93 protein-coding genes and 3 tRNA genes (2 of these 96 cut by a window edge) are annotated in these 115,343 nt (G+C 71.9%); 36 read left to right on the top strand and 60 right to left on the bottom strand.

The features are described 5' to 3' along the window. Positions 1 to 4, bottom strand: partial view of a GNAT family N-acetyltransferase gene (locus tag CP983_RS29415; RefSeq protein WP_150502843.1) — the 5' portion only. Its footprint begins 620 nt before the window's first position; the window shows 4 of its 624 coding nt (coding positions 1–4); it begins with the start codon at positions 2 to 4; its stop codon lies off the left edge, out of view. Next, positions 1 to 219, bottom strand: a complete 219-nt coding sequence (locus CP983_RS29420; RefSeq protein WP_107906666.1) for a hypothetical protein — start codon at positions 217 to 219, stop codon at positions 1 to 3. The genes CP983_RS29415 and CP983_RS29420 overlap by 4 nt, the downstream gene beginning before the upstream one ends. Before the next feature lie 135 nt (positions 220 to 354). After that, complete coding sequence (locus tag CP983_RS29425) at positions 355 to 1,785, bottom strand: MFS transporter (RefSeq protein WP_150502845.1); 1,431 nt, start codon at positions 1,783 to 1,785, stop codon at positions 355 to 357. Positions 1,786 to 1,886: 101 nt separating this feature from the next. Between CP983_RS29425 and CP983_RS29430 the strand changes: the two genes are divergently transcribed. Further along, positions 1,887 to 2,813 (top strand): helix-turn-helix transcriptional regulator, encoded by a 927-nt coding sequence (locus CP983_RS29430; protein ID WP_167537775.1) that lies wholly within the window; start codon positions 1,887 to 1,889, stop codon positions 2,811 to 2,813. 8 nt (positions 2,814 to 2,821) lie between these two features. Here CP983_RS29430 and CP983_RS29435 read toward each other — a convergent pair whose 3' ends face one another. Continuing rightward, on the bottom strand, positions 2,822 to 4,267 hold the full coding sequence (locus CP983_RS29435) for an MFS transporter (RefSeq protein WP_150502850.1): 1,446 nt from the start codon (positions 4,265 to 4,267) through the stop codon (positions 2,822 to 2,824). 64 nt (positions 4,268 to 4,331) lie between these two features. On the opposite strand from CP983_RS29435, the gene dusB reads away from it, so the two are divergent. Then, a complete protein-coding gene (gene dusB, locus CP983_RS29440) occupies positions 4,332 to 5,474 on the top strand; it encodes a tRNA dihydrouridine synthase DusB (RefSeq protein WP_150502852.1) in 1,143 nt (380 codons plus the stop codon). Positions 5,475 to 5,502: 28 nt separating this feature from the next. Here dusB and CP983_RS29445 read toward each other — a convergent pair whose 3' ends face one another. The 3 genes from CP983_RS29445 to CP983_RS29455 all read right to left on the bottom strand — a co-directional run bounded on the left by CP983_RS29445 (position 5,503) and on the right by CP983_RS29455 (position 11,418). Next, positions 5,503 to 7,173 (bottom strand): LTA synthase family protein, encoded by a 1,671-nt coding sequence (locus tag CP983_RS29445; protein ID WP_373309819.1) that lies wholly within the window; start codon positions 7,171 to 7,173, stop codon positions 5,503 to 5,505. An 856-nt stretch (positions 7,174 to 8,029) separates the two neighbouring features. After that, positions 8,030 to 9,970, bottom strand: a complete 1,941-nt coding sequence (locus CP983_RS29450) for an amylo-alpha-1,6-glucosidase (protein WP_150502854.1) — start codon at positions 9,968 to 9,970, stop codon at positions 8,030 to 8,032. After that, positions 9,967 to 11,418, bottom strand: a complete 1,452-nt coding sequence (locus CP983_RS29455; RefSeq protein WP_150502856.1) for an MGH1-like glycoside hydrolase domain-containing protein — start codon at positions 11,416 to 11,418, stop codon at positions 9,967 to 9,969. Before CP983_RS29455 ends, CP983_RS29450 begins: the two co-directional genes overlap by 4 nt. A gap of 121 nt (positions 11,419 to 11,539) precedes the next feature. Between CP983_RS29455 and CP983_RS29460 the strand changes: the two genes are divergently transcribed. After that, the gene (locus CP983_RS29460; protein WP_150502857.1) at positions 11,540 to 12,736 is read left to right on the top strand and encodes an ROK family transcriptional regulator; all 1,197 of its coding nucleotides are present in this window, start codon (positions 11,540 to 11,542) and stop codon (positions 12,734 to 12,736) included. Positions 12,737 to 13,143: 407 nt separating this feature from the next. Continuing rightward, positions 13,144 to 15,864, top strand: a complete 2,721-nt coding sequence (gene ppdK / locus CP983_RS29465) for a pyruvate, phosphate dikinase (RefSeq protein ID WP_125528578.1) — start codon at positions 13,144 to 13,146, stop codon at positions 15,862 to 15,864. A gap of 172 nt (positions 15,865 to 16,036) precedes the next feature. Here the strand turns inward: ppdK and CP983_RS29470 are convergent, their stop codons facing one another. Together CP983_RS29470 and CP983_RS29475 are read right to left on the bottom strand one after the other, a co-directional pair. Beyond that, positions 16,037 to 16,942: a S41 family peptidase gene (locus CP983_RS29470; RefSeq protein WP_150502859.1), complete on the bottom strand. Its 906-nt coding sequence runs from the start codon at positions 16,940 to 16,942 to the stop codon at positions 16,037 to 16,039. A gap of 46 nt (positions 16,943 to 16,988) precedes the next feature. Beyond that, on the bottom strand, positions 16,989 to 17,192 hold the full coding sequence (locus CP983_RS29475; protein ID WP_150502861.1) for a hypothetical protein: 204 nt from the start codon (positions 17,190 to 17,192) through the stop codon (positions 16,989 to 16,991). A 250-nt stretch (positions 17,193 to 17,442) separates the two neighbouring features. Here CP983_RS29475 and CP983_RS29480 point away from each other — a divergent pair, with 250 nt between their 5' ends. Continuing rightward, complete coding sequence (locus CP983_RS29480; protein WP_125528575.1) at positions 17,443 to 18,234, top strand: hypothetical protein; 792 nt, start codon at positions 17,443 to 17,445, stop codon at positions 18,232 to 18,234. 63 nt (positions 18,235 to 18,297) lie between these two features. Here the strand turns inward: CP983_RS29480 and CP983_RS29485 are convergent, their stop codons facing one another. From CP983_RS29485 to CP983_RS29500, 4 genes are all read right to left on the bottom strand, one after another. Beyond that, positions 18,298 to 18,762 (bottom strand): excalibur calcium-binding domain-containing protein, encoded by a 465-nt coding sequence (locus tag CP983_RS29485; RefSeq protein WP_150502863.1) that lies wholly within the window; start codon positions 18,760 to 18,762, stop codon positions 18,298 to 18,300. Between the two features lie 85 nt (positions 18,763 to 18,847). Then, complete coding sequence (locus CP983_RS29490; protein WP_125528573.1) at positions 18,848 to 20,005, bottom strand: alkaline phosphatase PhoX; 1,158 nt, start codon at positions 20,003 to 20,005, stop codon at positions 18,848 to 18,850. Between the two features lie 233 nt (positions 20,006 to 20,238). Then, the gene (locus tag CP983_RS29495; RefSeq protein WP_150502865.1) at positions 20,239 to 21,753 is read right to left on the bottom strand and encodes a sensor histidine kinase; all 1,515 of its coding nucleotides are present in this window, start codon (positions 21,751 to 21,753) and stop codon (positions 20,239 to 20,241) included. Then, on the bottom strand, positions 21,750 to 22,637 hold the full coding sequence (locus CP983_RS29500; protein ID WP_189748642.1) for a response regulator transcription factor: 888 nt from the start codon (positions 22,635 to 22,637) through the stop codon (positions 21,750 to 21,752). Before CP983_RS29500 ends, CP983_RS29495 begins: the two co-directional genes overlap by 4 nt. A gap of 192 nt (positions 22,638 to 22,829) precedes the next feature. Here CP983_RS29500 and CP983_RS29505 point away from each other — a divergent pair, with 192 nt between their 5' ends. From CP983_RS29505 to CP983_RS29515, 3 genes are all read left to right on the top strand, one after another. Further along, positions 22,830 to 23,435 (top strand): carbonic anhydrase, encoded by a 606-nt coding sequence (locus tag CP983_RS29505; protein ID WP_150502867.1) that lies wholly within the window; start codon positions 22,830 to 22,832, stop codon positions 23,433 to 23,435. Beyond that, positions 23,432 to 25,207: a SulP family inorganic anion transporter gene (locus CP983_RS29510; protein WP_150502869.1), complete on the top strand. Its 1,776-nt coding sequence runs from the start codon at positions 23,432 to 23,434 to the stop codon at positions 25,205 to 25,207. Before CP983_RS29505 ends, CP983_RS29510 begins: the two co-directional genes overlap by 4 nt. A gap of 84 nt (positions 25,208 to 25,291) precedes the next feature. Then, complete coding sequence (locus tag CP983_RS29515; protein ID WP_150502871.1) at positions 25,292 to 25,705, top strand: excalibur calcium-binding domain-containing protein; 414 nt, start codon at positions 25,292 to 25,294, stop codon at positions 25,703 to 25,705. A 19-nt stretch (positions 25,706 to 25,724) separates the two neighbouring features. Here the strand turns inward: CP983_RS29515 and CP983_RS29520 are convergent, their stop codons facing one another. From CP983_RS29520 to CP983_RS29540, 5 genes are all read right to left on the bottom strand, one after another. Further along, entirely contained in the window at positions 25,725 to 26,507 is a 783-nt protein-coding gene (locus CP983_RS29520) for an SDR family NAD(P)-dependent oxidoreductase (RefSeq protein WP_150502873.1), read from the bottom strand. A 72-nt stretch (positions 26,508 to 26,579) separates the two neighbouring features. Next, positions 26,580 to 27,167 (bottom strand): TetR/AcrR family transcriptional regulator, encoded by a 588-nt coding sequence (locus tag CP983_RS29525; protein WP_150502875.1) that lies wholly within the window; start codon positions 27,165 to 27,167, stop codon positions 26,580 to 26,582. A gap of 46 nt (positions 27,168 to 27,213) precedes the next feature. Continuing rightward, positions 27,214 to 27,564 carry a nitrite reductase small subunit NirD gene (nirD, locus tag CP983_RS29530; RefSeq protein ID WP_125528790.1) on the bottom strand — a complete coding sequence of 117 codons (351 nt, stop codon included), beginning with the start codon at positions 27,562 to 27,564 and terminating at the stop codon, positions 27,214 to 27,216. Beyond that, on the bottom strand, positions 27,561 to 30,164 hold the full coding sequence (nirB, locus tag CP983_RS29535; protein ID WP_150502877.1) for a nitrite reductase large subunit NirB: 2,604 nt from the start codon (positions 30,162 to 30,164) through the stop codon (positions 27,561 to 27,563). Before nirB ends, nirD begins: the two co-directional genes overlap by 4 nt. After that, complete coding sequence (locus CP983_RS29540) at positions 30,164 to 31,375, bottom strand: NAD(P)/FAD-dependent oxidoreductase (RefSeq protein WP_150502880.1); 1,212 nt, start codon at positions 31,373 to 31,375, stop codon at positions 30,164 to 30,166. Before CP983_RS29540 ends, nirB begins: the two co-directional genes overlap by 1 nt. Before the next feature lie 250 nt (positions 31,376 to 31,625). On the opposite strand from CP983_RS29540, the gene CP983_RS29545 reads away from it, so the two are divergent. From CP983_RS29545 to CP983_RS29565, 5 genes are all read left to right on the top strand, one after another. Then, positions 31,626 to 32,132 (top strand): hypothetical protein, encoded by a 507-nt coding sequence (locus CP983_RS29545; RefSeq protein ID WP_150502882.1) that lies wholly within the window; start codon positions 31,626 to 31,628, stop codon positions 32,130 to 32,132. A gap of 10 nt (positions 32,133 to 32,142) precedes the next feature. Beyond that, the gene (locus CP983_RS29550; protein WP_229914744.1) at positions 32,143 to 33,423 is read left to right on the top strand and encodes a sensor histidine kinase; all 1,281 of its coding nucleotides are present in this window, start codon (positions 32,143 to 32,145) and stop codon (positions 33,421 to 33,423) included. A gap of 41 nt (positions 33,424 to 33,464) precedes the next feature. Further along, complete coding sequence (locus CP983_RS29555; protein ID WP_150502886.1) at positions 33,465 to 34,115, top strand: LuxR C-terminal-related transcriptional regulator; 651 nt, start codon at positions 33,465 to 33,467, stop codon at positions 34,113 to 34,115. A gap of 72 nt (positions 34,116 to 34,187) precedes the next feature. Next, a complete protein-coding gene (locus tag CP983_RS29560) occupies positions 34,188 to 34,970 on the top strand; it encodes a sulfite exporter TauE/SafE family protein (RefSeq protein ID WP_030959978.1) in 783 nt (260 codons plus the stop codon). 94 nt (positions 34,971 to 35,064) lie between these two features. Next, on the top strand, positions 35,065 to 36,279 hold the full coding sequence (locus tag CP983_RS29565) for a M48 family metallopeptidase (protein WP_150502888.1): 1,215 nt from the start codon (positions 35,065 to 35,067) through the stop codon (positions 36,277 to 36,279). Between the two features lie 53 nt (positions 36,280 to 36,332). Here CP983_RS29565 and CP983_RS29570 read toward each other — a convergent pair whose 3' ends face one another. The 4 genes from CP983_RS29570 to CP983_RS29585 form a co-directional block, all read right to left on the bottom strand. Continuing rightward, complete coding sequence (locus CP983_RS29570; protein ID WP_150502890.1) at positions 36,333 to 37,001, bottom strand: class F sortase; 669 nt, start codon at positions 36,999 to 37,001, stop codon at positions 36,333 to 36,335. A gap of 117 nt (positions 37,002 to 37,118) precedes the next feature. Beyond that, entirely contained in the window at positions 37,119 to 37,634 is a 516-nt protein-coding gene (locus CP983_RS29575; RefSeq protein ID WP_150502892.1) for a hypothetical protein, read from the bottom strand. A gap of 261 nt (positions 37,635 to 37,895) precedes the next feature. Then, positions 37,896 to 38,843 (bottom strand): aminoglycoside phosphotransferase family protein, encoded by a 948-nt coding sequence (locus CP983_RS29580; protein WP_150502894.1) that lies wholly within the window; start codon positions 38,841 to 38,843, stop codon positions 37,896 to 37,898. Positions 38,844 to 38,961: 118 nt separating this feature from the next. Beyond that, positions 38,962 to 40,608 (bottom strand): M4 family metallopeptidase, encoded by a 1,647-nt coding sequence (locus CP983_RS29585; RefSeq protein ID WP_150502896.1) that lies wholly within the window; start codon positions 40,606 to 40,608, stop codon positions 38,962 to 38,964. Positions 40,609 to 40,721: 113 nt separating this feature from the next. Between CP983_RS29585 and CP983_RS29590 the strand changes: the two genes are divergently transcribed. Next, positions 40,722 to 41,150: a gamma-glutamylcyclotransferase family protein gene (locus CP983_RS29590; RefSeq protein ID WP_125525769.1), complete on the top strand. Its 429-nt coding sequence runs from the start codon at positions 40,722 to 40,724 to the stop codon at positions 41,148 to 41,150. 9 nt (positions 41,151 to 41,159) lie between these two features. On the opposite strand, the gene CP983_RS29595 is transcribed toward CP983_RS29590, so the two are convergent. Then, entirely contained in the window at positions 41,160 to 43,337 is a 2,178-nt protein-coding gene (locus tag CP983_RS29595) for a molybdopterin oxidoreductase family protein (RefSeq protein WP_150502898.1), read from the bottom strand. A 222-nt stretch (positions 43,338 to 43,559) separates the two neighbouring features. After that, on the bottom strand, positions 43,560 to 44,246 hold the full coding sequence (locus tag CP983_RS29600; protein WP_150502900.1) for a SanA/YdcF family protein: 687 nt from the start codon (positions 44,244 to 44,246) through the stop codon (positions 43,560 to 43,562). Between the two features lie 223 nt (positions 44,247 to 44,469). Here CP983_RS29600 and CP983_RS29605 point away from each other — a divergent pair, with 223 nt between their 5' ends. From CP983_RS29605 to CP983_RS29625, 5 genes are all read left to right on the top strand, one after another. Further along, positions 44,470 to 45,342, top strand: a complete 873-nt coding sequence (locus CP983_RS29605) for a sirohydrochlorin chelatase (RefSeq protein WP_150502902.1) — start codon at positions 44,470 to 44,472, stop codon at positions 45,340 to 45,342. Positions 45,343 to 45,503: 161 nt separating this feature from the next. Beyond that, positions 45,504 to 46,757, top strand: coding sequence for a deoxyguanosinetriphosphate triphosphohydrolase (locus CP983_RS29610; protein ID WP_107906701.1), 1,254 nt, complete (start codon positions 45,504 to 45,506; stop codon positions 46,755 to 46,757). A 156-nt stretch (positions 46,758 to 46,913) separates the two neighbouring features. Then, entirely contained in the window at positions 46,914 to 48,179 is a 1,266-nt protein-coding gene (locus CP983_RS29615; RefSeq protein WP_150502904.1) for an NAD(P)/FAD-dependent oxidoreductase, read from the top strand. Between the two features lie 29 nt (positions 48,180 to 48,208). Continuing rightward, entirely contained in the window at positions 48,209 to 50,110 is a 1,902-nt protein-coding gene (dnaG, locus tag CP983_RS29620; protein WP_107906703.1) for a DNA primase, read from the top strand. A gap of 112 nt (positions 50,111 to 50,222) precedes the next feature. Then, entirely contained in the window at positions 50,223 to 51,527 is a 1,305-nt protein-coding gene (locus tag CP983_RS29625) for an RNA polymerase sigma factor (protein ID WP_107906704.1), read from the top strand. Positions 51,528 to 51,647: 120 nt separating this feature from the next. On the opposite strand, the gene CP983_RS29630 is transcribed toward CP983_RS29625, so the two are convergent. The 4 genes from CP983_RS29630 to CP983_RS29645 all read right to left on the bottom strand — a co-directional run bounded on the left by CP983_RS29630 (position 51,648) and on the right by CP983_RS29645 (position 57,475). Beyond that, entirely contained in the window at positions 51,648 to 53,627 is a 1,980-nt protein-coding gene (locus CP983_RS29630) for an ABC transporter ATP-binding protein (RefSeq protein ID WP_150502906.1), read from the bottom strand. Then, positions 53,627 to 55,360 (bottom strand): ABC transporter ATP-binding protein, encoded by a 1,734-nt coding sequence (locus CP983_RS29635; RefSeq protein WP_107906706.1) that lies wholly within the window; start codon positions 55,358 to 55,360, stop codon positions 53,627 to 53,629. Before CP983_RS29635 ends, CP983_RS29630 begins: the two co-directional genes overlap by 1 nt. Positions 55,361 to 55,558: 198 nt before the next feature. Further along, on the bottom strand, positions 55,559 to 57,013 hold the full coding sequence (locus CP983_RS29640) for an FGGY family carbohydrate kinase (RefSeq protein ID WP_150502908.1): 1,455 nt from the start codon (positions 57,011 to 57,013) through the stop codon (positions 55,559 to 55,561). 153 nt (positions 57,014 to 57,166) lie between these two features. Further along, the gene (locus tag CP983_RS29645; protein WP_125525786.1) at positions 57,167 to 57,475 is read right to left on the bottom strand and encodes a YtxH domain-containing protein; all 309 of its coding nucleotides are present in this window, start codon (positions 57,473 to 57,475) and stop codon (positions 57,167 to 57,169) included. A 160-nt stretch (positions 57,476 to 57,635) separates the two neighbouring features. On the opposite strand from CP983_RS29645, the gene CP983_RS29650 reads away from it, so the two are divergent. The 4 genes from CP983_RS29650 (at position 57,636) to CP983_RS29665 (ending at position 59,995) form a co-directional block, all read left to right on the top strand. Next, a tRNA-Asn gene (locus CP983_RS29650) sits at positions 57,636 to 57,708 on the top strand. 5 nt (positions 57,709 to 57,713) lie between these two features. Continuing rightward, a tRNA-Asn gene (locus tag CP983_RS29655) sits at positions 57,714 to 57,786 on the top strand. A gap of 180 nt (positions 57,787 to 57,966) precedes the next feature. Beyond that, positions 57,967 to 58,043: transfer RNA gene (locus CP983_RS29660), tRNA-Ile, on the top strand. Positions 58,044 to 58,210: 167 nt separating this feature from the next. Continuing rightward, positions 58,211 to 59,995, top strand: a complete 1,785-nt coding sequence (locus CP983_RS29665; RefSeq protein WP_150502910.1) for a cation:proton antiporter — start codon at positions 58,211 to 58,213, stop codon at positions 59,993 to 59,995. A gap of 10 nt (positions 59,996 to 60,005) precedes the next feature. Here the strand turns inward: CP983_RS29665 and CP983_RS29670 are convergent, their stop codons facing one another. Further along, entirely contained in the window at positions 60,006 to 60,959 is a 954-nt protein-coding gene (locus CP983_RS29670; RefSeq protein WP_150502912.1) for a DUF389 domain-containing protein, read from the bottom strand. A 165-nt stretch (positions 60,960 to 61,124) separates the two neighbouring features. On the opposite strand from CP983_RS29670, the gene CP983_RS29675 reads away from it, so the two are divergent. The 3 genes from CP983_RS29675 to CP983_RS29685 all read left to right on the top strand — a co-directional run bounded on the left by CP983_RS29675 (position 61,125) and on the right by CP983_RS29685 (position 65,552). Beyond that, positions 61,125 to 62,948: a glycoside hydrolase family 15 protein gene (locus CP983_RS29675; RefSeq protein WP_150502914.1), complete on the top strand. Its 1,824-nt coding sequence runs from the start codon at positions 61,125 to 61,127 to the stop codon at positions 62,946 to 62,948. A gap of 3 nt (positions 62,949 to 62,951) precedes the next feature. Next, entirely contained in the window at positions 62,952 to 63,878 is a 927-nt protein-coding gene (locus CP983_RS29680) for a cyclase family protein (RefSeq protein WP_150502916.1), read from the top strand. Positions 63,879 to 63,974: 96 nt separating this feature from the next. Beyond that, positions 63,975 to 65,552, top strand: coding sequence for a GMC oxidoreductase (locus CP983_RS29685; protein ID WP_150506965.1), 1,578 nt, complete (start codon positions 63,975 to 63,977; stop codon positions 65,550 to 65,552). Between the two features lie 11 nt (positions 65,553 to 65,563). Here CP983_RS29685 and CP983_RS29690 read toward each other — a convergent pair whose 3' ends face one another. The 9 genes from CP983_RS29690 to CP983_RS29730 form a co-directional block, all read right to left on the bottom strand. Beyond that, complete coding sequence (locus tag CP983_RS29690) at positions 65,564 to 66,607, bottom strand: cytochrome d ubiquinol oxidase subunit II (RefSeq protein ID WP_167537777.1); 1,044 nt, start codon at positions 66,605 to 66,607, stop codon at positions 65,564 to 65,566. Further along, positions 66,604 to 68,097 carry a cytochrome ubiquinol oxidase subunit I gene (locus tag CP983_RS29695; RefSeq protein ID WP_150502918.1) on the bottom strand — a complete coding sequence of 498 codons (1,494 nt, stop codon included), beginning with the start codon at positions 68,095 to 68,097 and terminating at the stop codon, positions 66,604 to 66,606. Before CP983_RS29695 ends, CP983_RS29690 begins: the two co-directional genes overlap by 4 nt. 114 nt (positions 68,098 to 68,211) lie before the next feature. Beyond that, positions 68,212 to 69,051, bottom strand: coding sequence for an SDR family oxidoreductase (locus CP983_RS29700; protein WP_150502920.1), 840 nt, complete (start codon positions 69,049 to 69,051; stop codon positions 68,212 to 68,214). 235 nt (positions 69,052 to 69,286) lie between these two features. Next, entirely contained in the window at positions 69,287 to 71,038 is a 1,752-nt protein-coding gene (locus CP983_RS29705) for a VanW family protein (RefSeq protein ID WP_150502922.1), read from the bottom strand. 179 nt (positions 71,039 to 71,217) lie between these two features. Next, a complete protein-coding gene (locus CP983_RS29710; protein WP_150502924.1) occupies positions 71,218 to 72,402 on the bottom strand; it encodes a DUF475 domain-containing protein in 1,185 nt (394 codons plus the stop codon). 1 nt (position 72,403) lies between these two features. Then, positions 72,404 to 72,799 (bottom strand): universal stress protein, encoded by a 396-nt coding sequence (locus CP983_RS29715; protein WP_030946795.1) that lies wholly within the window; start codon positions 72,797 to 72,799, stop codon positions 72,404 to 72,406. An 18-nt stretch (positions 72,800 to 72,817) separates the two neighbouring features. Beyond that, a complete protein-coding gene (locus CP983_RS29720; RefSeq protein ID WP_107906717.1) occupies positions 72,818 to 74,320 on the bottom strand; it encodes a tripartite tricarboxylate transporter permease in 1,503 nt (500 codons plus the stop codon). A 7-nt stretch (positions 74,321 to 74,327) separates the two neighbouring features. Then, complete coding sequence (locus CP983_RS29725; protein ID WP_150502926.1) at positions 74,328 to 74,867, bottom strand: tripartite tricarboxylate transporter TctB family protein; 540 nt, start codon at positions 74,865 to 74,867, stop codon at positions 74,328 to 74,330. Next, the gene (locus CP983_RS29730; RefSeq protein WP_125529291.1) at positions 74,864 to 75,874 is read right to left on the bottom strand and encodes a Bug family tripartite tricarboxylate transporter substrate binding protein; all 1,011 of its coding nucleotides are present in this window, start codon (positions 75,872 to 75,874) and stop codon (positions 74,864 to 74,866) included. Before CP983_RS29730 ends, CP983_RS29725 begins: the two co-directional genes overlap by 4 nt. Positions 75,875 to 75,971: 97 nt before the next feature. On the opposite strand from CP983_RS29730, the gene CP983_RS29735 reads away from it, so the two are divergent. Both CP983_RS29735 and CP983_RS29740 read left to right on the top strand, forming a co-directional pair. After that, positions 75,972 to 77,651, top strand: coding sequence for a sensor histidine kinase (locus tag CP983_RS29735; RefSeq protein WP_150502928.1), 1,680 nt, complete (start codon positions 75,972 to 75,974; stop codon positions 77,649 to 77,651). Then, positions 77,648 to 78,328 carry a response regulator gene (locus CP983_RS29740; RefSeq protein ID WP_125529289.1) on the top strand — a complete coding sequence of 227 codons (681 nt, stop codon included), beginning with the start codon at positions 77,648 to 77,650 and terminating at the stop codon, positions 78,326 to 78,328. Before CP983_RS29735 ends, CP983_RS29740 begins: the two co-directional genes overlap by 4 nt. 17 nt (positions 78,329 to 78,345) lie before the next feature. On the opposite strand, the gene CP983_RS29745 is transcribed toward CP983_RS29740, so the two are convergent. Then, on the bottom strand, positions 78,346 to 78,642 hold the full coding sequence (locus tag CP983_RS29745) for a DUF1876 domain-containing protein (RefSeq protein WP_150502930.1): 297 nt from the start codon (positions 78,640 to 78,642) through the stop codon (positions 78,346 to 78,348). Positions 78,643 to 78,788: 146 nt separating this feature from the next. Here CP983_RS29745 and CP983_RS29750 point away from each other — a divergent pair, with 146 nt between their 5' ends. Next, positions 78,789 to 79,685, top strand: coding sequence for a DUF6424 family protein (locus CP983_RS29750; protein ID WP_150502932.1), 897 nt, complete (start codon positions 78,789 to 78,791; stop codon positions 79,683 to 79,685). A 405-nt stretch (positions 79,686 to 80,090) separates the two neighbouring features. Here CP983_RS29750 and mreB read toward each other — a convergent pair whose 3' ends face one another. From mreB to CP983_RS29785, 7 genes are all read right to left on the bottom strand, one after another. Further along, positions 80,091 to 81,128, bottom strand: coding sequence for a rod shape-determining protein (gene mreB / locus CP983_RS29755; RefSeq protein WP_107906724.1), 1,038 nt, complete (start codon positions 81,126 to 81,128; stop codon positions 80,091 to 80,093). Between the two features lie 217 nt (positions 81,129 to 81,345). Continuing rightward, complete coding sequence (locus CP983_RS29760; protein WP_150502934.1) at positions 81,346 to 86,079, bottom strand: SAV_2336 N-terminal domain-related protein; 4,734 nt, start codon at positions 86,077 to 86,079, stop codon at positions 81,346 to 81,348. Continuing rightward, complete coding sequence (locus tag CP983_RS29765) at positions 86,069 to 87,085, bottom strand: AAA family ATPase (protein ID WP_125529849.1); 1,017 nt, start codon at positions 87,083 to 87,085, stop codon at positions 86,069 to 86,071. Before CP983_RS29765 ends, CP983_RS29760 begins: the two co-directional genes overlap by 11 nt. A gap of 25 nt (positions 87,086 to 87,110) precedes the next feature. Beyond that, positions 87,111 to 88,850: a VMAP-C domain-containing protein gene (locus tag CP983_RS29770; RefSeq protein WP_150502936.1), complete on the bottom strand. Its 1,740-nt coding sequence runs from the start codon at positions 88,848 to 88,850 to the stop codon at positions 87,111 to 87,113. A gap of 135 nt (positions 88,851 to 88,985) precedes the next feature. Beyond that, positions 88,986 to 90,323: a carboxyl transferase domain-containing protein gene (locus tag CP983_RS29775; RefSeq protein WP_150502938.1), complete on the bottom strand. Its 1,338-nt coding sequence runs from the start codon at positions 90,321 to 90,323 to the stop codon at positions 88,986 to 88,988. Beyond that, positions 90,320 to 91,762 (bottom strand): acyl-CoA synthetase, encoded by a 1,443-nt coding sequence (locus tag CP983_RS29780; protein WP_150502940.1) that lies wholly within the window; start codon positions 91,760 to 91,762, stop codon positions 90,320 to 90,322. The genes CP983_RS29775 and CP983_RS29780 overlap by 4 nt, the downstream gene beginning before the upstream one ends. Before the next feature lie 52 nt (positions 91,763 to 91,814). Continuing rightward, positions 91,815 to 93,191 carry an SLC13 family permease gene (locus tag CP983_RS29785; protein ID WP_150502942.1) on the bottom strand — a complete coding sequence of 459 codons (1,377 nt, stop codon included), beginning with the start codon at positions 93,189 to 93,191 and terminating at the stop codon, positions 91,815 to 91,817. A gap of 217 nt (positions 93,192 to 93,408) precedes the next feature. Here CP983_RS29785 and CP983_RS29790 point away from each other — a divergent pair, with 217 nt between their 5' ends. Then, positions 93,409 to 94,116, top strand: a complete 708-nt coding sequence (locus CP983_RS29790) for a FadR/GntR family transcriptional regulator (RefSeq protein ID WP_150502944.1) — start codon at positions 93,409 to 93,411, stop codon at positions 94,114 to 94,116. A 72-nt stretch (positions 94,117 to 94,188) separates the two neighbouring features. Continuing rightward, positions 94,189 to 94,653, top strand: a complete 465-nt coding sequence (locus tag CP983_RS29795) for a hypothetical protein (RefSeq protein ID WP_150502946.1) — start codon at positions 94,189 to 94,191, stop codon at positions 94,651 to 94,653. Between the two features lie 18 nt (positions 94,654 to 94,671). Here the strand turns inward: CP983_RS29795 and CP983_RS29800 are convergent, their stop codons facing one another. Then, complete coding sequence (locus tag CP983_RS29800; protein ID WP_150502948.1) at positions 94,672 to 95,757, bottom strand: MerR family transcriptional regulator; 1,086 nt, start codon at positions 95,755 to 95,757, stop codon at positions 94,672 to 94,674. Between the two features lie 130 nt (positions 95,758 to 95,887). Here CP983_RS29800 and CP983_RS29805 point away from each other — a divergent pair, with 130 nt between their 5' ends. Next, positions 95,888 to 96,766: an ATP-grasp domain-containing protein gene (locus tag CP983_RS29805; RefSeq protein WP_150502950.1), complete on the top strand. Its 879-nt coding sequence runs from the start codon at positions 95,888 to 95,890 to the stop codon at positions 96,764 to 96,766. A gap of 17 nt (positions 96,767 to 96,783) precedes the next feature. Here the strand turns inward: CP983_RS29805 and CP983_RS29810 are convergent, their stop codons facing one another. The 10 genes from CP983_RS29810 to pgfA form a co-directional block, all read right to left on the bottom strand. Continuing rightward, complete coding sequence (locus CP983_RS29810) at positions 96,784 to 97,380, bottom strand: hypothetical protein (protein WP_150502952.1); 597 nt, start codon at positions 97,378 to 97,380, stop codon at positions 96,784 to 96,786. After that, positions 97,346 to 98,173 carry an FkbM family methyltransferase gene (locus CP983_RS29815; protein WP_150502954.1) on the bottom strand — a complete coding sequence of 276 codons (828 nt, stop codon included), beginning with the start codon at positions 98,171 to 98,173 and terminating at the stop codon, positions 97,346 to 97,348. Before CP983_RS29815 ends, CP983_RS29810 begins: the two co-directional genes overlap by 35 nt. Further along, complete coding sequence (locus tag CP983_RS29820) at positions 98,170 to 98,424, bottom strand: Trm112 family protein (protein WP_030947729.1); 255 nt, start codon at positions 98,422 to 98,424, stop codon at positions 98,170 to 98,172. Before CP983_RS29820 ends, CP983_RS29815 begins: the two co-directional genes overlap by 4 nt. After that, positions 98,421 to 99,347, bottom strand: a complete 927-nt coding sequence (locus tag CP983_RS29825; protein WP_125529827.1) for a hypothetical protein — start codon at positions 99,345 to 99,347, stop codon at positions 98,421 to 98,423. The genes CP983_RS29820 and CP983_RS29825 overlap by 4 nt, the downstream gene beginning before the upstream one ends. 24 nt (positions 99,348 to 99,371) lie before the next feature. After that, on the bottom strand, positions 99,372 to 100,109 hold the full coding sequence (locus CP983_RS29830) for a class I SAM-dependent methyltransferase (protein WP_150502956.1): 738 nt from the start codon (positions 100,107 to 100,109) through the stop codon (positions 99,372 to 99,374). Continuing rightward, positions 100,106 to 101,704 (bottom strand): condensation protein, encoded by a 1,599-nt coding sequence (locus CP983_RS29835; RefSeq protein ID WP_150502957.1) that lies wholly within the window; start codon positions 101,702 to 101,704, stop codon positions 100,106 to 100,108. Before CP983_RS29835 ends, CP983_RS29830 begins: the two co-directional genes overlap by 4 nt. 166 nt (positions 101,705 to 101,870) lie before the next feature. Continuing rightward, entirely contained in the window at positions 101,871 to 106,472 is a 4,602-nt protein-coding gene (locus tag CP983_RS29840) for a DUF3367 domain-containing protein (protein WP_150502959.1), read from the bottom strand. Beyond that, the gene (locus tag CP983_RS29845) at positions 106,469 to 107,146 is read right to left on the bottom strand and encodes a class I SAM-dependent methyltransferase (protein ID WP_229914743.1); all 678 of its coding nucleotides are present in this window, start codon (positions 107,144 to 107,146) and stop codon (positions 106,469 to 106,471) included. The genes CP983_RS29840 and CP983_RS29845 overlap by 4 nt, the downstream gene beginning before the upstream one ends. A 136-nt stretch (positions 107,147 to 107,282) precedes the next feature. After that, the gene (locus CP983_RS29850; protein WP_150502963.1) at positions 107,283 to 108,443 is read right to left on the bottom strand and encodes a glycosyltransferase family 4 protein; all 1,161 of its coding nucleotides are present in this window, start codon (positions 108,441 to 108,443) and stop codon (positions 107,283 to 107,285) included. 217 nt (positions 108,444 to 108,660) lie between these two features. Then, the gene (gene pgfA / locus CP983_RS29855) at positions 108,661 to 109,647 is read right to left on the bottom strand and encodes a cell envelope lipid trafficking protein PgfA (protein WP_125529366.1); all 987 of its coding nucleotides are present in this window, start codon (positions 109,645 to 109,647) and stop codon (positions 108,661 to 108,663) included. 216 nt (positions 109,648 to 109,863) lie between these two features. Here pgfA and CP983_RS44105 point away from each other — a divergent pair, with 216 nt between their 5' ends. Both CP983_RS44105 and CP983_RS29860 read left to right on the top strand, forming a co-directional pair. Next, positions 109,864 to 110,016: a hypothetical protein gene (locus tag CP983_RS44105; RefSeq protein WP_163016988.1), complete on the top strand. Its 153-nt coding sequence runs from the start codon at positions 109,864 to 109,866 to the stop codon at positions 110,014 to 110,016. Positions 110,017 to 110,018: 2 nt separating this feature from the next. Next, complete coding sequence (locus CP983_RS29860; protein ID WP_150502965.1) at positions 110,019 to 111,263, top strand: PucR family transcriptional regulator; 1,245 nt, start codon at positions 110,019 to 110,021, stop codon at positions 111,261 to 111,263. Positions 111,264 to 111,294: 31 nt separating this feature from the next. Here the strand turns inward: CP983_RS29860 and CP983_RS29865 are convergent, their stop codons facing one another. After that, complete coding sequence (locus tag CP983_RS29865) at positions 111,295 to 112,149, bottom strand: hypothetical protein (protein WP_150502967.1); 855 nt, start codon at positions 112,147 to 112,149, stop codon at positions 111,295 to 111,297. Positions 112,150 to 112,263: 114 nt separating this feature from the next. Here CP983_RS29865 and CP983_RS29870 point away from each other — a divergent pair, with 114 nt between their 5' ends. Beyond that, a complete protein-coding gene (locus CP983_RS29870) occupies positions 112,264 to 112,527 on the top strand; it encodes a hypothetical protein (protein ID WP_107906742.1) in 264 nt (87 codons plus the stop codon). 15 nt (positions 112,528 to 112,542) lie between these two features. Here CP983_RS29870 and CP983_RS29875 read toward each other — a convergent pair whose 3' ends face one another. After that, the gene (locus tag CP983_RS29875; RefSeq protein ID WP_150502969.1) at positions 112,543 to 113,154 is read right to left on the bottom strand and encodes a DUF2269 domain-containing protein; all 612 of its coding nucleotides are present in this window, start codon (positions 113,152 to 113,154) and stop codon (positions 112,543 to 112,545) included. Between the two features lie 178 nt (positions 113,155 to 113,332). Between CP983_RS29875 and CP983_RS44110 the strand changes: the two genes are divergently transcribed. Continuing rightward, positions 113,333 to 113,809, top strand: coding sequence for a hypothetical protein (locus CP983_RS44110; protein WP_163016989.1), 477 nt, complete (start codon positions 113,333 to 113,335; stop codon positions 113,807 to 113,809). A 12-nt stretch (positions 113,810 to 113,821) separates the two neighbouring features. On the opposite strand, the gene CP983_RS29885 is transcribed toward CP983_RS44110, so the two are convergent. Then, positions 113,822 to 115,343 carry the 3' portion of a TerD family protein gene (locus CP983_RS29885; protein WP_167537904.1) on the bottom strand. 578 nt of this gene lie beyond the right edge of the window, so only the last 1,522 of its 2,100 coding nucleotides appear in the window; its start codon lies off the right edge, out of view; its stop codon occupies positions 113,822 to 113,824.

The raw sequence follows: 115,343 nt of genomic DNA on the forward strand, positions 1-115,343 counted from the left end.
TCATCCGTCGGTCTGCGACTCGGCCGGGTCCACCGTGGCCTGGTGGGCCTCGGCCAGATGCTCCTCGGCCTTCAGCCAGGGCAGGAACTGCGCGCCCTTGCGCCAGCCACAGGTGTCGCATCTGACCGTGCGCTGCGTGCCCCTGCGGAGTACCCGTACGACATGCTCTCGTCCGTGGTGGTCCCAGCGGCTCACCTTGCTCGTGTTGATCTCCAGCATGACGCCTCCAGCGTCCGAGGACATCGAGATTCCATGCGCGGCGCCGCGCAGCAAGGAGTGTGCAGCAAGACCAACATCAACAGGGACTCCGGCCCGGCGAGTTGACCAACCTGTGGCCACACCCTCACAACTCGATCAGGAGATCGTGCGCGGCAGACGCAGGCTGAGCAGGCCCGTCAGCGCCACACCGGCCAGCTGGACCAGCAGCGTCGTCACCAGGGCGTCCCGCATGCCCGCCCCCGGGACGAGGGAGAGGAACAGCGTGCCGAGGGTCGCCACACCCAACGCCAGCGCCGACTGCTGGGTCGTGATCATCACCCCGCTGCCCACGCCCGCCCTGGCCGGCGGCACCTCGGAGAGCACGATCCGGAAGACGACCGGGAGTTGGAGGGCCTGGCCCGCACCGGCGATCGCCGCGCCCGGCAGCAGTCCGAGCAGGCCGAGGTCCGGCCAGGAACGCCAGGCGGCCAGGGCTATCAGTGCCACGCCGACGCCCTGGATCGCGGCACCGGCGGTCACGATCCGGGTGCCGTACCGGGCCACGAGCCGCGGACCGGCGAGCGAGACGAAGAAGAACGCCACCGCCATCGGCACCAGCGCAAGACCCGCCCCGACCGGACCGAGTCCCGCACCCTGCTGCAACGCCACCGCGATCACGAACATGAAGCCGCTGAAGCCGATCGAGAACGGCACGATCATCACCAGACCGCGGCGCAGCGACAGCAGGGCGAACAGACTCGGCGGCACGAGCGGCGTACGGCCCTTGCGGTCCGCCCCGCGCTCCACCGCGTAGAACGCCGCCGCCACGAACGGGAACGCCGCCAGCGACAGCCACGTCCACAGCGGCCAGCCCGCCGCCCGGCCCTCGGTGAGCGGGGCAAGCAGCGCGATCAGGGCGGCGGCGAGCAGGACCGTGCCGGGGCCGTCGAGCGGCTCCGGGTGCTGGGAGCGGGTCTCGGGGACCGTGCGGGCGGCCAGGAACAGGCCGACGAGGACGACGGGCACGTTCACCAGGAACACCGAGCGCCAGCCGGTGCCCCAGACGTCCGCCGCGACCAGGACGCCGCCGAGGATCTGCCCGGCGACCATCGACAGGCCGGCCGTCGCGCCGTACAGGCCCATGGCCTTCGCCCGGCGCGGGCCGCTGGTGGCCGCCTGGATGGTGGCCAGCACCTGCGGCAGCATCGCCGCGGACGCCGCGCCCTGCGCGACCCGCGCCGCGACTAGCGTCCACGCGCTGGGCGCGAGGCCGCACGCCAGCGAGGTCAGCCCGAAGGCCGCCATGCCCCCGAGGAAGAGCCGTCGCCGGCCGAACAGGTCGCCGAGCCGCCCGCCGAGGACGAGCAGCACGGCGTACGCCAACCCGTAGCCCGCCACGACCAGTTCGAGCACGGCCTCGCTCGCCGCGAGGTCGTGGCCGATGGTGGGCAGGGCCACGTTGACGATGAAGAAGTCGATGAGGGGAAGTGCCGCCGCGAGCAGCACCGTGAACAGGCCGAGGCCACCGAGCGAGGGCGCCACCGCGGTGGCCCGGTCGGCCTTGTGCGAAGTGATGGTTTCGGTCACGCTCACCAGGCTGCGACGATCCTGAGACTGGTACCAGAGTGTCCTTATCCTGGTAGCGGAACCACCTGGAAACAGGGTCGGGGAAGCGGCAGGCTGGAGGGATGACGACCATGGCGCAGCAGACGACGGCGACCGCGGACGGCTCGCACGGTACGGCCGCCTCGGCGGTCCGCCGCCATGAACTCGCCGCCTTCCTGCGTCACCGCCGCGAGCACATCGCCCCCGAGCAGGTCGGCCTGCCCCGCGGGAGCCGACGCCGCACACCCGGCCTGCGCCGCGAGGAGGTCGCCCACCTCGCCGCGGTCGGCGTCACCTGGTACACGTGGCTGGAGCAGGCCCGCGACATCCAGGTCTCCGTCCAGGTCCTCGACGCCCTCGCCCGCACCCTGATGCTCGACCCCAGCGAGCGGTCGCATCTTTTCCAGCTGGCCGGCGCGGTGGACCCCACACCGGCGACGGCCTGCCCGTCGGTGACGCCCGCGATGCGGGCCGTACTGGAACAGCTGGAGCCGTATCCGGCGTGCCTGCAGAACAGCCGGTACGACATCCTCGCCCACAACCGCACCTACGGCCTGCTGCTCTGCGACCTGGAGGCGGTGCCGCCCGAGGACCGCAACTGCATGATCCTGTCGTACACCAACCAGGACTGGCAGTCCTCGATCGTGCACCTGGAGGAGACCCAGCGCCTCATGGCCGCCCGCTTCCGGGCCGCCATGGCCGGTCATCTCGGCGAGCCCGCCTGGAAGATGCTCCTGGGACGCCTGCGCACCGAGTCCCCCGCGTTCCGCGAGGTGTGGGAGCGCCACGAGGTGGTGTCCCACCGCAGCAAGCGCAAGGAGTTCCTCAACCGCCACGTCGGCCGAATCCTGGTCGACCACACCGACCTGTGGCTGAGCCCGGACGTGGGCCCGAGGATGGTGACCTACGTCCCGGCGGACGAGGAGTCGAGAGTACGTCTGGAGAAGCTGCACGAAATCGCCCTCAAAGGGGCGCGGGGAACTGCGCGACCAGCCCCCACTCACCGATAGCCGCCGAACTACGCGACAACCCTCGACGCATCGCGAATCTCAGGTGCCGCCAGCGTCTCGGCCGCACGTTCAGCCGTGCCCCGCGCCCACCGCCCACTCGTGACCAGGCCCACGACGAGAACCAGAGCCCCACACCCGGTGAGCACCCACCACCCCGGACCGGCGGCGGCCACGAACGACTCCTTGTACGAGGACGAACCGATCCCCGCCGCCAGCACCGCCCCGATCACCGCCACCCCCAGCGTCTGCCCCAGCTGACGGCTGGTGGAGGCGACGGCGGCCGCGACCCCGGCCTGGGCCCGCGGCATCCCCGACACCGCCGTATTGGTGATCGGCGCGTTCACGAACCCGAACCCGATGCCGAACAGCACGTACCCGAGCAGCAGCGTGACATTGGACGTCTCCGCCTCGAACAGCGCGAACAGCGCGCAGCTCGTCGTCATCGCGACGCCCGCGACCAGCAGCGGCAGCCGCGGCCCCCGGCTGCCGACCAGCCGCCCGGACAGCGGCGCGCACAGGAACATCGGCGTCGCCATCGGCAGCATCCACAGCCCCGCGTGCAGCGCGTCCAGGCCGCGCACGTTCTGCAGGTACAGCGTCGACAGGAACAGGAATCCGCCCAGCCCGGCGAACGCGCCGATCGCGATCACCGTGGCCCCGCTGAACGGCGCCGACCGGAAGAACCGCAGGTCGATCAGGGGCTCGGCACGGCGCGGCTCGTACCAGAGGAGGCCGAGCAGGGCCGCCGCCGCGACCCCCGCGAACGGCAGCACCGAGCCGAACCCGGCGTTCGGCGCCTCGATGATCGCGTACGTCAGCGCGCCGAACAGCGCGATCACCAGGAGCTGGCCCACGGGGTCCAGCCGGCGGGCCTTGGGCGCCCTGGACTCGGGGACGAAGCGGAGGGTGAGCAGGAGGGCGGTCAGGCCCACCGGAAGGTTGACCCAGAAGATCGCGCGCCAGTCGACCGCGTCCACGAGCAGACCCCCGACCAGCGGTCCCGCGGCCATCGAGATGCCGACGACACCGCCCCACACGCCGATTGCCCGGGCCCGTTCACGCGGGTCGGTGAAGGTGTTGGTGATGATCGACATCGCGACCGGGTTGAGCATCGAACCGCCGACCGCCTGCACCATCCGGAAGACGATCAGCGAGTCGAGGGTCGGTGCCGCCGAGCACAGGGCCGAGCCGATGGTGAACAGGATCAGGCCGGTCATGAAGACGCGTTTGCGGCCGATCCGGTCCGCCGTGGAGCCGGCCAGCATCAGCAGCGAGGCCAGGACGAGGGTGTACGCGTCGATCGTCCACTGCAGACCCGACGTGCTCGCGCCGAGATCGCGCTGCATCGCGGGGAGGGAGACGTTGAGGGCCGTGGTGTCGAGGCTCACGATCAGCAGGCTCATGCAGCAGATCGCGAGGACCAGCACTCGGCGGCGTGGGCTGAGCTCCGGCATCCTTGAATAGTACGCCTAACTAATGAATTTAGCCGCACCCGGTCCGGTACGTGAGAATGGGTGGATGCCCACGACCGCCTCGCCGTTGCAGATCGGCCCCCACACCGTCCAGCCGCCCGTCGTCCTCGCCCCCATGGCCGGGATCACGAACGCGCCCTTCCGCACCCTGTGCAGGGAGTTCAGCGGCGGCAAGGGGCTGTTCGTCAGCGAGATGATCACGACCCGGGCGCTGGTCGAGCGCAACGAGAAGACCATGCAGCTGATCCACTTCGACGCGACCGAGAAGCCGCGCTCGATCCAGCTGTACGGCGTCGACCCCGCCACCGTCGGCAAGGCCGTCCGCATGATCGCGGAGGAGGGCCTGGCCGATCACATCGACCTGAACTTCGGCTGCCCGGTGCCGAAGGTGACCCGCAAGGGCGGCGGCTCCGCGCTGCCGTTCAAGCGGAACCTGCTGCGGGCGATCCTGCGGGAGGCCGTCAGCGGGGCCGGTGACCTGCCGGTCACTATGAAGATGCGCAAGGGCATCGACGACGACCACATCACCTACCTCGACGCCGGTCGGATCGCCGTCGAGGAGGGCGTCACCGCCATCGCGCTGCACGGCCGCACCGCCGCCCAGCACTACGGCGGCACCGCCGACTGGGACGCCATCGCGCGCCTGAAGGAGCATGTGCCGGAGATCCCCGTGCTCGGCAACGGCGACATCTGGTCCGCCGAGGACGCGGTGCGGATGGTGCGCGAGACCGGCTGCGACGGCGTGGTCGTCGGACGCGGATGCCTCGGGCGGCCCTGGCTGTTCTCCGACCTGGTCGCGGTCTTCGAGGGACGTGCCCAGGACATCGCTCGCCCTACGCTGCGTGAGGTCGCCGACGTCATGGTCCGGCACGCCACGCTGCTCGGCGAGTGGATCGGCGACGAGGCGCGCGGTGTCATCGACTTCCGCAAGCACGTCGCCTGGTACCTCAAGGGCTTCGCGGTCGGCTCCGAGATGCGCAAGCGCCTCGCGATCACGTCCTCGCTCCAGGAGCTGCGCGGCGGTCTCGACGAGCTGGACCTCGACCAGCCCTGGCCCTCCGGTGCGGACGGGCCCCGCGGCCGTACGTCCGGCAACAACCGGGTGGTGCTGCCGGACGGCTGGCTGAAGGACCCCTACGACTGCGCCGGCGTCGGCGAGGACGCGGAGCTGGACACCTCCGGGGGCTGACGGGCCGGCCGGGTGCGGTCCGGCGGGGCTACTTCGACGGGTTCGGCGTGGAGCCGTAGGCCGTCAGGAAGCGGTCCCGGAAGGAGCTCATCTTCCACACCGGGGCCTTGGACGCGGGCTGGAGGCCGTCCGTCCAGTTCCAGTCGGCGATCTTGTCCAGCACCTTCGGGTCCTTCGCGACGATCGAGATAGGCACGTCCCGGCTGGCCCTGACGCCGCTGACCCGGGACATCGGCTGGTGGTCGCCCAGGAAGACGAGGACGGTGTCGTCGGTGCCGTAGCGCTCCAGCCACTGGGTGAGGCTGGTGACGGAGTACGAGACGGACTTGCCGTACTCCTGCTTGGAGCGGGTGGAGTCGGAGATGATGTCTCCCGGCTTCACGCCCGCCTTCTGGATGGACTTGAAGACCGAGCCGTCGCCCAGGTCGTCCCAGTCGACCATCTTCGGGATCGGGGCCCAGGGCTGGTGGCTTGAGGTCAGGATGATCTCCGACATCAGGGGCTTGTCGCGCTCCTTGCCGTGCACCTGGCGCTGGAAGGCTTCCAGGGCGTACTGGTCGGGCATCGTCGACCAGCTGAACTTCGGTCCCTTGTAGCCGAGTTGGAAGGCGTTGTAGACCTTGTCCAGGCCGTAGTACTTCTGTTCCGGCCAGCTCTTCTGCACGCCGGGCATCACGCCGACCGTGTCCCATTCGCCGGTCTTCTTGAAGACCTTGGTGAGGCTGAGGTGGTCGCTTGCCATGACCGTGCGGTAGCGCTGCTGGTTGTCGATCCACAGGCCGGACAGGGTGGTGGAGTGGCCCAGCCAGCTGTTGCCGCCGAACGTCGCCGACGTCAGCCAGCCGCTCTTCGCGTGGAAGCCGGCCTTCGCCAGGGCCTTCGTGCTGGTGTCGAGCGTGTTCGTGACGCCGGGGGCGATCTCCGGGTCCTCGATCGCGCTGCGGCCGTAGCTCTCGATGAAGGTGAAGACGATGTCCTTGCCGCGCAGGTCGGGGACGAGCTGGGCGGGCGGTGTGCTGCCGAAGGTGTCGGCCTTCGCGTCCTTGGCGAACTGTGCCTCGTCGCGCAGGGTGTCCAGGGCGCGGTGGGCGTGCACCTTGACGACGCCGGCGGTGTGGTCGGCGGCGATCGGCACGCCGGCGATCTGGACGCCGAACGCCGTGCAGGTGATCCAGACGGTGCCGGCCATCAGGGCGCCCTTGGACGCGTTCGCCTTGTGCCGGGCCAGGAGGTTGGCGATGTGGACGGTGGCGAGGGCGACCAGGGTTATCAGGACCACGGCGAGGAGTATCGCGCCGACCGTGAGCAGCACCGCGGTGGATCCGCCCATCGAGTCCTGCATGTACGACTGGGCGTCGTCGAGGAGTTCCCAGTCCAGGATGATGTTGAAGTGCCGGCCCAGGTACTCGTTGAAGCCCATGTCCAGGACGTTGAGGACGGTGAGGGCGCCGAGGGCCGCGCCGGATATCGCCGCGGTGATCAGGCGGGGGCGGCGGGGGAGGCTGAGGAGTACGGCGGCGCCGATGACCGCTTCCGCGGGGAGGCGGACGAACTCCCGGAGTCTGAGGTTGCCGAGGGTGTTCGGCATCTGGAGGCAGACGTAGATGAGGGCGGCGGCGAGGAGGGCGAGGGCCCAGCGGAGGTAAGTCCGCCGCCACCCTTCGTCCGCGACCGATTCCCTCCCACCCGCCCCACCCATGACACTCTCGTCGCCGGGTGCGGGTGGCCCCAGCGGGGGCAGATCGCCGTCGGCGCCCGCGGGAGTCCGTCCGCCTGCCGAGGGCTCGTCGCCATCCGCGGGTGCGAGACCCCGGTCGTCCGCCGAAGCCTCCTCTGTGTCCCCGGGGCCGCTGGGCCTGTCGCCCGTCGAGGACTCGTCGTCGGCGGGCGCGGGATCGAGGGTCCGGGCGCCCGCCGTCGAGGGCTCGTCGGCGTTGGCGGCCGCGGCTTCGAGCGCCCGCGGGTCGTCCGAAGGCTCCTCTGCGTCCGCGGGGTCGCGGGGCCCGTCGCCCGTCGAGGGCTTGTCGGCGTTGGCGTCGGCGGCCTTGGGGTCGAGGGGGCGGTCGTCTGCCGAGGGTTGGTCTGTGGCCGTGGGGGCGTCGGGCCCGTCGTCCACCGAGGGCTTGTCGTCGGCGGCGGGCGTGGGCTCGGGTGACGCCTGGCCGTCCGTTGAGGGCTCTTCCGAGGGGTTCTTGTCGGTCGGGGCCTTGTCGGTCAAGTCGTCGTTCTTGCTGATGGATTGACGAAAGCGCGTGAAGACAGGCACCCGAAGGTCCTTCCGTGCGAGGCCCCTGCTGGAGTTGTGGCGGGCCTCGCTGGGGAGGCTGGGGGCCCGCCATCTCCTCGTACGGGCTGGCCTGCACCTATGTTCAGCCCTCGAGCCCCAGCGCTCGGCAAACACCCGGCAAACGGCGGGCCAACAGGCTCGCGGGAGCGGCGGCCGCAGGTCGCACGAGCGTGCGGCCGCCGATGGTGATCAGCCCCCGCGTGCCCACCCGACCCCGGCGACGAGAGTTGTACGGGTGGGGCGGGTGGGGAGATGTGTCGAGGGGCCGCTACGCGCCGCCCACCGCCGTCAGCAGAGCCAGTGGTGCCGCCGCCGAGCGCGACTCCCGTTCGCACGCGTGCGGATACGGCACCGGCTCCTCGTGGGTGTCGCGGCCGTACCCCGCCAGCACCTCCGGCAGCCGATGCCCCGTCGTCGTCGCCGCGTCGACCAGCGCGTGCGCCACCGTCCGGGCCTCGTCATGCAGGCCGTAGCGCGCCAGCCCCAGGCTGATCAGGGCGTTGTCGTGCGGCCAGACCGAGCCGCGGTGGTACGACAGGGGGTGGTAGGCAGGCTGACCGGAGGCCAGCGTGCGTACGCCCCAGCCTGAGAAGAAGTCCGGCTCCAGCAGCCGCCGGCCCACCAGCTCGCCGTACTCCTTGTCCAGCAGCCCGGACCAGAGCAGATGCCCGGCGTCGGACGCGAGGGCGTCCACCTGGCGGCCCTCGCCGTCCAGCGCCAGGGCCGGGAAGGAGTGCTCCGGCATCCAGAAGTCCCGCTGGAAACGGTCGCGCAGATCGCCCGCCGCCTGCTCCAGGAGCGCCGCGTACGTCAGGTCCTGCCACACCGTGCGGGCCAGCCACGCCGTGCGCCGCAGGGCGTCGTACGCATAGCCCTGGGCGCCCGCCGCCATCACCGGGCCGGCCGGCCGGGTGCCGTCGGAGGAACAGATCGCGCCGGGGGAGTCCTTCCAGTTCTGGTTGGCAAGGCCGCCCTGGTCGGCGCGGTACACCAGATAGCCGCGGGTGGTGAGGCCGCCGTGGTCCAGCATCCAGCCGATCGCGGCACGGGCGTGCGACTCCAGGCGCTGCGCCAGGGGCGTGTCCCCGGTCTGCTCCACATACGCGCCGAGCAGGATCAGGAACAGCGGCGTCGCGTCCACGGAACCGTAGTAACGGCCGTACGGCACCTGCCCGAAGTGCGCCAGCTCGCCGTGCCGGACCTCGTGCACGATCTTGCCGGGCTGACAGACCCCGTCCGGTCCCGTCCGTGCCGTCGCCTGCGTCGCCGCCAGCGCGGGGAGGGTGGCCGCGGCGAGCCGGGGCCGGTAGGGCAGGGTGAAGAGCGAGGTGAGCAGGGCGTCCCGGCCCAGCAGCGTCAGGAACCAGGGGGCTCCGGCGGCCGGTACGCGCAGTTCCTCGCCGTCGGGGCCCGTCGCCGGGACCTGGAGCGCGGCGAGGTCGGCCAGGCCCCGCGCACAGGCCGCGGCGAGCTCGGGCCAGCCCGTCGGGAAGGCCACGCCCTCGACGAACTCGCCCTCTTGTGCGAGGAGTTGGGCGGAGAGGGCCGCGGGGGAGCGGGGTACGCGCAGGGCCCGTTTGTCGCCGTGCGGGCGGGCCATCACGCGCAGCGTCAGCTCCGTCGTGCCGTGCGGGTCGAGGTCCAGAGCCCACACCAGCCGGCGGGCACCGGTCCCGGTCTCCTCGACGGCGTCCGGCGCGGGCTCGGCCGTCACCGTCGTCACCGAGCGCCACTCGCCCCGCTGGTAGCTGAACTCCACGCCGTGATCGAGGGCCTGACGGCGGCGCTTGACGCCGGACTTGGCGTAGGTGCGGTGGTCCGAGCGCAGCTCGAACTGGTCGGTGAAGTCGGCGTCGACGGTCAGCGCGAGATGGATCGTCGTCGGCACCGGACGGTTGCTCGTCACACGGATCGCGTCGATGAACGAGCCGTCCCCGACGGCCTGTTCGCGGAAGAGCGTGTACGCCGGAGGCTCGTCGCGTCCGCCGCGCGGCACCAGCACACAGCGTGCCGTGTCACCGTCGGCCACCGGCGAGAGCGTCTCGGGCACCGCACCGTCCACGGTGAGCTGCCAGCGGCTCAGATGCCTGGCGTCGCGTACGAATAACCCCTCCGGAGAGCCGGCGGCCCGTACGCCGCTGATGTCGCCGGCGTCGCCCACGGCGGCGAACGTACCCCCGTACACGAGCAGATGGTGACGGTCCGTCATCCCCGGTTCCCTCCCTTGGAGTCCATGAGTTCCTCGAAGTCGTGCAGCAGGTCGAGCGTGAGCGCCGCCGTCCAGCTGAAGCGTGTAGTGCCGCAGGCCTTGCCGGTGTACGGATCGACGTACTCGGCGAAGTCGGAGGCGACGGCGAGGTCGAGCATCGCCTCGCGCATCGCCTCGGCCCGGTCCCGTTCGCCGTGCGTGCGCAGGCCCCGCTCCAGCAGCCAGCCGGTGTTGAACCAGGCCGGGCCCCGCCAGTAGCGGTGCGGGTCGAAGGCCTCGCCCTGGAGGTCGTACGACGGGGCGAGGCGGGTGGTGCGGCCGAGGCCGAAGTGCGGGCCGTACGCCGTGCCGACCAGGGTGGCGGCGATGTCGCGCGGAAGCGTGGGCAGCAGGAGCGGGATCAGGCCGCTGACGCCGCGTTCGGGGATGAGCCCGCCCGCCCCTACGTCGTGGCAGAGGAACATCCCGCTCGCCGGATCCCACATGCGGTCGATCAGCGCCGCCGTCAGGCGTTCGGCGCGGGCGTGCCGGGCCGTGCCGGTAGCCCCCAGCTCCCGCGCGATGCCGGCCAGCGCGTGCTCGGAGGCGATGAGCAGGGCGTTGAACGCCGGGTCCTCGACGGCGAACAGGCCCGCCCGTCTCCCGCCACCACCCTCAAACGAGGCCCTTCGGGCCGCCTCAGCACTTCCGCCGTCGGCGTATCCACCGTCCCGGTAGTCCGTCGCCAGCCGGACGTACCGTCCGTAGTCCAGATCCGTCGGCCGGTCCTCCGCCGCCCCGTGGTCGAGGTCGGCCCGGCGGAAGGAGCGGGTCGGCGCGGGCGGCACGCGGCGCAGGGGTGCGTCCCAGCAGGGGCTGTTGTCCATGCCCTGTTCCCAGGGGTGCACGACCGACGCGAGGCCGGCGCCGCCGAGGTCGCGCCGGTGCAGCAGATAGCGGTGCCAGGCGGCCAGTCGGGGATAGACCCGGGTGAGGAATCCGCGCGCCCGGGACAGCCCCGGGTCGGCGCGGTGCACCAGCCAGGCGGCCAGCGCGTGCACCGGTGGCTGCACGATGCCGGAGGTCTGTACGGTGCGCGGGGCGCCCGCGTCCCGCCCCGCGGTCGAGGAACGCCAGAAGTCGGGGCTCGGGAAGTAGGCGTCGAGTGGCACGGAGGGGTTGAAGACGATGTGCGGGACGCGCCCGTCACCCCACTGGGCGTTGAGCAGCGTCTCCAGTTCCGTCTGCGCCCGTAACGGTGAGACGTGCCGGAGGCCGATCGCGATGAACGCGGAGTCCCAGGACCACTGGTGGGGGTACAGACCACGTGAGGGCACCGTCGAGGTGCCGGTCCAGTTCTCCTCCAGTACGCGGGCGGCTCCGGCGTGCGGGGAATCGGCTGCGGGCGGCGGATCGTATGCAATGTCACGGGCCGCGCGGCGGGCGGTGAGTTGGGCAGTGCGATCCACTCGGGGCTCCCCGAAAAGACGTCAGGTCGACCGGTTCGGTCGGCAACACCTTAGAGTTACGTCTATTTAACACGCAAAACCTAATATGTAATGCAAGCTTGAGAAACACAAGGGGGTGTGCATGAGCGCACGGGGTCAGGCCAGCGCCGGGGATCTGCTCGAACTGGTGCGGAGCGGACGGGCCGTCACACGCGGGGCACTTCAGCAGGCGACCGGGCTGTCCCGTGCCACCGTCGGCCAGCGCCTCGACCGCCTCTTCCGCGCCGGCTGGCTGCGCGAGGGCGCCGGCGGTCCCGTGGGCTCCCCGCTGGGCGGACGGCCTTCCATCACGCTGGAGTTCGACGACGCCCACGCCATCGTGCTCGCCGCCGACCTGGAGACCCGGCACGCGCGTGCCGCCGTACTGACACTGACCGGCGAGATCCTCGCCGAGCACAGCGGGACGCTGGTCGTCGAGGACGGGCCGGAGGCGGTGCTGGGCGATCTGGGGCGCTGGTTCGCCGAGCTGCTGGAGAAGGCCGGGCGGCGGGCCGAGGAGGTCTGCGGCATCGGGCTCGCGGTGCCGGGCCCCGTGGACAGCGAGACCGGCCGCGTCGTCCAGCCGCCGATCATGCCCGGCTGGGACGGCTACGACATAACGGGCCGGCTCGCGAGGGCCTTCGGCGAGGAGACCGGCGCGCCACCGGTACCGGTCCTCGTCGACAACGACGCCAACCTCATGGCCTACGGCGAACAGCGCACCGGATACCCGGACTGCTCGGCCTTCGTCCTGGTCAAGGTGTCGACCGGTATCGGCGCGGGCGTCGTCGTGGACGGCTCGGTCTACCGGGGCATCGACGGGGGCGCCGGCGACATCGGGCACATCCGGGTGGGCGCCGACGCCCAGTGCCGCTGCGGCTCCTACGGCTGTCTGGCCGCCGTCGCCAGCGGCCGTGCCGTGGCCCGGCGGCTGGCCGAGACGGGCGTGCCCGCGGCCTCCGGCTCGGACGTGCGGGACCTGCTCGCGTCCGGACACCCGGGAGCGGCCGCGCTGGCGCGTGAGGCCGGGCGGCAGGTCGGGGACGTACTGGCGACCGTGGTGACGCTGCTCAATCCCGGGGTGCTGATGATCGCCGGGGATCTGGCCGGGACGGCCTTCCTCACCGGGGTCCGGGAGCTGCTGTACCAGCGGGCGCTGCCGCGCTCCACCGCTCATCTGGACGTCGTGACCTCGCGGCTGGGCGAGCGGGCCGGGCTGATCGGGGCCGGGGCGCTCGTCGTGGAGCATCTCTACGCGCCCGAGCGAGTGGAAGATCGGCTGGTCGCGCTGGGTGTGTGACGGCCGTGTTTCCGTTTCGAGGTGGGGTCCGCATGGTGAAATTCCGGCGGCTGTGGCAGCGTGATTCTCGCCACCCTTGATAAGGGTTCCGCTCAGATGAGCGGATCTTGAGCGGCTGCACTTCTCCAAAGGGTGGCACTGGGTGCCACCCCTTGATCGTTCATCGATCGAACTCAAACGTGCGGTAAGGCTGCTCATGTGAGCGGGAAATCGCACTTGTCGACGCTCTTGCGTTCAAGAAGTGAAAACATCAGCCCGTCACGGCTTGCCAAGCCTTGACTTTCGATCCACTGGCGGACGGGTGGTTACAGGCGCATGACGCGTGAGTAGACGTACCCAGGCGCCTTCGATCTGGGTATGTTCCTCGCCGTCAGGGCAGCCACCACGTCCTCGAGGGAGTCGAGACCGTGTCGGAAAACAAAGAACCTCACGTAGCGAAGTTCGTTTACGACTTCACCGAGGGAAACAAAGACCTCAAGGACCTCCTGGGTGGCAAGGGCGCCAACCTCGCCGAGATGACCAACCTGGGGCTTCCCGTTCCCCCGGGCTTCACGATCACGACGGAAGCCTGCAAGGTCTACCTCGACAGCGGGGCGGAGCCGGCGGCACTGCGTGACGAGGTGAGTGCGCACCTCGACGCTCTCGAGAGCCGCATGGGCAAGAAGCTCGGCCAGGCCGACAACCCCCTGCTGGTCTCGGTCCGTTCCGGCGCCAAGTTCTCCATGCCCGGCATGATGGACACGGTCCTCAACATCGGACTCTCCGACAAGTCCGTGAAGGGCCTCGCCGAGCAGGCCGGCGACGAGCGGTTCGCGTGGGACTCCTACCGCCGCCTCATCCAGATGTTCGGCAAGACCGTCCTCGGCGTCGACGGCGACCTCTTCGAGGAGGCCCTCGACAAGGCCAAGGAGGCCAAGAAGGTCACGGTCGACACCGACCTGGAGGCCGCCGACCTCAAGAAGCTGGTCACCGCCTTCAAGAAGATCGTCAAGAAGGAGGCCGGCCGGGACTTCCCGCAGGAGCCCCGCGAGCAGATGGACCTCGCCATCGAGGCGGTCTTCAACTCGTGGAACACCGACCGCGCCAAGCTCTACCGCCGCCAGGAGCGCATCCCCGGCGACCTCGGCACGGCCGTCAACGTCTGCTCGATGGTCTTCGGCAACCTCGGCCCGGACTCCGGCACGGGCGTCGCCTTCACCCGTGACCCCGCCTCCGGCCACCAGGGCGTCTACGGCGACTACCTCCAGAACGCCCAGGGCGAGGACGTGGTCGCGGGCATCCGCAACACCGTGCCGCTCGCGGAGCTGGAGTCGATCGACAAGAAGTCGTACGACCAGCTGATGCAGATCATGGAGACGCTGGAAAACCACTACAAGGACCTCTGCGACATCGAGTTCACGATCGAGCGCGGTCAGCTGTGGATGCTCCAGACCCGCGTCGGCAAGCGCACGGCGGGCGCCGCCTTCCGTATCGCGACCCAGCTCGTGGACCAGGGCCTCATCGACGAGGCGGAGGCGCTCCAGCGCGTCAACGGCGCCCAGCTCGCGCAGCTGATGTTCCCGAAGTTCGACGAGGAGGCGAAGGTCGAGCAGGTCGGCCGGGGCATCGCGGCGTCGCCGGGTGCGGCCGTCGGCAAGGCCGTCTTCGACTCGTACACCGCGGTCAAGTGGTCGCGTTCGGGCGAGAAGGTCATCCTGGTCCGCCGGGAGACCAACCCCGACGACCTCGACGGCATGATCGCGGCCGAGGGCATCCTGACCTCGCGCGGCGGCAAGACCTCCCACGCGGCCGTCGTCGCGCGCGGCATGGGCAAGACCTGTGTCTGCGGCGCCGAGGAGCTCGAGGTCGACACCAAGCGCCGCCGGATGACGGTCCCCGGGGGACACGTCGTCGAGGAGGGCGACGTCATCTCGATCGACGGCTCGTCCGGCAAGGTCTACCTGGGCGAGGTCCCGGTGGTCCCCTCTCCCGTCGTGGAGTACTTCGAGGGCCGCATGCACGCCGGTGCGCAGGACGCCGACGAGCTGGTGGAGGCCGTCCACCGCATCATGGCGTTCGCGGACCGCAAGCGCCGGCTGCGGGTGCGCGCCAACGCGGACAACGCCGAGGACGCGCTGCGCGCCCGTCGCTTCGGCGCCCAGGGCATCGGCCTGTGCCGCACCGAGCACATGTTCCTCGGTGAGCGCCGCGAGATGGTCGAGAGGCTGATCCTCGCCGACACCGAGGAGGTCCGCGAGGCCGCCCTGGCGGAGCTGCTGCCGCTCCAGAAGAAGGACTTCGTCGAGCTGTTCTCGGCGATGGACGGGCTGCCGGTGACGATCCGTCTCCTCGACCCGCCGCTGCACGAGTTCCTCCCGGACATCACGGAGCTCTCGGTCCGGGTGGCCCTGGCGGAGTCCCGTCAGGAGCCCCACGAGAACGAGCTGCGCCTCCTCCAGGCCGTCCACCGCCTGCACGAGCAGAACCCGATGCTGGGTCTGCGCGGCGTACGCCTGGGCCTGGTCATCCCCGGCCTGTTCACGATGCAGGTCCGCGCGATCGCGGAAGCGGCGGCGGCCCGCAAGAACGCCAAGGGCGACCCGCGCGCCGAGATCATGATCCCGCTCGTCGGCACCGTCCAGGAGCTGGAGATCGTCCGCGAGGAGGCCGACCAGGTCATCGCGGAGGTCGAGGCGGCGACGGGCACGAAGCTGAAGCTCTCGATCGGCACGATGATCGAGCTCCCGCGCGCCGCGCTGACGGCGGGCCAGATCGCGGAAGCGGCGGAGTTCTTCTCCTTCGGCACGAACGACCTCACCCAGACGGTGTGGGGCTTCAGCCGGGACGACGTGGAGGCGAGCTTCTTCACGGCATACCTGGAGAAGGGCATCTTCGGCGTCTCCCCGTTCGAGACGATCGACAAGGACGGCGTCGGCTCCCTCGTCGCGGCGGCGGCGAAGGCGGGCCGTGAGACCCGCCCCGACCTGAAGCTCGGCGTCTGCGGCGAGCACGGCGGCGACCCCGAGTCGGTGCACTTCTTCCACGAGGTCGGCCTCGACTACGTCTCCTGCTCGCCGTTCCGCATCCCGGTGGCGCGACTCGAGGCGGGGCGCGCGGCGTCGGAGTCGGCGGGCAGCGACCACCGCTAGCGGTACGGGCCGTACGAGCCATCGCGCCCGTACGGCCCCCTCGACCCCGGAGCCGCCGCCCGTCCCCGACCCTCAAGACCGATGGGCGGCGGCTCCGGATCACGAAGGAGGGCGGCACCCGTGCGGGGGTGCCGCCCTTCCGTGCGTCGCGTGTCAGGGCTGTCGGGCCGGGTCAGCCTGTCAGTCGGGCGAGGGCCAGTGTGTGTGCCTGGTCGAGGGAGTCGGCGGCGGCGCAGGGGACGTCCGGCTGCACGCCGGTGCCCTCCCAGTTCGTGCCGGAGACGGGGTTGATGGCGCGGCCCATGGGGATGGTGACCTCCAGGTGCGGGTGCACCGTCCAGCCCTTGCACGGATGTGCGCCGCCGCGGGTGGGCTCGCCGACGACCAGGGCGCGGCCGAGCTGCTGGAGGTCGTACGCCAGCTCCTCGGCGGCGGAGAAGGTGCTGTCGCCGGCCAGCACGTACAACGGCTTGCTGCCGCCGAAGCGGGCGCCGGGAACGTGCGGCAGGCTCCAGGACTGCTCGCGGCGCTCGCCGTCACGCCAGTGCATGGTGTTGAGGTGGGTGCGCTCGTCCAGCAGGTAGCTGCAGACGAAGGCGACCGTGTCCGGGTCGCCGCCCCGGTTGGCGCGAAGGTCCACGATCAGCGCCCGGGCGCGGGAGACCAGGGTGAGCGCGGCGCCCAGCGGTTCGGCTGCCCACTCCAGCGGAAACAGCATCGGTGCCAGCTCCAGTACGGCGACCCCTCCGTCGAGCAGCTCCACCCGGGGTGCACCGCCCAGCGAGGTGTCGAAGTCCCGGCGCATGGCTTCCATGGTGGCCGCCCCCTGCGCGGGGGACACCGGTTCGGTGTGGTGCTTCAGTCTCAGGTGCCGGTCGCCGTTGACGGACTGAAGGTCCCCGGTGACCGCACGGGCGAGCTCCTCGACGCCGTCGACGTCGTAGGCGCCCCCGGCGAGGCGTCGTTGCAGCAGGTCGGCGACCTGCTCGGCTATCTCGGGGAAGACGTAGTGCTCGGTCACCAGCCGGGTGGTCTCGTCGATGACAGGGGCAGGCTGAAGCTCCGTAAGTGTCGTCATGGCTGGTAGTAGAGCACCGACCTTGCGGAAGCGTGCTGACCTGCCGCTAGCGGGGCTTCAGTTCCTCGTCCAGGACCTGCGGCCAGTCCGGGTGGCCCAGGCCGCCGGCCACGAGGAGGTCGCGCCAGTCCGTGCGGGCGAGGCGGATCGCCGAGCGGAAGCGGTTCACGTCGCCGTCCGCGAACACCAGGGCCGCCGTCAGGAGCCGTTCCGGGTCCTCGTGCGAGCGTTCGAGTTCCGTCGCCAGCACACGCAGGGCACCCTCTATCCCCTTGGCGGCGTCGGGATCCGGAAAGTCCCGCTGGATCCTCTTGTGCGCTCGAAATCGGCCCTCTCGCCGGGAAGTTGGCCGGTCGGCCGTGATTGTGCCAACCCGTGGCGACCGCACGGTTAAGAGCTGGGGTGGGGTGGTCAGGGGGGCACAACCCCCCGGAAGTTCGCCTTGTCTGACGCGGGTGAAGTGACTGCCCAATCCATCGAGCGTGGGGAAACCAAACACCATGCGCAGACGCGCCACCGCCGTCATCGCCGGCGCCGCCGCCTTCAGTGCCGTCCTGGCCGTAGCCGCTCTCGCCGTACCGGCTGCCGGGGCCGATCAGGACGACTCGGGCACGAAGTTCTGGAACATCGACGTCAACCACGACCGCGACTACACGGTGGGTGTGGAGGCCGCCAAGAAGAGGGTGTTCTCGGTCTCCGCGACGGTCAGCGACCCGTCGGGTGTGCGGAGCGTGTCGTACGAGCTGTGGCACGGGGCGGACCGGGCGAACGCCGACGGCGTCCTGGTCGGGTCCAGCCACTGCGTGCCGCTCAACGAGACCACCTCCTTCTGCGAGGCCCTCGTGACCGCCGACCCGAACACCAATCTCCGCAGCAACGCCCTCGCCGGTGTCTGGACCATCACCCCCGTGGCCACCGACGGCGCAGGCAACGTCACCCGCGGGGACGGCGCGTACCTCGCACGCATCAAGCGCCCGACCTACATGACCCAGACCGTCGCCACCCCGCAGCCGGTGACCAAGGGCAAGGACCTCACCGTCAAGGCCCGCATGACCGTGGCCAGTTGGCAGACCCACCAGAACGCGCCCCTCATCGGGCACCAGGTGCTGCTCCAGTACCGCAAGGGCACGAGCGGCCCCTTCGTCACGCTGAAGAAGATCAAGACCGACCGCAACGGCTGGGCCACCACCACCGTGAAGGCGACGGCGGACGGCGCCTACCGCTACGACTTCGCCGGCACCAGCCTCACCGTCGCCACGAACGGCTCGGCCGACTACGTCGATGTGAAGTGAGCCCGGCCCCGTGAGGTCACCACCCGCCGCGAGCTGCACCGCGGCGGGCGGCCGTCGCGGCCCTCAGGTGTCGCAGCCCACCCCGTCGTTGTCGCGGTCCAGGTGGGAGCCATAGCCGGGTTCGCCTCGGTGGACGGGGGCCGCGCCGGCCGCGCGGGCCTCGGAGCAGTTGCCGTAGTAGACGTCCGCGCCGGAGGAGTCGTCGTCGGCGACGGTGCCGGTGTCCGGGGCGGGTGTGGCGGTGACCGTCCTGGTCACCCTGACCGTCTTCGTGGCCGTCACCGTCGGGGCCGGCTCGGGTTCGGGCGCTTCGGCCGTCGTGGTGACGGTGACCGTGGGCTGTGGTGATGCCGACGTGGGCTTGGCCTCGGTGGTCTTCGAGTCGTCGCCGGACGCGCCGCCCGCGCCGATGCCGATGAAGAAGGCAAGGGCGAGGGCGGGCAGTACGTAGCGTTTGCGGGCCCACTTCGGGGCCGGGCGCAGCGGTGGCTGCGGCGGCATGGGCGCCGTGGTGTACGGATTGGTCATGTCATCCCCCCACTGGTGTTGCGTGAGGGGATGACCGTAATGCCCGGTGGGCGGGTGTGGTGGAGGTGTGGCTGTTTTGTGACCGCTATGCGCGGAAGGGGCCCCTCACCTCATAGGTGATGCCGCCCGATGAGCTGCCGCTCGTGCCGCGTTGGCTGGAGAAGTACAGGCGGGTGCCGTCGGGGGAGAACGCCGGGCCGGTGATCTCCGAGCCGGACTGGCCGTCGATGCGCAGGAACGAGGCGACGACGTCGTCCGGGGTGATCAGGCAGATCTCCATGTTGCCGCCGTCCTCGGCGACGAACAGGTCACCGGAGGAGGAGCCGGTGATGTTGTCGACGCCGGTGAGCGGGGCCGTGCCGTTGACGAGGGAGTCGTCGTAGGCCAGCTCGTAGGTGTTCGACGTGAGGTTGAGCTGCCAGACCCGGTTGTCGCCCTTGGTCGTGAACCAGACCGTGTTGTCGGCGTAGTGGCAGCCCTCGCCGCCGTTGAAGGACTTGGAGCCCGAGACCTGCGAGCGGGTGGCGGTCGGGGAGCCGTCCGGGTCGGGGACGTTCGCCCAGCTGAAGGAGCCGGAGGTGCCGCTGCCCGCGACCATCACCTGAAGGGTGCCGGAGGACAGGTTGCCCCAGGTCGTCGGCACGAACCGGTAGAAGCGGCCGTTGGTCTCGTCCTCGGTCAGGTAGATCACCTGGCGCACCGGGTCCGCGGCCGCCGCCTCGTGCTTGAAGCGGCCCATCGCGTCCCGGCGGTTCGCCGCGTTCACACCCCACGGGTCGGTCTCGTAGACGTAGCCCAGCGACACCTCCTCGCAGGACAGCCAGGTGTTCCACGGGGTCTTGCCGCCCGCGCAGTTCTGCCGGGTGGACGAGAGGATGCGGTACGCGCCCGTGATCGAGCCCGACGACGAGAACTTCACCGCGCTCGCGCCGCCGGAGGGGTTGATCTCCGAGTTGGAGACGTAGATCCAGCCGCTGCCGTCCGCGTAACAGGCGCCGCCGTCGGGAGCGTTGTGCCAGGTGTACGACGTTCCGGAGACCGTCTGGCCCGAGCGGGCGATGACACGGCTGGTGAAGCCGCTGGGGAGTCTGATGCCGTTGGCGTCGGGGGAGCCCAGCGCCCCGTAGGGGCCGGGGCCGGGCTGGGCCGGCGCGGCGTACGCGGCGCCGCGCCACAGGGTTCCGCCGAAGACGGCGGCAGAACCGCCGAGGACGGCCGCACGCAGCAGATTACGACGTTCCACTCTCACTCCAAGAGGTGGAGACCGCCCCGCCACCGGTCGGCGACGGGGGTCGTGCCTGGGGGGCGGCATGGAAACTAGGGGCGCATGGTGGACGGACCGTAGCCAACGCATGACCGACGGACGGCATACCCGAGTGCTGCATGTGTGCTGCTCATCGGCGCTCAGCTGAGTGTCACCCGCGTACGCTCCCCGGAGTGCTGCCACCCCTGTGCGCCCCCTGAGTATCCCCGCCCTCACGCACGCAACGCCGGTATCACCCGCCTGCGTTGCCCGGACGCCTTGTCGACCCCGGGACCGAGAGGGCCGAGCGGACCGAGCGGCCCGTGGCCCTCGCGCGGCGGCTCCGTCGACGGCAGGCGGATCACCGCGTCCAGACCGCCCGAACTCGCGGCGTGCAGGCTCGCCTCGCCGCCGCTCGCGTGCGCGAGACGCTGGACCAGCGACAGGCCGAGGCCCGTGCCGCCCTTGGGGGCGCCCGGCGCCCGCCAGAACCGGTCGAAGGCGCGGTCCCGCTGCTCCGCGGTCATGCCGGGGCCCTCGTCGGTGATGTGCAGGTCGACCCAGGCGGGACGGGCGTCGCGCAGGGCGCGCCTGGCCGGGACGTGCAGCCGCAGCTCCATCGTCACGGTGGAGTCGCGCGGGGAGGCGCGCAGCGCGTTGGAGAGCAGGTTGTCCACGATCTGCTCGACGCCGCCCGGCACCGCCAGCACCGGCCCCACACTGCCCGCGAACAGCACCAGCGAGACCCGCTGTTGCTCGAACAACGGCTGCCAGGTGCGGTGCCGCTCCGCGCAGACGGCGCCCACGTCGACCTGGGCGGGCGACGCCGAGTCCTCCTCCAGGCGGGCCATCGCCAGCAGCCCCTCGACCATCCGGGACAGCCGGTCCGTCTCGGTCACGGCGGCGGTCAGACTGCCGAGGCCGCGCGCGGAGACGTTCGGCTCCAGGTTCTCCAGCCGCAGCCGCAGTGCCGCGAGCGGCGTCTTGAGCTGGTGCGACGCCTCGCCCGCGAACGCCCGCTGGGCGGCCAGGAGATGGGCGAGGCGGGCCGCCGTACGGTTGAACGCGGTCGCCAGCCGGCGCACCTCCGGCGGGCCCTTCGTCATCGTCACCGGCGTGGCCCGCCCGCCGTCGGCCAGCTCATGGGTGGCCCGCTCCAGTTCACGGATCGGCCGGCCGGTCCAGCGGGCGATGGCGAACCCGACGACCGCGACCGCCGTGAGCACGCCGAACCCGCCGAGGGCCAGCAACAGCCAGACGTGATGGACGCGTTCGTGCACCGTCCGGGTCGGCACCGTCAGCCATACGGCGCCCTGCAGCCCCGAGGTGTGCCGGACCGGCGCCGCCACCGAGAGGTACTCGACCCCGCCGATGGTCGACGTACGCACGTCCACCGTGGAGGTCCCGTGCAGGGCCGCGGCGATACCGGGTCGTGAGGCGAGGTCGGACGACATGACGGCGGCCCGCGGATGCGAGGTCGCGAGCAGCGTGCCGACGGCGTCCACGATCACCACCTTGCCGCCGATCCGCTCGGCGCAGTGCACCACCCGGCGCGGCAGATCCCGCTCCGCACGGCCCGCGCTGAGCGACAGCGAGGCGTACGCGGAGACCGACTCGGCCTCGTCCTTCGCCGCGTTCACCACCCGCTCCCGCTCGCTGCGCGAGTACACGAAGCCCAGCGGGATCTCCAGGCACAGCAGTACGAGCGCGGCCAGGCTGAGGTAGCTGAGCAGCAGCCGGCGGGTCACGGCGAGGACACCTGCTGCCCGCCCGGTTCGGTCTGCACCGCCAGCCGGAAGCCGACCCCGCGCAGCGTCTGGATCCACGCCGGGTTGCCCAGCTTGCGCCGCAGCGAGGCGACATGGACGTCAAGCGTCTTGGTCGGGCCCTCGTAGTGCGGGTCCCACACCCGGTCCAGGATCTGCTGCCGGGAGTACACCGCACCCGGATCCTCGGTCAGCAGCGCCAGCAGCTCGAACTCCTTCGGCGTGAGGGTGACGGGGATCTCGCCGACCCAGACCTGACGGGTGCGGCGGTCCACGACCAACGGGCCGGGAGGGTAGGAGGGCCGGGGTGTCGGGTCGTCGTACGACGGAAGTGGCTCGGCCTCGTACGAGGGTGCGGCGGGCGGCGGGGCGGCCGCCCGTTCCGCCAGCGCCCCGGCGCGCAGCCGCTCCACCAGCGCCTCCGTACGGCCACGGTCCAGCGCCGTCGTCTCGAAGCGCTCCGGCTCGCCCGGAGTCTCCGTACGCGGCGTCTCCGCCGCAGTCTCCGTCCGCTGGGTCCGGCGGGTCACGGCGCGCACCCGTGCCACCAGCTCCCGGATGCTGAACGGCTTCGCGAGATAGTCGTCCGCCCCCAGCTCCAGGCCCAGCACCCGGTCGGCCTCCTCACCCCGCGCACTCAGGATGATGACCGGCACGTCCGAGAGCTGCCGGATGCCCCGGCACACATCGATGCCGTCCATGTCCGGCAACCCCAGGTCGAGCAGGACGACATCGCCGTACGGCCTTCTCAACCCCTCTGCCCCGGTGGTCACGTGATCCACCGTCAGTCCGAAGGAAGCCAGTCCCTCGGTCAGCGGTTCGGCGATCGTCTCGTCGTCCTCGATGAGCAGCACTCGTATGCCCATGCGTCCTGTCTCTCCGTGAATTTGCATTCTCTGCCCTGACGTCGACACGCTACAAGAAACAAGCGCTTGCGGGGCATTGCGACAAAGAATGTCCAATTGCTGGACGCGCTCTGGGTTTTACTTAACCTTCCTCTGGTGTGCCCTCCTCTACGGTGCTGTGAACTGGTCGAACTCCCAGCTGCGGAGGCATCGTTGAAGGCATTGCTGGACCGCGCCCGCTCGTTCAGGCGCAGGGTCGATTTCGAGAGCGTCGAATACCGGAAACTGGCCGAGGGGCAATATCCCGAGGCACTCTTCATAACCTGCTCGGACTCACGGGTCATACCCGCACTGATTACCGGTGCGCGGCCCGGAGAGATATTCGAGCTGCGCAACGCGGGCAATATCGTGCCGCCGTACGGCAGTCCCGGCGCGTCGGGGGAGGCCGCCACCATCGAGTACGCACTGGAGGTGCTCGGGGTTCAGGACATCGTCGTGTGCGGTCACTCACACTGCGGTGCCATGGGCGCGCTGAAGTCCGGCGACGACCTGACCTCGCTGCCGGGCGTGGACGCCTGGCTCCAACTGGCCCGCCCCGAACTGGCGCCGGTCCTCACCGCCGCCTCCGACGACCCGTCGCTGCCGGACGTGGCACAGGGCAATGTCGTCAACCAGCTCGCCGTACTGCGGACCTACCCGGTGGTGCGGCAGCGGCTGGACGGGGGACGGCTGCGGCTGCACGGCTGGTACTACGAGGTCGACACCGGGCAGGTGCACGAGCTGGAGGGCGACGGCCGGTTCCGGGTGCATACCGGATGAGCGGGGCGCATGCGCGCGGGCGGACGCGCGGCAAGGGGGGCGGCCCGAAGGCCGGGGGCACGGGGCCGGCGCAGACCGCGAACGCGGGTCCGGCCCCGGCCCCGGCCCCGGGTGCGGGAGCGGGGGCGGCGAAGACCGGCGGTGCGCGGCTCGATCTCGCCAACGAGATCACCGCCTCCCTCGTCGTCTTCCTCGTCGCCCTGCCGCTGTGCATCGGCGTCGCGGTGGCCTCCGGCGTCCCCGCCGAACTCGGCATCATCTCCGGGGTGATCGGCGGTCTGGTCGTCGGCGCGGTCCGGGGCAGCACGCTCCAGGTCAGCGGGCCGGCCGCCGGGCTCGCCGCGCTGGTCGCGGAGACGGTGCTGGAGCACGGCCTGGCGATGCTCGGCGTGATCGTCCTGTTCTCCGGCATCCTCCAGATCGTCCTCGGCGTCGTACGCCTCGGCCGGATGTTCCAGGCGATCTCCCTGGCCGTGGTCCAGGGCATGCTGGCAGGCATCGGGCTGCCGCTGATGTTCAGCCAGGCCTATCCGATGTCCGACGCCAAGGCACCCGGCACACCGATCGAGAACATGGCCGGGATCCCGGGCCTGTTCGCCGACATCCTCACCGACCCGCAGGCGATGATCGCCACGCTGCTCGGTATCGCCACGATCGTGCTGAGCTTCCTGTGGAAGAAGGCGCCGGGCCCGGCGAAGCGCATCCCGGCCGCGCTGGTCGCGGTCGGCATCGGCATCGCGGTGGCCGCGCTGCCAGGCGTGGACGTGAAGACGCTCCAGGTCGGCAATCTGCTGGCATCCGTACGGGTGCCGGGCGCGGGGGAGTTCGCGGGGCTGGCGGACGCCGCGGTCATCACGTCCGTCCTGACCTTCACGGTGATCGCCTCGGCGGAGAGCCTGTTCACCGCGGCCGCCGTGGACCGTATGCACAGCGGCCCGCGCACCCGCTACAACACCGAACTCATCGCCCAGGGCGCCGGGAACACCATCGCCGGCATCCTCGGCGCCCTCCCGATCACCGCGGTCGTGGCGCGCAGCTCGGCCAACGTCCAGGCCGGTGCGAAGACCCGTATCTCCCGCACCCTGCACGGCCTCTGGCTGCTGGCCTTCGCACTGCTGCTGCCGCAGGTCCTGGCGCTGATCCCGATCTCGGTGCTCGCGGGCGTCCTGGTGCACAGCGGCTGGAAGCTGTTCGCGCCGGAGGAGTTCCCGAAGATGTGGCGCCAGGACCGCGGCGAGTTCGTGGTGATGACGACGACAACACTGGTCATCGTGGCGACCGCGCTGCTCGAAGGCGTCCTGATCGGCCTCGCGGCCGGGATCGTACTGGCGGCCCTGCGCATGTCGCAGACGGTGATCCGGCAGCACGTCGAGGAGGACACCGCGAAGGTCGTCATGGCCGGCAACGCGACCTTCCTACGGCTGCCGCAGGTCATCGAGGCGCTGGAGAGCGCGGCGGCCTCGGGCAGGCCACGCATCCGCCTGGACCTGACCGGCGTGACGCATCTCGACCACGCGTGCCGCAGCCAGGTGGAGGAATTCACCGCGCAGCAGCGGGGGTTGGGCCTTCGCGTGGAGCTGCTGATGCCGGGACCGGCGAAGGCGGAGGCACCGGTCAGCACCGGACCCGCCCCGCAGCCGGAACCCGCGCCCGCGGCGGCTCCCGGCCCGGGCGCCGAGTGGTTCTACCTGGACGCGGGACCGCTGCCCGGCGGCCCCATGGACCCCGCGGACATCTATGCGGAGAGCTACCGTCCGGTCACGTCACGTTAGCATCACGGGTCCTTCATAACTCCGCCGCATCAACGGCCCCTGGCTACGTTCGTCACCTCGTGAACGACCAGGGAAGGACTCCCCGTGAACCTGCTCCGCAAGCCCGGCGCCATCGTCGTCGCCGCGCTGGCGCTGGCCGCACTGCCGTCCATCGCCGCCGCCCATGACGGTGCCCACCCGTTCGAGAACTGCGCCGAGGCGTACGCCAACGGGTACTCGGACATCCCCGCGAGCGACGAGCACTACGGCTCCCATCTCGACCGGGACGGCGACGGCCTCGGCTGCGACAACCCGCCGGCCGGCTTCGTCCCGGTGGGGGAACGACCGGCGGAGGAAGGCGCCGCGGAGGAGGGCACGGCCTCCGGCGAGGAGCAGAACGGCACCGACCTCGCCGCGACCGGCGGCGACGACAGCACCCCGTACCTGGCGGCGGGCGGCGCGGCCCTGCTCGCCGGGGGCGGGGTGCTGCTGGCGCTGCGGCGGCGCGCGAGCCGCTGATCCCCATGAGCCCGTGGACTCAGGCGGTCGCCCCGCTGTCCACCACCAGGTCCGTGCCCACCACCGAACTGGCGTCGTCCGAGGCGAGATAGAGGACGGCCGCGGCCACCTCGTCCGTCGTCGAGATGCGGCCGAGGGGGAGGGAGGTGCGGGCACGGGCCGCGCGGGCCGCGTCGTCCTCGCCCGGGCGCAGGGACATCGGAGTCTCCACGGCTCCCGGGCTGACCGCGTTGATGCGGACGCCGTCGCGGATGTGGTCCAGGGCGGCGCCCCGGGTGAGCACGGAGACGGCCGCCTTGGAGGCGGAGTAGGCGGCGGCGCCGGGGTTGCGGGTGTGGACGCCGAAGGTCGAGGCGATGTTGACGATCGCGCCGCCCGTCGGCTGGGTGCGCATCTGCCGGATCTCGGCGCGCAGGGCGAGGAAGACGCCCGTGACGTTGATGTCGAGCTGGGTGCGCCAGTCCTCCTCGGAGAGCTCGGCCAGCGGGGCGCCGCCCCGGAAGACGCCCGCGTTGTTCACCGCGACGTCCAGGGAGCCGAAGAACTCGACGGCGGCGGCCACCGCGGCCTCCACGTCCGCCGCGCGCGAGACGTCCGCGGTCACAGCCAGCGCCTTGCCGCCCGCCGCCTCGATCAGCGCCACCGTCTCCTCCAGCTGCTCCCTCCGGCGCCCCGCCGCGACGACGTTCGCCCCCTCCGCCGCGAGCGCCAGCGCCACGGTCCGTCCGATGCCCGAGCCGGCGCCGGTGACCAGGGCGGTCCGGTCCGTGAAGCGGGCGCGGTGGTGCGAGGTGGTGGTCATGGTCTCCCCAGTTATCTTGAACGATCGGTTCAATATGAGCGCAGAAAAACAGAGCACCCCGGTTCGAGGCGCTCATCGGTCCAGCAGTGCCAGTGCCTGCTCCGCCGCGTCCCGCACCCGCGCCGGGTCCGACGACGCCTTGCCGACCACGCGCAGCCCCTGGAGCAGTACCAGCAGCATCCGGGCCAGGGTGAGCGGGTCGCGCCCGGCGGGCAGTTCGCCCTGCGCCTGTGCGCGGACCAGTGCCGAGTGCAGCACCGTCTCCAACTGGTCCCAGTTGCGCTCCACGTGCCGGGCCGCGGCCGGGTCGTGCGGGCCGAGTTCCGCCGCGGTGTTGGTGATCATGCAGCCGTTCAGGCGCAGTCGGGCGTCCGTGGCCTCGGCCGCGTACCGCCGGACGATGCTCCGTACGGCCGGCAGGGCGGGGCCCGGCTGGGACAGCTCCCGCACGATCGGCGGGAGTCCGGTGCGGTCGTAGCGCTCCAGCGCCTTCAGGTACAGCTCGTGCTTGTTGCCGAAGGTCGCGTACAGGCTCGCCCGTCCGATGCCGAGGTGCTCGACGAGGTCGGACATCGACGTCGCCTCGTAGCCGCGCCGCCAGAACAGCTCAAGAGCTGCCTGCAGCGCGGCCTCGGGGTCGAATTCCTTGGTCCTGGCCACGTTTCGCAGCCTAGTTCGATTGAGAACGACCGGTCAAGAAAGATTCTTACGCGGTCCGTACCTCGTACGTCGTGATCCGCACCGACTCGTCGTCCAGGCACTGCCCGGTCTCCAGGTCGAACCGCTGCTTCAGCAGGGGCGAGGCCACGAACGGACGGCCCTGGTGGCTGCCGGTCAGGCCGCGGGAGAGCACCGCCGCGCCGCCGAACGGGTCACGGTTGTCGATCGCGTACAGCTGCCCGGCGCGGTCGCGGAACAGGGCCACCTGGCCGCCGTCCGGCAGCAGCGCCGCCACTCCGCGGCCCGGGAGCAGCCGGGTCAGGTCGCAGACCGTCAACCAGTCCTCGTCCAGCCGTACTTGGATCTTCAGGTCGGTCGTCTCGGGTGCCAGGGTCATCGCTGGGCGCTTCCTTCCAGGGGACGGTGGCCGATGGTCAGCAGCGGCAGGTCGGGCTTGATCTGGTCGCGCTCGGGCACGAAGCCGACGACCGGGTCGGGGGTGTCGGGGGCGTTGACGAAGGAGACGAAGCGGGCCAGCTTCTCCGGGTCGTTGATGGTCTCCGACCACTCGTCGCGGTAGTTCGCGACATGGGCCGCCATCAGCGTCTCCAGCTCCTCGCAGATGCCGAGGGAGTCCTCGACGACCACGTCACGGACGTGGTCCAGGCCGCCGGGGATCCGGTCCAGCCACACGCTCGTGCGCTCCAGCCGGTCCGCGGTGCGGATGTAGAACATCAGGAAGCGGTCGATCAGCCGGATCAGCTCGGCGTCGGAGAGGTCCTGCGCGAGCAGGTCCGCGTGGCGCGGGGTCGCGCCGCCGTTGCCGCCGACGTAGAGGTTCCAGCCGCCCGCAGTGGCGATCACGCCGAAGTCCTTCGACTGGGCCTCCGCGCACTCGCGCTGGCAGCCGGAGACCGCCGACTTCAGCTTGTGCGGCGAGCGCAGGCCCCGGTAGCGCAGCTCCAGGTCGATCGCCATCCGGACCGAGTCCTGGACGCCGTAGCGGCACCAGGTCCGGCCCACGCAGGACTTCACGGTCCGCAGCGACTTGCCGTACGCGTGCCCCGACTCGAAGCCCGCGTCCACCAGCCTCGCCCAGATCAGCGGGAGTTGCTCGACCCGCGCGCCGAACATGTCGATCCGCTGGCCGCCGGTGATCTTCGTGTAGAGGCCGAAGTCCCGGGCGATCTCGCCGATCACGATCAGCCCCTCCGGGGTGATCTCACCACCGGCGATGCGCGGGACGACCGAGTATGAGCCGTTCTTCTGGATGTTGGCGAGGAAGTGGTCGTTGCTGTCCTGGAGGGCCGCCTGCTCGCCGTCCAGGACATAGCCGCTGGCGCCGATCGTCGGGGCGAGGGAAGCGATGATCGAGCCGACCGCCGGCTTGCAGATCTCGCAGCCGTCGCCGCCCCGGGCGCCGTCGCGGCCGTAGCGGTCCAGGAGGTCCTGGTAGGTGTTGATGCGCAGGGCGAGGACGATCTCGTAGAGCTCCTCGCGGGTCTGCCCGAAGCAGCCGCACAGGCCCTTGTCGACCTCGACGCCGGACGCCTCCAGCTCGGCGGTGATCAGCTGGCCGAGGACCTTGACGCAACTGCCGCACGTCGTACCGGCCTTGGTGCACTTCTTCACCTCGGGCACGGTGGTGCAGCTGTGCTCGGTGACCGCGCCGCGGATCGTGCCCTTGGTGACGTTGTTGCAGGAGCAGATGATCGCGTCGTCCGGCAGTGCGGACGGGCCGAGCTGGGCGGGCGCACCGGCGCCGGCCGGCAGCACCAGCGACTCGGGGGAGACCGGCGGTACCGAGCCGGTGAACGCCTTCAGGGTGCCGTACGCCTCCGCGTCACCGACCAGGATGCCGCCGAGCAGCGTGCCGTCGCGGCCGATGACCAGCTTCTTGTACAGGCCCGCGCGGGAGTCGGAGTACACGACGTCCAGGCAGTCCTCGGTGGCGCCGTGCGCGTCGCCGAAGGACGCCACGTCCACGCCGAGGAGCTTGAGCTTGGTGGAGAGATCGGCGCCGGTGAAGGACGCCTCGTCGGCGGCGATCGTCGCTGCGGCCGTCTCGGCCTGCTCGTAGCCGGGGGCCACCAGGCCGTACACCCGGCCGTCGGAGGCCAGCGCGCACTCGCCGATCGCGAAGACGTGCGGGTCGGCGACCGTACGGCACTGCTCGTCGACCGTGATGCCGCCGCGCTCGCCGACCGTCAGACCGCAGTCGCGGGCCAGCTGGTCGCGGGGGCGGACACCGGCACTGAACACCACGAGATCCGTGGCGAGTTCAGAGCCGTCGGACAGCTTCATGCCGGTGACGGCACCGCTCTCGCCGACCACGATCTCCTGCGTGCCGACCCCCGTGTGCACGGTGAGGCCCATGTCCTCGATGGTGCGCAGCAGCGCGGCGCCGCCGCCCTCGTCGACCTGGACGGGCATCAGCCGGGGCGCGAACTCCACGATGTGCGAGGTCAGTCCGAGGCCCTTCAGCGCACCGGCCGCCTCCAGGCCGAGCAGACCGCCGCCGACCACGGCACCGGTCGTGCGGGTCTTCGCGTACTCCTCGATCGCGAGCAGGTCGTCGATCGTGCGGTAGACGAAGCAGCCCTCGGCGTCCTTGTTCGGGACCGGCGGCACGAAGGGGTAGGAGCCGGTGGCGAGGACGAGGGTCTCGTACCCGAAGACCTCGCCGGACCGGGCGGTGACCTTCTTCGCCTCGCGGTCGACGGAGACGGCCGGGTCGCCGACGTACAGCTCGATGCCGTGCGTCTGGATGAACTCCATGTCCGTCATGGACAGGTCCTCGGGCGTCTTCCCCGAGAAGTACGAGGTCAGCGCCACGCGGTCATAGGCCGGACGCGGCTCCTCGCACAGCACGACCACGCGGTGGGTGGCGGTCAGGCCGCGCTGGGCGAGCGCTTCGAGGAAGCGCTGGCCGACCATGCCGTGGCCGACGAGCACGATCGTGGGGGTGGCCTCCGTGGCCTCCGGGGTGGCGGTCATCAGGAGCCTCCATCGTTGGTGAGCAGGTGGAGCAGGGGGGCGTCGTCGGGGAGCGGCTCTGCTCCCTCCCAGGCGCGGGCGAGCGCGCCGACGGTGCCGAGTTCGCCGACGAGGACCCCGCCGACCAGGCGGTCGTCGCGGACGACGACCTTGCGGTAGGTGCCGCGGGTGGCGTCGGTGAGCTGTACGACGTCGTCACCGGGCCGGGCCTCGGTCTCGCCGAACGCGGCGAGGTCGAAGAAGCCCTCACCGGCCAGCGTCAGCCGGGTCAGCGCACGCGTGCCGGTGTAGCGGGCACCGCCGTCCCCGGCCAGCGACTCGGCGAGGACGTCGGCCTGTTCCAGCGCGGGCGCGGCCAGCCCGTACACCGTGCCGTCGTGCTGCGCGCAGTCGCCGACGGCCCGGATGTGCGGGTCGGACGTACGGAGTTCGTCGTCGACGAGGATGCCCTTGTGCACGGCGAGCCCCGCCTCCTTGGCGAGCCCGGCGCGCGGGTGGACGCCGCAGGCCAGGACCACGAGGTCGGCGTCGAGGGCGTACCCGTCGGCCATCTCCACCGAGCGGACCGCGCCGCCGACGCAGCGCACGTCCCGCACCCGCAGGTCGGTGTGCACCTCGACGCCGAGACCCGTGAGGTGGCGCCGGACCAGCGTGGAGGCGGCCGGGTCGAGTTGACGCTCCATCAGCCGCTCGGACTGCTGGGCGAGCACGACCTGCGCGCCGCGCAGTGCCAGCGCGCGGGCCGCGGAGACCCCGAGGAGCCCGCCGCCGATCACGACCGCCCGCACCCCCGGCCGTACCGCCTTGGACAGGCCCAGGCAGTCGTCCATGGTGCGGAAGGCGTGGACCCCCTCGGGCAGTTGGTGGTCCGGCGTGAACAGCCCGCGCAGCGGCGGCAGCACCGCGTTGGAGCCGGTGGCCAGGACGAGGGTGTCGTACGCGATCTCCGACCCGTCCGCGAGATGTACGGCTCGCATCTCGCGGTCGATGCCGGTGACCCGGCCCCGGGTCAGCTCCGCGGGCGCCGGCAGGGCGATCACGTCGGGGCTGTACCGTCCGGCCAGCACCTCGGCGAGCAGCACCCGGTTGTACGGGCGGTGCTCCTCGTCGCCGACGAGCGTCACGGGCGTGCCCAGCTCGCCGAGCCGCCGGGCGAGCCGTACGCCCGCGAGGCCGGCGCCGATCACCACCACACGCGTATTCGAGGTCATGTCCAGGAGCGTGCGTTGCCGGTGTTTCCCGACCGCATCACGTCTGTTTCCCACGAGGAACGCTGCCCTCAGCGGGGCCCGGGTGCGGATGTGAGGGTTCGGAGGGCGCGGCGGGGGCGGGCTGTGAGGCCGGGCGGGGTGGGGTGAACCGTACCCCCGGTTTCCGTGCAGCCCCCATCGAATACGACCCGGCGCGGCGGGAGTCTGGAGGCATCGGCTTTCAGCGGCTCATGCCAGGGGGGAATGTGTGATGGACCTCGTTCGCGGGAGGGGGCCGGCCGGGCGGGACGTCGCCGCCGTATGGGTGTGGCGGCTCGTGCGTGAGCCGTTCACCGCGCGGACGTGGCGGCGGACCGCGTACGCGGTGACCGCGCTTCCGGTGGGGGCGGTGTGCGTGCCCCTCGCGGCGGCGGGACTGCCCACCGGCCGCTGGCAGCGCGGGCTGGCACGACGGCTGCTCGGCGCCGAGATCCCCTGCGGCCCCCGGACCGGGCTGGTGCACGCGCTGGTCGCGCTGCCGCTGAACCTGATCAGCGCCGTCGTCACGCTGTACGGCTGGTCGATCGTGCCGATGAACCTGGGCTGGCCCCTGCGAGCGGGCGGCGATCCCGCAGGCGCGTGGGGCGGGCCCACGTTCGCCGGGGCATGGGCGTTCCACGCGATCGTCGGCGGGGTCGGCTTCCTGCTGCTCATGCCGTGCGTCGTGCGCGCGCTGACCGGGCTCCAGCTCCGGTGGGCCCGCACGGCCCTCGCCTAGGTTGGCCGTCGTGATCCGCCTCCGCTCCCTCGCCGCCGCCACCTTCGGCCGCCGTGCCCTGGCCGCCCTGCTGTACGCGGTCGTCGCCTTCCCGCTGGCGCTGATCGGCTTCGTACTGGTCCTGGCCGGGCTGGCGCTGGGCGGAGTGCTGTCCGTGACCACGGTCGGGCTGTGGCTGATCGCCGGGACGGTGCGCGGGGCCCTGGCGCTGGGCGCGGTGCAGCGGGGCCTGGCCCGCGGGCTGCTCGGCGTGGAGATCGAGCCGCCCACCCCGCCGGGCGGCGCGGGGGTGCTGGGCCGGCGGCGGGCGCTGCTCGGCGAGCGAGTGGGCTGGCGGGCCGTGGCCTGCGCGCTGGCGACCCCGTTCACCGCGGTACTCGGACTCGTGGCCGTCCTCGCCGGATACGTGTACGGCGCCCTGTTCACCCTGCACCCGCTGCTCAAGGACCTGAACCACCGCACGGTCCACCATGCCGACGGCTCGGTGACGCGCGTGTCGCTGGAGTTCTTCGGCCACCAGGTCGACAGCTGGCCGCGCTGGCTGATCCCGGTCACGGCCGGGCTGCTGCTGCTCGCCGTCGCCCCTGCCCTGCTGCGGCACGCCCTCACCCCGCACCGTCTGCTGCTGACGGCACTGCTCGGCCCGAGCGCCGCCGACCGCCGGATCCGTGCCCTGGAGGAGACCCGCGCGCACGCCGTCGAGGACGCCGCAGCCACCCTGCGCCGGATCGAACGGGACCTGCACGACGGCACCCAGGCCCGGCTCGTCGGCCTCGCCATGCATCTGACCGTGATCCACGAACTGGTCACCGCCGACGCCGACCGCGGCCGCGTCCTCGCCGTAGTCGACACCGCCCGCTCCAACGCCGCCCAGGCCATCGCCGACCTGCGGCACCTGGTCAAGGGCATCCATCCGCCCGTACTGGACGAGGGCCTGCCCGCGGCCCTCGCCACCCTCGCCGCGGACAGTCCCCTCAGCGTCGACGTCAGCACCGACATCCGCACCCGCCCCACTCCGGCCGTCGAGTCCATCGCCTACTTCTGCACCGCCGAACTCCTCGCCAACGCCACCAAGCACAGCGGTGCCGACACGGCCACGGTGACCGTCACCGCCCACGACGGCCCGCTGCGCCTGCGCGTCGCCGACGACGGCCGGGGCGGAGCGGTGATCGGCGCGGGCTCCGGACTCACCGGGCTGCTGGCCCGGGTGCGCACGGTCGACGGCACCCTCACCTGCGACAGCCCGCCGGGAGGGCCTACGGTGGTCACCGTCGAGCTGCCCCGCGCCTGACTCGGCCCCACGGACCGCCCCCCACCGCCGATCGGAGCCGCATGCGCGTCGTCATCGCCGAGGACTCCGCCATCCTGCGCGACGGGCTCGTGCAACTCCTCCAGCTCAGGGACGTCGAGGTCGCCGCCGCGGTCTCCGACGCCGACGCGCTGCTGGCCGCCGTCGCCGAACACGCCCCCGACGTCGCCGTCGTCGACATCAGGCTGCCGCCCACCCAGAGCGACGAGGGCGTACGCGCGGCCCTGCGGCTGCGGCACGAGCACCCCGGCCTCGGGGTCCTGCTGTTCTCGCAGTACGTCGAGACCGCGCACGCCGCCCGGCTGCTCACCGACCCCGCCGGGTTCGGGTATCTGCTCAAGGAACGGGTCGTCGACATCGGGGAGTTCGTGGGCGCGCTGGAGCGGGTCGCGGCCGGCGGCACCGCGCTGGACCCCGAGGTCGTGGCCCAGCTCTTCGGCGCGAGCCGGCGCGCCACCGCCCTGGACGCGCTCACGCCCCGCGAGCGCGAGGTGCTCGCCCTGATGGCCGAGGGCCGCACGAACCACGCCGTCGCGACCGCGCTGACGGTCTCCGAACGGGCCGTGGAGAAGCACATCGCCAACATCTTCACCAAGCTCGACCTGCCGCCGTCGGAGACCGGGCACCGCCGGGTGCTGGCGGTGCTCAGGTACCTGGAGGGCACGCGGGCCTGACCGGGCTCGCGAACCTCAGATGCTCCTCAGGTACATGGACGGCACACGCATCCCCTGCCTAGGGTCGCGATCATGCCCGACATATCCCTGACCACGGTCGTCGTCCTGTGCCTCGCGGCCCTCGCGGCCGGCTGGATCGACGCCGTGGTCGGCGGCGGCGGACTGCTGCTGCTCCCCGCCCTGCTGCTCGGCCTCCCGGCGAGCACCCCGGCCGCCTACGCGCTCGGCACCAACAAGGCGGTCGCCATCGTCGGCACGACGGGTGCCGCGGTGACGTACGCCCGCAAGGCACCGGTGGACGTACGCCTCGCCGTGCGCATCGGCCTCGCCGCGCTCGCGGGCTCCTCCGGGGGCGCCTTCTTCGCGGCCGGGATGAGCACCGAGGTGCTCAAGCCCGTGATCATGGTGGTGCTGCTGGGCGTGGCCGCCTTCGTGATCCTGCGGCCCGCCTTCGGCACCGCCCCGGCGACCGGCCCGGCCTCACCGCGCCGGATCCTCGCCGCGATCGGCCTCGCGGGCCTGGGCATCGGCTTCTACGACGGCCTGATCGGCCCCGGCACCGGGACGTTCCTGGTCCTCGCTCTGACCGCCGTGCTCCACCTCGACCTCGTCACCGCCTCCGCGACCGCGAAGATCGTCAACTGCTGCACCAACGCCGGCGCGCTCGCCACCTTCGCCTGGCAGGGCACCGTCCTGTGGCAACTGGCCGCCGTGATGGCTGTCTTCAACCTCGCGGGCGGCACCCTGGGAGCTCACACGGCCCTGAAGAAGGGCAGCGGCTTCGTCCGGGTCGTCCTGCTGACGGTGGTGTTCTCCCTGGTGGTGAAACTCGCGTACGAACAGTGGCTGGCCTAGGGCAACTCGATGAACGGCCAGGTGAACGGTCGCGCTCTTGTCGTGGGCGGCAGACAGAGCGGGTGCACATTGCCGGGGCCAGGCATTGTGACGGTTGGAAAACGATGACAGCGTCTGCACCGGTGCGATCAAGAAGAGGCACATGGTCCCGTTGCTTGCGGTCGTCGATATGGCGATCGTGCTCGTCATAGGGGGTGCAGTGGCCCTGCTCACTGTTCGGGATGCTCGTCGTCGGGCAGCATCAGCTGCGGCATACGTCATCGCGGTCGGGGTGCACCTGGGAGTCGCGGGGCTGGCGGCCGGGGGAGCGCTCTTCATCGTCCTCGGCTGGGATTCCGTGGTACAACCCGTGGTCGGCGTGGTCCTGCTCGCGCTCGCCGGCTACCTGTGGCCCCGCCCGGCTAAACCGGCACCCGGCCGACTCGTGCTGGAACGGACGCAGGCAGTAGAGCTGTTCGCTCTGCTGGACCGGATTTCCCACGCGGCCGGAGTGCGGCGAATCGACGTCGTTCAGCTCGACACGCGCTTCTCGCTGAGAGTCGCCGCCTTCGGCGTCAGGCGCAGGAGGGTATTGGTCCTGGGCTATCCGCTGTGGGTGGTGACCGGATGGCAACAGCGGATGGCAGCCATCGCGCACGCTCTGGTGCGCCAGGCCCACGACATCCGTAGCGATGCGGTGATCGAAACTGCCGTCGAAACCCTGTGCAGGGCATCGCATCTGGCCGGCAGGCCATCCTCGTCGGACGATGCCGCCGATCAACTGCTGAGGCCGTCTGCGCTGTCCCGCTACGGCGACGAAATGACCACTGCTGCCGGCAAGTTCGCCTCTCGTACCCGAGCCCTGGACTGGGCACTGTGGGTGCCTGGACTGATCGCTCGCGGCACGAAGTGGCTCCTTCTGAGGGCCACCCGATCCGCGGTTCGCGATGCCGAATGTCGGGCTGACGTTCTCGCTGCCCGCATCGTGTCTCCCTCAGCGGCCGCAGCGGCAGCGCCGGACCGAGATCTTGTCCGTAGGGTCGCCGTCGAGATGCATCGCCTGGCGGTCACCTTCCGCACCTTCCCTCCTCGTGACAGGCGCAGTGCCGTGGAGGGCTACTGGGGAGCGGTCGGTCAATACGCGAAGACCCAGCAGCTCGGACCGAACGAGTCCGTCGGACCCGATGCCGAGACCGGGGTGCCGCTCCCTGACCGGGCCGCGGCAGACGCCATACAGCGTGAACTTCGCCAAGCTGCCGATGTCCTGGCCGAGACCGTCCTCCAAGGCGATCACACAGTCGGGGTGGCACCCGCGGAGAACCTCCCCTAGCGCCTCCCTCGGCATGGAGGCGGGAGAACATCCTGGGGCCGTGTGAGGAGCGGTCAGCGGCTGCCGGTCAGGTGCGCGAACACGACGACGTTGCCCCGGTACCCGGTCGTCCGTGAGTAGCCGCCGCCGCAGGTGATCACCCGCAGTTCGGGGCGGGCCGCGGGGCCGTACACCTTCTCGTCCGGGAAGCCCTTCGCGTCGTACACCTCGACGGCGTAGACGGAGAACAGGGCCGTGCCGCCGTCGCGGCGGGCCACCTCGATCGTGCTGCCCTTGCGCAGGGCACCGAGGCGGTAGAAGACCGCGGGCCCGTCGGCGTCGTCGACATGGCCGGCGACGATCGCGGTGCCCGTCTCACCGGGCGTGGTGCCGGCCTCGTACCAGCCGGCGAGGTTCTCCCGGCCGGCGGGCGGGACGTCGAGGCTGCCGTTCCGCGTCAGGCCGAGGCCCATGAGGGGGGCGTCGACGCGGATCGACGGTATGCGTATGCGGTCGGGCGGGGAGGGCGCCAGCGCGAGCGCGGCGGCGTGCAGCGGGTCGCGCGGGCCGGTGCGCGGGCCGCCGCTCCCGGTGTCCGGCAAGGCGGCCCCGGCCTGCGCCGGCGACGGCTGCGGCGGGGCGTGGGTCTCGCCGCCGCTGTGCAGCAGCCAGGCGCCGCAGCACACGGCAAGGACGGTGGCGGCGGCTATCGCGGCGTCACCGACGCTCCTTCGACCGCGCACGCGAGCCTCCCGTGACTCTCCTCGGACCACCCGTTCCCCCTCCGGGCCGCGAGGGGCGTCGGACCCGGAGGGGGAGGGGACGTGCGGTACCGGCGGACGGACAGCGGAGGGTGTCCGTCAGATCCCGTCGCCTCTCGCCCGGCGATGCAGGAGCCAGGTACCGCCCGCGGCGGCGACGGCGAGAGCCGCCACGCCGGCCGCGGTCTGCACGGGGTCGCGGCCAAGAGCTCCGCCGACCCCCGTCTTCACACTTCCTCTCGGAGGCACCTGCTGCCCGCTCGCCGGCGTCAGCGTGACCACCAGGTCGCCCGCGATCCGTTTGCCGCCGTCGGCGCAGGTCGCGACGATCTCGTACGTCCCCGGCTGCGCGCTCGGCGGCACCCGGAACCGTCCGCTCGCCGCCCGCTCCCGCGGCGCCAGCGTGAACGAACCGGCACCGACCGCGCTGGCGTCGCCCGCCGCACCGCCGTCCCGGCACGCGGTCGTGTCCACCGTGACCTGCTCGCCCGGATCGACCGACGCCGGGCGCAGCTCCAGGCCGTCCGCGTCGGTGCCGTACGCCGGTGCGACGAGGGTCGCCAGGGCGCCGAGGGCCAGTGCGGTCCCGGTCAGCAGACGGGCGGTACGACGCATCGATGCTCCTCCGAGCGCAACGGACCCACGGCCCGCGACACCCCCATGTGCCGCCGTCGGCCGAGCCCTGCCCTTCCGAGGAAAGGCCCGGCACGGCGAGCGCGCTCCCCGAGAGCACGCCGAAAGAGGGGTTGCCGGGCGCCCGAAGCGAGCGGAAGGACCCGCGTACGGCACCGTTTCAGCAGGTCATCGGGGCGGGACGAGGGTGGCGTGAAAGAGATTCGGTTGGGTGCGGCGCCGGGGTGTGAACGGGTGACGGAATCAGCCGGACACGTGGCCCGGGTGGGCCTGCGCCAGTACCTCCGCGACCGCCCGCCGCCCCACGGACGCCAGCACCGGATTCGTACCGTTTCCGCAGGTGTCGCCGTAGTGGTGCTCCGCCATCAGGCCGAAGCACAGCGCCCACCCCCGGCCGCGGGCCCAGGTCGCCTCGTCGACGTCGGCCGCCGCACGGAACACCTCGCGCGCCTCGGCGTCGAAGACCGCCCACGCGGCGATGGTGTCGGCCGCCGGGTCACCGACCCCGAGGCCGCCGAAGTCGATGACGGCGGTGAGCCGGCCGGCGGAGGTCAGCAGGTTGCCCGGGAGGAGGTCGCCATGGAGCCAGACCGGGGCGTGGTCCCACTGGGGGAGACGGAGGGCGTCCTCCCAGACCGCGGTCGCGGCCGGGGCGTCCAGCGTGCCGGCGGCGCCCAGGTCGCGGATCGCGGCGCGTACATGGGCGTCGTTCTTGCGCACCGGACCGCCCCGCCAGGACGGCGGACCGCCGGCCGCGTCCACCTTCCGCAGCGCCGCCACGAACCGGCCCAACTTATCGGCAGCCTCCGCCAGTTCGGTCAGCGGCGCGTCGTGGGCGTTCTCGCCGTCGAGCCAGCGGTACACACCCCACGGCAGTGCGTAGCCGGCGCCCGGCGCGCCCTTCGCCAGCGGTACCGGGACGGCCAGCGGAAGACGCGGCGCCAGGCGCGGCAGCCAGCGGTGCTCGGTGTCGACCTGCCGGGCCCCGCCGGGCAGCCGCGGCAGCCGTACGACCATGTCGTCGCCCAGCCGGTACATCGCGTTGTCGGTCCCGGCGGAACGGACCCGCCGCACCGCCAGCCCGCCCCACTCCGGGAACTGCTCCGCGACCAGCCGCCCGACCAGCGCCGCGTCGATGTCCAGCTCATCGGCGCGCATCTTCCCGACGAACGACTCACGACCGGACGACATACGGCTCCATCATGGCTGGGCAGGACCGTGCCAACCTAGGGGCGCGGGGAACTGCGCGACCAGCCATTTACGACCCGCACCCGGCCGCGCAGCCCACCCCCACCCCCTGTCCCCAGCGTCAGCCCACGTTCACCGCGCTCCAAGCCGCGGCGACCGCACGCTCCTCCGCACTCCCGGCCCCGTACAGGTCCTTGGCCGCGCTGAGCGTCGCCGTCCGCGCCCCCGCGTACTTCGTCGAGGACGTCATGTAGACGGTCAGCGCCCGGTACCAGATCTTCCCGAGCTTGTCCCGCCCGATCCCGCTCACCGAAGACCCGTCACAGGTGGGGGAGTTGTAGCTCACCCCGTTCACCGTCCGCGCCCCGCTGCCCTCGGCCAGCAGATACGCGAAGTGGTTGCCGACCCCCGACGAGTAGTGCACGTCCAGCTGCGCGGTCGACGTGCTCCAGCAGTCCACCGAGACCCCGTCCCTCGACGGCTTGTCCATGTACCGCAGGGCATCGCGCCCGAGCCCCGACCGGACGACCTTCTCGCCGATCAGATAGTCCCCGGGATCCGAGGAGTTGCCGGCGTGGAACTCCACCAGCGACCCGAAGATGTCGGACGTCGCCTCGTTCAGTCCGCCGGACTCGCCCGAGTACGTCAGCGCCGCCGTCTTCGACGTCACGCCGTGCGACATCTCGTGCCCGGCGACGTCCAGCGACACCAGCGGACCGAGCTGGGTGCCGTCACCGTCGCCGTACGTCATGCAGAAGCAACTGTCGTCCCAGAAGGCGTTGTTGTAGGCGTTGCCGTAGTGCACACGGTTGAACGAGCCCTTGCCGTCGCCCCCGATGCCGTTGCGGCCGTGGACGTCCCGGTAGTAGTCCCACGTCGCGTCCGTGCCGTACTGCGCGTCCACCGCGGCCGTCGAGCGGTCGGCCGAAGCCCCGGTGCCCCAGTGGTTGTCGGCGTCGGTGAAGACCGTCGCGGGCGCGCGGTCGAGGCAGATGGTCAGGATGCACAGGTCGGTCTTGTTCGCCGCGTCACCCGTGTAAGTGCCGCCGCGCGTCGCGTCCTTGAGCTGGTACGACGACCCCGACGCCGTCGTCTGCAGCGGCACCGTGCCCGCGTACAGCGACTTGCCGTCACCGGACGCCGTCTCGATGCTGTCCCACGCGTCGATCTGCCTGCCCGTGCCGGCGTCGGTCAGCACGGTCCGGGCGACCGGGTTGCCGAGAGAGTCCTGGGCGACCGCGTCGGTCCGCCAGGCCAGCTTCGGGGTGCCGTGCAGGGCGTCGACGACCAGCTCGGGCCTGGAGGTGAGCTTCTTGAGCGTCTCGCCGACGTTCACGGCACGCAGGGCGGTCGCGGCGAGGTCGGCGGCCCGGGGGCCGGAGACCCCGGGCGACACGCTCTTCAGGGAGATGGGGCGCGCGACGGCGCGGGAGGCGCCGCGGTACGTGCCGTCCTTCTTCAGATGCACGACGAAGTCGCCCCCGAGCACGGGGAGTCGGTGATACGTCCGGTCGTAGCGGACGTGCTGTGCGCCGTCCGAGTCCACCACCACGTCCCGGACGCGGGTGTCCTGTGCGGCCGTCAGGCCCAGGCTCCCCGCGACGTCGGAGAGGACCGAGGCCGCGTTCTCCACGGCGTCGGCCCTGCTGGGCGGTTCGTCCGCGCCGGCGGTGGGGGTGAGGACGGCGGCCAGCAGGCCGGCGACGGCGACCGCGGTGCCCGCGGCGGCAAGTCGGGAACGTCGGATGTGCGGCCGTATTCGGCTCATCGGTCTCCTTGAACTGGGCGGATGCTCGGGAGCTGACCCAGATTCAAGGGGGCGTGAACAGGCTGTGGCCAGGGTGAATACGTGGAGGTGTGTGAGAGGAGAGAATCGTTTCCGTGACCCTCTCTCCTCGACTCCCGTTCTTCGTCTACGGCACCCTGCGGCCCGGTGAGCCCAACCACGACCTGTTCCTGCGGGGGCGCGTGCGCGCGGAGGAGCCGGCGCGGATGGAGGGGGCGGTGCTGTACGACGGACCGGGTTACCCGTACGTCGTCGAGGAGGTGGGCGGGGGCGGCGTCGTGCACGGCGACCTGGTCACCGCTCGCCCCGAGGAGTACCCGGCCCTGCTGACCGCCCTCGACCTGCTGGAGGAGTACGCCCCGGGAGACCCCCGGAGCCTCTACGAGCGCGTCGCCCGCCAGGTGCTCCGCGAGACCGACGGAACTGCCGTACGGGCATGGGTGTACGTGGCCGCCCCGACTGTCGCGACCCGGCTACGGACCCGGGGCGCCCCGATCCCGAGCGGGGACTGGGGGCGGCGCTGAGCGGGGGCGTTACGACTCGGCCGGCTCCACCCGTACCGCGCACGTCTTGAATTCCGGCATTCGGGATGTCGGGTCCAGTGCCGGGTTGGTCAGGGTGTTGGCGCGGCCCTCGCCCGGCCAGTGGAAGGGCATGAAGACCGTGTCGGGGCGGATGGCGGTCGTGATGCGGGCGGGGGCCACCGCGCGGCCCCGGCGTGAGATCACGGCCAACGGGTCGCCGTCGGCCGCTCCGAGCCGGGCCGCCAGCCGGGGGTGGAGCTCCACGAAGGGGCCCGGCGCCGCGCTGTTCAGTTCGTCGACGCGTCGGGTCTGGGCGCCGGACTGGTACTGGGCCACGACCCGTCCGGTGGTGAGAAGGACCGGGTACTCGTCGTCGGGTTCCTCGGCGGCCGCCCGGTGCGAGACGGGCGCGAACCTCGCGCGTCCGTCGGGGGTGGCGAAGCGGTCGAGGAAGAGACGGGGCGTGCCGGGGTGCGGTGCCGCGTCGGCATCGTGGTCCTGCGCGGGGTCGTCGGGTCCGGCGTCCAGTGAGGCGTCCTCGGAGTCGCCCGCGTCGTCGGCCGCCCCCGTCGCCGCCGGACACGGCCAGAACACCCCGTTCTCCTCCGCCAGCCTCCGGTACGTGATCCCCGAATAGTCGGCCGGCCCGCCCGCGCTCGCCCGCCTCAGCTCCTCGAAGACCTCCTCGGCGTCGGTCGGGAAGCCCTTCTCCAGCGCACGTTCCCCACCCAGCCGTGCCGCGAGCTCGTGCATGATCTCCAGGTCGCTGCGGACCCCCTCCGGCGGGGTGACCGCCCGGCGGCGCAGCAGGACCCGGCCCTCCAGGTTGGTCGTCGTGCCCGTCTCCTCCGCCCACTGCGTCACCGGCAGGACGACGTCCGCGAGCTCCGCCGTCTCCGACAGCACGACGTCGCACACGGCGAGGAAGTCGAGGGACTTGATGCGCTCCTCGATGTGCGCGGCCCGCGGCGCCGACACCACCGGGTTGGAGCCCATCAGCAGCAGGGACTTGATGTCGGTGCCGAGCGCGTCCAGCAGTTCGTAGGCGCTGCGCCCCGGACCGGGCAGGCTGTCCGGGTCCACGCCCCACACCTCGGCGACATGCCGGCGCGCCACCGGGTCGTCCAGCTTGCGGTACCCGGGCAACTGGTCGGCCTTCTGGCCGTGTTCGCGCCCGCCCTGCCCGTTGCCCTGCCCGGTCAGGCAGCCGTATCCGGACAGCGGCCGGCCCGCCCGCCCCGTCGCCAGGCACAGGTTGATCCAGGCGCCCACGGTGTCGGTGCCCTTGGACTGCTGCTCGGGTCCGCGCGCGGTCAGCACCATGGCGTGCTCCGGCTCGCAGAACATCCGTACGGCCTCCCGGAGCTGCGGTACGGGCACCCCCGTGATCCGCTCCACGTACTCCGGCCAGTGCGCCATCGCGGCGGCCCGCGCGTCCTCCCAGCCGGCCGTGCGCTCCTGGACGTACTCCTCGTCCACCCGCCCCTCGGCGACGACCAGGTGCAGCAGGCCGAGGGCGAGCGCGAGGTCGGTGCCGGGGCGCGGGGCCAGGTGCAGATCGGCCTGCTCGGCGGTCCGCGTGCGGCGCGGGTCGACGACGATCAGCGTGCCGCCGTTCTCCCGCAGCTCGGTGAAGTAGCGCAGCGAGGGCGGCATCGTCTCCGCGGGGTTGGAGCCGACGAGGATGACGCAGCCGGTCCTCGGGATGTCCTCCAGCGGGAACGGCAGCCCCCGGTCCAGGCCGAACGCCTTCATCCCCGCCGCGGCCGCCGACGACATGCAGAAGCGGCCGTTGTAGTCGATCTGCGAGGTGCCGAGCACGATCCGCGCGAACTTGCCGAGGCCGTACGCCTTCTCGTTCGTCAGGCCGCCCCCGCCGAAGACACCGCACGCGTCCGGGCCATGTTCCGTACGCGTGCGGTGCAGGCCCTTCGCGACGCGGTCGAGCGCCTCGTCCCACGTGGCCGGCACGAGCGTGCCGCCCGACCGCACCAGCGGCGAGGTCAGACGGACGCCCGGGGCCAGCACCGCGGCAGCCGTACGGCCCTTGCCGCACAGCGCTCCCCGGTTCACCGGGAAGTCCGGGCGCTCGACCACCGCGACACCCCCGTCCTGCTGGGGCGTGAGGTTCATTCCACACTGCAGGGCGCAGTACGGGCAGTGGGTGGGCGTCGCGGAGTTCTGCATGCCCTTCAGCGTGCTTCCGGCGTGTTACGCCCGCGACGGCCCCCTGTTACACGGCCGGGACGGTGCCCTCCCCGCCACCGCCACGCCGTCGTGAGCTTCGCTGTGGTGCCGTGGCGCGGGTTGTCGGTCGTCCGCCGCTCCGTCGTGGCCGGTCGCGCAGTTCCCGCGCCCCTTGAGGGCGCTGCCCTGCCGCCGGCGCGAGGCCGTCCGTTCCGGGCGCCGCTACCGCCGCGCGGCCAGCGCGTTCGCGACCCCCGGCTCCTCGCGCCCGAGGAAGTGCGGGTCCGGCTCGAAGACGGCGTCCAGGGCGGCCTTGCCGGCCGCGAGGATCTCCCGGGTGCCGCCGTAGTACCAGGTCATGTCGTGCTTGTCCTGCACCCCGACGCCGTACGACGCCACCCCGGCCTCCTCGCACAGCGCGACCGCCCGCCGGATGTGGAAGCCCTGGCTGATCAGCACCGCCTCGTGCACGCCGAAGATCTTCCTGGCCCGGACGCAGGAGTCCCAGGTGTCGAAGCCCGCGTAGTCGCTGACGATGTGCGCGTCCGGCACCCCGTGCCTGGTCAGATACGTGCGCATGGCGTCGGGCTCGTCGTAGTCCTTGCGGCTGTTGTCGCCGGTGACCAGGACCACCTTGATCCGCCCCGCGCGGTACAACTCGGCCGCCGCGTCCAGCCGGTGGGCGAGATAGGGGGAGGGCTCGCCGTCCCACAGCCCGGCGCCGAAGACGACGGCCACGTCGGTGCGCGGCACGTCCGCCGTGGTGCGCAGCCGGTCGCCGGTGACGACGTACATCCAGGTGGCCGGCAGCAGCGCCAGCACGCATCCGGCCATCACGGCCTGCACCAGCCGCCGCTGCCCGGCACGGGTGCGCGGAAGTCTCGGTCGGCCCAGCTTCGGTCGGCGCATCGGACGGTCCCTCCCCGGTCGGCACACGGCCTGTCCTCGACCTTCAGGGACGCCCGCCCGGCCGCCGCGGTTCACTCCGCACGACGTGAGCAGCTTCACTTCGAGATGTGAAACCGCAGGTCATGCCACCTCACACCGCCCGGGTACCGCGCCGTGAACCCGGTGTAAGAACCCGTTATTCCTGCGAAACGGGGCGGCAACGTCCCGCCGCCACCATCGGTTCATGACGGCGTCGAACCACCTTCACGACGAGTCCACGACGGCCCACCTCGACAGTACGGCGCACCTCATGAACCGGATCAGCAGCCAGCTCGCCAGCCAGCTCAGCCTCGTCTCGCTCGACGGGAGCCGGCGCCCCCAGCCGCCCGCGCTCGTCGTCGTGGCCCACGGCAGCCGCGACCCGCGCGCCCTGAGCACCGTCCGCGCGCTCCTCGACCAGGTCCGCGCGCTGCGCCCCGGCCTGCCGGTCCACCTCGGCCACATCGAGCTGAACGAGCCCCTGCTCCCCGACACCCTCGCCGCCCTCGGCGACCGCCGGGCGATCCTCGTCCCGCTCCTGCTGAGCCGCGGCTACCACATCAAGCGCGACATCCCCGAAATGGCCGCCGAGTCGTCGGTACGCGCACGCGTGGCCGGCGCGCTCGGCCCGCACCCCCTGCTGGTGGAGGCCCTCACGGCCCGCCTGGTGGAGGCCGGCTGGCGCACCCGCATGGACGAGCCCACGCGCCGCACCAGCGCGGTCGTCCTCGCGGCGGCGGGCTCCCGCGACCCCGAGTCCAGGGTCGACACCTCCCGCACGGCCCAGCTCCTGGCCAACCGCCTGGGCGTCCCGGTGATCCCGGCCTACGCGACGACGGCGGCTCCGACGGTGCCGGACGCGCTCGCCGCGCTGGCGGCCCGGGGCCGCACGAGGGTGGCGATCGCCTCGTACTTCACGGCGCCCGGCCGTTTCGCGACGGAGTGCGCGGAGAAGGCCCCGTGGATCGCGTCGGCTCCCCTGGGCACGCACCCGGCGATGGCGAGACTGCTCCTGCACCGCTACGACCGGACGGCGGCGACGCCGGTGACGACGACGGCGGAACTGGCGACCGCCTAGGACGCCGGGGGAGGTGCCCGACTCAGGGGCGCGGGGAACTGCGCGACCAGCCACCGACGACCCGCACCCGCCGACTCAACAGCACCCGGCGGACGCGAAGCCGCACCCGGCAGACGCAAAGCCGCACTCCGTTTGTCACCCCCTGCCCGTACTGTCGAGTCATGCCGTACGACCTGCAGTCACTCGAACGCTGGGCCCCCGAACCGGACAAGCGCCCCGGCCGGACCGCCTTCCAACGGGACCGCGCCCGAATCCTGCATTCCGCCGCGCTGAGAAGGCTCGCCGGCAAAACCCAGGTCGTGACACCGGGAACCCACAGCAACGCATGGGACCCGAGCCCCCGAACCCGCCTGACCCACTCCCTGGAGTGCGCCCAGGTCGGCCGCGAACTCGGCGCGGCCCTCGGCTGCGACCCCGACCTCGTGGAGGCCGCCTGCCTCTCCCACGACCTCGGCCACCCACCCTTCGGCCACAACGGCGAAGTCGCACTGAACGAGTTCGCCGAGGACTGCGGCGGCTTCGAGGGCAACGCCCAGTCCCTGCGCCTGCTCACCCGCATCGAGCCCAAGCGGTTCACCCCGGAGGGCTCCGTCGGCCTCAACCTCACCCGCGCCACCCTCGACGCCGCCACCAAGTACCCCTGGCCCCGCGGCGCCCACCCCACCGACCCGGGGTCCGTGAAGTTCGGTGTCTACGACGACGACAGGCCCGTCTTCGACTGGGTCCGCAAGGACGCCCCCGGCACCCGCACCACCTTCGAGGCCCAGGTCATGGACTGGTCCGACGACGTGGCGTACTCCGTGCACGACGTCGAGGACGGCCTGCACGCCGGCCACATCGACCCCAACTGCCTGCACGCCGAACCCGAACGCCGCGAGATCTTCGCCGTCGCCATCGGCCGCTACGTCCCCGAGGACACCGACCCCGCCGAGCTCGCCGCCGCCCTCGACCGGCTCCAGGACGCCCCCTGGTGGCCGCACGGCTACGACGGCTCGGCCGTCGCCCAGGCCCGTCTGAAGGACGCCACCAGCCAGCTCATCGGCCGCTTCTGCCTGGCCGCCGAGACCGCCACGCGCGCCGCCCACGGAGACGGCCGGCTCACCCGCTACGGCGCCGAACTCGTCGTACCCCGCCCGACCCGCCTGGAGTGCGCGGTCCTCAAGGCCGTCGCCGACCGGTACGTCATGCAGCGCGCCGAGCAGGAGCGGCTCCGTGCCGACCAGCGGATCGTCGTCGCCGAACTGGCCGAGGCGCTCACCGCCCGCGCGCCCGAGGGACTCGACCCGCAGTTCCGGGCCCTGTTCGACGCGGCCGGCGACGATCGCGCCCGCAAGCGCGTGATCGTCGACCAGATCGCGTCCCTCACGGACGCCTCGGCGCGTGCCCTGCACGGGCGGCTCACCCGCCGGGCGTGAGCGCCGGTGCCGTCACCCCCGTGCGACGGGTGAGACACCGGGGGCGAACGGGCACTCGAAAGTGACCCTGCGTGGCCTGATCGGGTCACCCCCTCTTCCCGCATCACGCTGCGTGCGGGACGCTCATGTGGCGGCACCCTTACGAGGAGGCATCAAGTGGTCGACGCGGATCAGACATTCGTCATCGTCGGAGGAGGGCTCGCCGGCGCCAAGGCGGCCGAGACGCTCCGGGCCGAGGGCTTCACCGGGCGGGTGATACTGATCTGCGACGAGCGCGACCACCCGTACGAGCGACCGCCGCTGTCCAAGGGCTACCTCCTCGGCAAGGAGGAGCGCGACAGCGTCTTCGTGCACGAACCCGCCTGGTACGCGCGCAACGACATCGAGCTGCACCTCGGCCAGACCGTCGACGCGATCGACCGTACGGCGAAGACGGTGCGGTTCGGCGAGGACGGCACCGTCGTCCACTACGACAAGCTCCTGCTGGCCACCGGTGCCGAGCCGCGCCGCCTCGACATCCCGGGCACCGACCTGGCCGGAGTGCACCACCTGCGCCGCCTCGCGCACGCCGAGCGCCTCAAGGGCGTCCTCGCCTCCCTCGGCCGGGAGAACGGCCACATCGTGATCGCCGGCGCCGGCTGGATCGGCCTGGAGGTCGCCGCGGCGGCCCGTGAGTACGGCGCCGAGGTCACCGTCATCGAGCCCGAGCCGACCCCGCTGCACGGCGTCCTCGGCCCCGAGCTGGGCGGCCTCTTCGCCGAGCTGCACCGGGAGCGCGGGGTGCGGTTCCACTTCGGCCGGCGGCTGACGGAGATCGTCGGCCAGGACGGCATGGTGCTGGCCGCGCGCACCGACGACGGCGAGGAGCACCCCGCGCACGACGTCCTCGCCGCGATCGGCGCGGCGCCCCGCATCGGCCTCGCGGAGGCGGCCGGGCTGGAGATCGCCGACCGCGCCCACGGCCGGGGCGTCGTCGTCGACGAGCGGCTGCGGACCTCCGACCCCGACATCTACGCCGCCGGTGACGTGGCGTCCTTCCCGCACGCCCTGTTCGACACCCGGCTGCGGGTGGAGCACTGGGCCAACGCGCTCAACGGCGGCCCGGTGGCGGCCCGGGCGATGCTGGAGCGGGACGTCACCTACGACCGCGTGCCCTACTTCTTCTCCGACCAGTACGACCTGGGCATGGAGTACTCCGGCTGGGCGCCCCCGGGGTCGTACGACGAAGTGGTGATCCGCGGCGACGCCGGGAAGCGGGAGTTCATCGCGTTCTGGATGAAGGACGGCCGGGTGCTCGCCGGGATGAACGTGAACGTGTGGGACGTCACAGAGCCGATCCAGCGACTGATCCGCTCGAAGGCGCAGGTGAACGCCGAGAGTCTGGCGGATCCGCACATTCCGCTCGAAAACCTCGCACCGTAGGTGTCAGTGCGCCCCCGTAGAATTCACGCGTGGCAGGACGGATCAACGACGAGGACGTGAAGGCGGTACGGGACGCGGTCCCGATCGACGCCGTGGTCTCCGAGTACCTCCAACTGCGCAACGCGGGCGGCGGGAACCTCAAGGGGCTGTGCCCCTTCCACGACGAGAAGTCGCCCTCCTTCCAGGTCAGCCCCAGCAAGGGGTTCTTCCACTGCTTCGGCTGCCAGGAGGGCGGCGACACCATCACGTTCGTGATGAAGGTCGACCACCTCACCTTCTCGGAGGCCGTCGAGCGGCTCGCCGCCCAGGCCGGCATCACCCTGCGCTACGAGGAGGGCGGCTACAACCCCTCCCACCAGCGCGGCGAACGCATCCGCCTGGTCGAGGCCCACAAGATCGCCGCCGACTGGTACATGGAGCAGCTCGCAGCCGGTCCGGAGGCCGACACCGGCCGGCAGTTCCTCGCCGAGCGCGGCTTCGACCAGGCCGCCGCCCAGCACTTCTCCGTCGGCTACAGCCCCCAGGGCTGGGACCACCTCACCCGCTATCTGCGCGGCAAGGGCTTCACCGACAAGGAGCTCCTGCTGTCCGGGCTGTCGCAGGAGGGCCGCCGCGGCCCCATCGACCGCTTCCGGGGCCGCCTCATGTGGCCGATCCGCGACATCGGCGGCGACGTCGTCGGCTTCGGCGCCCGCAAGCTGTACGAGGCGGACAACGGCCCGAAGTACCTCAACACCCCCGAGACGGCGATCTACAAGAAGTCCCACGTCCTCTACGGCATCGACCTCGCGAAGAAGGACATCGCGAAGGCGAGCCGCGCGGTCGTCGTCGAGGGCTACACCGACGTCATGGCCTGCCACCTGGCCGGCGTCACCACGGCCATCGCGACCTGCGGCACCGCCTTCGGCGGCGACCACATCAAGATCCTGCGCCGGCTGCTGATGGACAACGGCTCGGCCCGGGTCATCTTCACCTTCGACGGCGACGCGGCCGGCCAGAAGGCGGCCCTGCGCGCCTTCGAGGACGACCAGAAGTTCGCGGCGGAGACCTACATCGCCATCGCGCCCGACGGCATGGACCCCTGCGAACTGCGCCTCGCCAAGGGCGACGAGGCCGTCTCCGACCTGGTCGAACCGCGCACCCCGCTGTTCGAGTTCGCGCTGCGCCAGATCGTCGTCCGCTACGACCTGGACACCCCGGGAGGCCGCGCCGCCGCCCTGGACGAGGCCGCCCCGATCGTCGCCCGCATCAAGAACAGTGGCGCCCAGCACGAGGTCGCCGTCCAGCTCGCGGGCATGCTCGGCATCCTGGACACCCAGTTCGTCGTCAAGCGGGTGGCCCAGCTGGCCCGGTGGGCACGCGACCGGGGCGGCAGGGGACAGGCACCCACGTCCCGCGGGCAGCAGCAGTACGACGCCGCGCCCGCGCCCCGCACCTCCGGCCCCGCCCTGACCCTGCGCAACCCCGTCTACGCCACCGAACGCGAGCTGCTCAAACTCGCCCTCCAGCGCCCCGAGTTGGTCTCCCCGGCGTTCGACGCGTACGGCATCGACGAGTTCACCGCCGCCCCCTACGCCGCCGTACGCCAGGCGATCATGGACGCGGGCGGCGCGGAGTACGGCCTCCAGGACGCGCAGGAGTACCTGGTCCGGGTCCGTGACGCGGCCCCCGACGACCAGGTCCGTGCGATGGTCACCGAGCTGGCCGTCGAGGCGATCATGCGCAGGACCGTCGACGAGAACTACGCCGGCGAACAGCTCGTCACCGTCCGCCGCCGCGCCGTGGAGCGCCGTGTGCGCGACGTACAGAGTCAGCTCACCCGGCTCGGCGCGGGCGGCGACCCGGCCCAACTGGCGTCCGTGCAGAACGAGCTGTGGGTGCTGCAGCAGTACGACCAGGCATTGCGCGGGCACGGCGCCGCGGCGCTCTGACCGTTCCCCGGTTCCCCGTCCGCCGGGATAACCGCGCGGTCACGGACCGATTGCAAAAAGTCACCGCACGCCCCTCGTGGCGGCGATGTGTCGTACTCCACACTGGGTTCCGGTGCCTGAGTCCTCGGAGCGCGGCCGATCCGTCCCCCACGGGTCCCACACCCCCGCGGTTCCGCTCATCGCGTACGGGACGGACAGCGGCGAGGCCGCCGACTCCGCCCTCGAAGCAGCGCTGCCGTACGCATCGGCAGCGATCATCCTGGAGGTCGCCCCCGTGCAGACCCAGACCCTCATCCAGACCGACACCGGTACGGACGGCAAGGCCGCTGACGCGGAGACCGAAGTTCTCGTCGCGGTGCCGCCGCAGAACCGTGTCGCGCACCACCCCGAGGCGGAACCCGATACCGCGCCCGAACCGGCGGAGCCGCCGGCCGGGGCGCTGGACACCGCTGACACCGCCGAGCCGGTCGAGGCGCCGCTGCCGGCCCGGGCCCGCGCCGACAACAGCGGTCCCTCCTCGGACCTCTTCCGCCAGTACCTGCGGGAGATCGGCCGGATCCCGCTGCTCACGGCCGCCGAGGAGGTCGAACTCGCCCGCCGCGTCGAGGCCGGCCTGTTCGCCGAGGAGAAGCTCGGCACCCCCGGTCTGGACGGCCGGCTCGCCCTCGACCTGGACCGTCTGGTCGTCATGGGCCGGATGGCCAAGCGGCGCCTCATCGAGGCGAACCTGCGCCTCGTGGTGTCGGTCGCCAAGCGGTACGTCGGCCGCGGCCTGACCATGCTCGACCTGGTCCAGGAGGGCAACCTCGGGCTGATCAGGGCCGTCGAGAAGTTCGACTACGCCCGCGGCTACAAGTTCTCGACGTACGCCACCTGGTGGATCCGCCAGGCCATGTCCCGTGCCCTCGCCGACCAGGCCCGCACCATCCGGGTGCCGGTCCATGTGGTCGAGCTGATCAACCGGGTCGTCCGTGTCCAGCGCCGCATGCTCCAGGAGCGCGGCTACGAACCGACGCCGGAAGAGGTCGCCGACCACCTCGACCTGGCGCCCGAGCGGGTCAGCGAGGTCCTGCGCCTCGCCCAGGAACCGGTGTCGCTGCACGCGCCCGTGGGCGAGGAGGACGACGTCGCCCTCGGTGACCTGATCGAGGACGGCGACGCGACGTCGCCGGTGGAGTCGGCGGCGTTCCTGCTGCTCAGGGAGCACCTGGAGGCGGTGCTGTCGACTCTGGGCGAGCGCGAACGCAAGGTCGTACAGCTGCGCTACGGCCTCGCGGACGGCCGCCCCCGCACGTTGGAGGAGATAGGCCGCATCTTCGGCGTGACACGGGAACGCATCCGCCAGATCGAGTCCAAGACCCTCAACAAACTCCGCGACCACGCGTTCGCGGACCAGCTGAGGGGCTATCTGGACTGACGCCGTCCGCGGGCGCGTGGGGGCTGATCGCGCAGTTCCCCGCGCCCCTGAAGGACGTCAGCTGCACGTACCCAAGGGGCGCGGGGAACTGCGCGACCGGCCACAACCGACCCGCGGCGGTCAGTCCACCTCGGCCACCGCCTGCGCGAACTGCGCCTTGTACAGCCGCGCATACGCCCCGTCGGCCGCCAACAGGTCGCTGTGGGCGCCCTGTTCGACGATCGAGCCGTTCTCCATGACGAGGATCGTGTCCGCGTCCCGGATGGTCGACAACCGGTGCGCGATGACGAACGACGTACGCCCGTGCGCCAGCTTCGCCATCGCCTTCTGGATCAGTACCTCGGTACGGGTGTCGACCGAGGACGTCGCCTCGTCCAGCACCAGGATCACCGGGTCGGACAGGAACGCCCGCGCGATGGTGATCAGCTGCTTCTCGCCCGCGCTGACCCCCGACCCCTCGTCGTCGATCACCGTGTCGTACCCGTCGGGCAGCGTACGGATGAACCGGTCGGCGTGCGCGGCCCGCGCGGCCTCCTCGATCTCGCCGCGGGTGACGCCCACCCGTCGCCCGCCACCACCCTTGCCGGAGGCGCTTCGCGCCGCCCCTTCGATTCCAGCGCCGTACGCGATGTTCTCGGCGATGGTGCCGCCGAACAGCCAGGTGTCCTGGAGCACCATCCCGATCCCGGCGCGCAGCTCGTCCCGCGACATGCGGGCGATGTCCACGCCGTCGAGGGTGATGCGCCCGGACGACACGTCGTAGAAGCGCATCAGCAGGTTGACCAGGGTCGTCTTGCCGGCACCCGTCGGCCCCACGATCGCGACCGTGTGCCCGGGCTCCACCTTCAGCGACAGATCCTCGATCAGCGGCTTCTCCGGGTCGTACCGGAAGGACACACCCTCCAGCGCCACCCGGCCCCGCAGCTCCTCCGGCCGCACGCCAGGCACCGGGTCCGCCTGCTGCTCCTCCGCGTCGAGGAGCTCGAAGACCCGCTCGGCCGAGGCGACACCGGACTGCACGAGGTTCGCCATCGACGCCACCTGCGTCAGCGGCATCGAGAACTGCCGCGAGTACTGGATGAACGCCTGCACATCACCGATCGACAGCGAACCCGAGGCGACCCGCAGTCCGCCGACCACGGCGACCAGGACGTAGTTCAGGTTCGACACGAACAGCATCAGCGGCTGCATCACACCGCTGTTGAACTGCGCCTTGAACCCGGCCTCGTACAGCGCGTCGTTCTGCTCGGCGAACTGCCTGGCCGACTCCTCCTGCCGCCCGAACACCTTCACCAGGGTGTGCCCGGTGTACATCTCCTCCACGTGCGCGTTGAGCTTGCCGGTCGTACGCCACTGCTGCACGAAGTGCGGCTGCGACCGCTTGCCCACGCGTGTGGCGACGAAGAACGACAGCGGCACGGTCACCAGCGCGACCAGCGCCAGCAGCCACGACACCCAGAACATCATCGCCAGCACACCGATGATGGTCAGCACCGAGTTGATCAGCTGCCCCATCGACTGCTGGAGCGTCTGCCCGATGTTGTCGATGTCGTTGGTCGCCCGCGACAGCACCTCACCGCGCTGACGCTTGTCGAAGTACGACAGCGGCAGCCGCGACAGCTTCGTCTGGACGTCCTCCCGCATCCGGTACATCGTGCGGTTCACGGCCCGGTTCACCAGCCGCGTCGCCACCGCCATCAGCAGACCGGCGACCGTGAACACGGCCAGCGCGAACAGCAGGACGTTCCCCACGGCCCCGAAGTCGATGCCCTGGCCGGGCGTGAAGTCGGTGCTGCGCAGCATGTCGGCGATCTGGCCGTCGCCGCGCTCCCGCATGGCCGCGAGGACCTGTTCCTTGGTCATCCCGGACTTGAACTGGCGCCCGACGATGCCCGCGAAGACCAGGTCGGTGGCCTCGCCGAGGATCTTCGGCCCGGCGACCGACAGGCCCACGCTCACCACCACGCAGAACAGCAGCACGTAGATGGTGATCCGCTCGGGCTTGAACCGCGCGATCAGCCGCCGGCCCGACACCTTGAAGTCCAGCGACCGCTGATCGGGCCCGCCGCCGGCCATCATCCGTCCCATGGGCCCGGCCATCAGGCGGCCTCCGCTTCCGTCAGCTGGGAGAGCACGATCTCCCGGTACGTCTCGTTGTCCGCCATCAGCTCGTGGTGCCGGCCGGTGCCGACGACCCGGCCCTCGTCCAGCACCACGATCCGGTCCGCGTCCCGGATGGTCGCCACCCGCTGGGCGACGATGACGACGGTCGCCTCGGACGTCTCACGCTGGAGCGCGGCGCGCAGGGCGGCGTCGGTGGCGTAGTCGAGGGCGGAGAAGGAGTCGTCGAAGAGATAGATCTCCGGGCGCTGCACCAGCGTGCGCGCGATCGCGAGCCGCTGCCGCTGACCGCCCGAGACGTTCGTGCCGCCCTGTGCGACGGGCGCGTTCAGCCCGCCCTCCAGGCGGTCCACGAACTCCTTGGCCTGCGCCACCTCCAGCGCGTGCCACAGCTCCTCGTCCGTCGCCTCCGGATTGCCGTAACGGAGGTTGGTCGCCACCGTCCCGGCGAACAGGTACGGCTTCTGCGGCACCAGGCCGACGGTCTTCGCGAGGACCTGCGGGTCGATCCTCGCCACGTCCTCCCCGTCCACCAGCACCCGGCCGTCGGTCGCGTCGAACAGCCGGGGGACCAGCCCCAGCAGGGTCGACTTGCCGCTGCCCGTCGAGCCGATCACGGCCGTCGTCTCGCCCGGCCGCGCGACCAGGTCGATGGACTTCAGCACCGGCTCCTCGGCACCCGGGTAGCGGAACCCGCCGCCCTGGATCTCCAGATGACCGTGCCGGCGCAGCTCCCGCACCGGCGCGGTCGGTGGCACCACGCTGGAGGAGGTGTCCAGGACCTCCTGGATGCGCTCGGCGCACACCTCCGCGCGCGGCACCATCATGAACATGAAGGTGGCCATCATCACGGACATCACGATCTGCATCAGATAGGCGAGGAACGCGGTCAGGTCACCGATCTGCATGCCGCCCGAGTCGATGCGGTGGGCGCCGAACCACACCACCGCGATGGACGACAGGTTCACCACCGTCATGACGATCGGGAACATCAGCGCGAGCAGGTTGCCGGTGCCCAGCGCCATGTCGGTCAGCCCGGCGTTGGCCTTCTGGAACCGGCTCTGCTCGTACTCGTCGCGCACGAACGCGCGGATCACCCGGTTGCCGGTGATCTGCTCGCGCAGCACCCGGTTCACCGTGTCCAGGCGCACCTGCATGGTCCGGAACAGCGGCCGCAGCCGCCGCACGATCAGGGTCACGCTGATGCCGAGGGTGGGCACCACGGCGACCAGCACCGCGGACAGCGGCACGTCCAGACCGAGCGCCAGCACGATCCCGCCGACGCACATGATGGGCGCCGACACCATCAGGGTGAACGTCATCAGCGCCAGCATCTGCACCTGCTGGACGTCATTGGTCGTCCGGGTGATCAGCGACGGTGCGCCGAAGTGGCCGAGCTCACGCGACGAGAAGGACTGCACCCGGTCGAAGACGGCGGCCCGTACGTCCCGGCCGAGCGCCGAGGCGGTGCGGGCGCCGTAGTACACGGCACCGATGTTGCACACGACCTGTGCCAGCGAGATGCCGATCATCAGGGCGCCGTAGCTCAGGATGTAGCCGGTGTCGCCGGTGACGACACCCTTGTCGATGATGTCCGCGTTCAGCGTGGGCAGGTAGAGAGTGGCGCAGGTCTGCAGGAACTGCAGCAGCACCAGCAAGGTGATGGGTTTTCGGTACGGACTGAGGTGGGTCCGCAGAAGTCGTATGAGCACGCTGCTTCTCTCGGAGTCGGCGACGGGGCGGCCTTTGGTTGCCCCTGGCCCCTATCGTCGAACACTCCAGCGGCGTTACCTCAACCGATTAAGCCGTCAGCGCCCCCTCATACGGCCTTCCGGGTCCGGTTCCTACCTCGCTCTTACCTTCCGAAGATCCACAGAGCCCGTGTCGCCACGACCGGAACGCCCCGGCCGCTACGACCGGAACGCCCCGGGATGGGTCTGCTCGCGCACCGACACGAACTGCTGGCGCACCGCCTGGCCCACCGCCAGTTCCTCGCCGGGTTCCAGGACCTGCGCCGCCGCGCCCTGCCAGATGGGCGGGGTGCGCGGGTCGAGCGAGCCCTGCGACGCGCCGAGCGCCCACGCGGCCTGCCGGGCGGCCCCCCGCGCCGCGTAGTCCGCGGGCTGCGGTACGACGACCTGCGTCCCGAACAGCGCGGGCGCCGCCGCCTGCACGGCCGGCAGCTCGGCCACCGCGCCGAGCAGGAAGACCCGCCGCACCTCGACACCCCGGCCGCGCAGCACGTCGAGCGCGTCCGCGAGCCCGCACAGCATGCCCTCGAACGCGGCCCGCGCCAGATGCTCCGGCTTCATCGACTCCCGCCGCAGCCCCGCGAGCGTGCCCGCGGTGTGCGGCAGGTTCGGCGTCCGCTCACCCTCCAGATAGGGCAGGAACACCAGGCCGTGGGAGCCCGGCGTCGACTTCATCGCCAGGTCCGACAGACCCTCCAGGTCCGGCACGCCGAGGAGTTCGGCCGTGCCGCGCAGGGTGCGCACGGCGTTGAGGGTCGTGACGACCGGGAGATGCATGCCGGTCGCGTCGGCCAGGGAGGTGATCATCCCGGAACTGTCGACGAGCGCCTCGGGGTGCACGGCCATCACGGAACCGGACGCGCCGAGCGACACGACGGCGTCGCCGAGCCCGATCCCGAGCCCGAAGGCGGCGGCCATGGTCTCGCCGGTCCCCGCGGAGATCAGCAGCCCCTCCGGAGTCGTACCGGCCGCCTCCGCCGGCCCGATCACCTCGGGCAGCATGGCCTGGTGGCCGAGGGCCAGGTCGACGAGATCGGTGCGGTAGCCGCCGGTGGCCGCCGACCAGTAGCCGGTCCCGGAGGCGCCGCCCCGGTCTGTGGTCCTTCTCACGGGCCGGCCCAGGAGCTGCCACACCAGCCAGTCGTGCGCCTGCATGAGTACGGCGGTGCGCGCGGCGTTCTCCGGCTCGGTCTTGGCGAGCCAGCGCAGCTTGGTCACCGGCTGCGCGGCCTGCGGCACACAGCCCACCGCCTGCGCCCAGGCCTCGCGCCCGCCCAGCGCGTCGATCAGATCCGCCGCCGCGACCTGGGCGCGCTTGTCGCCGCCGACCATCGCGGGACGCACGGTGTTGCCCTGCGCGTCGAGCGGGACCAGCGCGTTCTGCTGCGCCGACACGCCGATGGCCTGCACACCTTCGAGCAGCCCGCCGGTGGCCGCCTCACCGAGTGAGAGCAGCCAGGCCTGCGGGTCGACGTCGGAGGGACGCGCGCCGCCCTCCGGCGACTCCACCGGGTGCGGGGCGTACCCCTGCCTGAGCACGGCGCCTGTGTCCGTGTCGCAGACGACGATGCGCGTGAAATCGGGCGAACTGTCCAGCCCGGCGACTATCCCCATGGCCCAAATTGTGCCGTAGTGCTGCGCTGGCTTGGGCCATGGGCGTCGTGGGGGGTGCGTGTGGCTTTTCGGGTGCGGGTCGTGGAGGGCTGGTCGCGCAGTTCCCCGCGCCCCCTGGCGGCGTTGCCGTGCCCGGCGCTCAACAAGTGCTGCTCACGTGTTGCTCGTGCCCCAGTCGTCCTCTGCGCCTCCGTTGTGGGCGCTGCGCTCCCGTAGGGAGCGGACTCGTTGGGCCACTGTTTCCGGGACCCGGTCGCCGACCTTCTCGCTGACCGTGTGGTACGCCTTGCCCGCGAACACCCGGCCCTGCTGCGCCGCCGACTCCGCGGTGTTGCGCACCGCGGGGTTCTGGGAGATGTCCCGGGCGGTCTTCTTCAGCTGCTCGTAGCGCTCGCGTCCGGCGCGTGTCCCGAGGACGTAACCGACGGCTACTCCGATGACGAACGTGAGCCGGTAGCGCATGGCTGCCACCCTTCCCTTGAGTAGGTTCCTGGTGCGGCGTCGGTGCCGGGGGGAACCGATTGGCGGAGCACCCCCCTGCTTGCGCTAATGTATGTGTCGCAGCGAGCGCACGCCCCCTGGCGAATACCCAGGTAGGTACGTTCGATGCAATACGAGACCTTCCTCGGTAGCTCAATTGGCAGAGCAGCCGGCTGTTAACCGGCAGGTTACTGGTTCGAGTCCAGTCCGGGGAGCTCGGTCCTCCGTAGCTCAATTGGCAGAGCAGCCGGCTGTTAACCGGCAGGTTACTGGTTCGAGTCCAGTCGGGGGAGCACGCTGAACGAGGACCCCCTTGGGGGTCCTTTTTCATGCTTGATCACCTGCGGCGGGAACCGTGCAGGTCGGAGCGGAGTCCTTCAGGGCATGCGAAGTCGACCATACGAAGCAGGAGATCGTATGAGCGGCTATGCTGCGGCAGACGGCGCGCACACTTGTACGCGACACGCCGCTATGGGGCGGTAGCTCAGCCGGTTAGAGCAGCGGACTCATAATCCGTCGGCCGTGGGTTCGAGTCCCACCCGCCCCACCACGCACGTCTCTTTCGCGAAGAAACGTTCCGCACGAGGCGTCAACTCTGGGCCCCCGGACCGGAATCCGCCGCACTCCCGTCGGGGATGCGAGGAACTCCCCGTCGAGTGAGCATGAGACGCGAACGACGAGCGACTCAAGCGGGGGAGAAGCCGGGGAAAGCGAGCGGTGACGACCGACGAGGTCCTCTTCGGAGTGGGCCTGACCTTCGTGCTCGCGGTCGGCTCCCAGATCCTCGCCTCCCGCGCGCGCATCCCCGCACTGATCGTCCTGCTGCCGGCCGGCTTCGTCGCGGGCGCGCTGACCGACGACATCCACCCCGAGCGGCTGCTGGGCGCGGCCTTCGAGCCGCTGGTGTCGCTCGCCGTCGCGGTGATCCTCTACGACGCCGGGCTCGGGCTCGATCTGCGCCTGCTGCGCGGTCGCGAGCGCCGCACCGTGCTCCGGCTGATCGTGTTCGGCGTGGCCGTGTCCTGGGCGTTCACCACCCTGTTCGCCGTGCCCGTGCTGGGGCTGTCCGGTCAGGCCGCGGTGATGCTCGGCGCGATCCTCGTGGTGTCGGGGCCGACCGTCGTCGGACCGCTGCTGGATTTCGTCCGTCCTGCCGATCGGCTCCAGCGGATCCTCGTCTGGGAGGGCTCCCTCGTCGACCCGGTCGGCGCCGTCCTGGGCGCCCTGGTCTTCGCCGCCGTCCTCGACGACGGCACCAGGGGCGACGGCACCCAGCTCGTGCAGTTCGCGATCAGTGTCGGGACCGGTCTGGCCGGGGCCGTCGTGGGGACGGCCCTGCTGTGGCTGCTGTTGGTCCGGCTGCGGCCGAGCGAGGTGCAGGCCACCTCCGCGCAGCTGGCCACGGTGATCGCGGTGGCGGCGGCCTGCGACATGGTCCGCGCGGACTCCGGGCTGATCGCCGCGATCGTCATGGGGCTGGCGGTGATGCATCTGCCGGGCTTCGACGTGCCGGAGGAGCGACCCTTCTTCGAGACGCTGGTGCAGATCGTCATCGGCCTGCTGTTCGTGACCATCTCCGCCTCGGTCACCCCGGCCTCCCTGCACCATGTGGTCCTGCCGGCCCTCGGCCTGGTCGCGGTCCTCGTACTGCTCGCCCGCCCGCTTGCCGTGTGGCTGGCGACGCTCGGGGCCGGCCTGAGCCGTGCCGAGCGCGGCTTCCTCGCGTGGATGGCGCCGCGCGGCATCGTGGCCGCCGCCAACGCGTCGACCTTCGCCACCGGTCTGGTCGCCGCGGGCATCGGCGGGGCCTCGAAGATCCTGCCGGTCACCTTCCTGGTCATCGCCGCGACCGTGACGCTGTACGGCCTGACCGCGGTCCCCGTCGCACGGCGTCTCGGCGTCACCCGGACCACCCGCGCCCGCCCGCTGCTGGTCGGCGGCGACCCCTGGGCCGTCGCACTCGGGCGCGCCCTGCGGTCGGCGGGGCCGGAGGTGCTGATGTGGGCCAGTTCCGAGGAGCAGCGGGGGCGTATCCGGGCGGCGGGGCTTGAACTGGCGCCGGGAGAGCTGCTGGCGGCGGCCACCGGGCGCGGTGCCCGGCTCGAAGGCATCACCTCGGTGCTGTTCCTCACGGACGAGGACGACTTCAACGCGCTGGCGTCGATGGTGCTGCGCCGCGGCGCAGGGGTGCCGGTCCACCGCCTCGGCCCGCGCAGCCGCGAGTACGGAGTGGTGGCCCCGTACGGCACCGGGGAGACACTGCTCGCTCCGCGGCTCAGCCGGCTCGCCGTGGCCGAGCGGTACGCGCAGGGGGCGCGCATCGTGGCGCGGCGGTTCGAGGGCCCGGTCCCGCGCGAGTACGACCTGCTGCTCCTGGTGCGGGCCGACGGCCGGCTGGAGCCCGCGGGCGCCGGAGACCCGCCCGAGCCGCGGCCCGGTGACGTCGCCGTCATGATCGGACCAGTGCCGGATCGACCCGGGGGACCGCCCCAGGAGGGCTGAGGGGAGGGGCTCAGCGTGCCTCGGTGCGCCCGCCGCGTCGGCCGATGCGCCGCCGGATGAACCGCTGGAACCTGAGCGTCAGCACACCCACCACGATCAACAGCACGATGTTGAGCAGGAGTTGGGCCAGTGAGCCGCGTGCCTGGTCCCAGTCGGAGAACGCGAGCGACACGCCGATGCCCGCGGCCGCCGGGATCGTGGTGACCGAGATGAAGACGCCGAGCAGCGCGCTCGTCCTGGCCTGGGTCAGCGACATGATGCCGACGACGCCGGCCAGCACCGCCACGACGACGGAGAAGAAGTTGGGGGCGTCGATGAGCGAGGAGACCGGCCTGATGCCCAGTTCGAAGGCCGTGGGCTGCAGGTCGCGGGCCCGGATCACCCACGAGAACACCAGCGTCACCGCGATGGCCAGCAGGAAACCCGTGGTCAGCGCGAGCAGGCCCTGCCGGATCCTGGTGCCGCTGCGGTGGTCGATGCCCAGCGCGACGCTGGTGATGGCGCCGTACTCCGGCCCGACCACCATCGCCGCGACGATGAGGATCTGCGAGTTGGTGAAGATGCCCGACGCCGCGAGGAGACCGGCGATGACGAGATAGACGTAGAAGCTCGGCACGTAGGTGCCCTCCGCGCGGATGCGTGCCTCGACCTCCTCCCAGACGGGCGCGTGCGCGAGCGGACCGAGCTGCTGCCGTTCCGTCTCGGCGGCGATGCCGGAGAACGCGATCTCCACCGGCTCGATCACCATGGACCCGCGGCGGTCGAGACCGAGCTCGCGCAGCCCGCGCAGGACGGTGTTGGCCCCGCCCGCCAGGACGTCGCACACGATCGTGTCGCCGGTGGGACGGTGGGCCCGCACCGGCAGGACCACCAGGTTGAACACGAAGCGGTCGCCGGTCAGCAGCTCGATCGCCCGTGGGGTGAGATCGGCGGGGCTCACCAGCCTGAGGTGGATCATCTGCATGACGGCCCCTTCCGCTCCCCGCTCTCCGTGTTCTTCCGGCCGCATTCAGTAACGCCCACGGGGAGAGCGGTCGGCAAACCGACAGGGCGGGCGGCGCCGGGGCGGTTGCCGGATAGTGGGAACAGGGCCCGTCCGAGATTGCTCCTCAGAGATTCCGGAGCCGCAATGGACCGCTATCCCCCCATCGCCGAACACGGGCTGGTGGGCGACCTCCAGACCGCTGCCCTCGTCTCCTCGCAGGGCGTCGTCGACTGGTTCGCCGCTCCCCGGTTCGATTCGCCCAGTGTCTTCGCCGCCTTGCTCGACCACGACCGCGGCGGCTATCTGCGGCTGTCCCCCGAGCATCCCGAGGGGACCTGCCGGCAGCTCTACTACCCCGACACCGCCATCCTGGTCACCCGGTTCATGTCCCCGGACGGGGTCGGCGAGGTCCTCGACCTCATGCCGCTCGAGGACAGCCGCACGGCCACCGACCGGCACACCCTGATCCGGATCGTCCGGGTCGTGCGGGGCACCGTCGACTTCACCCTCGAATGCCGCCCGCGCTTCGACTACGGCCGCGCCGAGCACGAGCTCGAACTCGACGCGGACGGCGCCCTGTTCCGGGCCCCCGGCATCGACGCGCACCTGCGCTGCTCCTTCCCACTGGAACCGGACGGCCGGGACGTGCGCGGCCGGGTGACGCTGCGGGCCGGCGAGTCGGGCGGCGTCGTGTTCACCGTCTGCGCGCCCGGCGGCGCCGCGCCCGACGCCCCGTCCGTCGAAGGGCTGACCGGACAGTTCGAGGAAGTCGCCCTGTTCTGGCGGAAGTGGCTGCGTCAGTGCCGCTACCAGGGCCGCTGGCCCGAGCTGGTGCACCGCTCGGCCATCACCCTCAAGCTCCTCACCTACGCCCCCACCGGAGCGCTGATCGCTGCCGCCACCATGGGCCTGCCCGAACAGGTCGGCGGGGAGCGCAACTGGGACTACCGCTTCACCTGGGTGCGCGACTCCGCGCTGTCCGTGCGGGTCATGCTGGACCTCGGGTTCGCCGAGGAGGCCGTCTCCTTCGTCCACTGGCTGGTGGACCGGCTGCGCGAGCGCGAGGGCAAGGAGGGGGAGCCGCTCCAGACGATGTACCGGGTCGACGGCAGCCCCGACCTGCCGGAGGAGACCCTCGACCACTTCGAGGGCTACCGCGGCTCCGCGCCGGTCCGCATCGGCAACGGCGCCGCCGACCAGCTCCAGCTGGACATCTACGGCGAGGCCCTCTACGCCGTCTCCCAGGGGCAGGAGGTCGCGCAGCAGTCCAGCTTCGAGGGCTGGCGGACGCTGAGCAGGACACTGGACTGGTTCGCCGACGCCTGGGACCGGCCGGACGAGGGCATCTGGGAGACCCGCGGCGGCCGGCGGAACTTCACCTACAGCCGGGTGATGTCCTGGGTCGCCTTCGACCACGGGATGCGGCTGGCCGACACCTTCCGCAGACCGGCCGACGTGGAGCGGTGGCGCACGGCACGGGACGCCGTCTTCGACCAGGTCGTGGAGCGCGGCTGGAGCGAGAAGGAGCAGGCCTTCGTCCAGCACTACGACGGCGACGTGCTGGACGCCTCGCTGCTGCTGATGCCCAGGGTCGGTTTCGTCGCGGCCCGGGACCGGACCTGGCTGTCCACGCTGGACGCGATGGACCGCAGGCTCGTCTCCGACAGCCTCGTCTACCGCTACGACCCGGCGGCCTCCCCGGACGGCCTGCGCGGCTCGGAGGGCACCTTCAGCCTGTGCACCTTCCTCTACGTCGACGCGCTGGCCCGCGCCGGCCGGCTGCCCCAGGCCCGCTACACCTTCGAGAAGATGCAGACGTACGCCAACCACGTCGGCCTGTTCGCGGAGGAGATCGGCCCGACGGGGGAGCAGCTCGGCAACTTCCCCCAGGCCTTCACGCATCTGTCCCTGATCATGGCCGCCCTCACCCTCGACGAGGCGCTCGACGCGGCGGCGCAGGGGCGCTGAGCCATGGCCACCGACGCCCGTCCTGCCAGGCTCACCCCGGCCGAGTTCGACGCGCTGTACCGGCGCCTTGCGGGACGCGCAGCCGAGGGCGACGAGGGCGCCCGCACCCCCGCTCGGGTGCTGGCCGCGACCCGTGAGGTGCGCACCGGCCGGACGGTCACCATGGCCGCCCCGGTGCAGACGGCGCCCGGCCCCGACGATCCGGAGCCCGCCAGGCACCGGATGAGCCAGTGGCCCGGGCGGTCCGGCGAGTCCGGGAGCGGACTCCGCTTCGCCATGGACCGCTTCGCCATGAACGTCCACGGGGACGCCGACAGCCATATCGACGCCCTGTGCCATGTGATCTACGACGGCACCCTGCACGGCGGCGTGCCCGCGAGCACCGTCACCGAGGGCGGCGCCACCGCCCTCGCGATCGACGCCGCCCATGACGGCATCGTGGGCCGCGGCGTGCTCCTGGACATCCCGCGGCTGCGCGGCGTGCCCTGGCTCGAACCGGGTGATCACGTGAGTGCCGACGACCTCGGCGCGGCCGAGCGCGCCCAGGACGTCCGGGTGACCGAGGGCGACCTGCTGTTCGTCCGGGTCGGCCACCGACTGCGCCGCGCCGAGCTGGGCGCCTGGCATGTGGCACGGGCGCGCGCCGGGCTGCATCCGTCCGCGATGGAGTTCCTCGCGGAGCGCCGGGTCGCCGTGCTCGGCGGCGACGGCAACAACGACACCGCCCCGAGCTGCACCGACGGCGTCGACTTCCCCGTACACGTGCTGGCGATCCACGCCTTGGGCCTGTACCTGCTGGACTACCTCCAGTTCGAGGACCTGGTGCGGGTGTGCGAGGAGGAGGGGCGCTGGTCGTTCCTCTGTGTCGTCGCCCCCCTGCGGCTGCCCGAGGCCACCGGATCACCGGTGAATCCGATCGCCGTCCTCTGAGTACGCCCGGATCCGCGCCGAGTCGCCGCTCCCCGGGACGGCCGATACCGTCGAAACAGGGGACACATGTTCCACTCCAGGAACGGGGGTCTCGTCATGGCCGACGACCGGCACTACGACGTCATCATCATCGGAACGGGAGCGGGCGGCGGCACACTCGCCCACCGGCTGGCTCCCACCGGAAAACGCGTCCTCATCCTGGAACGCGGCGACTACCTGCCGCGCGAGCGCGACAACTGGGAGTCCACCGCCGTCTTCGTCAAGGGCAAGTACCGCGCCCCGGAGTTCTGGTACGACAAGCACGGCAAGGAGTTCCCGCCGGAGGTCAACTACTACGTCGGCGGCAACACCAAGTTCTACGGCGCCGCGCTCTTCCGGCTGCGGCCCGAGGACTTCGGGGAACTGCGCCACCACGACGGTGTCTCACCGGCCTGGCCGATCCGCTACGAGGACCTGGAGCCGTACTACACCCAGGCCGAGCAGCTCTACCTGGTGCACGGACGGCACGGCGAGGACCCGACAGAGGGGGCGGCCGGCGGCCAGTACCCGCACCCCCCGGTCGAGCACGAGCCGCGCATCCAGCAGTTGAGCGACGACCTGGAGAAGCGGGGCCTGCACCCCTTCCACCTGCCCATCGGCGTGAACCTCACCCAGGACGAGAACGGCGGGGCCACCCGCACCAGCGCCTGCATCCGCTGCGACCGGGTCGACGGCTTCCCCTGCCTGCTGGGCGCCAAGTCAGACGCGCAGGTGATCTGCGTCGACCCGGCGCTCCGGCACGACAACGTCACGATGGTGACCGGCGCCCACGTACGACGTCTGGAGACCGACCCGACCGGGCGCACCGTCACCGGGGTGGTCACTCAGGTCGGCGACATGACCGAGTCGTTCAGCGCCGACATCGTGGTGGTGGCCTGCGGCGCGGTCAACTCCGCCGTGCTGCTGCTGCGTTCGGCGAACGACCGGCACCCGGGCGGCCTGGCCAACAGCTCCGACGTGGTGGGACGCCACTACATGCGGCACAACAACCTGGCGCTGATGGCCGTGTCGAAGGAACCCAACCCCACCAAGTTCCAGAAGACCCTGGCGCTGCACGACTGGTATCTGGGCGCGGACGACTGGGACTTCCCGCTCGGCGGCATCCAGATGCTCGGCAAGTCCGACGCCGACCAGATCCACGGCGAGGCGCCCCGCTGGGCCGGCGCCGTCGCGCCCGACATGCCGTTCGAGACCCTCGCCCACCACGCCGTCGACTTCTGGCTGTGCGGGGAGGACCTCCCGCTGCCCGAGAGCCGCGTCACCCTCGACGAGGACGACGGGGTCCATCTCGCCCTCGACGAGAAGAACAACATCGCCGGGCTCGAGCGCCTCCGGCACAAGCTGCGCGGGATGCTCGAACACCTGGGCATGCACGAGCACCATCTGCTGCCGCACAGCCTCTACCTGCACAAGGGCATGCCGATCGGGGCCACCGCACACCAGGCCGGCACCGTACGGTTCGGCTCGGACCCGCGGAGCTCCGCCCTCGACGTGCACTGCAAGGCCCACGACCTCGACAACCTCTACGTCGTGGACACCGGCTTCTTCCCCAGCATCGGCGCGGTGAACCCGTCACTGACCGCCATGGCGAACGCCCTGCGGGTCGGCGACCACATCGCCGAACGGCTGCGCTGACGGGACGGCGGTCAGTAGTTGTCCCCCGGCGCCTTCGCGGCCCCGGTGTCGGAGTCCGTGAGCGGCTCCAGGGTGCCCATGGTGTCGAGCCGGTACAGCAGCACCAGGGCCGGGCCGACCAGGACGACGGCGATGACCGTGACGATCGCCAGCCAGCGCAGGGTGTGCGCGGCACCGGCCGCCTCGGACACCGTCAGGGAGGTGGGCAGCAGATAGGGCCGTTGCGCGAGGCCCCAGGCGACGACGATCAGCGCGACGCTCGCCACCGAGGTGTACCGGGTCCACGCGTAGGACCGGCGCAGCAGGAGCACCACCGTGGCCACCCCGCACACCCCGGCCAGGATCACCGGCAGCAGCCCCCAGCCGCTCGTGAGGCCGTCCCAGACGTATCGGGCGTCGTCGTGGGTGACGGGCAGGGCGACGATCGCGAGGACGACGACGGCGGCGAAGGCGAACAGCGCGCGCACCCGGAAGTAGTCCACCAGGTCCTCGGCGTCGAATCGCAGCGCGTCGGAGCAGAGGAACACCGCTCCCAGGAACGCGGTGGCGGCGACGGCCAGCAGGCCTGTCAGGACCGACGTCGGATTGGCCCAGGCGTCCGCGGTGGCGGTCGTGCCGACGGCGACCCGGCCGGCGGCGACGGCGCCGAGCGCCGCTCCGAGGAAGAACGGCGTGACCAGCGACGCCAGTGCGAACGCGGCGCCGTAGATCCGTCGTCGGGCGAGCCGCCGGGTCGGCTTGCGCAGGGCGAACCCGGCGCCGCGCAGCACCAGCCCGACCGCGGCGAGGGCGAGCGGCAGCCACAGGGCGGTGAACACGGCCTGGAACAGCGTCGGGAAGCCGGTCCACATGACGACCAGGACGAAGATCAGCCAGACGTTGTTGGTCTCCCAGACCGGCGCCATGGCGTGGTCGATCAGCCAACGGGGCCGCCGGCCGCGCTCGGCCCCGCCGGCCAGCAGGTCCCAGAACCCGGCGCCGTAGTCGGTGCCGCCGGCGCAGGCGTAGGCGGCGATGGCGAGGACCATCACCCAGGCGATGAGGTCGGCCATCATGACGAACCGCCCTTGGAGTCGCCGGAGCCGGAGCCGTCACCGGGCGCGGTGCGGGCGCCCGCCGGCTCGGGCTCGCCCCTGGGGCCGTAAGGGGTGTCGGTCTCCGGGTGCGGTCCCGTGCGGGCGGCCGGGTCGGCCTCGTCGGCGATGCGCCAGCGCGTCCGCATCTTCAGCAGGACCGCGAGGAACGCCCCGAACACGCACACGTACACGGCCATGACGATGCCGAGCATGGTCCAGAGCGAGCCGGCGCGGGTGTCGGTCACCGCCTCCGAGACCCGCATGTGGTTGTAGACGATCCAGGGCTGACGGCCCACCTCGGTGGTGATCCAGCCGCACTCCACGGTCACCAGGCAGGCCGCTCCCGCGATCGCGGCGCAGCGGAAGAACCAGCGGCTGTGCGGCAGGTCCCGGCGCCGCAGCCAGCACCAGCCGTACCACAGGGCGAGCAGGATCAGCAGGCTGCCGATGGTGGCCATGATGTCGAACGCCCAGTGGACGATGGTGGCCTGGACGGCGTTGGGACGGTCCGAGGCCGGTACCGACGTCAGCCCGGTCACCTTGGTGCTGGGCTTGAAGCCGGCGAGGATCGAGTCCAGTTGGGGGATCTTGATCCCGCCGGAGATCGATCCGTCGCTGTTCAGCCGCCCGAACAGATACTCGGGGACATGGGTGTCCGTCTCCCAGACGATCTCCATGGCCGCGAACTTGATCGGCTGCTTGTGGAAGACGGACCGGGCGGCGGAGTCGCCGAGCATGAACTGGATCGGGGTCAGGATCGCGGCCACGGTGAACGGCACCGTGAAGCCGAGCCGGTGATAACGGTCGCGCCGCCCGCGCAGCCAGCCGACCGCGTACACGCCGGCGACCAGGTAACCGGCCGTCAGGAACATCGCCACCACGAAGTGCCAGTACTCCGCGCCGAAGATCGGGGTGAAGATCGCCTGCCGTACGTCGACCTGGACGGGATCGCCGTTCGCGTCGAGCTCGAACCCCTGCGGCGTGTTCATCCAGGAGTTGGCCGCGATGATGCCGAACGCCCCCAGCAGCGCGGTCAGCGGCAGCGGCACGGCCAGCCAGAAGTGCGTCCAGGGCTTCAGGCGGCGCCAGCCGTAGAGGTAGATCGCGATCAGGATCGCCTCGAGGAAGAACGCCCAGGCCTCGACGCCGAATCCGAGGCCGAAGACGTCACCCCAGCGGCCCATCATCCCCGGCCACAGCAGGCCGAGTTCGAAGGACAGCACGGTGCCGGTGACGACCCCGACGGCGAACTGGATCGCCATCACGGCCGACCAGCGGCGGGCGAGCTTGAGCGCGACGGGGTCGTCGCGGCGCAGCCCCCGGTAATGCATGATCAGGGTGATGAGCGGCAGGGCCACGCCGAACGGGACCAGCAGGATGTGCGAGGCGAGCGTGAACGCCATCAGCTCGCGGGCCGGCAGGAGTTGGGGCGGGGTGCTCGCCGCCAGCAGGGACACGGTGCCGATCATGTGCGCCTCGGTGGTCTGGGCCCGCGGGACGCGGGGGTGCGGAACGACGAGGTGTGTGCCGGGCCGGGACGCCGGACGGGCCGGATCGCGGGCGCGGGCACCCCTGACCGGGGGTCAGCCTCCGGTGGCGAAGCCGGGGAAGAGCGTCATGCCGCCGTCGACGTAGAGGGTGCTGCCCACGACGTAGTCGAGCAGGTCGGACGCCATCGCGACCGCGGCGTTGGCGATGTCCTCCGGGTCGCCCACCCGCTTGTACGGGATCAGCCGCAGCAGGTCGGCCTCGGCCTCCGGAGTGGACCAGGCGTCGTAGTTGATCGGGGTGCGGATGGCGCCGGGCGCGATCGCGTTGACCCTGATCCGCTGCGGGGCCAGCTCCTGGGCGAGGGTCTGCATCAGCATGCCCACCCCGCCCTTGGAGGAGGCGTAGTTCACATGCCCCGACCAGGGGATGACCTGGTGGACGGAGCTCATGCAGATGATCTTCCCGGCCGAGCGGGACACCTCCTCGACCACGCCCCGGCGCATGAACTCCTTGGCGGCCTCGCGGGCGCACAGGAACTGGCCGGTCAGATTGACGTCGATGACCTTCTGCCAGTGGGCGAGCGTCATGTCGGTCAGGGGCGCGTCCCGCTGGAGGCCCGCGTTGGCCACCATGATGTCGATGGTGCCGAAGTCCTCGACCATCTGCGCGACCATGGCCACGACCTGGTCCTCGTCGGACACATCGGCCTGGTGGGCGTAGGCGCGGACCCCGTGTGCCTTGATCTGCTCCACGACCTTCTCGGCCTCGTCCGCGCCGGCGACGTAGTTCACCACGACGTCCGCCCCGGCCCGGCCGAGCGCGACCGCGGTGGCCAGGCCGATGCCCGAGTTGGCGCCGGTCACCAGCGCCTTCTGGCCCCTGAGCAACTGGGCGTTCGGCGGCGGCGCCTTGTCGTCGGCCGTTCCTGCCATCGCGATCTCTCCTTCGGCGTTTCGGACGGCACGCGTCGCCGGTGGCGGGCGACACGGTGGGGGAAGGCCGGGAGTGGATCGGCCGCCGGTACGCACGAGGACGGAAGCAGCCCGGTGCCGGAACCGTCGCGCGCCCGGTGCCCCGACCCAAGCACCACGTGCCGTGCTTGGGCCGCACCGGCACGCTGTGCGGCCGCTTCGGGCCGGTGCATGTCACACGGCCGGGCTACGGTCCTTACGGCGACTGCGGCTCGCAGACGATCTCGTCACGCGGCTTGTAGTGCGTGCGGAACGGCTCGCGCCGCACCACCTGGCCGTCCTGGACGAAGACCCGCTGCACGGCCACGTCGAAGCCCTCCAACGGAGTCTGCGGGACGCACCGTTCGGCCGTGCTCACCTTCCGCTCGGGCTGCTTCACATGGGTGCGCGGGCTCTTGATCGCGCCGATGTCGTCGTACTTGCGGGTGCCCAGGAAGGAGATCGTCACCGAGGAGTCGGTGGACTGGGCCTGGATGTAGATGGCGTGGCCCGAGTCGTTGTTGAACCTCAGGTCCAGGCTGCCCCAGGCCACCGTCGCCTCACGGCCCTCCGGGTAGCGCTCGATGTAGAACGAGTGGGCGCCGTGCTCCAGGGGTTTGACGCCGGCGAAGAACATCGCGTTGAACATGGTCGTCGCCACCGCCGACACACCGCCGCCGGGCGCCCTGGTGAACTCGTCGTTGAGGATCATCACGCCCTCGACGAAGCCATTGGCCTCGGTGCGCTCGCCGACGGTCCGGTTGAAGCTCCAGTCCTTGCCCGGCATGACGACGGAGCCGTTGATCAGTTCCACCGCACGGCCGATGTTCCGTGAGCGGTACGGCGCCGGTTCGAAGTTGACGGTGAAGGAGGACATCTGCTCGCGCAGACCGAGCCGCTCGACGTTCGCGCGGGTCACCTGCGGCTCGGCCACGAGCGTGGCGATCTCGCCGCTGCGGGCGGCGCCCCGCCGGGTGAGCAGTGGCATCACGGCCTTGCCCAGCGCCTTGTCGGTGACGACATGTCCGGCCCGGCCGTCCTCGGCCACCCCGACCCGGTTGCCGACGAGGCGCAGCTCGGCGTTGTGCGCCCGGGCGGGCAGCGTGGACAGGGGGTGGGCCACGGCGGGGTCGGCGCGCAGGCCCGCGGCGTCCAGCTTCGGCGTGAGGTGCCCGGCGTCGTCCGCGCGCATCCTCAGGTGCTCGCCCAGGACGGGCCGGTCGATGGTGAAGCGCCGGTCGGCCGCGGTGAGGGTGACGGGCGCCGACATGGCGGGCTCCGCGAACTCGCGCACCGCCCGGCGCATCTCCCGCTCGGTGACCTTGGGCTTCGTCTCATGGGTGGGCAGGGCGGTGACGGCCTTGGCGTCGCCGTCCAGGAAGGCGGTGCTCAGGGTGCCGACGGCGGCGTTCGTGTCGAGGGCGTGGCCGCTGTGCGGGGTGACCGGCCGCACCTGGCCGTTCTCGAAGCCGACGGCGCCCTCGCGGACCTTCTGGTCGAGCGCCTTCGCCATCTTCTTCAGGGTGCCATGGGCCTTGTCCTCGTCGACGTGCACGGCCGGCTCGACCGGGCCGCCCGAGCTGAAGAGGCCGCCGATCACGCTGAACGGGTCGGCGCTCTCGGTGCGGCCCGCGCGGTCCACGGTCCTCTCGTAGTCGAAGGTGATGCCCACCTTCGAAGGATCGACCGTGGTCCTGCGGTCACCGATCGTCACGGTCAGTTCGCGGGCGCCGGCCGGTCCGAGCCGGTCCTCCAGCTTCCTGACGGCCTCCGCACGGCTCAGGCCCCCGATGTCCACGCCGCGCACCGTCGTGCCGCCCTCTATGTCGCCGCCCGAGAGCAGCAGCCCGGCGAGATACAGGCCGCCGATGCCGACGGTGAGGGCACCGCCGGCCAGGGCCAGGGGCGGAAGCGAGCTGATACGGCGAGCCGAGACGGTTCGCGGGACGGAGGGGGCGCGGAGGCGCATGAGTCTCCAGGGCGGGCGATCGACGAGGACGGCGCGTGGATGACGCGACGCTGTGCGCGAGGCAAACACATCCAGCTAGCCATAATCGGGCGAAAACGCCTATGTCGTGGACCACGTTTGTCCCGGATCACGCCTTGTGTCCCGCCCGAAAGCGCCGCCCCGGAGCCCCGGCCGGCGTCTCACGCCCCCGACGCCACCTCCGCCTTCTCGTCCCGCTCGTCCGGTGCGCCGTCCTTCCCGTCCGTGGCCGCGCCGTCCGTCCCGTCCGCCCCGGACGCCTCCAGCGCCTTGTTGCGGCGCACCGAGGCGAGGAAGGACGCGGCGATCAGGACCACGCCGATCAGGCCCGTGATGATCTCGCTGATCTGGTGCTGGATGGTGATCAGCAGGATCGCCGCGAGGGCGCCGATGGCGTAGTGGGCGCCGTGCTCCAGGTAGACGTAGTCGTCGAGGGTGCCCTGCCGGACCAGGTAGACCGTGAGCGAACGGACGTACATCGCGCCGATGCCGAGGCCGAGCGCCATCCAGAAGATGTGGTTGGTGATGGCGAAGGCGCCGATCACGCCGTCGAAGGAGAACGACGCGTCCAGGACCTCCAGGTAGAGGAAGAGGAAGAACGCGGCCTTGCCGGCCAGCGCGACCGCAGAGACCGGCCGGCCCTCGGCCCGGGCCTTCTCCTCCTCCTCGTGCTCGTGTTCCTCCTCCTCTTCGAGCCGGTCCTCGAAGAACCCGGAGAGACCGCCGACCACGAGATACGTGATCAGACCGGCGACCCCTGACAGCAGCACGGTGGCGGTCTTGTCCGCGTGGCCGGTGCTGACGTGGGCGTGGCCGGCGAAGGTCAGCGCCGTCGCGAGCAGGGCGATCAGGGCCAGGCAGACCGCCAGCATGTCGATCTTGCCGAGCCTCGCGAGCGGGCGCTCCAGCCAGGCCAGCCACTTGATCTCGCGGTCCTCCAGGATGAACTCCAGGAAGATCATCAGCAGGAACATGCCGCCGAAGGCCGCGATCGCCGGGTGCGCGTCGGTGACCAGGTCCTGGTAGCGGCCGGGGTCGTCCAGGGCGAGCCGGACCGCCTCGACGGGCCCGACCTTGGCGCTGATGGCGACGATCACGACCGGGAACACCAGCCGCATGCCGAACACCGCGATGAGGATGCCGAGGGTGAGGAAGATGCGCTGCCAGAAGGCATTCATCTTCTTCAGCACCCCGGCGTTGACGACCGCGTTGTCGAAGGACAGCGATATCTCCAGGACCGACAGGATCAGCACGATCCCGAAGGCCTCCCAGCCCCACTGCCACGCGGCGAAGGCGAGGCCGAGCGCCGTGACGGCGAACGACCAGCCGAAGGTCCGCAGCACCATGTCAGCCCTCCGCCTTCACGGCCAGGACCGGGCAGCCCACGCCCAGCAGGATCTGCTGGGCCGCCGAACCCATGATCAGCTTGCCGACCGCGCTGCGCCGCCGCAGCCCGATCACCACCAGGGAGGCGTCCTTGGTCTCCGCGAGGTCGATGATCTCCTCGGCGGCGTCACGGGCGCCGAGGACCTGGCGGATGTCGAAGTCGATGCCGAGCGCCGCGAGGTCCTCGCGGACATGGCTCAGATCGGGTTCCTGCGCGAAGCGGGGATCCACCAGGGAGTCGCCCCGCGTGGTGTTCACGACCAGGAGTTTCTCCTTGCGCCGGCGGGCCTCGTCGATCGCCGCGCGCAGGGCCGCCTCCCCCTCCGGTGAGGGGACGTAGCCGACCAGGATGGTCATCTCGTTTTCTCCAGATGCTCAGGCGGCGCTACGCGCGCGCAGAGGACGTACGACGAACCTGCGGATCAGCGGCCACACCAGGACCAGGACGATCACCGTGTAGACCGTGTACGACACCGGTCCGCCCAGCAGCCCCGACATCTCGCCGCCGGACAGCTGGAGGGAGCGCCGGCCCTGGAGCTCCGCGCGCGGGCCGAGGATCACGCCGACGATCAGCGGCAGGACCGGCAGCCCGAAGCGTCGCATGGCGAAGCCCAGCAGGCCCAGGGTGAGGAGGATGAACAGATCGAGCGGCTGCGCGTTGACGGCGTAGGCGCCCATCGTGGCGAAGAAGAGGATGCCCGCGTACAGGTAGGGGCGCGGGATCTGGAGCAGCTTCGCCCACACCGGGGCCAGCGGCAGGTTCAGCAGCAACAGCAGCAGGTTGCCGACGAAGAGGCTCGCGATCAGGACCCAGACCAGGCTCGCCTCGCGCTCGAAGAGCAGGGGGCCGGGCTGGATGCCATACGACTGGAAGGCGGCCAGCATGACCGCCGCCGTGGCGTTGGTCGGCAGGCCGATCGCCAGCATCGGGACCAGGGTGCCCGCCGCGGAGGCGTTGTTCGCGGCCTCCGGGCCGGCCACACCCTCGATGGCCCCTTTGCCGAACTCCTCGGGGTGCTTGGTCAGCCGCTTCTCGGTGGCGTACGACAGGAACGTCGGGATCTCCGCGCCACCGGCCGGCAGCGCGCCGAACGGGAAGCCGAACGCCGTCCCCCGCAGCCAGGGCTTCCAGGACCGCTTCCAGTCCTGGCGGCCCATCCACGGGCGGCCGACGGGTATCACCTCGGCCGGGCGGCGGCGCAGATGCGCGGCCACCCACAGCGCCTCGCCGACCGCGAAGATGCCGACGGCGACCACGACGACGTCGATGCCGTCGGCGAGCTGCGGTATGCCGAGGGTCAGGCGCTGCTGGCCCGAGACCGTGTCGATGCCGACCAGGCCGATGGTCAGGCCGAGGAGCAGGGATATGAAGCCGCGGATGCGGGACGAGCCCAGGATCGACGTCACCGCGATGAACGACAGCAGCATCAGCGCGAAGTAGTCCGGCGCGCCCAGACTGACCGCGAAGTCCACGACGAACGGGGTGATCAGGACCAGCAGCAGGGTGCCGATGGTGCCCGCCACGAAGGAGCCGATCGCCGCCGTGGCCAGCGCCTGCGCGGCGCGGCCCGCCTTCGCCATCTTGTTGCCCTCGATGGCGGTGACCACGGACGAGGACTCGCCCGGGGTGTTCAGCAGGATCGACGTCGTCGAGCCGCCGTACATGCCGCCGTAGAAGATGCCGGCGAACATGATGAACGCCTGCACCGGCTCCATGCCGTAGGTGATGGGCAGCAACAGGGCCACCGTCATCGCCGGGCCGATGCCCGGCAGGACGCCCACCGCCGTGCCGATGATCACGCCGACCAGGGCGAGCAGCAGATTCAGCGGGTCCATGACGTCCGCGAAGCCCTGCATGAGGTTGTTCAGGTTGTCCATCGCGGCCTCACAGGATTCCTTGCAGCACGCCGGCGGGGAGGTTCACGCCGAGGCCGATCGCGAAGGCGTAGAAGGTCGTCAGGGAGAGCGTCGCGGCGATCAGCAGATTGCGTATGTAGTGCCGGTTGCCGAGCGCGAACGCCGTGCCCCAGAACAGCAGGCCGCCGCTGATCACCCAGCCGAGCCGCTCGATGAGCAGCGCGTTCGCCACGAACACCGCGACCAGCAGCGCCACCGTGCGCCAGTCGGCGCCGCCCGACAGGTCGACGTCCTCGCCGGCCTCCGGCTCGCCGTGGCCGCCCCGGGCCACGTCGACGGCGTACAGCACCGCGAGCACCACCAGCAGCGTGCCCAGGATCAGCGGGACCGCGCGCGGGCCGACCGGGTCGGTCCCGCTGGTGATGTGCGGGATGCCGACGGCGTCCACGACCACGGCGGTGCCCAGCAGGGCGAGGAACGCGCACATGCCGTACTGCGCGCGGTCCCCGCCCTCCCGGGGCGGAGGGGAGTCCTCCACGGTCCGTTCGTCCTTCACCTGGGAGCTCATGCCAGCCCGAGCTCGGCCAGCAGGTCGGCGACCGCCTTGTCCTGCTCGGTCAGGAAGGTGCCGAACTCGTCACCGGTGGCGAAGGCGTCGACCCAGCCGTTCTTCTCCAGCTGCGCCTGCCACTCCTTCGAGTCGTGCATCGTGGTCAGGGCGTCGATCCAGGTCTTCTCCTGCTCCTGCGTGATGCCCGGAGGGGCCACGATCCCGCGCCAGTTGGTGAAGACCAGGTCGATGCCGGAGTCCTTCAGCGTGGGGGCGTCCTTCAGCGCGTCGATCGGCTTCTCGCTGGTGACCGCGAGGACGCGGACCTGGCCGGCCTCGATCTGGTCGAGGAACTCGCTGTACCCGCTGGCGCCGAAGGCCAGCTTGTTGCCGAGGATGGCAGGCAGCAGCTCGCCGCCGCCGTCGTAGGAGACGAAGTTGACGTCCTTCGGCTTGATGCCGACGGCCTTCGCCAGCTGCATCGGCAGCAGGTGGTCGGGGCCGCCCGCCGTCGAGCCGCCGCCCACCGCGAACTTCTTGGGGTTCTTCTTCCAGGCGGTGACGAGGTCGTCCATCGTCTTGTACGGGGAGTCCTTCGGCACGACGATCGCGCCGGCCTCCTCGATCAGCTTGGCGATCGGCGTGGTGTCGGTCAGCGTCGCCTTGGACTTCGAGGTGTACGAGGCTCCCACGACACCGAGGCCCATCTGCATGGCCATCTTGCCGTTGCCCTTCTCGTTCACCAGGCGCTGCAGGCCCACGGTGCCGCTGGCGCCGGGCAGGTTGAAGACCTGCACGCCGGAGGCGACCTCGGTGTCCTGCATGACCTGGGTGACGGTGCGGGCGGTGAGGTCGTAACCGCTGCCCGGGGTGTTGGGGACCATCAGCCGAAGGCCGGTCACGGGCTTGCCGGACCCGCTTCCACCTCCGGACTCGTCCTTGTCGGCGGTGGCGCCGCAGGCGCTCACCGCGATCATCGACACGGCGGCAAGAGCTCCGACAAGTGCGGCTCGTCGACTTCTCATGGCTCATCTCTTTCGCTCGGCCCGTTCCGGCGCCATGATTGTGCGGTTCCTGAGACACCCCGTCTCGGTTGTGTGACCATTGAAGGTTGAGTTCATAGTGGTCATAACGTCCCGGCCACACAGGCGTCAGACGCTCGCAGGTGAGCTGCTGGTATGGCAGCTCGCCATTGTCGTGATCGTGCTCGCCGCCGTCGCGGCGGTGTCGCTGGCGCAGTCCAAGGCCACGTTCGACCGGGTCGAGGGGCGCCGGGTGACCGCCCTCGCCGAGGAGACGGCGGGCAACCCCCTGGTGCGCATGCAGCTCGTGCGGCCCGCCCCGGCCGAGATGCTCGCCCCGCTGCTCCAGTCCACGCTCACCAGGTCCGGTGTCACCTCCGCCCTCGTCGCCGACACCGACGGCGAGATCGTAGCGGCCACCGACCCGACCCTGGTCGGAACGCGGATGCCGGGTGACGGACCGCAGGTCACCGAGGCCGTCGGCTGGTCCGGGGAGCTGCCGGTGGGCGGCCTCACCCAGCTCGTGGCGCAGGCGCCGGTGCTCGGGGCGGAGAAGAAGAACGCCGGGGACCACCTCGGCACCGTGATGATCGGGCGGACCTCCCCGTCGGTGTGGCAGCGGCTCGTCGGCGCCTCGTCCTATCTGCTGGTCTACCTCGGCGTCGCCAGCGTCCTCGGGGTGGCCGGCTCCTGGCTGCTGGCCCGGCGCATCAAACGCCAGACCTTCGGCATGGAGCCGCGCGAGATCGCCGGGCTCGCCGAGCACCGGGAGGCGATGCTGTTCGGGATCGCCGAGGGCGTGGTCGCCCTCGACCCGCACCAGCGCCTCACGCTCGTCAACGCCGTCGGCCGCGGCCTGCTGGACCTGCCCGAGAACTGCGTCGGGATGAGCCTGGCCGACCTCGGGATCGAGGGGCGGCTCTACGACGTCCTGGCCGGGACCCCGCGCGAGGGCGAACCCGGCGATCCCGCGCGACGCGACGAGGTCGTCATCCGCCGGGGCCGCGTCCTGGTGATGAACCGCATGGACGTCACCAAGGACGGCCGCCTCCTCGGCTCGGTGACGACCCTGCGCGACCGCACCGAACTCGCACAGTTGGAAAGGGAGTTGGGCTCTTTTCGCAGCTCCGCCGAACTGCTGCGCGCCCAGGCCCACGAGTTCTCCAACCAGCTGCACACCATCTCCGGGCTCATCCAGATCAACGAGCACGACGAGGTCGTCCGCTACGTCCGTGCCCTGCGCAAGCACCGTGAGTCGCTCGACGTGAGCATCACCAGCCGGGTCGGTGACCGGGCCGTCGCCGCGCTGCTCATGGCGAAGTCGGCGCTGGCCGCGGAACGCAAGGTGCGGCTGAAGATCTCCGAGCGCACCTCCCTGGACCGGCTGGAGCCGACCGACTCCGCGGACGTGGCGACCGTGCTCGGCAACCTCGTGGACAATGCCGTCGACGCCGCCGCCGGCGGCGCCCGGCAGGGGGACGGCGACCCCGAGGCATGGGTGGAGGTGGAGCTGCGCCAGGACGCCTCCAGCGTGGAGATCGTCGTACGGGACTCGGGGCCCGGGGTGGCGCCCGAGCTCGCGCAGGAGGTGTTCCTGCACGGGTTCACCACCAAGGCCGCGCAGGGCGGCGACCGCGGCATCGGCCTGGCGCTGACCCGGCTGGTGTGCAAGCGCCGGGGCGGTGAGGTGTCGGTGGCCAACACCGAGGAGGGCGCCATGTTCACCGCCCGCATGTCCGTCGGCCGACCGGCCGACCGAGCGACGGAGGCAGTGCGATGATCGACGTCCTGATCGTGGAGGACGACTTCATGGTGGCGCGGATCCACCGTGGATTCGTCAACGACGTCGACGGGTTCCGGGTGATCGGCACCGCGAACTGCGGCGAGCAGGCGATCGCCGCGGTCGGCGAGCTGCAACCGGACCTGGTGCTGCTCGACCTCTACCTGCCCGACATGTTCGGCCTGGAGATCATCCCCCGGCTGCGCACCGCCGGGCACGACTGCGACGTCATGGTGATCAGCGCGGCACGCGAGTCCGAGGCGGTCCGCGGCGCCGTACGCCAGGGTGTCGTCGACTATCTGCTGAAGCCCTTCGACGCGGACGACCTGCGCACCCGCCTGGAGCAGTACGCGGCCCGGCGCAGCAACCTCTACGCGGCCGTCGTCAGCGGCCAGTCCGACGTCGACCGGGCACTGGCCCGGGGCGCCGCGCCCGCCGCCGCGCCGGCCGCCCTGCCCAAGGGCATGAGCGTGGAGACCGCCGAACTGATCGAACGCGAGCTACGGGCGGCCGACGGCAGCCTCTCCGCCGCCGAGTGCGCGGCCCGCTCCGGGGTGTCCCGGGTCAGCGCCCGGCGCTACCTGGAGCACTTCAGTGTCACGGGCCGGGCCGAGGTGTCCCTGCGGTACGGGCAGGCGGGACGGCCCGAGCGGCGCTACAGCTGGCTGGACGTCTAGGCGGCTCCCGAACCCCTCTAGGGCCGCTCCCACGCCGTACTGCCCTCCCGGTCGGCCGATCCGGCCATGTTCACGATGTCGTCGGACGCGACGTCGTGCAGCCGGACCGCCAGGTCCTCCAGGGCGCGGCTGGCGGCGAGTTCGTCGCCGATCTCGGGGATCGACCGGTCGACGGGGTTGCGGTGGGCCACACCCCGGCCGGTCACGGCCATCAGGTCCTCCGGCGTGTCCTGCGTGGTCAGCACGGCCTCGGCGCGGGTGTCGTCGCCGTCCTCGGTGATGCGGATCCGGACGGTCCATTGCTTGTCTTCCATCGAGATCACTTCCGTACGGGGGCGGTGGGGAGAGGTGTCGCGGGCCCCACTGACGAGCGTGCGCCTGTCGGCGGGCCGGGTCCAGCGCGGTCGACGGGCGGGTGGGACCGGCGGACGATGGAAGGAGAGCCGAAAGGAGGCCGGACATGACTGATCTCCTGGCACGGCCGGAGACCCGGAGCAGGTTCCAGCTCGGCAAGAACCGCAAGGAGAACCACCCTTGGGAGATACAGGTCGTCAAGCACCCGGAGCGCACCCAGTCCTCGCAGTTCCGCGCCGCGAAGGCGACCGCGAAGCTGATCCTCGCCGAGCTGGCGGCCGCGGACGCGGAGCTGCCGTACGGCCCGGGCCCCTGGGAGATGCACCACGGCGGCAGCCTCTGGGTGAAGACCGAGGAGGGCGGAGGCGGCTGGCGGATGTACCGGGCCCGGGTCGGCATCGAGTGGAGCGCGCAGTTCTGCGCCGACCCCGAGAAGGTCGACCGGCTCCGCCGGGAAGCCGCCGAGCTGATCGCCGCGTTCCCGCTGACCCTGCCCGCCCTGGACGAACTGGGCTACAAACGCGCCCGCAAGCTGCTCGACACCCCGATCGAGGACGCCGACGGCGTCGAGGCGTGGACCGACTCCCTGTTCAACTCGTGCGTGCCGCTCACCACCCCCGACCACTCCGGCGTCCTGCCCGAGGCGGCAGGCGAGCACCACTACCCCTGGCCGATCAAGGCCGCGGACTACTTCCGGTACGACGACTTCCAACTGTGGGTGACCCTCCCCGACGGCACCAACGCCGGCGTCACCCCCGTCGGCCGCCGCGGCTCCGGCGAAGGGGAACTGCGCATCGTGCACGCCCGGCACGGCAGCGCGGCCGGGGACGCCGTCGCGGAGGCGCAGCGGCGCCACATGATGGCCGTCGTACCGCCGGACAGCCCGATCGCGCTGGCCGCGTTCGAACAGCAGATCCCGCGCGGCGCCAAGACCGCCGCCGGGCCGCTGCACAACCGGCGGCGTGCCGCCACGGGCGGCGCACGCGGTGGTACCCCGAGGTGAGCCAGGGGCGCCGTCCTCCTCCGGAAGTAGCCCCGCCCCCATCCGCTCATGCCACGGAGGCATGACAAGTGCCTCCGTGGGCACGATGTGCCGAAAGGTTGCGGAGAGAAGGCTGGTCGCAACGGACCCGAGATACGAGGAGGGCGCCATGAACCGCCAGACCCATGTTCGTGTTCGTGTCACCCGCCGGCCCGCCGCTCCCCGCGACACCAGGGGCGAGATCGACCGGCGCACGCCGTCGGGACGGATCCTGCCGTACTGACACCGGGCTCGGACGCCCGCGACTCCGACGCCGTCCCGGAACTGCTCGCGCCCCGGATGACCCGCGACCTCGGCTCGCTCGACGGGCCGTGACCGCGAAGCCCTGTGGGCACGGCAGTTGGGGATCGACGCGTCCGCCGGGGTTCAGGAGGAGATCGGGTTCAGTTCCATCGGTTCCACCTTGCCCTCCAGCATGGTGCCCAGGCCCTGGACCGCGCAGATGTCGGGTCGCTCGGCGATGTGCACCGGCATGCGGGTGGCCTGGCGGAGCATCTGGTCGAAGCCGGGGAGCAGGGCGCTGCCGCCGACCATCATGATGCCGCGGTCGGCGAGGTCGGCCACCAGGTCGGGCGGGCAGTCGCGCAGCACCTTGCCGATGCTGTCGAGGACGGCGGTGAGCGGCGTCTGGATGGCGTCCCGTACGGCGGCGGTGTCGACCTGCACGGAACGGGCGAGGCCGGTGCAGACGTCGCGGCCGTGGATCTCGGTGGAGGCGGGGCCGTGCGGGGTGAGCCCGTTGCCGGACAGGGCGAGCTGGAGCGGCCGTACGTTCTGGCTGGGCAGCATCAGCTCGTGCTCGTGCCGCAGGTGCTGCACGATCGCGTGGTCCACGGCCTCGCCGCCGACCCGGATCCGCTCGGCGGTGACGATGTTGCCGAGGGAGAGCACGGCGACCTCGGTCGCGGCGGCCCCGCACACCATGATCATGCTGGCCTCGGGCTGCTCCACGGGCAGTCCGCAGCCCACGGCGGCGGCGATGAGGGTGTCGACGAGTTCCACGCGCCGCGCGCCGAGACCGACCAGGGTCTCGATCGCCGCGCGCTGGGCGAGCGGGTCGGCGTCGTGCGGCGTGCAGGCCGCCGCGCGCAGGAACGGCTTGCGGCGCAGGGCACGGCGCATCTTGTCGCCGAGCAGGTGCCGCAGCATGCGCTGCGCCATCTCGATGTCGACGACGGTGCCGCCGGAGACGGGCCGCATGACGCGGATGTAGTCCGGGGTCCGGCCGGTCATGCGCTCCGCGAACTCGCCGACCGCGATCAGGGCGCCGGTGCGGGTGTTGACGGCGGCGACGGACGGCTGGTCGACGACGAGCCCCGAGCCCTTCACATAGACACGGGTCCTGGCCGCCCCCAGATCGACGGCGAAGTGGCAGCGACGCAGCTGCTCCAGAGTGGCGGTCATGGGGGTCCTCCCGGAAAACGCAGACCATGGGTCCGCCGGGTGGGTGGCGGGCCTCGCTTTGGGTGACGGGTCGTGGGTGCGGGCCGCCGTGCGGCGAGCCTCCTTGACATCGATCGTGAGGGCGGACCGGGAGGGGGCGCCTTCTGGAGGGGGCCGGGTGGGGTGCCGCTGAATGGGGGGTTCTGGATCTGATGGGATGTCAGGCGGCGTGTCGCGGTCAGAGCGAGTGGGCGGCGTCGAGTAAAGGCGCGAGGCTGTCGACGATCAGGTCGCAGCCGGCCTTGCGCAGGCGTCGTTCGACCGCGGGGGAGCCGGCGTGGCCGATGACGGGGATGCCGCGGCGCCGGGCGGCCGTGACCTCGGCGGCCGTGGAGGTGATCAGCAGGAACGCGGCGGTGCGGCCGAAGCGGCTCTGCGCGAGGCGCAGGCGCTCCGGATCCGGCATCAGCGGCAGACTCCGGCCGAAGACCGCCGACACGGGAAGTTCCCGGGGTTCCAGGTAGCGGTGGACGACCCGCTCGCTGAAGTCGGTGACGACGGCCGGGCGGCGACCGGAGGCGTGCAGAGTACGGACGAGATCGCCGGCGCCCGGCGTCGCGCGGGCCCCGGTCACGGCCCGCAGTTCCAGTTCGTCGAGGCGGTCGCTCAGGAGCTGGGCGAGGGTGCCGTTGTCCGCGAAGGCCCGCAGTACCTCCAGGGGGTGTACGAGTTCCTCCTGGAGCGGGATGGGGGCACCGCCGGCACCCGTGAGGGGTCGGCCCGCCAGTGCGTCCTCGGGGTCACGGTGGTCGACGACCAGGGAGAGCAGGTCGAGGGCGGCGCTGCGGGCTGCCTTCGCGGAGAACGGACTGGTCAGCGGCCCCTCGAAGCCGAGCAGGACGATTTCGGCGGCGCGGAGGAGATCGGCGGGGGTGGCCGTGGGGGCCGTGTCGGACGGCTGCGGGGGCGCGGGGGCGGTCTGCTCCTGTGGCGTCTCACCCGCCAGCTGGACCGCGCACGTCACCGACAGCCCGGGCACCGGCCAGTTCTGCAGCCGGGCGCGCACGGCCTGCTGGGCCGCCCCGACCCGGCGCAAGGGGTAGCGGCGGGTGATCCGGCTGGCCTCCGTGGCGACGTGCCTGAGAAGGATGTCGGCGACGCCCGTGGCCCCGCCGCGCAGGAAGGCGACCGGGTCCTGCACGTGCCAGGACAGCTCGGCCGTGGCGACGAACGTGCCGCCGCCGGAGCCGGGGAGGGAGAGGACGGTGCCGGTGCGGTGCACCGTGAGGTCGACCTCGTAGTACGTCGTCAGCCGCGGCGGATTCCTGGAGAGGGGGTGGGCCGGGTGCAGGACGATCATCGGGCCGTCGCTCGGGGCGATCACCACGGCCGTGCGGCCCGGGTCCTGGGTGCCGAGCCTGCCCGCGTCGGGAGTGGTGAAGGGGCCCCGCACCAGGTCCTGGGTGCTCTCGTCGGCATGGCCGCGGCTCGGCAGATTCAGGGTGCTGTACCAGGCCAGGGGCGCACCGGGTCCGTGGTCCGTGCGCAGCGGTTCGAAGCGGGCCGGGCCGAGGGTGGCGGAGCCGTCCGCGAACTCCTCGTAGAGGGTGGGGGAGACGACGACCAGCACGTCCGCGTCGGCGGCGTCGAGGACGGCCTGCACCTCCTCCGGTACGACGGGCCTGGTCGACTCGGCGAACCAGGGCGCGTGCCAGAACGTCACGCGCAACCGCGGCGGCTCCTCGACCTCCGCGAGGGCCTCCGGCAGATTGCGCAGCAGCGCGACCAGTACGGGCAGTACATAGGCGTCCGGCTCGGTCAGCACGACGTAGCCGTTGTCGCGGGCCAGTACCTCGTACTGGTGCGAGGCCAGATCCCCGCGGGACAGCAGCTGGGTCACCGCGCGGCCCAGGGCGTCCCGGGTGTCGGGCCGCTCGTCCAGTCCGGCCGCCTCGAAGACGATCGTCGGCCGCTCGCGTCCGGGCGCCGCATGCAGCTCGACGTACAGCTCGTGCAGGGCGGGGTCGGTCGGGTCGCCGTGCCGGCGCTGGCGGACCTCGGCGTAGGACTCGTACGCCTCCATCGCCTCCGTGATCCGGCCCATCCCCTTCAGCGCCCGGATGTGCAGCCGGCGAAGGTCCTCGCGGTCCGGGTGATCCTGCACGAGGGCGGCCAGGTCGGCAGCGGCCTGCGCGAAGTCGCCGCATTCCAGGTCGAGTTCGGCCCGGGCGGCGCAGAGCGTGAGGCGCAGGGTGCGCAGCCGGGCACGGGTCGCCTTCGCGGCGGGGCCGGGGATGCCGTCCAGGGGATCGCCGTAGAAGAGGCTCAGGGCGTCCTGGACGAGGGAGCGTTGGGCGTCCGCGGGCAGGTCGTCGGTGCGCCGGGCGACGAGTTCCTCGCAGTGGTGGATGTCGAGGTAGTCGCCCGGCAGGTGCAGCGCGTACCCGTCGGCGAGTTCGGCGAGCGTGCCGGCGCCGAGGCAGTGCCGTACTTCCGTCGCCACCTCCTGCAGGCGGCGCGCGGCCTCCGCGGCCGACGGAGGCCGCTCCCAGAGGCCCTCGGCCAGCTGGGTGCGGGTGACCCGGCGGCCCTGCTTGAGCAGGAGGATGCACAGCAGGGCCTGAGCCTCCGGGGACGTGGTGAGGAAGCGGCCGGCCCGCCTGATGTTCAGGGGGCCGAGCAGGGTGATGCGCAGGCGGTCGGCCTCCACCCCGCCGAGCGACCAGTCGAAGGCGGCCGAGCGCGGCAGCCGCCGTACGGCGTCGACCGGATCCGTGCCCTGCGCCAGTTCCGCCTGCAACCGCTGGAATCGCAGGCTGTTCGGGCTGTCCGAGGCCAGGGCTCTGAGCATCGACCTGAACAGGAGGAAGTCCGACCTCTCGTCGTGTCCCTGTGAGTCCTCTCCCAGCGCGAACCTGCTGATCACCACTGTCCCGTCCGGGCGCAGCAGCAGTCCGTCCCAGCCTTCCTGCCCGCGCACCAGACCGTGCTCGTGCAGGGCCTCCAGCGCGGGCACGACGTCGGACACCAACTGGGCGTACACCCGGAAGGAGACTCCCGGCCCACTGCCGAGCAGCAGCTCGGCCAGGGTGATCCCGTCCTCGAACTCGGCGACCAGATAGGGCCGTTCGGCCTCGACGCCGTAGTCCAGCACGCGCACGACGTTCGGATGCCGCAGCTCCGCCAGTGCCCGTGCCTCCCGCAGGAACCGCTCCTGCGGGGCGGCTTGCGGCCCATAGCGGTGTACGACGACGGGTCGGTCGGTCCGCATGTCGACGGCCGCCCACATGCGCCGGCTCGGCCCCCGCCGGCCCAGCAACCGGTACCGCCCGCCGACCAGACCCTCCTCGGGCTCGCCGCCCAGTCGCTCCACCGTCTCGGCGCGGACCGTCGCGAACTCGGTCCCCTCCGCGCCCTGTGTCTCGACACGGAACTCACCCGGTGTGACGGCCGCCTGCTCGTCGATCAACTCGCCCACCCGCGCCAGGAACTCCCGCGTCCGTGTGCGAGCCGTCCGCGGCAGGGACCGCAGCAGCAACTCCCTCACCCCCGGCCGGAACTCGTACGACCCCGGCGGCCCCGGGACCGCTGTCAGCAGGCCGCTGAGGATGATCTCGGCCAGGTGCTGCGGGCGAGGGCTGCGGTCCAGGGCGCGTTGGACGAGACGCATCACCGGCAGGGAGGGATTGGCCAGCGCGAGATGGCCGGCGATACGGAAGGCCTCCGGGGAAGCGGTGGCCCGGAAGTGCAGGACCAGGTCCGGCGCGGGCAACGCGGTGACGGCCGGAGCCTGTTCGGCGGGCGGCTCCGGCGTCGGAGGCAGCCAGGCCAGGGCGCCGGGCGTGTGGCCGCCGCCCGGCGCGGCGATCAGGGCGGCCCAGTTGGCGAGCCAGGCGGGCGCGGGCTCCAGCACGGGAAGCGGGAGCGCGCCGTGGATCGACTCCCGCGCCGCATCCTCGTACGGCACGAAGGTCAGCGCGGCCGACGGTGCCGCCGCGGTCGGCGCCGTGAGCAGGCCGGGGACGGCGGGCAGGGCCGTGCTGTGCCAGAGGTGTTCGGGCAGTGGCTGTACGACGGCCACGGGCATGCGCGTCGCCCAGCGGCGCAGGGTGCGGTACCAGCGGTCGCCCGCCGGGCCGGGGCGCCACTGCGGGCCCATGCAGTCGCTGACGATCAGGGTGACCGTGCGGCCGTCGGCGAGCAGGGGGACGTGATGGGCGCGGCCGTCCGGGGTGGCCCGGTGCACGGTGACCGTGCGGAAGACGCCCGACTGGGCGAGCGTGGTGTGCAGTTCACGCACCAGGGGGCGCCACACGGGCATCGTGGGGCCCGTGTCGTACACCAGGTTCAGGCGCAGCCAGCGGTCCGGTGCCGGGCGCAGCACCGGGAACCACACGTCGGGACGTCCGCCGAGCCGGGCGATCCGGTCGGCCGTGGCGTCCTCGTCGAGGAGCCGGGCGCGAGGGGAGGGGACCTTGCGCTTGAGGGGGCGCAGGGCGCGCTGGAGCGCGAGGGGGTGGGCGAGCATCGGGGGCGCGGGTGCGAACAGCGGGGTGGTGCCGCGCGAGTGCGCCGCGCCGGGGTGCGAGGGCTCCGGGAGGTGGAGGGGGACGCGTCCGCCGGAGAGCGGGGCGGGAGTTGCGGGCGCCGCGGTGTCCGGCGGGGCGGGGTCTGCCGGTACGACGGTGGGCGCGTCCGGGGTGACGGTCGAGCCGACGACGAGTCCGGTGGCTGCGGCCGGGCCGTGACTGCCCTCTCTGCCTCCCCTCAACTGCTCTGCGAACCAGAGAAGTTCGGCCAATTCCCGGGATGTGGGCCCGCCGTCCGCAGACTGGTCGGAATCCGTGGCGGCGGCCAGTACGGCGGCCAGCCGGGCGACGCCGGACCCCTCACCCTCCGCGGAACGCACCGACGACGAAGCGGCCGGCCCCGGCGCCGAGCTCTGCTCCTGCCCTCGCCCCTCAGAAGCCATCGCCGTCGGCCGCCGTGCTCAGAAACGGCATCAGCCGCTCGGCCAGTTTCTCGCGGGAGTCGGCCTCCAGGCCGGCGACCCCGGTGAGGTAGATGGCGTTGAGGAGCTGGTCCGTGGCCAGTTCGCCGGTGCCGGCGCGGGTCAGGAACTCGGCGATCAGCCCCTGAGCCCGCGCGTCGGGTTCGCCGAGATGGGCACGGACGATGTCGGTGAGCTGGGTGCGGTCGGGGCGGCGCAGCCGCAGCCGCACGCAGCGGCGCAGGAAGGCGGGCGGGAACTCACGTTCACCGTTGCTGGTCAGGACGACGAAGGGGAAGGCGCGGCAGCGGACCCGGCCGCGGGCGACCGTCACCGGGGTGTCCGTGCCGTCGGCCAGGACCTGCGCGGTGCCGTCGCGGGAGTGGCGGGCCGCGCGGACCAGTTCCGGGATCTCGTACTGGCCCTCCTCCATGACGTTCAGCAGGTCGTTCGGCAGATCGAGGTCGCTCTTGTCGATCTCGTCGACGAGGAGGGCGCGCGGACGGTCGTAGGGGAGCAGGGCCGTGCCCAGGGGGCCGAGGCGCAGATGGTCCTCGACGCCGTCGGGAGCGTGGGCGTGGCCGTCGTCCTTGCGGGCCGCGTACAGGCGGGAGAGCGGGTCGTACTGGTAGAGACCGTCGGCGAGGGTGCTGCGACTGGTGATGTTCCAGCGCAGGACCGGGCCGAGACGCAGCTCGCGGGCCACCGCGTAGGCCAGTGACGACTTGCCGGTGCCGGGTGGCCCGGTGACCAGCAGCGGGCGGCGCAGACACAGCGCGGCGTTGACCAACTGGACGCTCTCCGGGGTCGGCACGTACGTCCTCGCCCGGTGCACCCGGTCCGGGGAGACCGCCGCCTCGTCGTCGGTGTCGCCGGGCGGCGACAGCGCGGGGCCGCCGTCGAACGCCCGCCACGGCGGCGGCGCGGGCAGCTCGGCGACGGCGTCGTGCGGCTCGTCGGTGCCGGTGTAGACGGACCAGTGCGGCATGGTGCTCCCAGGGGCGGCGGACGGGTCAGGCGACGGGCGACCGTCTGTGTACGGCCGTGGCGTGCGGGTCGGTGAAACGGCGGGGGTCGTCCCACAGGAGCTGGATGTCGCGCGCCCAGTGCTCCTCCTCCGCGTCGGCCAGCTGCCGCAGATTCAGCACCTGGCGCGGGAGCTGGGCGGGCGGCACATGGGAGACGAGGGTGTCGAGGGCGTCCAGGAACGCCGTGCCGGGGCAGTCAGAGGCGCCCGTGCAGTCCGCCCGGTCGGGATCGCAGCCCCGCCGGGACCACACGATCACCGGAGCCGGTGCGGTCAGCGACGTCTCGAAGTGCGGGCGGGTGCGGGCGGCGTCGGACGTCGCCCCGAAGCCGGCCAGGCACTCCTCGGACTGCACCAGCGCCAGCCGCAGCTTCCGCGGATCCTCGACACCCCCGCACGCGACGCGGTGCACACGGGCGCCGGCACGGGAGTCCAGGCGCTTCCAGGCACTGGTGAGGACATGCCGCGTGCTGGTTCTGCGCCGGGCGTGGTCGGTCACCACCACCGGGTGGACGCAGCCGAGCGGTGTGTCGTCGTCGGGCCCCTTCTCCCAGCGGTCGACGGGCCAGTCCAGCCAGTCGCGGGGCAGCGCGAAGGCGATCAACTCGTCCGCGCCGGGCGTCAGATGACAGAAGGCGTCCTCGATACGGTCCTGGATGCAGGTCCGCAGCAGGGACTTCGGAACCGTCTCCGCCGGCACCGGATGCCGGCGCCCCGCGCTGTACGCCGACACCTCCACCCGCACCAGGTCCTCACCGGCACCGCTGTGCCCCAGCTCGATGAGGATGGCGCCGGTCTCGGCCCGGGGCGGCGCGGTGAGCAGGGCGTCAAGACGGTCGGCGAACCGTGTCACGGTGTCCGGGTCGTCCACCTCGCACAGCACGAACCACGCCGCCGACCACAACGAGCCGAAGCCTTCGCGGGGCGGCAACGGGTCGTACGAGCCGGCCGCTGCCGAGTAGAGCCGCACGGGGTCACAGTCGAGACCGGCCCGCGCCGCTCGCTCGACGAGCGCACGCAGCCGGGTGCCGTCGGGGTGGCCCGGGACCGGGGTCGCGGGTTCGGAGTCGGGGACGAAGCGATGCTCCGGGTCCTGCTTCCGCATGCCGTGCGGCTGCGGCACGAGGGCGCTGAGCCCCGGCCAGTAGCGGGCGAGCACACGTGTGGGCATCATGCGTCCGGTGCGCACGCCGTGGGCGCCGGCCGCTGCCGTGACCATGCCGATGACCTGCCCGGTCTCGACCAGGGTGACCGCGGCACCGCTGAAGCCGACGGCCAGCGGCTGGCCGTGCCCGCTCCAGGTCTCCAGTTGGATCCACTCGCCGCTGAGCAGCAGCTCGGTCACGGTGCGGCACTCGGCGATCGTGCCGTCCTCGTCGTACCCGGCGGGGAAGCCGTAGGCCATGAGCCTGCGGTCGTCGTGCGCGACGTCGGCGGGGGCGAGTGGAGCCGGGACGATCTCCGGTTCACGGTCCAGCTCCAGCACGGCCAGATCGCCCAGCTCGGACGTCCGGCCGTCCCAGCCGCCGTGCGTCACGACCCGCGCGGCCACGGGAGCCTCGTCGGGACGCTGCGGGAAGGTCACCGTCACCGGTGCGACGTCACCGTCCTCGATCACGTGCGCGCAGGTCAGCACCTTGTCGCGGGCCACGAGGAATCCCGCGCCCGACACCCTGCCCCCGCACTCGATCCGGGCATGCCACTCCGCACCCCGCAGACCTGTCATGACGCCCCCGTCACCCGTTGTCCGTCGAGCACACCCATTGTTCCGGACGGCCGTCGGAGCCGCCCCCGCTTTCGGAACCTCTCCCTTCCCGACGGCCTTCGCCGCCGACCGCCCGCTCCCCTCGTCCTCCGCTCCCTACCCTTCGACGACGCCCCGGACCACCCCCAGCTCGACCAAGTCGTGCGGTCTGATCCGCAGTTGATCCGCCGTCGCCTCCACCTCCCCTTCCCCCCGCTTCAGGATCGCCGCCGCCATCTCCGGTCCGATCACCGAGAAGTAGCTGTCCGGGGTCGCCCATGTGTTGCCCGGGGCGGCCAGGGCCAGGGCGCCGCCCGAGCCGCCCTCGCCGATCAGGAGGGTGGTGATCGGGGTGCGTGCGGAGGCCACCGTGCCGAACAGGTCCGCGATGGCCGCGCCCACCCCCTGCCGCTCCGCCTCCGCGTCGTTGGCGGCGCCCGGTGTGTCCACCAGGGTCAGTACGGGGATGCCGAGCCGGTCCGCGAGGCGGATCAGGCGGGTGGCGGTGCGGTAGCCGGCGGGGCGGGTGGCCGTGCCGGTCTGGGCGGCGTAGGCGATCGTACGGCCGTCGTGCTCGCCGAAGCCGCACAGCATGCCGTCGGGGTCGGTGCCGCCGCAGCGGTCGCCGCTGAGCGTGACGCGGTGGGTGAAGTACGCGTCCAAGTAGGCGTCGGCGCGGGGGCGTCGGGGGGAACGGGCGCTTCGGACCGCGTCCCAGCCCGTGGACGGCAGGTCCGTGGCGCCGAGCGGGGCCGGTGGTGGGGCGGGGGCGGTGGAGGGTGCCGTCAGCAGGCGCAGCCAGCGGGCCAGTCGGCCCCGTAGCTCCCCGGGGCGCACCACCCCGTCCACGGCCCCCGCCGCCACCTGCGCCTCCGCCGTGAACGCCGACGGGTCCGCGTCCGGTGGGCGGACCCGGGAGCCGGCGAAGCCGATCTGGGCGCCGGGCAGGGCCAGGCTCACATCGGCGCCCGCGCCGAGGGTGGCCCAGCCGCCGCCGGTCGTCGGGTCCCGGAGCACCGCGATCTGCGGCAGCCCGGCCTCCCGGGTGAGCGCCGACTGGCGTGCCACGCGCTGGAGTTGGGTGAGGGCGAGCATGCCCTCCTGCATCCGGCTGCCGCCCGTCGCCACCAGCGGGACGACCGGCAGGCGGTGGGCGCGGGCGTGGGCGTACGCCGCCTCCAGCCGGTCGCCGGTGCGTTCGCCCAGCGAACCGCCCAGGAAGCCGAACTCGAAGACGATCAGGACCGCCCGCGTCCCCCCGATCGTGCCGGTGCCGCAGACCACCGACTCGTGCTCCCCGGTGCGTTCGACGGCGCGGGCGCGCGAGGCGTCGTAGCCGTCCCAGGCGAGGGGGCCGTCCGGCGCCGACTGCCTTTCCGGATAGGGGAGTTCGGTGAAGGAGGAGTTGTCGGTCATCAGGGCGACGACCTGCCGGGCCGCGAGCCGTTCCGTCATGAAGTCAGCGCCCGCTTCATGATCTTCCCCATGTCGTTGCGGGGCAGCGCCTCCAGGTGATGGACCCTGCGGGGGCGCTTGTGCGGGGCGAGGCGGGCGGCCACGTGGTCCGCCAACTCCTCGATCGACGGCGGCGACTGGGGGTCGGACGGGACGATCCACGCCACGATCCGCTCGCCCAGGTCCGGGTCCGGCTCCCCGGTCACCGCCGCCTCCCGCACCCCAGGGTGCTCCAGCAGCGCGTTCTCGATCTCGCCCGCCCCGATCTTGTAACCCCCGCTCTTGATCAGGTCGGTGGCCTTGCGGCCGACGATACGGACGTACCCGTCGGCCTCCCGCACCGCCATGTCGCCGGTGCGGAACCAGCCGTCGGCGGTGAACGCGGCGGTCGTCGCGTCGGGGCGGTTGAGGTACTCGGTGAACAGGTTCGGGCCGCGCACCTGGATCTCGCCCACCGTCTCGCCGTCCTGCGACGTGATCGGCGTCCCGTCCTCCTCCACCAGCCGCAGCTCCACGCCCGGCAGCGGCACGCCGACGGTGCCGGCCCTGGCCTCGCCGTCCGCGCGGACGCTGGTGTTCATCAGCGTCTCCGTCATGCCGTACCGCTCGACGACCCGCTGCCCGGTCGCCGCCGTGATCCGCTCGTGGTCGTGGACGGGGAGCGCCGCCGAACCCGAGACGAGCAGGCGGGCCTTGCCCAGCGCCTGCGCCAGACCCGGGTCCTCGGGCAGGGCCTGGGCGACGCGGTGGTACATCGTCGGCACCCCGAACATCATGGTCGCGCCCTCGTTCAGTTCCCGCGCCACGCCCTCGGTGCCGAACCGGCCCAGGTGGCGCGCCGATCCGCCGCGCCGCAGCGGGCCGAGGATGCCGAGGACCAGGCCGTGCACATGGAACAGGGGCAGGCCGTGGACCAGTACGTCCTCGCCGGTCCACTGCCAGGCGTCGGCGAGCGCGTCCAGGGTGTGGGTGACGGCCCGGCGGGGGATGACGGCGCCCTTGGGCGGGCCGGTGGTGCCGGAGGTGTAGACGATCAGGGCGGGGTCCTCGGGGGATGCGTGGACGGCCGGGAGCGGGGAGGCCCCGCGCACGTCCACATCTACGCGCTCCAAGTCGCCCAGAGCTCGGGACAGTTCGTCCCCCGCCGCCGCCAGCACCACCGTCGGCGCGCAGTCGGACAGGATGTGCCCGAGCTCCTTCTCCCCGGACTTCGGGTTGAGCGGTACGGCGGCGACACCGGCCTCCAATGCCGCCACCACCGCCACGGCGGTCTCCAGCGCCGGGGTCGCCCAGACGGCCACTCTGCCCGCCCCGCCGATCCGTGCCGCGAGGGCACCGGCGGCGGCGCCGAGCTCGCCGTACGTCAGGGTCCGGTCGCCGAAGCTCAGGGCCACCCGCCCCGCCGGACCGGCCGTCAGGGCCGGGAAGAGAGAGGACACGCGTCGTACTCCTTAGCTGTTCAACGGACACCGAGTGCTGTCGTCCACCGGCCTACCCCCAGCCCGGCACGACCATCAACAGCCACACCACCGCGGGCACCACCGCCACCACGATCCCTCCGTACACCATCAACTGCCGGAAGAAACGCTCACGGTCGACATCGGGTGCCGCGGCCAGCACCAGCGCGCCGTTCGTCGAGAAGGGGCTCACGTCGACCACCGTCGCAGACACCGCGAGTGCCGCCACCATGCCGACCGCGCCGATCTCGCCCTGCGCCAGGAACGGCACGGCGAGCGGGATGAGCGCGCCCATGATGCCCACGGACGAGGCGAACGCCGAGACGATCGCGCCGATGTAGCAGAGCAGTACGGCGGCCAGCAGCGGTACGCCGATGCCGCCGACGCCCTCGCCGGCCCAGGTGATGGTGCCCATCTCGTCGAGCACGCCGACGTACGTCAGCACACCGCAGATCAGCAGCACCGTGGGCCAGGCGATCTCGCCGACCGCCTTGCGGCTGTCGTCCGGCCAGATCGCGCTGAGGACGACGGCGAGGGTGATCGCGGTCAGGCCCGCGTCCAGGTCGAGGACGAGGACTGCGACGACGAGGGCGACCAGGGAGAGGAGGGTCGCGATGCGGGGTGGGGTGAGGGGGAGTGCGGTGGTGGGGGCGGGGTTCGCTTCGCGGGTGACGGTCGCGGTGGTGGTGGGGGAGGGGTGGGTGCCGGGATCTGTCGTGGTCCCTGTGCCGGTCGGCTGTGGCTGGTCGCGCAGTTCCCCGCGCCCCTTCAGGGCGCCTTCGTCGGCCTCCGTCACCGAGCCCTGCCGCCACAGCCGGAGGCCTCCGCACGCGACGAACACCACCGCCGCGATGACGAGGTTGACGATCAGGGAGGCCAGGAACAGCGTGACCTCGTTGCCGGGCAGCTTCTCCCGCTCGACGATGCCGTTGACGATCGAGCCGTAGATGCTGATCGGCGAGAAGCCGCCGCCCTGCGCGCCGTGCACGACCATCGCGCCCATCAGCAGCGGGCTGATCCCGTAACGCGCGGCGAAGCTCAGCGCGATCGGCGCGACGATCGCCACGGCGGCTGGGCTCACGGCTCCGATTGCGGTCAGCGCGCCGGTGAGGGCGAACATCACCCAGGGGATGAGCGCCACCCGGCCGCGCACCAGCCGGACGGAGGCGTGCACCAGCCAGTCGGTGGTGCCGTTGGAGCGGGCGATGGCGAAGAGGTACGTGACGCCGACGAGGACGACGAACAGGTCGCCGGGGAAGCCGGCGAAGATGCCGTCCGCGTCGAGGTCGGCGACCAGCGTGCCGACCGCGAAGGCGGCGGCGAAGGCCAGCGCGCCCATGTTGATCGAGCGGGTCGTCGCGATGACGAACACCACGGCGAGGACGAGGATCGAGATGAGTTCGGGGGACATGCGGGCTCCCGTCTTTGGGTCCCGGAGCGGTTGCGGGGTTCCACACCCCTCGGATTGGCAAAGTGGCTGAGCCAATTGGGGTGATGGCTGGAAAGCGTGGGCGGGCGGGCCGGGAACGTCAAGGGTTCGTACAAAAATTGGCTGAGCCAATTGGCCACTCGATGCGCCCGATCAGCTGTCCGCCCGGTGTTACGCTCCCGACGAGAAGGGGGAAATCGTGACCGACGCCCTGCGCCCCATGACCAAACAGCGCCTCTACGAGCAGGTGCTCGACCGGCTGCGCGCCTACGTCGCCGAAGGCGGTCTCGGCGCCGGGGACCGCCTGCCGACCGAACGCGATCTGGCCCAGCGACTGGGGGTCAGCCGGGCCTCCGTGAAGCAGGCGATCGTCGTCCTGGAGGTGCAGGGCCTGGTCGAGGTGCGGCACGGGGGCGGTATGTACCTCGTCCGCGACAGCCTCGACGTGGAGCCCGTGGAGCGGATGGTCGAGCGCCGCCGGCGCCTGCCGGACGTCCTGGAGGCCCGCGAGGCGCTGGAGACGAAACTCGCCGAACTGGCCGCCGAGCGCCGCACGGAGGAGGACCTCGCGGCGATGCGGTCGGCGCTCGCGCACATGGCGAAGGAGATCGAGGACGACGGCCACGGGGTCGAGGGCGACCGCCTGTTCCACGCCGCCGTCACCGCCGCCGCGCACAGCAGCATCCTCGCCGAGTTCATGCGCTCCATCGCCGGCCAGATCGCCGAGAGCCGCACCGAGTCGCTGCGCCAGCCGCACCGGCCCGCCCGCTCCCTCGCCCAGCACCAGGCCATCCTCGACGCCGTCGCCGCCGGGCAGCCGGGCCGCGCGGCCGCCGCCATGCGCCGCCATGTCCGCACGGTGGCGAAGGTGCGGCTGCTCGACTGGGAGCCGGACGAAGAAAACTGACCGGGGGTTCCATCCTCATCGGATGGCGGCAAGTCCCTGAGCCGTAGCGCATCCCGCCCCTAGCATCCCCTTGTGGACTGGGGAACGCTCGCAGGTACTGCACTCGGCGCCATCCTGGGCGTCAGCACCACACTCCTCGCCGAGCGGTCACGATGGCGTCGGGAGAATTCGGCTCGCGAACGCGCGGTCAAGCAGCAGCTGTACGCCGAATATCTCGGGGCGCTCTCGCTGACCACTCATCGCCTGCGAGACCTGAAGCGCGACGCCGGCCTCACCAGGGAAGACCGGATGAAGCAGGCAGGCGAGATACTCGGGTCGACCAATGCCTACCATCTCCGCTATCAGATGCTGATCATCGCTCCACAAGGTCTCGGCGACGACGCCGACCAGGCTTTCATGCGGATCAGAGACTTACGGGACCGCTTCGACGGAGCCGACATGGCCAACGACCCCGAGTGGCCGTCAGCCATGAGCGCCGTCAGAGAGGCACTCGACAGTTTGCGCAGGACCATGCGCTCCGACCTCACCGCCGACTGAACACGGGGGTGGCCCCTCTCAGGTCGTCGTCCGGTCCACCACGTCTGCCACCACGCAGCTGATGTTGTCCGGGCCGCCGGCCTCGTTCGCTGCTGCTGTCAGGGCGTGGACGGCCGTGTCGGGGGTTGGGGCGGAGGTGAGGAGGTCGCGGATTTGACCGTCGGGGACGACTCGGGAGAGGCCGTCGGAGCACAGGAGGTAGCGGTCGCCGGGTTCGGCGTCCTGGAGGCGCAGGTCCGGGGTGGCGGTCGGGGTCAGGGCCTTGAGGAGCAGCATGCGCTGGGGGTGGGTCGCCGCCTCCTCCGGGGTCAGGCGACCCTCGTCGATCATCGACTGGACCACCGTGTGGTCGTCCGTGATGCGGAACAGGCCGCCGCCGCGCAGCACATAGGCGCGGGAGTCGCCGATGTGGACCAGGGCCAGCCGCGAGCCCGTCCACAGCAGTGCGGTCAGGGTTGTGCCGGCGCCCTCTTCATCGCCGTCCACCGCGTCGCGCACGGCGTCCGTCGCCCCCCGTACCGCGTCGTCCAGCAGGTTCAGGACGTTGCCCGTGGGGGCCTCCGGGGTGTCCAGGACGCGGAGGGCGTCGATGGCGGCGCTGCTCGCGGGGTGGCCCGTCGGGCCGAAGCCGTCGGCCACCGCCAGCAGGCGGGAGCCGGCGTAGGCGGTGTCCTGGTTGGCGGGGCGGACCAGGCCCCGGTCCGAGTGGGCGCAGTAACGCAGTTCCAGCATGGTGGTGTCCTTCCTCGACACAGACACAGACGCAGACACAGCGGACAACTCCTCTACGAGGAACTCCGCGAGATCGCGCCGCGCCGCCGTCTCCGTCTCCACCCGCGCCCAGTACGCGCGGATCTCACGGGCGGCGTCGGCCGGTCGCAGCACGCACACCTGACGGATCCGGGCCAGCGGCATCCCCAGCCGCCGCAGCCACGCCACCAGCCTTGCCTGCTCCAGCTGCGCGACGGCGTAGTACCGGTACCCGGTGTCCGGGTCGACCCGGCCGGGCTTCAGCAGATCCAGCTCGTCGTACAGCCGCAGCGCCTTCGGCGACAGGCGGCAGGCCTTGGCGAAGGCCCCGATCGTCAGCATGTCCTCGCGCATCGCGATCCCTCCGGTTCCTCGCACCGATGCTGTGGCTTCACCAAAGGTGAAGGTCAAGCGGGCTGTCCCGGTTCCGCGGGCGCTTGTTAGCCTGCGCATCGCACACCCGTCCGACACGGAGGAGCCCGGCGTGCCCCGCATCGCCCTCGTCACCTGCCGACCCGGCGCCCAGATCAGCGTCGACCGCGACCTGCCCGTCCTGGCGCGGGCACTCACGGAGGCCGGCGCCGAGGCCGACATCGTGCACTGGGACGACGAGACGGCCGACTGGGTCCGCTACGACCTCGCCGTCATCCGCTCCACCTGGGACTACAGCTGGCGCGCCGCCGAGTTCCTGGCGTGGGCCGAGCGCTGCGGCAAGGCCACTCGGCTCGCGAACCCGGCCGGCGTGGTCCGCTGGAACGCCGACAAGCGCTACCTCGGCGACCTCGCCGCCGCCGGTGTGCCCGTCGTGCCCACCCGCTACCTCGCCCCCGGCGACACCGCCGACCTCCCGGCCCGCCACGAGTACGTCGTCAAGCCCACCTCCGGCGCGGGCGCCCGCTTCGCCGCCCGCTACACACCCGACGAGCACGAGACGGCCGTACGGCAGCTCGCGCGCATGCACGCGGAGGGGTTCACCGCGATGGTGCAGCCCTACGTCGAGAGCATCGACGTCAGTGGCGAACGGGCGCTCCAGTTCTTCGGCGGCCGCTTCCTGCACGCCGCCCGCAAGGGTGCCGTCCTCACCCCGGGCACGCCCTACGACGAGCGCAAGATCGCCCACCCCGGCCTGGAGCCCTGGACCCCCACCCCGGCCGAACTCGCCGTCGCCGAGCGCGCCCTGGCCGCCGTACCCGAGGCCGTCGAGCTGCTGTACGCGCGCGTGGACCTCGTCGACGGGGAGGACGGGCAGCCCCGGGTCATGGAACTGGAGCTGGTGGAGCCGAACCTCTTCCTCTGGCTGCACCCCGGGTCGGTGGCGCGGGTCGTGGAAGCGATCCTGGCGGAGGCCGCCACCGCTCGCTGACCCCGCGCTCTCCGGGACTAGCGCACCCCCACCCGCTGCAACAACCCCCAAGTGAACTCCGCCACCACCTCCCGCCGCGCACCCCCCTCATCAGGCGCCACGAACGTAAGACCCCACCGCGTAGGAGCCGTGCCCTCCAATGGGCGGGCCGGGGCGAAGGCCCTGGCCGCCTCGTCGACCGTGCAGGACCAGGGGGTGAGGTCGGCGAGGGTGCGCAGGGGCGGGGCGGCGGCGCCGGGGGCGCGGACCAGCCACTCGTTCCAGACCGCGCCGTTCGGGGCGAGCAGTACCTCGAAGCGCAGGTCGGGCCAGAGCGGGAGCGGCCACAGCCAGGCCTCGCACTCCAGGTCGCCGACCTTGCGGGTGACGACGGACTCCGGCGCGCCCAGCACCGACCGGTACCGCGAGGCGGCGGCGCGCGCCCGCGGCGAGCGGACCATCGCCTGCCACCGCTTGTTCGCCTCGCGCATCCCGGCGAGGGAGACGCCCAGCTCACGGCGGGCGTCCTCCACCAGGTCCGGATTGTGGTCGGCCATGCGGCGCAGCAGCACCAGCTGGAAGTCGGCGGCGGTGAACGGGCTAGCGGGAGGCTTTCCGGAGGGCATGCGACCCATGGTCGCGCACCGGTCCGGCGGGCAGGCGGCCGTCCGGCAGGAACAGGACGGAGTTGACGTAACGAGGCCCCCGGAGGGCACCGAACGGCAGGACCCGGCGCAGCAGGCCCTGGGAGGCGACGTACGACGCCTTCGCCTGGTGCGCCTCCAACGGGAACGACGCCAGCGGCACCCAACTGCTGCCGGGCAGCACCCAGCCGTCGTAGCGCAGCAGGGACAGATACGTCACCACCGGGGCGATCGGCTGGATGCGGGACTCCAGTTCCACGAAGAGCGCCGGGCGGTCGCGGGCCAGGACGCCGGTCGCGCCGCGCAGCACCGCCAGCTCGTTGCCGTCCACGTCGACCTTGATGAAGTCGACGTCCTTGAGGCCGAGGTCGTCGAGGGCGACGCAGGGCACGTGCAGGGCGCGGGCGTGGATGTCCCGGCGGACCAGCGACGACACACCGCGGTCGCCGGAGTCGCCCGGCGGCAGCCACAGGCGGGCCGTGCCGGGGCGGTCGGAGGCGGCGGCCTGGATCACGCGCACGTTCGGCGGGGTCCCCGAGGCGAGGAGCCGCGCGAGGTGGGGGACCGGTTCGACCGTCACCACCTGCCGTGCGCGTCTGCGCAGCCGGTGCGTCCAGGGGCCGTACCAGCCGCCGACGTCGACCGCCGTGCCGCAGCCGGGCGGGCACAGGTCGGCGATCCGGGCCAGCTCCGGTTCGAAGCGCGGATAGACGGCCCTGGCGGTCGCCGCGACCAGCTTCACCGGCAGGAACGGGGCCAGGCGCGCTGCCATCGTCCTGGTCATGTGGCCATCCGTTTGAGGAGTTCCTCGTGTTCGTCGTCGGAGACCTGCCGGCCGGAGTCCGGCAGCAGCTGCGGGATGCCGTCGATGATCGGGTAACGGCGGTGCAGGCGCGGGTTGTACAGAGCTTCGGCAGTCTCTGCCGGGTCCTCCTCGGTGTCCTTCCCGGCCGGGGTGTCGGGCACGACCAGGTGCAGCGGCCCTTTGTCGAGCGGGCAGGCCAGGATCCGCAGGAGTGGGTCGTCGGGTTTCACGGTGGCGTCAACTCCTTGGCACCGATGGAGGGTTGCGAGGGTGGAGCGGGCTGCCGGTCGTGCCGGGGCATCGACATCAGTACGGTCAGGGCGAGCGCCGTGCCCGCCACCCGCAGCGCCAGCCGCAGCGGGTCCTCGGGCAGCGCCTCGCCGAACGACAGCGTGCCGAGCACGGCCGTGTACACGCAGGTCACCGTCGTGCACACCGGCACGATCAGCGAGGCCCGGCAGCGTTGCAGCGCGGCCTGCGACAGCACAAGACCGAACGCGCCGGTGAAGAGCAGGAGGTACGGGTACGGCGAGCGCAGCAGGCCGAGCACCGCGCCGCCCACCCCGCTGGTCGTCAGCTGGCTCGACACCCCCTTGATCGCGAGGGAACTGACCCCGTACAGCAGCCCCACCGCCACGCCGTACTCGACGCCGGTCGTCGGCAGCCGGTGCCGGTGCCGGGTCCTGCGCTCGGCGGAGCCGTACAGCCACACGCCCGCCGCCAGCGACGGCACGCACACCAGCAGGATCAGCGGGTACGGCGCCTCCTGCCCGACCGTCTCCCCGCCGCCGGGCCCTTCGCGCAGCGACAGGACGACCATCAGCAGCGCGGCGAGGATCGCGCCGAGCGCGTACCGTTCCCGCCCGCTGGTCTCCTCGCCCAGCAGCCGCGCGGACAGCAGCACGAGCAGCACCAGGCCGGAGACGAAGATGCCCTGCGCGGCGGCGATCGGCAGGGTGCGGTAGACCACGAGCTGGGCGGCGAAACCGGCGGCGAGGGCGAGGGAGCCGCCGATCCACAGCGGGCTGCCGAGCACCAGCCGCAGCAGCCGGGCGGGTTGCCGGATCGTCACCTCCGGGAGGGCGGTGAGCGCCCGTTTCTCCAGGACGAAACCGAGGCTGTACAGGGTGTTCGCCATCAGGGCCGCGGCCACTCCCCACCACATGGTCCCCGCCCCCTAGGTCCGCCGCGCGTGCAGAAGCAGGATCGACGCGAGCGACGGCCTGGCACAGGCCAGCCGGTCGAACGGCCGCAGCGCCCGCGGTACGCCGTGGAAGGGCGCACCCGCCAGGCGTACGACCTCGAAGCCGGACGCGGCCACGAACTCCCGCAGCGCGCGGGCGGTGTAGAGCCGCAGATGCCCCACGACCTCCCGTCCCGGCCGGCCGTGGATCCCGCGCAGGCTGACCTCCGAGAACACCGGCTGCACCCCGGCCAGCAGCAGCGCCCGGTTGTACCAGGCGGCCAGGTTCGGGGTGGACAGCATCAGATGGCCGCCGGGACGCAGCACCCGGCGGATCTCGTCCAGGGCGGCGTCCGGGTCCACGAGGTGCTCGATCACCTCGCTGAACAGCACGGCGTCGGCGGCGCCGGTCCGCAACGGCAGCCCGCCGTCGGTGAGTTCACCGCGCACGGCGTACGGGATCCGGGTGCGGGCCCGCCGCAGGGCGTCCTGGGACCAGTCCAGGCCGATGATGCGGTGGCCGGTGAGGAAGGGGGCGGCGGTGGCCGCGGCGGTGCCGTCGCCGCAGCCGATGTCGAGGACGGTGCGCGCCCGTCCGGCGGTCGCCGGGCCCAGGGCCTGGGCGAGCATGCGGGCCTGGCGGCGGCTGCGGGGGGTGCCGGAGGCGACCGGGACGGCGGGGTTCTCGTAGAAGTCGCGGAGGTCCTTCGGGGGTGGGGCGGTCGTCGTCACTCGGTCACCTCCGTGGAGTGCAGGTAGTGCTCGAACAGGTCCCGCAGATGGGCGCCGTCGCCGTGGCCGAGCAGGGCCCGCGACCAGCGCAGCGCGAGGTGGAGACGGCCGGCCGTGGAGGCGGTGGTGACGGTCAGGCCGCGCGGCATCCGGGCTGGCGCCGAGAACCACACGGCGTGCGCCCGGCCGGCGTCCGCGCCGAAGTCGAGGGCGTAGGGGATACGGCCGATGTTGCTGAGCAGGGTCGTCGAGGTCCAGGGCGCGGCGGCTCTGCGCAGGCCCCGGGTGACGGCGGCGCGCCAGGCGACGGGGGCGAGCGGTGCGGTGAGGAGGGCCGCCCCGTGGCCGAGCTGGGGCCGGGGGAGGGACTTCAGGGCGCGGGTGCGGGTGGCCGTGCGGTGCAGCAGGGCCGGCATGTCGGCCGGGGCGTGCGCGGCCAACTCCTCGGGAGTGAAGGGGACTTCGACGAGGCGGGTGCCGTTGCCGATGGGCATGGTGGCGTCCCGGGGGCGGTCGTCCACGGGCATGGTGATCCGCAGCGGGCGGGGCCGGTCGCCGTGTTCCCTGTTCCAGTGGGCGATCGTCAGGGCCGTGGTGACCATGAGCTGGTCGTTGACGGTGTAGGGGGAGCCCTTGGGGCGGTGCGGCAGGGGGAGTTCGGTGACGAGCATGCCGTTGCCGGGGGACGGCTCGGGGGTGCCGGGCACCACCCGCGCGGGCGGTGACCAGTTGGAGGGGGTCTCCTCGGTCGGCGGCGGGGTCTCCTGCGTGCGGACCGGCGCGGCTGCGGGGGAGTTGTTCCGGCCGCCGTAGATCTCGGCGGCGGTGGCGAGGACGCGGAGGCAGGCGGGGCCGTCGAGGGCGGTGTGGTTGATGGTGAGGAAGAGAACGGTCCCGAGCGGCTCGCCCGGCCCGGGGCCCGGGATCTGCGGCGGCGGGGCCCCACCGACGGCCCCTTTCCCGGCAGCCGCACGGTCTTGTGTCTCGCCGACGGCCCCTTCCCCCGCAGGCGTACGGCCCTGTGTTTCGCCGACGGCCCTTCCCGCGGCAGGCGCACCGCCCTGTGTCTCGCCGACGGCCCCTTCCCCGGCAGCCGCACGGCCCCGTGTCTCGCCCACGGCCCTTGCCCCGGCAGGCGCGCCCCGCGTCCCGCCGACCGCGTCCGCCGCCTCGCTGCCCTCGACCGGCCCGCTGCGCTGTACGACCTCCAGCCTGATCGGCGGCGACAGGGTCAACGGCGGCGCCTGGGTGAGCGCCCTGGTCCGTGCGTCCCGCAGGGCGTTGCGGCCCGGCGCCGGAAAGCTCACCACCTCCACGTCCGGCTCCGCCGTCAGCTCCCATTCGTACCGGCGCCGGTACCACCGCCCCGGCGCCTCCCGCATCAGAATCCGCGGATGCCGGCCCAGCGCCTGCGCGAAGGCCGTCCGCAGCCGCCCCTCGTCCAGCCGCCCCGGCAGATGGACCTCGATATGGACCGTCTCCGGCTCCTCCTCCTGGAGGCAGTGCCGGGCGACCTCGTCCACGACGGGGAACGGCACACGTACCGGCGGCCGCGACGGACCCTCGGCGCGCGCGGGTTGCTGGAGTGCGGTCATGGGGCCTGGCCTTTCCCGGAGTCGTCCGTTCCGTTGCCGGCTGTGGCGCCGCGACGCTCGGCGGGTGCCGGTGCGGTCTCGTCCCGGTGACCGTGCCGCGCGGCCGCGTCCGCGAGGGCCGGCGGCCGCGACGGACCCTCGGCGCGCGCGGGTTGCTGGAGTGCGGTCATGGGGCCTGGCCTTTCCCGGAGTCGTCCTTCCCGTCGCCGGCCGTTCCGGTGCCGTGCTCCCGGGCGGGCGCCGGGGCGTCCTCGGGGCCGGTCGCCCGCAGGCGCGGCTTGCGTGGCGGGATGCGCGTGGTCGGTGGATCGGGGTCCGGTACGCCGGGACCGCGGGCGGAGACGGTCGGCCCGGACGCCGAAGTGTGCGGCCCGGACGCGGAGGTGTGCGGCCCGGACTCGGGGGCGGTAGGCCCGGATTCGGGAGCGGCCGGCCCGGACGCGGGGCGCGGATAGTTCGTACCCGGCTCCCACTCGCCCTCCGGATCGGTCCCGAGCGCACTGCGCCCGCGCACCCGATGCGGCAACGGCCGCGTCGGCGCCTCCGGAGGGCCACCCGGGACACCGCCCCCGGCACCCATCGGCGCCCCGGCACCGCCCCCGGCACCCATCGGCCCCCCGGCGCCACCCCCGGCGCCCGAAGGCACCCCGGCAGCCCTCTCCCGTACGCTCACGACCCCCGCGAACAACCCGATCAGCGCCAGCACTTGGGCCGTATGACCGAACGCGCCGTCCCCTGCGCCCACCGGCTCCCCGGCGCCGACCGCGGCGGCGATCCCCGCCCCGGCCAGCGCGAGGAACGCGAGCGGCACCAGCAGGGCGTGCCTGCGCCACGCCAGCAGGGCGAGGGCCGGCACCAGCAGCGCGAACCAGCCGGCGATGAACACGCCGACCACGGTCACCGCGACCGTGCCGAGCCACAGCCCCGGCAGCGGCGGCACGGCCTGCGGCTCGCCGGTGTTCGGGGCCCGCCGGCGCCACAGCACCAGCCCGGCCAGCAGGGCGACCCCGACGGCGCCGCCGATCAGCCCGGCCTCGTAGGCCACCGCCGGCTCGTACGACAGCTCGACCGTGCCGCCGGCGCCCGCCGGGATCCGCCAGCCCTGCTGCCAGCCGTCCAGCCGGACCGGCGTGAGCTCCTTGCCGTTCAGCGTGGCGTGCCAGCCGTCGTTGAAGTTCTCGTACATCGTCAGATAGCTCGCCGCGCCCGAGCCCACGGTCACCGCGCGCCGGTCGCCGAGCCAGTCCCGTATCCCGAGGTCGCGCGCCACGCTCGTGGCCTCGGCGACCGTGCCCCGGGTCAGCGTCACGTCGGTCAGCACGAGCGGCCCGCCGTCCCCGGCCTCCACTTGGTGCTCCCCGGCCGAGAGTCGCAACTCGACGTCCTCACGCCCCTGCTGACAGAGCATCACCTCGACCTGGCGCCGCTCGACCAGGTCCCCGACGGTCCCGCGCACGCTCGTCCGGTACAGCTCCCCGTCCACCGAGACGACCGGCCCCTTGCCGCACGGCAGCGAGAACGGCCGGGAGCCGCGCGGCGGCGGGGTCCGGTACTGGTCGAGGGCCGGGACGTAGGCCTCCGTGAGGCCGACCGGGAGTTGCAGGTCCTCGTCCACCACCGGGTTGTAGAGGGTCAGCGGGGCCGTCTCCGTGACGGTGACGTCCAGACGGTCGGTGGTGATCGGCGGGAAGCGGACGTTGCCGTTCTCGTCGACGCCCGCGATCGCCGCGCCGTCCGGGGAGCTGATGTGGACCTCGGTCGGGCGGCTGGAGAGGCCGCCGGCCGGCGCCAGCACGATCTCCCCGACGGCCTGCTTGTCGGGCCAGCGCAGATGGATCGTCGGACGGTCGCCCGCGATCCACGCCGTGGTCAGGTCGCCGTCGGTCAGGTTGCGCGGCGACAGCCCCGCCCCCAGCCGCGCCGTGGAGTCGGCGGTCGCGACGATCCGGTTCTTCTGGTCCGGCGCCACCTCGTACAGCAGCTCGTCCAGCTCCGTACCGGCGACCGGCACCGCGCTCGCCCGCATCTCGTACGTCCCCGCGCCGGCCGTGCCGAAGCGCCGGTGCAGGCCCGCCTCCGTGCCGGTCGCCGACAGACCGGTCGGGTCCGCCGCACGGGACAGCGAGACGATCTCGGCGGCGGCCGCGGAGTCCTCGGCGTCCGTAGGCAGCCGCAGCAGCCGGGTCACCGTCACGTCCGGCAGGGCGATCTCGGAGAAGCCCGCGCCGGTCAGTCCGGCCTGCCGGGCCACCGAGTCCGTGATCGTCAGCTTCATCCAACGCGTCGCACCCGCAGGCGCCTTGACGCTCTGGGCCGTGCCGTCCGGCCGCAGGAAGCTGCTCACCGCCCCCTTCTCCGTCTCCACCCGCACCCGCGTGGCCGCCGCCCGCACCGCCTCCTGCGGCAGCGGCGTCACCTTGAACGACGACGGCATGTCGTACGACCCGCCCGCGAAGGCGATCCGCAGCCACTCACCGTCCGGCGAGCCCTCCGAACCCTCGGTCCACGCCGTGTCCGGGTTGCCGTCGAAGGCGTTCACCGGGTCGAACTGCGGCAGATGGAAGAGCCAGCTGCCGTACGAGGACGCCGTCACCGAACGCGCCCCGCGCAGCTCGGCCACGGTCTGGTGGCCGGCGCCCGTGGTGGGCAGGATCTGGTGCGGCTTGTCGCCCGCGTCCTGTGCGGCGTCCGGCGCGTTGCGCTCGTCGCGGGTGTACGTGTACGAGGTGTTGGCGTTGACCAGCCCGAACCGGGTGTCCGCGCGCCGCAGCCCGTCGCCGGTGACCTGCACCTGCGGTGAGCCGAGGCCGGGGTGGTTGTCGCCCGTCAGCACGCTCGGCCGGCCCCGCAACTGCGACGCCAGCGGCAGCAGCGCCTCCGGGCCGCCGGAGACGACGGCCGTGTCGGCGACCGGTTGCAGCCCGGCCTGGTGCGGCCGCGGCACGTCCACGTCGGCCGGCCGGTAGATCTCCACGGCCCGCTGCCGCGGATACAGCCCCTCCACCTGGAGCGGGGTGCCCTCGGAGATCCGCCCGCCGGTCATGACCGGCCCGATGCCGGTCACCCGCTGGTACCCGGACTGCTCCAGGGCCCGCTTCACCGTCGTCGTCGGGACCGAGCCGATCTGGTCGGGGTCGAGGTCGTTGCGGACGACGACGTAGTACACGCCCGCCCGGCTCAGGAAGTCGGCCAGCCCCGGCACCCGGCCCCCGGTCATCAGGGCCTGCTCGACGGCGTCCATCGCGCGCCGGTTGCCGGGGGTGCCGAAGGGGACGTAGTCCCGCTGCGCCCAGCGCGAGTCGGCGAGGACGTCGAGGGGCTGGTCGATGGTCGAGCCCCAGGTGTAGATGCCGTGCGCGGTCGCCGGGACGACGAGCGCACGGGCGTCGGGGGAGTACTTCTTCATCCAGTCGGCCGTGCTCTGCCAGTACTTGGGGATCTCCTTGAAGGAACCCGGGTTGAGGATCGAGCCGTTGAGATACGGCAGCAGCAGACCCGGCAGCACCAGCACGGCCGCGATCAGCGCGGCGAACCGCCGCCCGGGCACCGGCCGCGCCCCGCGCGCCTGGGCCGCCACGCCCACCAGATGGGCGAGGCCGAGCACCAGCGCCAGGGCGAGCCCCGTCTGGAACTTGTAGATGTTGCGGAAGGGGACCAGCCAGCCGTTCAGCCAGTCCTGCACGACCCCGTGGAAGGGCGCGCCGAACGCGCCGCCGTACCCGGCGAGCAGGATCAGCGCCACCGTCACCACGGTCAGCACCAGCCAGCGCCGCTCCGGCATGTCCCGCCGGGCCAGCCCCGCGACCCCGAGCCCGGCGGCGAGCGCCGAGCAGACGACCACGACGACGGACGCGGCGACGGTCCAGCCGGCCGGCAGCCAGGCCTCGCCGAAGTGCAGATAGGCGACCCAGTTGCCGCCGCCGCGCAGCGCCTCCGTCGCCGACATGGTCTCGGTGGTGGTCTGCGAACTCTCCACGTAGGGAAGGAAGTTCTCCCCGTACGTGCCGAGCAGCAGCAGCGGGACCACCCACCAGGCGGTCGCCAGGATCACCCCCGGCACCCACCAGCCGATCAGCTTCCGCTGCCGTGGCCCCGGTGGACGGGACAGCAGATACAGCCCGACCGGCAGCAGCGAGGCCAGCGTCGAGGCCGCGTTGACGCCGCCCATGAAGGGGATGACCAGCGCCGACCGCAGCGCGGCGACCCGCGCCGTGTACCGCTCGTTCGTCAGCGGCAGCAGCACCCAGGGCAGGAACGCACCCGGCAGCGCGGCGGCGGACGTCGACCCGACGACGATCGTGAAGACCGGCCACAGCGCGTACGCGACGGCGGCCACCAGACGCGATCCGTCACTGCCCACGCGCAGCCGCTCCGCCAGTCGCAGCGCGCCCCAGAAGGCGACGGACACGATCAGCGACATCCACAGCCGCTCCGCCATCCACACCGGCAGCCGTACGAGATCGGCCAGCCAGTAGAACGGCAGCATCGGCCACAGATAGCCCGCGTACTGGTCCTGTATCCCGCCGAAACCACCCTCGTCGTGCCACAACTGCCCGAGGTCGGCGAGGAACTGCCCCGGGTCGACGGTCACGCCCAGCTTGGTGTCGAAGGTCTGCCGCCCCGGCTGCGCCACGAGGAACAGCACGAACACCACGGCCCAGAACCCCAGCAGCCAGCGCCGCGACCGCGGACCCTCCGGCGGGCCCGAGGCGGGCGCGGAGGTGGGCACCGCCGCCGGGGGAGGAGCCTGGACCGTGGTCGTCGTCATGGTGGACACCGCCTGAGGATGAGGAGGAGGTTCCAGGTGGCGAACTCGCGGATGCCGGGCGCCTTCACGACGGCTTCCGCGAGGAACGGCCAGTAGCGGGAGCGCGCCGAGACGACCTTCACGTCGTCGCGGGCGCGCACCTGCCGCAGGGTGGTGCCGATGTGCACGGCGAAGAGGTTCTCGCCGAGGGTGTGCTTGGCGGCCCGCCCGGTACGCCGGCGATAGCGGGCCCGGGCCCGCTCGGCGCCGAAATAGTGCCAGGGGGCCCACTCGTGGCCGCCCCAGGGGGACAGCCAGTTGGTGAACGACACGTAGATCAGCCCACCGGGCCGCGTCACCCGTGCCAGCTCACTGAGAAAGGTCTGCGGATCGGCCACGTGCTCCAGCACATTGGAGGAGAAGGTGACATCGGCGACGCCGTCCTGAAGGGGCAGCAGATACCCGTCGGCGACGACGGTTCCTTCGGGGGGTTTCTCGCCGAGTTCAGCCAAGTCCGGCTCGAAGAGGAAGGCGTGAGCACCCCTTGCCCGGAACTCCCGGGTGAAGTACCCGCCGCCTCCGCCGACGTCCACGACGACCCGCCCGTCGACCGGCCCGCCGTACGCCTCCACTTGATCGACGGCATCACGGGCAAGCAGCGAGTAGCAGAAATCGGGGTCGTCCTGCTCACGCATGAAGGCACGAAAGAGGGCGAGGGAGCGCCGGAAGGAAGGGTCCTTGACGACTGGGGGTTCGGTGGCGCCCCGATAGGGGCGCGGGGAACTGCGCGACAAGCCACGACGCACCGCCACTCGCGACACAGCCCCACCCCTACGGCGCATAGGCGTCATGCCCCTTCACCGCCTCACCGGCGACCGCCAGGAACTGCCGCACGGTCCGCTCCCACCGATACCGGGCGGCCCGGTCCCGCGCAGCCTTCGCCATCAGCTCCCGACGATGTCCCGACAGGGCGAGCGTGCACCAAGCGGCGGCGAAGGAGGACTCGCCCCGCGCCAGCACCCCGGTCTCCCCGTCCACGACGGAATCCCGAAGTCCCGGCACATCGAAGGCGACGGTCGGTGTCTCCCGGGTCGCGGCCTCGGTGACGACGAGCCCCCATCCCTCGATCGCGGACGGATGCAGCAGCAGCCACGCCGCACACAGCAGCCGGTGCTTCTCCGCCTCGGAAACGTGTCCGGTGAACTCGACGCCGGGACCGGCGAGCGCCTGCAGCCTCTCGCGCTCGGGCCCGTCACCGACGATGAGGAGCCGGCCGCCGGTCACCGGCCGCACCCGCTCCCACAGCCGCAGCAGCAGATCGATCCGCTTGTACTCCACGAGCCGCCCGACGGCCACGAACAGCGGCTCCGGCGAACGGTCGCACAGCGGGCCCGGCTCCTCGACCCCGTTGTGCACGACACGAATACGTTCCCGTTCGACGCCGATCGCCCGCAGCGCGTGCGCGGTCGAAGGGGACACGGCGACCAGCAGACCCTGCTGCTGCGCACCGGTCAGTGCCCAGTGCTCCAGTCTTCGGCCGAGCCGGGCGGCCGGTGCCAGCGGTCCGCCGAACCGCATCTGCCACAGATCGGTGTGTACGTGGTTGACCAGGCACAGCGTGGGTCCGCGGTGCCACATGGGAGCGAAGTACGGCATCCCGTTGCAGACCTCGACGAGCAGATCGCAGTCCCCGACCTGACGGGTGAACGCGGATCTGGCGCGCAGGTAGTGACCGTACGAGCCGCCTGCCGAGACGACCCGATAGTCGCGGTAGGCAGCGGGGCCTCCGCACAGCAGGGTGACCTGGTGGCCGAGCCGGGTGAGGCCGTCGGCCAGGCGGTCGACCAGCAGCTCGGAGCCGCCGGCGGATCGGTTGCCCAGGTCACGATGGGCGAGAAAAACGATTCGGCGCGGTTGTGGGGGGTGCGCCGGGGAGTGCTGCGATGCCCAAGGGAGGGTGGCATGCAGCGGGGTGGGCACGTGCTGGGGCATGGGTGCTCCAACTCGTCTCAGGGTGCGGAACTCAGTGTGGGGGAGGGAGGGTTTGGGTTCCTGTGGGGGAAACGAAGGTTTTCGGACGTCTTACGGTCGTTGTGCATGGGGTGTGGACAGGCTGTGTCCGGGTGGGGTTGGACAGTTTTCGCCCAGCGGTTCGCCACGGCTACTCACCGGCGTGACAATTTCCGGCTTTATTAGAGCTGACGTCACGTCACATTGTGAGCGAGGGCTGGGGCATCTCGACCGTCCCGGGCTCTTCCGGGCGCTTTCGCCCGCGTGCCACCAAAACCCCGCCGACCACCGCAAGCGCGAATCCCGCCACAGCGGCCCCGATGGGCAACGTCGTACCCACGAGCCGCAACCGGTCGGTGTCCTCCCGCGCCTGCCGTACGGCCTCCTTCTGCGTGGCCGTGGTGAACGCGATCTTCTCGCTGTCCAGCAGCACCGCCGCGTCCTTGTCGCCGCCGGGCGCCCGCAGCGTGCGGCGCGGTCCGGTCTGCGCGTAGATCACCCGGCCGGTGCGCTGGTCCACGACCAGCCTGAATCCGTGGTTGGAGTACCACTCCTCGGCCAGCACCTGCGGCCGGTTCGGCTCGTCGACGAGGCTGCCGGGCACGAGGCGGGTGCCGACCTTGCGGGGCGCGACCTTGGCGGTGAACCGGTAGCCCGTGTAGCCCTGGATCTTCTCGGTGCCGTCGTAGCGCATCGTCACCGTCGTGCCGCCGGTGTTGTCCCACCACTGGTAGGAGCGTTTCTGCACGTCGAAGGGGAACTTCAGATAGGCCTCGCCCTCGATGTACGGCTTCTCGCCGCAGCAGTGCACCGGCCTGGTGGTCCTGCGGTCCATCACCCAGCGGTGCGGGGTGTAGTCCAGCGCGTCGTGCGGGTCCGCGGCCGGCAGCGACTTGTCGGTGTCGACGGTGGTGATCACGTCCCAGACGGCGTCACCGCTGCGCTCGCTCGCCGCCACGTCGCCCCGCACCCGCTGGGTGACGGTGATCCGCTGGTCGGGCACGGTCTCGATCTTGTCGGTGTCGAAGACACTCCCGGTGCCTTTGTAAACGGCGGTGGTGTCGATGTCGATGGGGTTCACGGCGGCCCGCGGGGTGACGTACCAGGCCAGCAGCGGCGCCAGTACCAGCAGAAACGTGCCGAGGCCCAGCAGGATCAGCGAGAGAGATGAGGCTGTACGGCGCATCCGGCACTCCTGGGGGGTTGACGCACGGTCGATGCTCGGTCGATGCCTGGCCGTTCTTGGGCCGGGAACCGTAGGCGTCCATTGACGGAGTGTCAATGTCTTGACGCGCTGTCACGGCTTGTCGAGACTGGGCCGACAGGCAGGGGTCGGGATCGGGCAAGCGACACCGGGGTGGGGAAACCTCCGGGACCTTCGGACAGGAAGGCTGACCCTGCGATGCCCAGACTGCTCGCCGCCGCGCTGACCGTCGCGCTCGCCGCCGTCCTCGCGGTGGGAGCCGCGCTCGGCGTCGTCGCGCTCCTTGAAGCGACCCCCGACCAGCCGAACACCCCATTGATCACCTACGAGCAAGCCGGCCAGGGGAGTTGACCGTGGCCGCCACCCGCTCCACGGCCTCGCCCGCCGCCACCCGGTCGGCCTGGCGTGACGTACCCCGCTTCCAGGTCCGTCGCTTCGCGGAGCTGGCCATGGCGGACGCGCCCGCCCTCGCCGAGGAGATCCTGCGGGAGATCCAGCGCGAGTACCCGCATCTGCCGGTCGTCCTCGACGAGTCGGGCGAGCCGATGGCCCTGGTCGGCATACGGCGCGCGATCGAGGTCTTCGTGCAGCACCTGGAGACCTCGGAGGGCCGCCCGAGGGTGCCCCCGGGCGTCTTCCAGGAGTTCGGCCGCGGCGAGGGCCTGAACGGCAGATCGCTCGACTCCCTCCAGGCGATCTACCGGCTGGGCGTACGGCTGGCCTGGCGCAGGTTCGCCGAGATCGGCCAGCGCGTCGACATCCCGCCGCCCGCGATGTACGAGCTGGTGGACGCCGGTTACGAGTATCTCGACGGCCTCGTCGACCAGTCGGTGCGCGGCTACGCCGAGGCCGCGGCGCGCCAGGCGGGCGAGCGGCTGCGTCTCCAGCGCCGGCTGATGGAACTGCTGCTGGCCGAACACCACCGGGGCGATCCCGCGGACGCCCTCACCGAGCGGGCCGCCCGGATCGGCTGGCCGCTGCCCGAGAAGGTCGCGGTGGGCGTGCTGCTGCGGCCGGCCCGGGAGGCACTGGCACCCGCCGTCGGGCAGGGCGTGCTGCTCGACCTGGAGTACGAGCAGCCGCGCATGGTCGTCCCCGAGCCGGACGCGGCCGGCCGGCCCGAACTGCTGAACCGGGCGCTGTGCGGCTGGTCGGGTGCGATCGGCCCGCCGGTGCCGCTCTCCGACGCTGCGAAGTCGCTGCGCTGGGCCGAGGCCGCCGTCCACCTGATGGAACGCCGCCTGCTGCCGGCCGGCGAGGTCCTCTACTGCACCGAGCACACGGAGGCCCTGGTACTCCTCCAGCCCGAGGAACTCATCGACGACCTGGCCGTCAGATGCCTGGCACCGCTGGAGCAGTGCGGACCCACCCACGGCCGACGCCTCGCGGAGACCCTTCTGGCCTGGCTGGAAACCAGGGGCGGCGCCCCCGAGGTGGCGGCCCGCCTGGGCGTACACCCCCAGACGGTCCGCTACCGCCTGCGCCAGATCCGGGAACTCTGGGGCGAGGAGATGGACGACCCGGACCGCCGCTTCGAACTGGAACTGGTGCTGCGCGCACAGCGGTTGAGAGGAGCCCTGGGCGAGACGCCCCGGTAGTGGTCGGGCGGGCGGCCTCGCCCGGGTGCCGTCAGAGCCCGTAACGGCTCTTCAGGTGGCGCCAGAAGTCTCGGAACATCCACTTGTCGAAGTCCGTGATCTGTGTGGCTGAGCCGGCCTTCATCAGGAAGCAGCACTGGCCGGTCGGACTCCAGTCGTAGAAGTCGTCGAGGCCGAAGGTGTGGCCGACCTCGTGCAGGTAGATGTGGATGTTCTCCTGGCCGAGCGCGGAGGTGAAGTACTCCTGTCCGACGCGCTGCCCCCAGTCACCGCCGGCCCCGCCCTGGAAGCCCTTGGTCAGCCACAGCGACTGGTCGTAGTGGCGGGCTGCGCCGCCCGGGCACCTGGAGTAGTCGCCGTCCTGGTGGAAGAACCGCCCGCAGTCGGGCGCGCACTGCGGCGCACCGCCGGAGTCCAGCGTTCCGGCGTAGATGTCGACGGAGTTGTCGCTCCACTGGAGCTGGGACCGGTTCTTCACGGCCCAGCCGATGATGTTGACCGGCACGTTCCGGTACGGCCAGGCATTGTGCCCGGTGCCGTCGCTCTCGGTCATGGCGGCCGTCCACTTCCCGAACTGCTTCTTCAGCGCGGCGTGGATCTGGTCCCGCAGGGCGGTGCTGACCGGGGCGTCGGACTCCCAGCGGACGCAGTAGTTGACGCTGCCGCGGTTGGCCATCACCTGGTCCCAGCCGTAGTTGCGGAAGCCGTAGAGGTCGGGGTACGTCGACTCGACGTGGTTCCAGACCTCGCCGAGGGGCTGGACCAGACCCGAGGGCGGATTCCACTGGTCGGCTGCCCTGGCCGGGGCGGCGGTCACGCCGGGCGCGACCACGAGGGCGAACAGCGTGACGAGCAATGCGCCGAGGCGCGACAGACGGGTACGCATCGTGAACTCCCTTGGTGGGGGACGGGACTTCACGTACCGGTCGCCGCCGGGGCGCCGGAGGTTGCCCGGGGTGGGGCACTTGTGCGGGCCGGGCCCGGCGCGCATGGTGGCCGTATGCCCGCGAACCCGGAGTTACACATCTGGCTCCAGCCTGTGAAGGGCGAACCCCTCACGCTGCGCACCGGAGACTTCCCGACCCTGGACTCGGCGGTCGCGGCCCTCAACGAGGCCTTCGACGAGTCCCGCACCCTCCGCTTCGAACTGACCGCCCCGGACGACGCCGAGAACGGCTTCGCCCTGGTCAACTTCGCGCATGTGGCGGCGGTGAAGGTGTGGCCGGGGGCGGGGAAGGGGGCGGACGACGGGCAGTACCTGTGACGACGGGTTCGCGCGTCAGGTGCCCAGCCGCGCGGGCCGGCTCCGCTCGGCCGACTCGGCCGGCTTCGTGGTGGTGCCGGACCGGCGGCCGCCGGCCTCCCGCAGCCTCCGGCCGCGCTTGGTCAGCCCCCAGGGCTTGAGCACGGAGATCACCGTCATGAAGACGTACACCGACAGGGACACGATCGGCCCCATCATGACGTCACCGGCGTCCGGCAGCGGCCCGCCCGCGGCGACGGCGGCCACCGCGGAGTTCACGCCGGGGCGCAGCGCGAAGACGGTGGCGACGGTCGTCGCGAGGGTCAGCCAGAACTTGACGTAGACCCACCGGTGCCGCGCCAGCCCCCACTGCGTGCCCAGCGACAGCACCAGCCCGCTGACCAGCGTGAGGAACGCGACCGGCAGCAGCAGCCAGTCGGCGAACAGCTTCATGGCCCGCACCGACGCCTCCACGGTCACCGCGGACCCGGTACCGGCCGCGGTGACCCCGAGCGCGAGCAGCCCGAGCGTGAGCCCGACCCAGCTCGCGGAGGCGACGACGTGGACGACGAGGGCGGTCCGGCGCGCGGGCCGGCTGAGCCGCTTGGCCGAGGCGGACGACGTGTTCTTCGAGGGCGTGGAAGACATGGACATCACGGTGCCGGTCAGGGGCGGCGGGCACGTCTGACAGCGGGAGTAACCGCGCGTACTGAGGTCGGCGTACCCGCCGCGCCCCCGCCTGCTCCGCGGGCCACGCCAGAACGATGAGTTCCCGCCCCGAGCCCGGTCACCACTGCACCTGGACCCGAAGCAGGAGGAACCCCCGATGCGCCAACCGACACCCCACCCCGCCCTGCGCCGACTCGACGTCATGCTCGGCGAGTGGGAACTGTGGGCCGCGGGCAGCACCGTCGGCCCGATCCGGACCGAGTTCGCCTGGACGGAGGGCGGCGCCTTCCTCGCCCAGCGCGCGGACGTCGGCCCCGACACCGCCCTGCCCGGCGCCTGGGCCGCGAACGCCCCCTTCCCGACCCTCGCCCTGATCGGCTACGACGACACGTCCGACGAATTCACGGTCCTCTACGCCGACGGCCGCGCGGTCGCCCGCGTCTACCGGGCCACCATGACCGGCCGCACCTGGCACCAGTGGCGCGCGGCCCCCGGCTTCCACCAACGCCTCACCGTCACCGTCAGCCCCGACGGCGACACCATCGAGGGCAACTGGGAACAGTCCCCCGACGGGGAGCGGTGGACGACGGACTTCGACGTGACGTACGTCAGACCGGGGAAGCCGCGCGACTGAAGCGGTACGGCGTCACCCCGCGCCGGCGGTCTCCTTCACCGCCGCCCGGCGCGGTGCGGGGCGGTCCAGGTGCACCACGACCGACGTGTAGAAGCGGTGCACCGCGTCGTCCACGCTGCGGATGAACCCGGACTCGGCGTTGCCTCGGGTGCTGCCCATGCCCTTGAAGAGGGAGAGGCGGAAGCCGGTGATCTGGGTCGCGCCCTTCGGCAACAGGTCCGCCGGTTCCGGGCGCAGCCGCTCCAGAGTGCCCCGAGGGCCGCCCGCCGCTCCTTCCACGAGGGTTTCGACGTGCAGGTCGGCCGGTGCCTCGGCGAGGCGGCGGACCAGACGCTTGGCCCAGGTCAGGGGGTAGCCCTGCTCGGGTGCGGGGATCTCGACCGACGTACGCAGCTTGCCGGTGCGCAGATCGGCGCCGATCGTGAGCAGCCCCGGGGCCTGTTCGACTCGAAGCTCCGCCTGGAGCCGGCCTTCGTGACAGAGCTGGTCGGCCTGCTGGATCCGGCGCGCTCCGGGATCGGCGCCACGCCTGGCGCGCTGTGCGGGCAGCACCTTCAGTCCGAGGTCGCCGCCGAGCCTGAGGCACACCTGCCGGATGAGGCGCTCCCAGTTCTCGACCACTTCCAGGGCGCGCGGATCGCCCTGGCACAGGGTTTCGTCGCTGATGCCGTTGCGCACCGGCACCCACGCCGAGCCCATGTTCTGGAAACCGTGGCAGCCGGAGTTCTCGTGCTGGAGATAGTGCAGCAGCTCCTGGAGCAGCCAGGTCCGCGCCGCGTTGCCGACTCCCTCGTGCTGGATCAACAGCTGTGCCTGATGGGCCACTTCGGCCCACGACAGGTGCCAGATCGCCACCTTGTGCTTGCGCCGCCGGTCGACCTTGACGTCGACCAGCGGGCTGCCCTCCAGCGCCACATCGTTTGACACCGTGATCACGGCCTCGTAGCCGCGCCGGGCGGCGATGTCCATGTAGGCCTGCACCTGGTCGGCCTTGAGGGCGTTGCCGTTGGTCTTGGTCTCGACGAGCGCCGTCCACAGCTTGCCGGCCCGCTCGATACGGATGACTCCGTCGGGACGTCGCGGGGTGTCGCCGTGGGGGAGGGAGACCTCGGTGAACGTCTCCATGCGGCCGGACGGCGCCCCGAACGCGGCGGTGAGCCGTCTGCCGAACCGCGGTACCTGGGCCATGACCGACAACAGCACCGAGGTGGCGCGCATCTCCCTGTCCCGGTCGCTCTTGAGCGCAGAGACGGGAAACAGCCGGGCCGGCCTCCAGGAGTCGTTCTCGGCCAGCGACTTCGGAGGTGCGCTGGGCAGCGTGACCTTCTTCTTCGCCGTACGCGGGCGCGCAGCCGCCGTCCGCCTCGCCGGCTCCCCCTCGGCGACGTCCGGCCGACGAGGGGCCGGAACCGCCTCCAGGGTCGCTGCCGCCGTGGCCGGGGCCACGGTTTCCGGCTGCCCGTTGCCGCCGACCGGGTCGACCGCTTCGACCGCCTCCACCGCGGACCCGGCCTCCACCTCGGACGCGGCTTCC

Source organism: Streptomyces chartreusis (assembly GCF_008704715.1).
GTDB lineage: Bacteria > Actinomycetota > Actinomycetes > Streptomycetales > Streptomycetaceae > Streptomyces > Streptomyces chartreusis.

Excerpts from the sequence above, each read along its gene's own strand:
- CP983_RS29420 (WP_107906666.1), bottom strand. The coding sequence starts at position 219 with ATGCTGGAGATCAACACGAGCAAGGTGAGCCGCTGGGACCACCACGGA.
- CP983_RS29430 (WP_167537775.1), top strand. The coding sequence starts at position 1,887 with ATGACGACCATGGCGCAGCAGACGACGGCGACCGCGGACGGCTCGCAC.
- CP983_RS29435 (WP_150502850.1), bottom strand. The coding sequence starts at position 4,267 with ATGCCGGAGCTCAGCCCACGCCGCCGAGTGCTGGTCCTCGCGATCTGC.
- dusB (WP_150502852.1), top strand. The coding sequence starts at position 4,332 with ATGCCCACGACCGCCTCGCCGTTGCAGATCGGCCCCCACACCGTCCAG.
- CP983_RS29445 (WP_373309819.1), bottom strand. The coding sequence starts at position 7,173 with ATGGGTGGGGCGGGTGGGAGGGAATCGGTCGCGGACGAAGGGTGGCGG.
- CP983_RS29450 (WP_150502854.1), bottom strand. The coding sequence starts at position 9,970 with ATGACGGACCGTCACCATCTGCTCGTGTACGGGGGTACGTTCGCCGCC.
- CP983_RS29460 (WP_150502857.1), top strand. The coding sequence starts at position 11,540 with ATGAGCGCACGGGGTCAGGCCAGCGCCGGGGATCTGCTCGAACTGGTG.
- CP983_RS29470 (WP_150502859.1), bottom strand. The coding sequence starts at position 16,942 with ATGACGACACTTACGGAGCTTCAGCCTGCCCCTGTCATCGACGAGACC.
- CP983_RS29480 (WP_125528575.1), top strand. The coding sequence starts at position 17,443 with ATGCGCAGACGCGCCACCGCCGTCATCGCCGGCGCCGCCGCCTTCAGT.
- CP983_RS29485 (WP_150502863.1), bottom strand. The coding sequence starts at position 18,762 with ATGACCAATCCGTACACCACGGCGCCCATGCCGCCGCAGCCACCGCTG.
- CP983_RS29500 (WP_189748642.1), bottom strand. The coding sequence starts at position 22,637 with ATGGGCATACGAGTGCTGCTCATCGAGGACGACGAGACGATCGCCGAA.
- CP983_RS29510 (WP_150502869.1), top strand. The coding sequence starts at position 23,432 with ATGAGCGGGGCGCATGCGCGCGGGCGGACGCGCGGCAAGGGGGGCGGC.
- CP983_RS29520 (WP_150502873.1), bottom strand. The coding sequence starts at position 26,507 with ATGACCACCACCTCGCACCACCGCGCCCGCTTCACGGACCGGACCGCC.
- nirD (WP_125528790.1), bottom strand. The coding sequence starts at position 27,564 with ATGACCCTGGCACCCGAGACGACCGACCTGAAGATCCAAGTACGGCTG.
- nirB (WP_150502877.1), bottom strand. The coding sequence starts at position 30,164 with ATGACCGCCACCCCGGAGGCCACGGAGGCCACCCCCACGATCGTGCTC.
- CP983_RS29540 (WP_150502880.1), bottom strand. The coding sequence starts at position 31,375 with ATGACCTCGAATACGCGTGTGGTGGTGATCGGCGCCGGCCTCGCGGGC.
- CP983_RS29545 (WP_150502882.1), top strand. The coding sequence starts at position 31,626 with ATGGACCTCGTTCGCGGGAGGGGGCCGGCCGGGCGGGACGTCGCCGCC.
- CP983_RS29555 (WP_150502886.1), top strand. The coding sequence starts at position 33,465 with ATGCGCGTCGTCATCGCCGAGGACTCCGCCATCCTGCGCGACGGGCTC.
- CP983_RS29560 (WP_030959978.1), top strand. The coding sequence starts at position 34,188 with ATGCCCGACATATCCCTGACCACGGTCGTCGTCCTGTGCCTCGCGGCC.
- CP983_RS29575 (WP_150502892.1), bottom strand. The coding sequence starts at position 37,634 with ATGCGTCGTACCGCCCGTCTGCTGACCGGGACCGCACTGGCCCTCGGC.
- CP983_RS29580 (WP_150502894.1), bottom strand. The coding sequence starts at position 38,843 with ATGTCGTCCGGTCGTGAGTCGTTCGTCGGGAAGATGCGCGCCGATGAG.
- CP983_RS29585 (WP_150502896.1), bottom strand. The coding sequence starts at position 40,608 with ATGAGCCGAATACGGCCGCACATCCGACGTTCCCGACTTGCCGCCGCG.
- CP983_RS29595 (WP_150502898.1), bottom strand. The coding sequence starts at position 43,337 with ATGCAGAACTCCGCGACGCCCACCCACTGCCCGTACTGCGCCCTGCAG.
- CP983_RS29600 (WP_150502900.1), bottom strand. The coding sequence starts at position 44,246 with ATGCGCCGACCGAAGCTGGGCCGACCGAGACTTCCGCGCACCCGTGCC.
- CP983_RS29605 (WP_150502902.1), top strand. The coding sequence starts at position 44,470 with ATGACGGCGTCGAACCACCTTCACGACGAGTCCACGACGGCCCACCTC.
- CP983_RS29610 (WP_107906701.1), top strand. The coding sequence starts at position 45,504 with ATGCCGTACGACCTGCAGTCACTCGAACGCTGGGCCCCCGAACCGGAC.
- CP983_RS29630 (WP_150502906.1), bottom strand. The coding sequence starts at position 53,627 with ATGGCCGGGCCCATGGGACGGATGATGGCCGGCGGCGGGCCCGATCAG.
- CP983_RS29640 (WP_150502908.1), bottom strand. The coding sequence starts at position 57,013 with ATGGGGATAGTCGCCGGGCTGGACAGTTCGCCCGATTTCACGCGCATC.
- CP983_RS29645 (WP_125525786.1), bottom strand. The coding sequence starts at position 57,475 with ATGCGCTACCGGCTCACGTTCGTCATCGGAGTAGCCGTCGGTTACGTC.
- CP983_RS29670 (WP_150502912.1), bottom strand. The coding sequence starts at position 60,959 with ATGCAGATGATCCACCTCAGGCTGGTGAGCCCCGCCGATCTCACCCCA.
- CP983_RS29675 (WP_150502914.1), top strand. The coding sequence starts at position 61,125 with ATGGACCGCTATCCCCCCATCGCCGAACACGGGCTGGTGGGCGACCTC.
- CP983_RS29680 (WP_150502916.1), top strand. The coding sequence starts at position 62,952 with ATGGCCACCGACGCCCGTCCTGCCAGGCTCACCCCGGCCGAGTTCGAC.
- CP983_RS29685 (WP_150506965.1), top strand. The coding sequence starts at position 63,975 with ATGGCCGACGACCGGCACTACGACGTCATCATCATCGGAACGGGAGCG.
- CP983_RS29690 (WP_167537777.1), bottom strand. The coding sequence starts at position 66,607 with ATGATGGCCGACCTCATCGCCTGGGTGATGGTCCTCGCCATCGCCGCC.
- CP983_RS29695 (WP_150502918.1), bottom strand. The coding sequence starts at position 68,097 with ATGATCGGCACCGTGTCCCTGCTGGCGGCGAGCACCCCGCCCCAACTC.
- CP983_RS29700 (WP_150502920.1), bottom strand. The coding sequence starts at position 69,051 with ATGGCAGGAACGGCCGACGACAAGGCGCCGCCGCCGAACGCCCAGTTG.
- CP983_RS29705 (WP_150502922.1), bottom strand. The coding sequence starts at position 71,038 with ATGCGCCTCCGCGCCCCCTCCGTCCCGCGAACCGTCTCGGCTCGCCGT.
- CP983_RS29710 (WP_150502924.1), bottom strand. The coding sequence starts at position 72,402 with ATGGTGCTGCGGACCTTCGGCTGGTCGTTCGCCGTCACGGCGCTCGGC.
- CP983_RS29715 (WP_030946795.1), bottom strand. The coding sequence starts at position 72,799 with ATGACCATCCTGGTCGGCTACGTCCCCTCACCGGAGGGGGAGGCGGCC.
- CP983_RS29720 (WP_107906717.1), bottom strand. The coding sequence starts at position 74,320 with ATGGACAACCTGAACAACCTCATGCAGGGCTTCGCGGACGTCATGGAC.
- CP983_RS29725 (WP_150502926.1), bottom strand. The coding sequence starts at position 74,867 with ATGAGCTCCCAGGTGAAGGACGAACGGACCGTGGAGGACTCCCCTCCG.
- CP983_RS29730 (WP_125529291.1), bottom strand. The coding sequence starts at position 75,874 with ATGAGAAGTCGACGAGCCGCACTTGTCGGAGCTCTTGCCGCCGTGTCG.
- CP983_RS29740 (WP_125529289.1), top strand. The coding sequence starts at position 77,648 with ATGATCGACGTCCTGATCGTGGAGGACGACTTCATGGTGGCGCGGATC.
- CP983_RS29745 (WP_150502930.1), bottom strand. The coding sequence starts at position 78,642 with ATGGAAGACAAGCAATGGACCGTCCGGATCCGCATCACCGAGGACGGC.
- CP983_RS29750 (WP_150502932.1), top strand. The coding sequence starts at position 78,789 with ATGACTGATCTCCTGGCACGGCCGGAGACCCGGAGCAGGTTCCAGCTC.
- mreB (WP_107906724.1), bottom strand. The coding sequence starts at position 81,128 with ATGACCGCCACTCTGGAGCAGCTGCGTCGCTGCCACTTCGCCGTCGAT.
- CP983_RS29760 (WP_150502934.1), bottom strand. The coding sequence starts at position 86,079 with ATGGCTTCTGAGGGGCGAGGGCAGGAGCAGAGCTCGGCGCCGGGGCCG.
- CP983_RS29765 (WP_125529849.1), bottom strand. The coding sequence starts at position 87,085 with ATGCCGCACTGGTCCGTCTACACCGGCACCGACGAGCCGCACGACGCC.
- CP983_RS29770 (WP_150502936.1), bottom strand. The coding sequence starts at position 88,850 with ATGACAGGTCTGCGGGGTGCGGAGTGGCATGCCCGGATCGAGTGCGGG.
- CP983_RS29775 (WP_150502938.1), bottom strand. The coding sequence starts at position 90,323 with ATGACGGAACGGCTCGCGGCCCGGCAGGTCGTCGCCCTGATGACCGAC.
- CP983_RS29785 (WP_150502942.1), bottom strand. The coding sequence starts at position 93,191 with ATGTCCCCCGAACTCATCTCGATCCTCGTCCTCGCCGTGGTGTTCGTC.
- CP983_RS29800 (WP_150502948.1), bottom strand. The coding sequence starts at position 95,757 with ATGCGCGAGGACATGCTGACGATCGGGGCCTTCGCCAAGGCCTGCCGC.
- CP983_RS29810 (WP_150502952.1), bottom strand. The coding sequence starts at position 97,380 with ATGGGTCGCATGCCCTCCGGAAAGCCTCCCGCTAGCCCGTTCACCGCC.
- CP983_RS29815 (WP_150502954.1), bottom strand. The coding sequence starts at position 98,173 with ATGACCAGGACGATGGCAGCGCGCCTGGCCCCGTTCCTGCCGGTGAAG.
- CP983_RS29835 (WP_150502957.1), bottom strand. The coding sequence starts at position 101,704 with ATGACCGCACTCCAGCAACCCGCGCGCGCCGAGGGTCCGTCGCGGCCG.
- CP983_RS29840 (WP_150502959.1), bottom strand. The coding sequence starts at position 106,472 with ATGACGACGACCACGGTCCAGGCTCCTCCCCCGGCGGCGGTGCCCACC.
- CP983_RS29845 (WP_229914743.1), bottom strand. The coding sequence starts at position 107,146 with ATGCGTGAGCAGGACGACCCCGATTTCTGCTACTCGCTGCTTGCCCGT.
- CP983_RS29850 (WP_150502963.1), bottom strand. The coding sequence starts at position 108,443 with ATGCCCCAGCACGTGCCCACCCCGCTGCATGCCACCCTCCCTTGGGCA.
- pgfA (WP_125529366.1), bottom strand. The coding sequence starts at position 109,647 with ATGCGCCGTACAGCCTCATCTCTCTCGCTGATCCTGCTGGGCCTCGGC.
- CP983_RS44105 (WP_163016988.1), top strand. The coding sequence starts at position 109,864 with ATGCCCAGACTGCTCGCCGCCGCGCTGACCGTCGCGCTCGCCGCCGTC.
- CP983_RS29865 (WP_150502967.1), bottom strand. The coding sequence starts at position 112,149 with ATGCGTACCCGTCTGTCGCGCCTCGGCGCATTGCTCGTCACGCTGTTC.
- CP983_RS29870 (WP_107906742.1), top strand. The coding sequence starts at position 112,264 with ATGCCCGCGAACCCGGAGTTACACATCTGGCTCCAGCCTGTGAAGGGC.
- CP983_RS29875 (WP_150502969.1), bottom strand. The coding sequence starts at position 113,154 with ATGTCTTCCACGCCCTCGAAGAACACGTCGTCCGCCTCGGCCAAGCGG.
- CP983_RS44110 (WP_163016989.1), top strand. The coding sequence starts at position 113,333 with ATGCGCCAACCGACACCCCACCCCGCCCTGCGCCGACTCGACGTCATG.